Source organism: Streptomyces sp. NPDC048424 (genome assembly GCF_040651555.1).
Taxonomy (GTDB): Bacteria; Actinomycetota; Actinomycetes; order Streptomycetales; family Streptomycetaceae; genus Streptomyces.
In genome coordinates this window covers 1-113,796 of the sequence record NZ_JBEZKE010000003.1, presented here as the reverse complement: position 1 = coordinate 113,796, position 113,796 = coordinate 1, and the positions used below count along the sequence as shown (strand labels likewise).

At 69.9% G+C, this 113,796-nt stretch carries 99 protein-coding genes and 5 pseudogenes (1 of these 104 only partly in view); 49 read left to right on the top strand and 55 right to left on the bottom strand.

The window, feature by feature from the left end:
* The 6 genes from AB0D29_RS05350 to AB0D29_RS05325 form a co-directional block, all read right to left on the bottom strand.
* On the bottom strand, positions 1 to 1,006 hold the 5' portion of the coding sequence (locus AB0D29_RS05350; protein ID WP_362852248.1) for a cytochrome P450. It extends 254 nt beyond the left edge of the window; the window shows 1,006 of its 1,260 coding nt (coding positions 1–1,006); it begins with the start codon at positions 1,004 to 1,006; its stop codon lies off the left edge, out of view.
* Positions 1,007 to 1,077: 71 nt separating this feature from the next.
* Positions 1,078 to 1,623 carry a hypothetical protein gene (locus AB0D29_RS05345; protein ID WP_362852247.1) on the bottom strand — a complete coding sequence of 182 codons (546 nt, stop codon included), beginning with the start codon at positions 1,621 to 1,623 and terminating at the stop codon, positions 1,078 to 1,080.
* The gene (locus tag AB0D29_RS05340) at positions 1,620 to 3,065 is read right to left on the bottom strand and encodes an ATP-binding protein (RefSeq protein WP_362852246.1); all 1,446 of its coding nucleotides are present in this window, start codon (positions 3,063 to 3,065) and stop codon (positions 1,620 to 1,622) included. Before AB0D29_RS05340 ends, AB0D29_RS05345 begins: the two co-directional genes overlap by 4 nt.
* A gap of 6 nt (positions 3,066 to 3,071) precedes the next feature.
* A complete protein-coding gene (locus tag AB0D29_RS05335) occupies positions 3,072 to 3,755 on the bottom strand; it encodes a response regulator transcription factor (protein ID WP_362852245.1) in 684 nt (227 codons plus the stop codon).
* A 40-nt stretch (positions 3,756 to 3,795) separates the two neighbouring features.
* Positions 3,796 to 5,535 carry a murein biosynthesis integral membrane protein MurJ gene (gene murJ / locus AB0D29_RS05330; protein ID WP_362852244.1) on the bottom strand — a complete coding sequence of 580 codons (1,740 nt, stop codon included), beginning with the start codon at positions 5,533 to 5,535 and terminating at the stop codon, positions 3,796 to 3,798.
* Positions 5,460 to 6,629: a peptidoglycan bridge formation glycyltransferase FemA/FemB family protein gene (locus AB0D29_RS05325; protein ID WP_362852243.1), complete on the bottom strand. Its 1,170-nt coding sequence runs from the start codon at positions 6,627 to 6,629 to the stop codon at positions 5,460 to 5,462. Before AB0D29_RS05325 ends, murJ begins: the two co-directional genes overlap by 76 nt.
* Before the next feature lie 253 nt (positions 6,630 to 6,882).
* Here AB0D29_RS05325 and AB0D29_RS05320 point away from each other — a divergent pair, with 253 nt between their 5' ends.
* Both AB0D29_RS05320 and AB0D29_RS05315 read left to right on the top strand, forming a co-directional pair.
* The gene (locus AB0D29_RS05320) at positions 6,883 to 8,052 is read left to right on the top strand and encodes an Ig-like domain-containing protein (protein WP_362852510.1); all 1,170 of its coding nucleotides are present in this window, start codon (positions 6,883 to 6,885) and stop codon (positions 8,050 to 8,052) included.
* 133 nt (positions 8,053 to 8,185) lie between these two features.
* Positions 8,186 to 9,781 carry a CocE/NonD family hydrolase gene (locus AB0D29_RS05315; protein WP_362852242.1) on the top strand — a complete coding sequence of 532 codons (1,596 nt, stop codon included), beginning with the start codon at positions 8,186 to 8,188 and terminating at the stop codon, positions 9,779 to 9,781.
* A gap of 21 nt (positions 9,782 to 9,802) precedes the next feature.
* Here AB0D29_RS05315 and AB0D29_RS05310 read toward each other — a convergent pair whose 3' ends face one another.
* The 9 genes from AB0D29_RS05310 to AB0D29_RS05270 all read right to left on the bottom strand — a co-directional run bounded on the left by AB0D29_RS05310 (position 9,803) and on the right by AB0D29_RS05270 (position 17,313).
* Complete coding sequence (locus tag AB0D29_RS05310; RefSeq protein WP_362852241.1) at positions 9,803 to 10,546, bottom strand: amino acid ABC transporter ATP-binding protein; 744 nt, start codon at positions 10,544 to 10,546, stop codon at positions 9,803 to 9,805.
* 121 nt (positions 10,547 to 10,667) lie between these two features.
* Positions 10,668 to 11,108, bottom strand: a complete 441-nt coding sequence (locus AB0D29_RS05305; protein WP_362852240.1) for a DUF6278 family protein — start codon at positions 11,106 to 11,108, stop codon at positions 10,668 to 10,670.
* Positions 11,109 to 11,203: 95 nt separating this feature from the next.
* Complete coding sequence (locus AB0D29_RS05300; protein ID WP_362852239.1) at positions 11,204 to 11,989, bottom strand: exodeoxyribonuclease III; 786 nt, start codon at positions 11,987 to 11,989, stop codon at positions 11,204 to 11,206.
* Between the two features lie 30 nt (positions 11,990 to 12,019).
* Complete coding sequence (locus tag AB0D29_RS05295; RefSeq protein ID WP_362852238.1) at positions 12,020 to 12,652, bottom strand: MBL fold metallo-hydrolase; 633 nt, start codon at positions 12,650 to 12,652, stop codon at positions 12,020 to 12,022.
* A gap of 30 nt (positions 12,653 to 12,682) precedes the next feature.
* The gene (locus AB0D29_RS05290) at positions 12,683 to 13,276 is read right to left on the bottom strand and encodes a hypothetical protein (protein WP_362852237.1); all 594 of its coding nucleotides are present in this window, start codon (positions 13,274 to 13,276) and stop codon (positions 12,683 to 12,685) included.
* Positions 13,273 to 14,445 (bottom strand): ROK family glucokinase, encoded by a 1,173-nt coding sequence (locus tag AB0D29_RS05285; protein WP_362805453.1) that lies wholly within the window; start codon positions 14,443 to 14,445, stop codon positions 13,273 to 13,275. The genes AB0D29_RS05290 and AB0D29_RS05285 overlap by 4 nt, the downstream gene beginning before the upstream one ends.
* Positions 14,442 to 15,305, bottom strand: coding sequence for an ATP-binding cassette domain-containing protein (locus AB0D29_RS05280; protein WP_362852236.1), 864 nt, complete (start codon positions 15,303 to 15,305; stop codon positions 14,442 to 14,444). Before AB0D29_RS05280 ends, AB0D29_RS05285 begins: the two co-directional genes overlap by 4 nt.
* The gene (locus AB0D29_RS05275) at positions 15,302 to 16,336 is read right to left on the bottom strand and encodes an ABC transporter permease (protein WP_351592151.1); all 1,035 of its coding nucleotides are present in this window, start codon (positions 16,334 to 16,336) and stop codon (positions 15,302 to 15,304) included. Before AB0D29_RS05275 ends, AB0D29_RS05280 begins: the two co-directional genes overlap by 4 nt.
* A complete protein-coding gene (locus AB0D29_RS05270) occupies positions 16,333 to 17,313 on the bottom strand; it encodes a substrate-binding domain-containing protein (RefSeq protein ID WP_362805447.1) in 981 nt (326 codons plus the stop codon). Before AB0D29_RS05270 ends, AB0D29_RS05275 begins: the two co-directional genes overlap by 4 nt.
* Positions 17,314 to 17,538: 225 nt before the next feature.
* On the opposite strand from AB0D29_RS05270, the gene AB0D29_RS05265 reads away from it, so the two are divergent.
* Entirely contained in the window at positions 17,539 to 18,552 is a 1,014-nt protein-coding gene (locus AB0D29_RS05265) for a Gfo/Idh/MocA family oxidoreductase (RefSeq protein ID WP_362852235.1), read from the top strand.
* Between the two features lie 63 nt (positions 18,553 to 18,615).
* Here AB0D29_RS05265 and AB0D29_RS05260 read toward each other — a convergent pair whose 3' ends face one another.
* Positions 18,616 to 19,533, bottom strand: a complete 918-nt coding sequence (locus tag AB0D29_RS05260; protein ID WP_362852234.1) for a DMT family transporter — start codon at positions 19,531 to 19,533, stop codon at positions 18,616 to 18,618.
* 133 nt (positions 19,534 to 19,666) lie between these two features.
* On the opposite strand from AB0D29_RS05260, the gene AB0D29_RS05255 reads away from it, so the two are divergent.
* Positions 19,667 to 20,038, top strand: a complete 372-nt coding sequence (locus AB0D29_RS05255; protein WP_362852233.1) for a hypothetical protein — start codon at positions 19,667 to 19,669, stop codon at positions 20,036 to 20,038.
* Between the two features lie 23 nt (positions 20,039 to 20,061).
* Here the strand turns inward: AB0D29_RS05255 and AB0D29_RS05250 are convergent, their stop codons facing one another.
* A complete protein-coding gene (locus AB0D29_RS05250; protein ID WP_362852232.1) occupies positions 20,062 to 20,676 on the bottom strand; it encodes a dihydrofolate reductase family protein in 615 nt (204 codons plus the stop codon).
* Positions 20,677 to 20,870: 194 nt separating this feature from the next.
* On the opposite strand from AB0D29_RS05250, the gene AB0D29_RS05245 reads away from it, so the two are divergent.
* On the top strand, positions 20,871 to 21,602 hold the full coding sequence (locus tag AB0D29_RS05245; protein WP_362852231.1) for an SDR family oxidoreductase: 732 nt from the start codon (positions 20,871 to 20,873) through the stop codon (positions 21,600 to 21,602).
* Between the two features lie 592 nt (positions 21,603 to 22,194).
* Here AB0D29_RS05245 and alc read toward each other — a convergent pair.
* Both alc and allB read right to left on the bottom strand, forming a co-directional pair.
* Positions 22,195 to 23,307, bottom strand: coding sequence for an allantoicase (gene alc, locus AB0D29_RS05240; RefSeq protein WP_362852230.1), 1,113 nt, complete (start codon positions 23,305 to 23,307; stop codon positions 22,195 to 22,197).
* A gap of 2 nt (positions 23,308 to 23,309) precedes the next feature.
* Positions 23,310 to 24,653, bottom strand: a complete 1,344-nt coding sequence (allB, locus tag AB0D29_RS05235) for an allantoinase AllB (protein ID WP_362852229.1) — start codon at positions 24,651 to 24,653, stop codon at positions 23,310 to 23,312.
* 327 nt (positions 24,654 to 24,980) lie between these two features.
* Between allB and AB0D29_RS05230 the strand changes: the two genes are divergently transcribed.
* Positions 24,981 to 25,784: an IclR family transcriptional regulator gene (locus AB0D29_RS05230; RefSeq protein WP_362852228.1), complete on the top strand. Its 804-nt coding sequence runs from the start codon at positions 24,981 to 24,983 to the stop codon at positions 25,782 to 25,784.
* Between the two features lie 149 nt (positions 25,785 to 25,933).
* Here AB0D29_RS05230 and AB0D29_RS05225 read toward each other — a convergent pair whose 3' ends face one another.
* Entirely contained in the window at positions 25,934 to 26,653 is a 720-nt protein-coding gene (locus AB0D29_RS05225) for an ABC transporter ATP-binding protein (RefSeq protein ID WP_362852227.1), read from the bottom strand.
* A complete protein-coding gene (locus AB0D29_RS05220; protein ID WP_362852226.1) occupies positions 26,650 to 27,735 on the bottom strand; it encodes an ABC transporter permease in 1,086 nt (361 codons plus the stop codon). Before AB0D29_RS05220 ends, AB0D29_RS05225 begins: the two co-directional genes overlap by 4 nt.
* A 134-nt stretch (positions 27,736 to 27,869) precedes the next feature.
* On the opposite strand from AB0D29_RS05220, the gene AB0D29_RS05215 reads away from it, so the two are divergent.
* Both AB0D29_RS05215 and AB0D29_RS05210 read left to right on the top strand, forming a co-directional pair.
* Positions 27,870 to 29,105 (top strand): sensor histidine kinase, encoded by a 1,236-nt coding sequence (locus tag AB0D29_RS05215; RefSeq protein ID WP_362852225.1) that lies wholly within the window; start codon positions 27,870 to 27,872, stop codon positions 29,103 to 29,105.
* Between the two features lie 2 nt (positions 29,106 to 29,107).
* On the top strand, positions 29,108 to 29,743 hold the full coding sequence (locus tag AB0D29_RS05210; protein WP_030715232.1) for a response regulator transcription factor: 636 nt from the start codon (positions 29,108 to 29,110) through the stop codon (positions 29,741 to 29,743).
* A 44-nt stretch (positions 29,744 to 29,787) separates the two neighbouring features.
* Here the strand turns inward: AB0D29_RS05210 and AB0D29_RS05205 are convergent, their stop codons facing one another.
* A complete protein-coding gene (locus AB0D29_RS05205) occupies positions 29,788 to 31,275 on the bottom strand; it encodes a PLP-dependent aminotransferase family protein (RefSeq protein WP_362852224.1) in 1,488 nt (495 codons plus the stop codon).
* Between the two features lie 237 nt (positions 31,276 to 31,512).
* Between AB0D29_RS05205 and AB0D29_RS05200 the strand changes: the two genes are divergently transcribed.
* The 3 genes from AB0D29_RS05200 (at position 31,513) to AB0D29_RS05190 (ending at position 35,485) form a co-directional block, all read left to right on the top strand.
* Positions 31,513 to 32,142 carry a nucleotidyltransferase family protein gene (locus AB0D29_RS05200; protein ID WP_362852223.1) on the top strand — a complete coding sequence of 210 codons (630 nt, stop codon included), beginning with the start codon at positions 31,513 to 31,515 and terminating at the stop codon, positions 32,140 to 32,142.
* A 252-nt stretch (positions 32,143 to 32,394) separates the two neighbouring features.
* Positions 32,395 to 34,014: a malate synthase A gene (gene aceB / locus AB0D29_RS05195; RefSeq protein WP_362852222.1), complete on the top strand. Its 1,620-nt coding sequence runs from the start codon at positions 32,395 to 32,397 to the stop codon at positions 34,012 to 34,014.
* 280 nt (positions 34,015 to 34,294) lie between these two features.
* Positions 34,295 to 35,485 (top strand): GDSL-type esterase/lipase family protein, encoded by a 1,191-nt coding sequence (locus tag AB0D29_RS05190; protein WP_362852221.1) that lies wholly within the window; start codon positions 34,295 to 34,297, stop codon positions 35,483 to 35,485.
* 43 nt (positions 35,486 to 35,528) lie between these two features.
* Here the strand turns inward: AB0D29_RS05190 and AB0D29_RS05185 are convergent, their stop codons facing one another.
* Positions 35,529 to 35,915, bottom strand: a complete 387-nt coding sequence (locus AB0D29_RS05185) for a VOC family protein (RefSeq protein WP_362852220.1) — start codon at positions 35,913 to 35,915, stop codon at positions 35,529 to 35,531.
* A gap of 177 nt (positions 35,916 to 36,092) precedes the next feature.
* On the opposite strand from AB0D29_RS05185, the gene AB0D29_RS05180 reads away from it, so the two are divergent.
* On the top strand, positions 36,093 to 36,731 hold the full coding sequence (locus tag AB0D29_RS05180) for a 3'-5' exoribonuclease (RefSeq protein ID WP_362852219.1): 639 nt from the start codon (positions 36,093 to 36,095) through the stop codon (positions 36,729 to 36,731).
* A gap of 91 nt (positions 36,732 to 36,822) precedes the next feature.
* Here the strand turns inward: AB0D29_RS05180 and AB0D29_RS05175 are convergent, their stop codons facing one another.
* From AB0D29_RS05175 to AB0D29_RS05140, 8 genes are all read right to left on the bottom strand, one after another.
* Positions 36,823 to 37,050 (bottom strand): hypothetical protein, encoded by a 228-nt coding sequence (locus tag AB0D29_RS05175; RefSeq protein ID WP_362852218.1) that lies wholly within the window; start codon positions 37,048 to 37,050, stop codon positions 36,823 to 36,825.
* A 196-nt stretch (positions 37,051 to 37,246) separates the two neighbouring features.
* Complete coding sequence (locus AB0D29_RS05170; protein WP_362852217.1) at positions 37,247 to 38,638, bottom strand: nucleobase:cation symporter-2 family protein; 1,392 nt, start codon at positions 38,636 to 38,638, stop codon at positions 37,247 to 37,249.
* Between the two features lie 358 nt (positions 38,639 to 38,996).
* A complete protein-coding gene (locus tag AB0D29_RS05165) occupies positions 38,997 to 40,400 on the bottom strand; it encodes an 8-oxoguanine deaminase (protein ID WP_030715217.1) in 1,404 nt (467 codons plus the stop codon).
* Between the two features lie 190 nt (positions 40,401 to 40,590).
* Positions 40,591 to 41,514 (bottom strand): factor-independent urate hydroxylase, encoded by a 924-nt coding sequence (gene pucL / locus AB0D29_RS05160; protein ID WP_362852216.1) that lies wholly within the window; start codon positions 41,512 to 41,514, stop codon positions 40,591 to 40,593.
* A 1-nt stretch (position 41,515) separates the two neighbouring features.
* On the bottom strand, positions 41,516 to 41,905 hold the full coding sequence (gene uraH, locus AB0D29_RS05155) for a hydroxyisourate hydrolase (RefSeq protein ID WP_030715205.1): 390 nt from the start codon (positions 41,903 to 41,905) through the stop codon (positions 41,516 to 41,518).
* Positions 41,906 to 41,913: 8 nt separating this feature from the next.
* Positions 41,914 to 42,429, bottom strand: coding sequence for a 2-oxo-4-hydroxy-4-carboxy-5-ureidoimidazoline decarboxylase (gene uraD, locus AB0D29_RS05150; protein ID WP_362852215.1), 516 nt, complete (start codon positions 42,427 to 42,429; stop codon positions 41,914 to 41,916).
* A gap of 154 nt (positions 42,430 to 42,583) precedes the next feature.
* Positions 42,584 to 42,979, bottom strand: a complete 396-nt coding sequence (locus tag AB0D29_RS05145; protein ID WP_030715200.1) for a helix-turn-helix domain-containing protein — start codon at positions 42,977 to 42,979, stop codon at positions 42,584 to 42,586.
* Positions 42,976 to 43,227: a thiamine-binding protein gene (locus AB0D29_RS05140; RefSeq protein WP_326587156.1), complete on the bottom strand. Its 252-nt coding sequence runs from the start codon at positions 43,225 to 43,227 to the stop codon at positions 42,976 to 42,978. Before AB0D29_RS05140 ends, AB0D29_RS05145 begins: the two co-directional genes overlap by 4 nt.
* Positions 43,228 to 43,352: 125 nt before the next feature.
* Between AB0D29_RS05140 and AB0D29_RS05135 the strand changes: the two genes are divergently transcribed.
* The 3 genes from AB0D29_RS05135 (at position 43,353) to AB0D29_RS05125 (ending at position 46,829) form a co-directional block, all read left to right on the top strand.
* Positions 43,353 to 44,186, top strand: a complete 834-nt coding sequence (locus AB0D29_RS05135) for a TIM barrel protein (RefSeq protein WP_351287118.1) — start codon at positions 43,353 to 43,355, stop codon at positions 44,184 to 44,186.
* A 75-nt stretch (positions 44,187 to 44,261) separates the two neighbouring features.
* Positions 44,262 to 45,161 (top strand): 2-hydroxy-3-oxopropionate reductase, encoded by a 900-nt coding sequence (locus AB0D29_RS05130; RefSeq protein WP_362852214.1) that lies wholly within the window; start codon positions 44,262 to 44,264, stop codon positions 45,159 to 45,161.
* Positions 45,162 to 45,371: 210 nt separating this feature from the next.
* Positions 45,372 to 46,829 (top strand): catalase, encoded by a 1,458-nt coding sequence (locus tag AB0D29_RS05125; RefSeq protein WP_362813334.1) that lies wholly within the window; start codon positions 45,372 to 45,374, stop codon positions 46,827 to 46,829.
* A 467-nt stretch (positions 46,830 to 47,296) separates the two neighbouring features.
* Here AB0D29_RS05125 and AB0D29_RS05120 read toward each other — a convergent pair whose 3' ends face one another.
* Both AB0D29_RS05120 and AB0D29_RS05115 read right to left on the bottom strand, forming a co-directional pair.
* Positions 47,297 to 48,241 (bottom strand): nitrilase-related carbon-nitrogen hydrolase, encoded by a 945-nt coding sequence (locus AB0D29_RS05120; protein WP_362852213.1) that lies wholly within the window; start codon positions 48,239 to 48,241, stop codon positions 47,297 to 47,299.
* Positions 48,238 to 49,293, bottom strand: coding sequence for an agmatine deiminase family protein (locus AB0D29_RS05115; protein ID WP_362852212.1), 1,056 nt, complete (start codon positions 49,291 to 49,293; stop codon positions 48,238 to 48,240). Before AB0D29_RS05115 ends, AB0D29_RS05120 begins: the two co-directional genes overlap by 4 nt.
* A 180-nt stretch (positions 49,294 to 49,473) precedes the next feature.
* On the opposite strand from AB0D29_RS05115, the gene AB0D29_RS05110 reads away from it, so the two are divergent.
* On the top strand, positions 49,474 to 50,055 hold the full coding sequence (locus AB0D29_RS05110; protein ID WP_362852211.1) for a TetR/AcrR family transcriptional regulator: 582 nt from the start codon (positions 49,474 to 49,476) through the stop codon (positions 50,053 to 50,055).
* Between the two features lie 149 nt (positions 50,056 to 50,204).
* Here AB0D29_RS05110 and gcl read toward each other — a convergent pair whose 3' ends face one another.
* A complete protein-coding gene (gcl, locus tag AB0D29_RS05105) occupies positions 50,205 to 51,992 on the bottom strand; it encodes a glyoxylate carboligase (protein ID WP_362852210.1) in 1,788 nt (595 codons plus the stop codon).
* Positions 51,993 to 52,258: 266 nt separating this feature from the next.
* On the opposite strand from gcl, the gene AB0D29_RS05100 reads away from it, so the two are divergent.
* Both AB0D29_RS05100 and AB0D29_RS05095 read left to right on the top strand, forming a co-directional pair.
* On the top strand, positions 52,259 to 53,176 hold the full coding sequence (locus AB0D29_RS05100) for a hypothetical protein (RefSeq protein WP_362852209.1): 918 nt from the start codon (positions 52,259 to 52,261) through the stop codon (positions 53,174 to 53,176).
* 84 nt (positions 53,177 to 53,260) lie between these two features.
* The gene (locus AB0D29_RS05095) at positions 53,261 to 53,749 is read left to right on the top strand and encodes a glutathione peroxidase (RefSeq protein ID WP_362852208.1); all 489 of its coding nucleotides are present in this window, start codon (positions 53,261 to 53,263) and stop codon (positions 53,747 to 53,749) included.
* 113 nt (positions 53,750 to 53,862) lie between these two features.
* Here AB0D29_RS05095 and AB0D29_RS05090 read toward each other — a convergent pair whose 3' ends face one another.
* A complete protein-coding gene (locus AB0D29_RS05090) occupies positions 53,863 to 55,554 on the bottom strand; it encodes an AMP-binding protein (RefSeq protein ID WP_362852207.1) in 1,692 nt (563 codons plus the stop codon).
* A gap of 145 nt (positions 55,555 to 55,699) precedes the next feature.
* Complete coding sequence (locus tag AB0D29_RS05085; protein ID WP_362852206.1) at positions 55,700 to 56,833, bottom strand: winged helix DNA-binding domain-containing protein; 1,134 nt, start codon at positions 56,831 to 56,833, stop codon at positions 55,700 to 55,702.
* A gap of 141 nt (positions 56,834 to 56,974) precedes the next feature.
* On the opposite strand from AB0D29_RS05085, the gene AB0D29_RS05080 reads away from it, so the two are divergent.
* The 3 genes from AB0D29_RS05080 to AB0D29_RS05070 all read left to right on the top strand — a co-directional run bounded on the left by AB0D29_RS05080 (position 56,975) and on the right by AB0D29_RS05070 (position 59,668).
* A complete protein-coding gene (locus tag AB0D29_RS05080; RefSeq protein ID WP_362852205.1) occupies positions 56,975 to 58,144 on the top strand; it encodes a magnesium and cobalt transport protein CorA in 1,170 nt (389 codons plus the stop codon).
* A gap of 375 nt (positions 58,145 to 58,519) precedes the next feature.
* A complete protein-coding gene (locus AB0D29_RS05075) occupies positions 58,520 to 59,002 on the top strand; it encodes an SMI1/KNR4 family protein (protein WP_362852509.1) in 483 nt (160 codons plus the stop codon).
* An 81-nt stretch (positions 59,003 to 59,083) separates the two neighbouring features.
* A complete protein-coding gene (locus AB0D29_RS05070) occupies positions 59,084 to 59,668 on the top strand; it encodes a hypothetical protein (RefSeq protein WP_362852204.1) in 585 nt (194 codons plus the stop codon).
* Here the strand turns inward: AB0D29_RS05070 and AB0D29_RS05065 are convergent.
* From AB0D29_RS05065 to AB0D29_RS05055, 3 genes are all read right to left on the bottom strand, one after another.
* A complete protein-coding gene (locus AB0D29_RS05065) occupies positions 59,653 to 60,912 on the bottom strand; it encodes a site-specific integrase (protein ID WP_362852203.1) in 1,260 nt (419 codons plus the stop codon). The two genes, AB0D29_RS05070 and AB0D29_RS05065, sit on opposite strands and share 16 nt — an antisense overlap.
* Before the next feature lie 58 nt (positions 60,913 to 60,970).
* A complete protein-coding gene (locus AB0D29_RS05060; protein ID WP_362852202.1) occupies positions 60,971 to 61,342 on the bottom strand; it encodes a helix-turn-helix domain-containing protein in 372 nt (123 codons plus the stop codon).
* A 139-nt stretch (positions 61,343 to 61,481) separates the two neighbouring features.
* The gene (locus AB0D29_RS05055) at positions 61,482 to 61,733 is read right to left on the bottom strand and encodes a helix-turn-helix transcriptional regulator (RefSeq protein WP_362852201.1); all 252 of its coding nucleotides are present in this window, start codon (positions 61,731 to 61,733) and stop codon (positions 61,482 to 61,484) included.
* A gap of 569 nt (positions 61,734 to 62,302) precedes the next feature.
* On the opposite strand from AB0D29_RS05055, the gene AB0D29_RS05050 reads away from it, so the two are divergent.
* The 5 genes from AB0D29_RS05050 to AB0D29_RS05030 all read left to right on the top strand — a co-directional run bounded on the left by AB0D29_RS05050 (position 62,303) and on the right by AB0D29_RS05030 (position 67,383).
* A complete protein-coding gene (locus tag AB0D29_RS05050) occupies positions 62,303 to 63,223 on the top strand; it encodes a hypothetical protein (RefSeq protein WP_362852200.1) in 921 nt (306 codons plus the stop codon).
* Positions 63,220 to 63,918: an ATP-binding protein gene (locus AB0D29_RS05045; protein ID WP_362852199.1), complete on the top strand. Its 699-nt coding sequence runs from the start codon at positions 63,220 to 63,222 to the stop codon at positions 63,916 to 63,918. Before AB0D29_RS05050 ends, AB0D29_RS05045 begins: the two co-directional genes overlap by 4 nt.
* 875 nt (positions 63,919 to 64,793) lie before the next feature.
* Positions 64,794 to 65,189: a plasmid mobilization relaxosome protein MobC gene (locus AB0D29_RS05040; protein ID WP_362852198.1), complete on the top strand. Its 396-nt coding sequence runs from the start codon at positions 64,794 to 64,796 to the stop codon at positions 65,187 to 65,189.
* Entirely contained in the window at positions 65,186 to 66,886 is a 1,701-nt protein-coding gene (locus AB0D29_RS05035) for a relaxase/mobilization nuclease domain-containing protein (protein ID WP_362852197.1), read from the top strand. Before AB0D29_RS05040 ends, AB0D29_RS05035 begins: the two co-directional genes overlap by 4 nt.
* Positions 66,887 to 66,999: 113 nt before the next feature.
* Positions 67,000 to 67,383 carry a hypothetical protein gene (locus AB0D29_RS05030; RefSeq protein ID WP_362852196.1) on the top strand — a complete coding sequence of 128 codons (384 nt, stop codon included), beginning with the start codon at positions 67,000 to 67,002 and terminating at the stop codon, positions 67,381 to 67,383.
* A gap of 110 nt (positions 67,384 to 67,493) precedes the next feature.
* On the opposite strand, the gene AB0D29_RS05025 is transcribed toward AB0D29_RS05030, so the two are convergent.
* Entirely contained in the window at positions 67,494 to 68,048 is a 555-nt protein-coding gene (locus AB0D29_RS05025) for a flavoprotein (RefSeq protein ID WP_362852195.1), read from the bottom strand.
* A complete protein-coding gene (locus tag AB0D29_RS05020; RefSeq protein WP_362852194.1) occupies positions 68,045 to 69,322 on the bottom strand; it encodes a helix-turn-helix transcriptional regulator in 1,278 nt (425 codons plus the stop codon). Before AB0D29_RS05020 ends, AB0D29_RS05025 begins: the two co-directional genes overlap by 4 nt.
* Positions 69,323 to 69,498: 176 nt before the next feature.
* Here AB0D29_RS05020 and AB0D29_RS05015 point away from each other — a divergent pair, with 176 nt between their 5' ends.
* The 7 genes from AB0D29_RS05015 to AB0D29_RS04985 all read left to right on the top strand — a co-directional run bounded on the left by AB0D29_RS05015 (position 69,499) and on the right by AB0D29_RS04985 (position 75,774).
* The gene (locus AB0D29_RS05015) at positions 69,499 to 69,939 is read left to right on the top strand and encodes an ATP-binding protein (RefSeq protein ID WP_362852193.1); all 441 of its coding nucleotides are present in this window, start codon (positions 69,499 to 69,501) and stop codon (positions 69,937 to 69,939) included.
* Positions 69,940 to 69,943: 4 nt separating this feature from the next.
* Positions 69,944 to 71,263, top strand: coding sequence for a UDP-N-acetylglucosamine 1-carboxyvinyltransferase (locus AB0D29_RS05010; protein WP_362852192.1), 1,320 nt, complete (start codon positions 69,944 to 69,946; stop codon positions 71,261 to 71,263).
* Complete coding sequence (locus AB0D29_RS05005) at positions 71,260 to 72,480, top strand: metallophosphoesterase (RefSeq protein WP_362852191.1); 1,221 nt, start codon at positions 71,260 to 71,262, stop codon at positions 72,478 to 72,480. The genes AB0D29_RS05010 and AB0D29_RS05005 overlap by 4 nt, the downstream gene beginning before the upstream one ends.
* On the top strand, positions 72,477 to 73,013 hold the full coding sequence (gene dcd / locus AB0D29_RS05000; RefSeq protein WP_362852190.1) for a dCTP deaminase: 537 nt from the start codon (positions 72,477 to 72,479) through the stop codon (positions 73,011 to 73,013). The genes AB0D29_RS05005 and dcd overlap by 4 nt, the downstream gene beginning before the upstream one ends.
* Complete coding sequence (locus tag AB0D29_RS04995) at positions 73,010 to 73,546, top strand: deoxycytidine triphosphate deaminase (protein WP_362852189.1); 537 nt, start codon at positions 73,010 to 73,012, stop codon at positions 73,544 to 73,546. The genes dcd and AB0D29_RS04995 overlap by 4 nt, the downstream gene beginning before the upstream one ends.
* The gene (locus AB0D29_RS04990; protein WP_362852188.1) at positions 73,543 to 74,640 is read left to right on the top strand and encodes a glycosyltransferase family 4 protein; all 1,098 of its coding nucleotides are present in this window, start codon (positions 73,543 to 73,545) and stop codon (positions 74,638 to 74,640) included. Before AB0D29_RS04995 ends, AB0D29_RS04990 begins: the two co-directional genes overlap by 4 nt.
* Positions 74,641 to 74,727: 87 nt before the next feature.
* The gene (locus tag AB0D29_RS04985; RefSeq protein ID WP_362852187.1) at positions 74,728 to 75,774 is read left to right on the top strand and encodes a serine hydrolase domain-containing protein; all 1,047 of its coding nucleotides are present in this window, start codon (positions 74,728 to 74,730) and stop codon (positions 75,772 to 75,774) included.
* An 81-nt stretch (positions 75,775 to 75,855) separates the two neighbouring features.
* Here the strand turns inward: AB0D29_RS04985 and AB0D29_RS04980 are convergent, their stop codons facing one another.
* The 4 genes from AB0D29_RS04980 to AB0D29_RS04965 form a co-directional block, all read right to left on the bottom strand.
* Positions 75,856 to 76,566: a hypothetical protein gene (locus tag AB0D29_RS04980; RefSeq protein ID WP_362852186.1), complete on the bottom strand. Its 711-nt coding sequence runs from the start codon at positions 76,564 to 76,566 to the stop codon at positions 75,856 to 75,858.
* Positions 76,538 to 82,819 carry a hypothetical protein gene (locus AB0D29_RS04975; RefSeq protein WP_362852185.1) on the bottom strand — a complete coding sequence of 2,094 codons (6,282 nt, stop codon included), beginning with the start codon at positions 82,817 to 82,819 and terminating at the stop codon, positions 76,538 to 76,540. The genes AB0D29_RS04980 and AB0D29_RS04975 overlap by 29 nt, the downstream gene beginning before the upstream one ends.
* Before the next feature lie 308 nt (positions 82,820 to 83,127).
* The gene (locus AB0D29_RS04970) at positions 83,128 to 83,607 is read right to left on the bottom strand and encodes an ASCH domain-containing protein (RefSeq protein WP_266969242.1); all 480 of its coding nucleotides are present in this window, start codon (positions 83,605 to 83,607) and stop codon (positions 83,128 to 83,130) included.
* Entirely contained in the window at positions 83,604 to 85,655 is a 2,052-nt protein-coding gene (locus tag AB0D29_RS04965) for a GNAT family N-acetyltransferase (protein ID WP_362852184.1), read from the bottom strand. The genes AB0D29_RS04970 and AB0D29_RS04965 overlap by 4 nt, the downstream gene beginning before the upstream one ends.
* Before the next feature lie 123 nt (positions 85,656 to 85,778).
* Between AB0D29_RS04965 and AB0D29_RS04960 the strand changes: the two genes are divergently transcribed.
* Complete coding sequence (locus AB0D29_RS04960) at positions 85,779 to 86,366, top strand: very short patch repair endonuclease (RefSeq protein WP_362852183.1); 588 nt, start codon at positions 85,779 to 85,781, stop codon at positions 86,364 to 86,366.
* A gap of 84 nt (positions 86,367 to 86,450) precedes the next feature.
* On the opposite strand, the gene AB0D29_RS04955 is transcribed toward AB0D29_RS04960, so the two are convergent.
* A complete protein-coding gene (locus AB0D29_RS04955) occupies positions 86,451 to 87,587 on the bottom strand; it encodes a hypothetical protein (protein ID WP_362852182.1) in 1,137 nt (378 codons plus the stop codon).
* 337 nt (positions 87,588 to 87,924) lie between these two features.
* On the opposite strand from AB0D29_RS04955, the pseudogene AB0D29_RS04950 reads away from it, so the two are divergent.
* A pseudogene (locus AB0D29_RS04950) lies at positions 87,925 to 88,116 on the top strand (CorA family divalent cation transporter); the annotation flags it as partial.
* Between the two features lie 1,009 nt (positions 88,117 to 89,125).
* Here the strand turns inward: AB0D29_RS04950 and AB0D29_RS04945 are convergent.
* From AB0D29_RS04945 to AB0D29_RS04920, 6 genes are all read right to left on the bottom strand, one after another.
* Positions 89,126 to 89,563, bottom strand: coding sequence for a Tn3 family transposase (locus AB0D29_RS04945; RefSeq protein WP_362852181.1), 438 nt, complete (start codon positions 89,561 to 89,563; stop codon positions 89,126 to 89,128).
* A 145-nt stretch (positions 89,564 to 89,708) separates the two neighbouring features.
* Positions 89,709 to 90,572: an urease accessory protein UreD gene (locus AB0D29_RS04940; protein WP_362852180.1), complete on the bottom strand. Its 864-nt coding sequence runs from the start codon at positions 90,570 to 90,572 to the stop codon at positions 89,709 to 89,711.
* Positions 90,573 to 90,631: 59 nt separating this feature from the next.
* Entirely contained in the window at positions 90,632 to 91,327 is a 696-nt protein-coding gene (gene ureG, locus AB0D29_RS04935) for an urease accessory protein UreG (RefSeq protein ID WP_362852179.1), read from the bottom strand.
* A gap of 25 nt (positions 91,328 to 91,352) precedes the next feature.
* On the bottom strand, positions 91,353 to 92,027 hold the full coding sequence (locus AB0D29_RS04930; protein ID WP_362852178.1) for an urease accessory UreF family protein: 675 nt from the start codon (positions 92,025 to 92,027) through the stop codon (positions 91,353 to 91,355).
* 109 nt (positions 92,028 to 92,136) lie between these two features.
* The gene (gene ureC / locus AB0D29_RS04925) at positions 92,137 to 94,218 is read right to left on the bottom strand and encodes an urease subunit alpha (RefSeq protein WP_362852177.1); all 2,082 of its coding nucleotides are present in this window, start codon (positions 94,216 to 94,218) and stop codon (positions 92,137 to 92,139) included.
* Complete coding sequence (locus AB0D29_RS04920; protein WP_362852176.1) at positions 94,215 to 95,018, bottom strand: urease subunit gamma; 804 nt, start codon at positions 95,016 to 95,018, stop codon at positions 94,215 to 94,217. Before AB0D29_RS04920 ends, ureC begins: the two co-directional genes overlap by 4 nt.
* 952 nt (positions 95,019 to 95,970) lie before the next feature.
* Between AB0D29_RS04920 and AB0D29_RS04915 the strand changes: the two genes are divergently transcribed.
* Positions 95,971 to 96,123 (top strand): hypothetical protein, encoded by a 153-nt coding sequence (locus AB0D29_RS04915; RefSeq protein ID WP_362852523.1) that lies wholly within the window; start codon positions 95,971 to 95,973, stop codon positions 96,121 to 96,123.
* Here AB0D29_RS04915 and AB0D29_RS04910 read toward each other — a convergent pair.
* Positions 96,096 to 96,490: pseudogene (locus AB0D29_RS04910) on the bottom strand (FAD-dependent oxidoreductase); the annotation flags it as partial. The gene AB0D29_RS04915 and the pseudogene AB0D29_RS04910 sit on opposite strands and share 28 nt — an antisense overlap.
* Before the next feature lie 17 nt (positions 96,491 to 96,507).
* Between AB0D29_RS04910 and AB0D29_RS04905 the strand changes: the two are divergent.
* The 4 genes and pseudogenes from AB0D29_RS04905 to AB0D29_RS04890 all read left to right on the top strand — a co-directional run.
* Positions 96,508 to 97,068 (top strand): annotated as a pseudogene (locus AB0D29_RS04905) (FAD-dependent oxidoreductase); the annotation flags it as partial.
* A gap of 32 nt (positions 97,069 to 97,100) precedes the next feature.
* Positions 97,101 to 97,426 (top strand): annotated as a pseudogene (gene trxA / locus AB0D29_RS04900) (thioredoxin).
* A gap of 259 nt (positions 97,427 to 97,685) precedes the next feature.
* Positions 97,686 to 98,798 carry an ImmA/IrrE family metallo-endopeptidase gene (locus tag AB0D29_RS04895; protein ID WP_362852175.1) on the top strand — a complete coding sequence of 371 codons (1,113 nt, stop codon included), beginning with the start codon at positions 97,686 to 97,688 and terminating at the stop codon, positions 98,796 to 98,798.
* Positions 98,799 to 98,801: 3 nt separating this feature from the next.
* The gene (locus AB0D29_RS04890; protein WP_362852174.1) at positions 98,802 to 99,962 is read left to right on the top strand and encodes a hypothetical protein; all 1,161 of its coding nucleotides are present in this window, start codon (positions 98,802 to 98,804) and stop codon (positions 99,960 to 99,962) included.
* Between the two features lie 17 nt (positions 99,963 to 99,979).
* On the opposite strand, the gene AB0D29_RS04885 is transcribed toward AB0D29_RS04890, so the two are convergent.
* Positions 99,980 to 100,657 carry a hypothetical protein gene (locus AB0D29_RS04885; protein WP_362852173.1) on the bottom strand — a complete coding sequence of 226 codons (678 nt, stop codon included), beginning with the start codon at positions 100,655 to 100,657 and terminating at the stop codon, positions 99,980 to 99,982.
* 645 nt (positions 100,658 to 101,302) lie between these two features.
* Here AB0D29_RS04885 and AB0D29_RS04880 point away from each other — a divergent pair.
* The 8 genes and pseudogenes from AB0D29_RS04880 to AB0D29_RS04845 all read left to right on the top strand — a co-directional run.
* Positions 101,303 to 101,500: pseudogene (locus AB0D29_RS04880) on the top strand (CorA family divalent cation transporter); the annotation flags it as partial.
* A 530-nt stretch (positions 101,501 to 102,030) separates the two neighbouring features.
* Complete coding sequence (locus AB0D29_RS04875; protein WP_362852172.1) at positions 102,031 to 103,245, top strand: ATP-binding protein; 1,215 nt, start codon at positions 102,031 to 102,033, stop codon at positions 103,243 to 103,245.
* Positions 103,242 to 104,084, top strand: a complete 843-nt coding sequence (locus AB0D29_RS04870; protein ID WP_362852171.1) for a roadblock/LC7 domain-containing protein — start codon at positions 103,242 to 103,244, stop codon at positions 104,082 to 104,084. The genes AB0D29_RS04875 and AB0D29_RS04870 overlap by 4 nt, the downstream gene beginning before the upstream one ends.
* Positions 104,077 to 104,469 carry a DUF742 domain-containing protein gene (locus tag AB0D29_RS04865; protein ID WP_362852170.1) on the top strand — a complete coding sequence of 131 codons (393 nt, stop codon included), beginning with the start codon at positions 104,077 to 104,079 and terminating at the stop codon, positions 104,467 to 104,469. Before AB0D29_RS04870 ends, AB0D29_RS04865 begins: the two co-directional genes overlap by 8 nt.
* Before the next feature lie 3 nt (positions 104,470 to 104,472).
* Positions 104,473 to 105,033, top strand: coding sequence for an ATP/GTP-binding protein (locus AB0D29_RS04860; protein ID WP_362852169.1), 561 nt, complete (start codon positions 104,473 to 104,475; stop codon positions 105,031 to 105,033).
* Positions 105,034 to 105,043: 10 nt separating this feature from the next.
* On the top strand, positions 105,044 to 106,432 hold the full coding sequence (locus tag AB0D29_RS04855; RefSeq protein ID WP_362852168.1) for a cytochrome P450: 1,389 nt from the start codon (positions 105,044 to 105,046) through the stop codon (positions 106,430 to 106,432).
* A gap of 104 nt (positions 106,433 to 106,536) precedes the next feature.
* Positions 106,537 to 107,784, top strand: a complete 1,248-nt coding sequence (locus tag AB0D29_RS04850) for a cytochrome P450 (protein WP_362852167.1) — start codon at positions 106,537 to 106,539, stop codon at positions 107,782 to 107,784.
* Positions 107,781 to 108,590 carry an enoyl-CoA hydratase/isomerase family protein gene (locus AB0D29_RS04845; protein WP_362852166.1) on the top strand — a complete coding sequence of 270 codons (810 nt, stop codon included), beginning with the start codon at positions 107,781 to 107,783 and terminating at the stop codon, positions 108,588 to 108,590. The genes AB0D29_RS04850 and AB0D29_RS04845 overlap by 4 nt, the downstream gene beginning before the upstream one ends.
* Before the next feature lie 38 nt (positions 108,591 to 108,628).
* Here the strand turns inward: AB0D29_RS04845 and AB0D29_RS04840 are convergent, their stop codons facing one another.
* Positions 108,629 to 113,314 (bottom strand): HEAT repeat domain-containing protein, encoded by a 4,686-nt coding sequence (locus AB0D29_RS04840; protein ID WP_362852165.1) that lies wholly within the window; start codon positions 113,312 to 113,314, stop codon positions 108,629 to 108,631.
* Positions 113,315 to 113,533: 219 nt separating this feature from the next.
* On the opposite strand from AB0D29_RS04840, the gene AB0D29_RS04835 reads away from it, so the two are divergent.
* Positions 113,534 to 113,796, top strand: a 263-nt coding sequence (locus AB0D29_RS04835; RefSeq protein ID WP_362852508.1) for a flavodoxin-dependent (E)-4-hydroxy-3-methylbut-2-enyl-diphosphate synthase, incomplete at its 3' end; no start/stop codon positions are given.

Below are 113,796 nucleotides of genomic sequence, written 5' to 3'. Positions count from 1 at the left end.
GGTTGGCGGAGGCGTGGAAGACCACCACCTTGTCCCCGGCCCGGACCGGCCGGCCGCCCAGTTCGGTGTCGACGGCGGCGGTGCGGCGGAAGCTGAGCACCGGCGGGTGGACGCGCAGGAGTTCGTCGACGGCCCGGTCCATGGGGACCCGTCCGCCGGCGAGCCGCCGGTAGGCGTCCGGGGCGAGGGCGAGGGCGAGCAGGCCGCCGGGGGCGGCGCTGCGCACGGTGTCGTTGCCGGCGACGGTCAGCAGGAAGAAGAACATCTCCAGTTCGGCCGGGTCGAGTCCGGCCTCGGCCAGGGCGGTCATCACGTCGTCGCCGGGGTGCGCGCGCTTGTGGGCGGCCAGTTCGCGGGCGTACGCGAACATCTCGCCGAGCAGCGCCGGGGAGCGCGGGTTGAGGGGTTTGCCGTCCGGGCCGGACACGGGCCGCGGGGCGTCCTCGGGGTCCTGGTAGCCGATGATCCGTACGGTCCACTCCAACAGCAGGGCGCGGTCGGCGGCCGGGACGCCCAGCAGGTCGGTGAGGTTCAGCAGCGCGTATTCGTCGGTGACGGTGCGCACGAGGTCGGCGGCGCCGTCCTCGGCGCCCTCCCGCGCGGCGGCCAGCAGGGCGCGGGCGCGTTCGCGTACCCGGGCGGCGAAGGCGTCGACGCGGGCCGGGGTGAAGGCGCGGGAGACGAGCCGGCGCAGTCCGCCGTGCTCCGGCGGGTCCTGGTTGAGCATGGTGCGCCGCAGGAACGGCAGGTCGGCCGGGTCGGGGTCGCGGATCTGGGTGGCGCCGATCCGGGAGGAGTACGTCCGGTGGTCGCGCAGGACGCGGACGACGTCGGCGTGCCGGGTGACGGCCCAGAACCCGGGGCCCGCCGGCCAGCCCTGGATCTCCGGCTCCGGCTGCCAGGCCACCGGATGGTGCTCGCGCAGAAGCCGGTAGCCGGCGTGCGGGATGCCCTCGGCGTAGATGCGGGGGTCGAAGACGTCAGGGACGTCCGCGGCGTGATCCATGGGGCCACCGTGACGGGTGCACGGCCCTGCCCGCAAGGGGTGCGGCCGGCCGACGCGGCCGGCCGCACACCTCACTGTGGCGTGCAGTCGGCGGCCGGGAGGGTGGTGTCGGTGCCGTGCAGGACGACCTGGGCGACGACGTCCCGCACGGCGGAGGTGCCGACGGTGCACACCAGCTGGTTGCGGGCCAGGTCCGACAGGCTGCCCACGGCGAACGGCACGTGGACCGTCAGCCCCTTCTCCGGCGTGTACGCGCTCACGGTCACCGCCTCCTCCTGCCCGTCGGGCACCTGGGGCAGCGCCGTGGTGAGGCCGGCCTCCCGGGCCGGCGGGGTGGGGCCGTGCAGCAGCAGCCGCACGAGCGGCACGGGCGCGAGGGTGTACTCGGGGTTGATCGCGAACGGGACCGGGACGAGCCGGTCGCCCTCTTTGGAGATGAAGTAGAGGACGGCGGCGTTGGTGCCGTTGGGGACCTTGACGGTGGCGGCGTGGCCGCTCTCGATCACCCCGGTGCGTTTGATCCCGCACCCGGTGAGCAACAGGGCGCAGCCCGTCAGCGCGGCCGTGGCCGCCGTCGCCCGGGCTCTCGTCTTGCGGCCTCTCGTGCGCGGGCTCATCCGCGGGCCTCCAGCGGCATGTCGAGGGTGAAGAGCGCTCCCCCGGTGGGTCCGTTGCCCGCCCGGAGGGTGCCGCCGTGCAGGCGGACGTTCTCCAGGGTGATGGCGAGTCCGAGGCCGCTGCCCGCGGAACGGGTCCGGGCCGCGTCGGCCTTGAAGAAGCGGTCGAAGATGTGCGGCAGCACCTCGGGGGCGATGCCGGGACCGCTGTCGGCGACGTCGATGAGCAGCCGTTCGCCGTCCGCGCCCGGTGCGGTCCGTACGGTGATGCGTACGGGGGCTTCGCCGTGCCGCAGGGCGTTGCCCACGAGGTTGGCGAGGACCACGTCGAAGCGGCGGGGGTCGAGCCGGGCGCGCACCCGGTCCGGCAGCCGGGTGACGACGCGCTCGTCGTCCCAGTGGCGTCGTTCGAGGGTCTTGCGCACGGCTTCGGCGATGTCGACGTCGTCGAGGTTGAGCTCGGCGGCGCGGGCGTCGAAGCGGGAGATCTCCATCAGGTCCTCGACGAGGACGGCGAGTTTGCCGGTCTCGGCGCTGACCAGGCGCAGGGCCTTGGCGGTGTCGGGGTCGAGGCGCGAGGCGTCCTCGTCGAGGACCTCGGTCACGGCGAGCATTCCGGCGAGCGGGGTGCGCAGTTCGTGGGAGACGTCGGAGGCGAAGCGGCGGGCGCGGGTCTCCGCGTCCTGCAGTTCGCGCACCGACTGCTCCAGGGCGCGGGCGGTCTCGTTGAAGGTGCGGGCGAGTCCGGCGAGTTCGTCGGCGCCCCGGACCTCGATGCGGGTGTCGAGGCGGCCGCGGCCGAGGTGCTGGGCGGCCCGGCGCATGTCGCGGACCGGCCGCAGCACGCTGCGGGCGGCCAGGAGTGCGGGGACGATGGCGATGGCGAGCCCCGGGACGGCGCCCTGCTGGGCGGCCTCGACCATGGCTTCGACGGTCTGCTTCTCGGTGGAGAGCGGGACGCTGGCGTAGAAGACGGCCCCGGTGGATTCGGTGTAGCCGTTGTGCTCGAAGAGGGCGGGGACGCCGATGGTGAGCCACGGGTTGCCGCGCTGGTCCTCGGCGCGCTGGAAGGCGGCGTACCGGTTGTTGCGGACCTTCTCGCGCAGGCTGTCGGTGATGACGGTGGAGGTGGGCGTGCCCGGGTTGGTGGAGACGCGCAGCCCGCCGTATTCGCCGAAGATGATCCACGGGTGGGGTTTGCCGCGTTTGCCGAGCTCGGTGACGATGCGCTGGAGCTCCGGCTGGGTCAGGGGGAGGCGGATCTCCTGCTGCTCGACCTGGTCCCGCAGGGTGTTGACCGCGGTGTCCTGGGTCTGCTTGAGGATGGCGTTGCGCGCCTGCTGGTAGGTCAGGGCGGCGGTGGTCACCGCGCTGATCGCGGCGACCAGCAGGAAGGCCGCTATCAGCCGGGTGCGCAGCCCGAGCGGTGCTATGCGTCGCACCGCGGCCTACAGGGGACCGAAGCGGTAGCCGAAGCCGCGCACGGTCTGTATGTAGCGGGGGCTCCCGGCGGGGTCCTCGATCTTGTGGCGCAGGCGGCGGACGCAGGCGTCCACGAGCCGGGAGTCGGCGTGGTAGCTGTGGTCCCAGACGTACTCGAGGAGCTGCTGGCGGGAGAAGACCTGCTCGGGCGAGGCCGACAGGTGCAGCAGGAGCTTGATCTCGCTGGGGGCGAGGGCGACGCGCTCGCCGTTCTTGGCGACGGTCAGCCCGGCGCGGTCGATGGCGAGTTCGCCGTGGACCGCGATCTCGTTGCGGGTTCCCACGGGGTCGCTGAGCCGGCGCAGTACCGCCTTGATGCGGGCTTCGATGACCTCGGTGCGGGCGGGTTTCACGATGTAGTCGTCGGCGCCGGCCTCCAGGCCGATGACCACGTCGAAGTCGTCGCCGCGCGCGGTGAGCATGATGATCGGCACCTCGCTGTTCTCGCGAATGCGGTGGCAGACCTGCACCCCGTTCATGCCGGGCAGCATCAGGTCGAGGAGGACGAGTTCCGGGCGGAAGCCCGCCATCAGGGCGAGCCCCTCCTCGCCGGTCTCGGCGGAGCTCACTTCGTGGCCGCGGCGGCGCAGGCCGAGGCCCACCCCCTCCCGGATGGACGGGTCGTCCTCGATCAGCAGTACACGTGGCATCCGGTCAGTATGCCAAGTCGTTGTGTTGCGCTTCCTCCCGCTATCGGCCGACCTTCCGCCGCAGGGAGTCCAGCAGGTCGGTGATCTCCGTCAGGCGCAACGGCCGGGCGAGGACGACGACGACGAGAGCGAGGGCCGCGGTTCCCGCACCGACCGCCGCGAAATCGCCGAGGCCTTCGGCGGCCCGGGCGGCGGCGTACGCGGCGGCGGCCGCCGGGACGCAGGCGGCCAGCATCCGCAGGTGGGTCCGTACTGCCGTGGCGCGCCGCTCGGTACGGGTGCCCGCGCGCGGGCCGAGCCGCCGGGAGAGGGTGTACGCGGTGACGGCGGCGCCCGCGAGGAAGGCGAGGGAGGAGGCCGCGGCCATGCCGGTGACCGCCCAGCGCGGGGACAGCAGGAAGTACGCGGCGGCGGACAGCCCGGCGTTCAGCGAGGCGATGACCAGGTTCAGGAAGAAGGGGGTGCGGGTGTCGGAGAGGGCGTAGAAGCCGCGCGAGAGCACGTACTGCGCGGAGAAGGCGACCAGGCCGGGGGCGAAGGCCGTGAGCATGCCCGCCATGACCTCGATGCCGGCGGCGTCGGTGCGGCCGTACTCGAAGACGCTGCCCATCACCCAGGGGGCGAGGGCGGCGAAGAGCGCGGCGGCGGGGACGACGAGGGCGGCGCTGGAGCGCAGCGCGTAGGAGATGTCCGCGCGCAGGGTGGCGAGTTCACCGTTGGAGGCGGCCGAGCTCATCCGGGGCATCAGGGCGGTCACGAGGGAGACGGTGATGATGCCCTGCGGGACGATCCACAGCTGGTAGGCGTTGCTGTAGGCGGCGTACCCGGCGCCCGGGAGGCCGGCCAGGTCGGCCTCGACGCCGGCGGTGGTGGAGAGCCGGGTGACGACCCAGTAGGCGATCTGGTTGGTGAGGACGAGCATGACCAGCCAGCCCGCGTTGCGCAGGGGGCGGCCGAGGCCGCTGCCGCGCCAGTCGAAGCGGGGGCGCCAGCGGAAGCGGGCGGCGCGCAGCGAGGGGACCAGGGCGAGGGCCTGGACGACGATGCCCGCGGTGGTGCCGAGGCCCAGCAGGCGGGTCTCGCCGGCGGTCAGGCCGTCCGCGGCGTCGTGGGAGACGTACAGGAACAGCCCGAAGACGGCGATGATCACGAAGTTGTTGAGGACCGGGGTCCACATCATCGCGCCGAACCGGCCGCGGGCGTTCAGCACCTGGCCGAGCAGGGTGAAGAGCCCGTAGAAGAGGATTTGCGGCAGGCAGTAGCGGGCGAGCGCGACGGTGGTGCTCTCCTGGGCCCCGCTGTAGTCGGTGTACGTCGAGATGATCAGCGGGGCGGCGAGGACGGCCACGGCGGTGAGCGCGACGAGCGCCGCCGTGCACGCGGTCAGCAGGCGGTCGGTGTAGGCGGCGCCGCCGTCGGCGTGCTCCTTGGCGGCCCGGACCAGCTCGGGCACGAACACCGCGTTGAGCGCGCCGCCGACGAGCAGCATGTAGATGATGTTCGGGACCGTGTTGGCCACCGCGTAGCCGTCGCCGAGCAGTCCGGTACCCAGCGCCGCGACGACGACGGCGGAGCGGACGAAGCCGGTGGCGCGGGAGACGACCGAACCGGCCGCCATGAGCGCGCCGCTGCGCAGCACCGAGGTCTTGCCCGCGGCCGGGCCGCCGTCGGTCGCGGCGGCGGTATGCCGGGCGTCGGTCGCCGTCACCGGCGGGCCAGGTAGGCCTGGAACGCCTTGTAGAGCGCCGCGTTGGCCACTCCGTCCATCGGGGTCTCCCATTCGCCGAGCGTTTCGACGACCTGCCCGCCGGTGCCGAGCTTCCAGCGCAGCAGCCCGAAAGAACGTTCGTCGGGGTCAAGAGTGGAGGGTACCCCGCGCATGTCGTACTCCTCCGCGCCGAGGGCGTGGGCGTCGCACATCATGCGCCACTGCAGGGCGTTGCTGGGACGCACCTCACGCCGGTGGTCGGCGGAGGCGCCGGTCTGGTACCAGACCCGCTTCCCGGCGACGATCATCGTGTGGGCGGCGAGGATCTCGCCCCGGTGGATGCCCAGGTAGAGGCGCATGCGGCCGGGCTGCTCCGCGTTCAGGACCTGGTACTGCTGCTCGTAGTACGCGAGGGAGCGGCCGAGCCGGAAGCCGTCGCGCTCCTCGGTGATGCGCAACAGCCGGTAGAACTCGGGCAGGTCGGCGGAGGTGCCGAGGACGGTCTCCACGCCGGCCTTCCCGGCCTTGCGCACGTTGCGGCGCCACTCCTGGTTCAGGCCCGACCACAGGTCGTCCAGGGAGCGGCCGGCCAGCGGCACGCGGAAGACGTGGCGGGGCTGGGCGTCGCCGTCGTCCTCACCGCCGCAGCGCTTCCAGCCGCGGGTGCGCAGCCGGTCGGCGAGGGCGGCGCCCACCGGGTCGACCTCGGTGGCGAGCACGTCGGATATCTGCCGGCCGGTCCCGGTCCCGGACTTGGCGGTGGCCGCGTCCCAGCGGCGGTAGGCGGGGGTGGGGCCGATGCGGACGGCGAAGGCGCCGGCGGAACGCATGTGGCGCATGAGGGGCTTCAGCCAGCGGTCGATGCGCGGGTCGGACCAGTCCGCGACGGGGCCCTCGGGAAGGTAGGCGAAGTATTTCCGGGTGCCGGGGAATTGGCGGTAGAGAACGAGTCCGGCGCCTTCTATTTCGCCGCCGGGGTAGTGCCATCCGACCTTTTCCGACCGCCAAAGGTCCTTTACCGCGGCCCAGGACGGGTACTGGAGGAAGCTGGCCCGTCCGTGCCGGGAAAGGAACGCCTGGTATTCGAGGTCGGACAGGGTGCGCACCGTCAGCTCCCGGTCCTGGTCGTGATGCTGCTGGGCGGGGGTCACGAGCAGTGCACACATGGCTGTTCGGCCTTCCTGTACGTCCGCGGCGGGCGGCGGGGATCGGGATGCACAGGACTCTCACAGCCGGCCATGACCGGACGGCGCGGCGATTGTGACCGGACGGTGACCGTTTTGCTGCGGTCCATGTCACAAGCGGTGGGACGACATTTTCCGCGGATTGCGCAACCTAGAGTCGCCTTGTTCGCATCTAGGTTTGCGAACGGTTAATTCTTGGGAGGGGTTTACGTTGAGCCGCACACGCCGCACCGCCATGGCGGGTACCGCACTTCTGGCCGCCGCACTGACCGCCTGCTCGGGCGGGAGCGACAGCGGGAGCGGTGCGACGGGCAAGGCCGAGATGAAGCCGAAGGCCGACATGGCGGTCTCGGTGAACCTCACGGGCGATCAGGTCAAGGCGGGTCAGCCCGTCACGGTGACCGTCGCCGAAGGCAAGCTGGCCCAGGTGAAGGTGACCGACGCGAAGGGCGCGGAACTGCCGGGGAAGATAGCCGACGACGGAAAGACCTGGACCTCGGAGCGCAACGCCCCGCCGGCCGCGGAGTACAAGGTCGAGGCGCAGAACACCGAGAGCCAGAGCGCCACCACGCAGTTCAAGACCAGCGCCGCCGACAAGGTGAACAAGGTCTCGATCAACATACCCAAGGGCAGCACGGTGGGCGTGGCGATGCCGGTGTCGATCGTCTTCGACAACCCGGTGACGAACAAGGCCGAGGTGGAGAAGCAGCTCAAGGTCACCACCTCGAACAACACCGAGGGTTCCTGGGGCTGGATCAAGGACTACTCCGGCAACGACCGCGTCGACTGGCGGCCCAAGGAGTACTGGAAGTCCGGCACGGACGTGAAGGTCGAGATGAACCTGAACGGCGTGGACTCCGGCAAGGGCGGCGGCCTCTTCGCCAAGGACTACAACACCGAGTTCAAGATCGGCAAGGACCGCCGGATCGAGGTCAGCCTCGACAGCAAGAAGATGTCGGTGACCGAGGACGGCCAGACGCAGAAGACGATCCCGATCTCGGCCGGCACTCCCGGCGGCAAGAAGGCGTCCTGGTCCGGGAAGATGGTGATCATGACCAAGGAGGGCACCATCCGGATGGACTCCCAGACGGTGGGCCTGGACGACGCCTACGACAAGATGGTCGACTACTCGATGCGGCTCACCTGGTCCGGCATGTACGCGCACGCCGCACCGTGGAACTCCGCCAACTTCGGTCGCGCCAACAGCAGTTCCGGCTGCGTGGGAATGAGCGACGCCGACGCCAAGGGCTTCTTCGCGCAGTCCCAGATCGGCGACCCCTTCGAGGTCGTGGGCTCGGGCTCCAAGGGCAACGCCGACATCGGCAACGGCTACGGCGAGTGGAACCTGACCTGGGACGCCTGGAAGGCCAAGAGCGCCGCGAACGGGACCCCGCAGAACGGCTGAGCGCCAACCGCCCGCGCACTGACTGTCGTTCAATTGTTACCACCACGTAACTTACCGGCGGGTTACCTTCGGTAAGTCGCTCCCGTTACCGTCGGGTCACTTTGACAACCCCGGCGTACGCGAGGAGCGATTGATGGAACGCGCCACCACCGCCGCAGCCGTGGCAGCCCTGCTGGCGGCAGCCGCCCTGGGCCTGGCCCCCCACCAGGCCCAGGCGGCTCCCGCCCCCGCCGCGGCAGTCGCCGCCGACGCCCCGGCGGCCTCGCCGGAACTGCGTTTCCACGACATCCCCGGCTCCGGCGGCATCACCCTCAAGGGCAACGTCTTCACCCCGGCCGGCGCGGCGAGCGGCCGGAAGTACCCGCTGATCGTGCTGCCCACCAGCTGGGGCATGCCCCAGATCGAATACATCGCCCAGGCCAGGAAACTCGCCGACTCCGGCTACGTCGTGGTCAGTTACACCTCCCGCGGCTTCTGGCTCTCCGGCGGGCAGATCGAGGTGGCCGGCCCGCCGGACATCGCCGACGTCAGCGCCGTCATCGACTGGGCCCTGGTCAACTCCCCCGCCGACGCGGACCACATCGGCCTCGGCGGCGTCTCGTACGGCGCCGGCATCAGCCTGCTGGCCTCCGCGCACGACCCGCGCATCAAGGCCGTGGTCGCGATGAGCGGCTGGGCCGACCTCATCGAGTCCATCTACTCCGGCCGCACCCAGCACCTCCAGGCCGCCGGGATGCTCGGCGCCGCCGGCTACCTGACCGGCCGCCCCGGACCCGAACTCCAGTCGATCCTGGGCGACTTCATCGGCTCCCGGCTGGACCGGGAGCAGCAGATGATCGAGTGGGGCAGGAAGCGTTCGGCCGCCGAACAGGTGGACCGGATCAACGCCAACGGCGCCGCGGTCATGCTCGGCAACGCCTGGGGCGACACCATCTTCCCGCCCAACCAGTACGCGAAGTTCTACGAGCGGCTGACCGGCCCCAAGCGCCTGGAGTTCCGGCCCGGGGACCACGCCACCGCCGAGGGAACCGGCCTGCTCGGCCTGCCCAACGACACCTGGACCAACGCCCACCGCTGGTTCGACCGCTACCTCAAGGGCGAGCGCAACGGCGTCGACACCGAGGCCCCGGTGCAGATCAAGTCCCGCAGCGACGAGGGCTACGAGGGCTACGCCGACTGGAAGTCGGTCGGCGCGGGCGGCACTGAGAGACTCGCGCTCTCCGACAGCGAGCACCTCTTCGCCAATGTCGACTCGGGCGCCAACGGCGGCATCATCTTCCTCTCCAGCATCCTCGACCAGTTCGTCAAGGCGCCCCCGACGGCCTCGATACCGCTGCTCCCCCGCGCCTTCGCCGCCGTCTGGCAGTCGGAGCGCCACGACGCGCCGCGCCGGGTCCGCGGCACCGTCAAGCTCCACTCCACCGTCACCCCCACCAAGGCCGACGGCACCTTCGTCGCGTACCTCTACGACGTCGGCCCGCTCGGCATCGGCAAGCTCGTCAGCAACGCCCCGTACACCTTCCACGACCGGACGCCGGGCCGGGCGTTCGGTGTGGACCTGGAGCTCTTCTCCACCGCCTACGACGTGCCCGCGGGCCACCGGCTCGCCCTCGTCATCGACACCGTCGACCCGCTGTACATCGAGCACAACCCCACCGGGGCGCAGCTGACCTTCTCCTCGCCGCGCTCCGATCCGTCCTACGTCTCGGTACCGCTGCGCGAGCAGTGATCCGCGGCTGCGGCCGGCTCCTCAGTGCTTGAGGATCTTGGAGAGGAAGTCCTTGGCCCGGTCGCTCTCCGGGGCGGTGAAGAACTGCTCCGGAGTGCGGTCCTCGATGATCCGCCCGTCGGCCATGAAGACCACCCGGTTCGCGGCGGAGCGGGCGAAGCCCATCTCGTGGGTGACGACGACCATGGTCATGCCCTCGCGCGCGAGCTGCTGCATGACCTCCAGCACCTCGTTGATCATCTCCGGGTCGAGCGCCGAGGTGGGCTCGTCGAAGAGCAGGGCCTTGGGGTCCATGGCGAGGGCCCGGGCGATGGCCACCCGCTGCTGCTGGCCGCCGGAGAGCTGGGCGGGGAACTTCTGCGCCTGGTCGGCGAGGCCGACGCGGTCCAGGAGCTCCCGGGAGCGCCGGTCCGCCTCGCTCCTCCCGCGCCCGCGGACCTTGACCTGCGCGAGCGAGACGTTGGCGAGGACGGTCTTGTGCGCGAAGAGGTTGAAGGACTGGAAGACCATCCCGACCTCGGCGCGCAGCCGGGCCAGCTCCTTGCCCTCGGCGGGCAGCGGCTCCCCGTCCAGCAGGATCGTGCCCGACTCGACGGGCTCCAGCCGGTTGATCGCCCGGCACAGGGTGGATTTCCCGGAACCGGAGGGGCCGATGACCACCACCACCTCCCCGCGGCCGACGGTGAGGTTGATGTCCCGCAGGACGTGCAGCTGCCCGAAGTGCTTGTTGACGTCCCGCAGCTCGATCAACGGATCGACGGTCATGCGCTGCCCTGCCCCCTGGATGTCGGTGTGTCTGTGTGTCTGTGTGTCGAGGTCAGCGCAAACTATCCAGCCGCGGAAGGGCACTTCGCCGCGACACGCCGGGGCACCGGGCGCCGGGGCGTCAGCCCTCGGAGGCCTCGGCGTACGCCTGGCTGAGTTCGGGGGATCCGGTCATCGCCCAGGACACCCCCGACTCGATCACGTTCAGCTCGCGGCCCGAGGCCAGCAGGATCACCGGCTGGCCGTTGGGCCACACCCGCCAGCCTGCCCCCGGGATGGTCCGCACGATCACGGTCCCCAGGTAGAAGCCCGCGTCGTTGCCGAGCCAGGGCACCACCTCGGGGTCCCGACGCCAGCGGGGCATCAGCTGGTCCAGCGCCTCCAAGGAGCCCTGGCTCTCGTCGAGTTCGAGGCCCGCCGCCCGCGCGTGGACGCGCAGCATCTCGCACTCCGAGAACAGCTCGGCGACGCCCTCGGGATCGTCCGCGAGGGCGGCGGCGAGTCCCGCACCCTGTTCCGTTTCACGCCGGTTCAGCCAGTTGTCCAGGAAAGGGATGTTCATACCGCCCAGCGTCGCACCAGGATCCGCCGCTGGCCACAGGGCGCGCCTGGATCGGCCGGCCCGGATGACCGCCGGGGAGGGCGGTCCGCCGTGGCCTACCGGTCGAGGTCGAGGTCCACCACGACCGGGGCGTGGTCGGAGGCGCCCTTGCCCTTGCGCTCCTCGCGGTCGACGTAGGCGTCGGTGACGGCCTTGGTGAAGGGCTCGTTCCCGTACACCAGGTCGATGCGCATGCCCCGGTTCTTGGGGAAGGCGAGCTGGCGGTAGTCCCAGTACGTGTACGGACGGTCGTACTTGAGGGGGCGCGGCAGCACGTCGGAGAGCCCGGCGGCCCGCAGTGCCTCCAGGGCGGCCCGCTCGGCGGGGGTGACGTGGGTGAGGCCGGCGAAGACGGCCGGGTCGTAGACGTCCTCGTCGGTCGGGGCCACGTTGAAGTCGCCGAGCACCGCGAAGGGGCGCGGGCCGGCCGCGTCCTCGGCGACGGCCGTGGTCAGGGAGCGGAACCAGTCCAGCTTGTAGCCGTAGTGGTCGTGCTCGACCTCGCGGCCGTTGGGCACGTACACCGACCAGACCCGGACCCCGCCGCAGGTCGCGGAGATCGCGCGGGGCTCCTGGACCCCTTCGTAGTCGGGCCCGCCGGGCAGCCCGAGGACCACGTCGTCCAGGCCGACCTTGGAGAGCAGGGCCACGCCGTTCCACCGGCCGGTGGCGTTGACGGCCGATTCGTAGCCCAGCTCGCGCAGCTCGGCGTGCGGGAACTGCTCCGCCGAGCACTTGGTCTCCTGGATGCACAGGACATCGGTGCCGGAGCTCTCCAGCCAGGCCAGCAGACGCGGCAGCCGGGCGGTGACGGAGTTGACGTTGAAGGTGGCGATACGCATGCGTTCCAACCTACCTCCAGGCACCGACACTCACAGGTCCGTGCTGTCCCCCGCGGTGAGTCGGCCGTGGTCGGTGCCGCCCAGGGCGTCCAGGGCGAAGTCGTAGATCGGCCGGGCGATGTCGGAGAGGTAGGCGTCGTGGATGTCGAGGGCCCGGCGCGGCTTGACCTCGCGGAGGTAGTCGATCACCTCGGAGACCTTGTTCCAGGGGGCGTGCACCGGGAGCATCAGGGTCTCCACCGGGACCCCGGGCACGGTCAGGGCGTCCCCCGGGTGGAAGAGGGAACCCTCCACGAGGTAGCCGACGTTCGTGACCCGCGGAATGTCCGGGTGGATCACCGCGTGCAGCTCCCCGTGCACCTGGACCTCGAACCCGGCGGCGGTGAAGGTGTCGCCGTGGCCGACGGTGTGCACCCGGCCCGGATAGGCGGGGGCGAGCCGGTCGGCGACGCTGCGCAGCGTCCACAGCCCGGCCGCCGGGTTCGCGTCGAGGGCGGCCCGCAGCCGGCCCTCCTCGAAGTGGTCGGGGTGTTCGTGCGTGACCAGCAGGGCGTCCGCCCCCAGGCCCGCGTCCGGTTCGCTGAAGGCGCCCGGGTCGATGACGAGCGTGCGCCCGTCCTTCTCCAACTGGACGCAGGAGTGCAGCCGCTTGGTGAGCTTCATGATCCCAGGCTAGCGGTGGACCGGCCCAGGTCAGGGAGTGGTCGTGGAGACCACGTACACCCTGGGCTTCTCGGGGTCGGTGAGGTCCACCGTGATGTCCCGGCTGGGGCGCGGGTCCGGCTGCTCCACGGTGGTCCCGTACCAGGTGGCCTGCGGGCTCCAGCTCCAGCCGGCGACCTCGGAGTCGTGCGCGGAGATCGAGACCTCGCCCTCCTTCAGCCCGGCCCGGCTGGTGCCGACGGCGGCGAGGAAGGCGTCCAGGTCCTCGGGGGTCACCGCGAACGCGGTGAACAGCCGGCTGGTGCGCCAGTTGTTCGTCTCCAGGAACCCGACCCGCCAGGCCTTCGGCGGGATCGGCACCTCGTAGATGCTGCGCTGCACCTTGGAGGGCCAGCCGGGGCGCACCTCGGACGCGCCGACCTTGGCGGCCTTGTCGCGGCCGCTCTCGCGGCTCTGCTGGGTGGAGATCGCGAGGTAGCCCGCGGGTACGCCGATCAGCAGCAGGATGATGATCGCGGTGATCCAGCGGCGCTTGACCACGTGCCTGCGGTCCTCGGCGGTGGGCGGCGGCGTGGCGTCCGCGTCGGGTGCGGGGGCCTGGTGGGGCAGGGAGGGCGGCGTCACTGTTTTTCCTGGTCCTCGGAGCCGGCGGGGTCGCGCCGGCCCAGCTGCTGCGCGTAGCGCTCGTACCGTTCGTAGCGCTCGACCCGCCGGCGGGTGGCGCGCCGGAAGCGCCGGGCGACGAGCCGGGCGAGGTCGGCGGCGCCGACCATACCGGCCTCGGGGCCGAGCTGGGCCTTGGCGATCCGGGCCTCCGGCCGGTAGCCGCGGCCGGTGAGGTGGCGGCGGAAGGCCTCCCGCGCGGGGCCGATCAGCAGGTCGTCCGCGGCGCTGACGCCGCCGCCGATGACGAAGCAGGAGGGGTCGAGGGCGGCGGCGAGGTTGGCGATGCCGACGCCGAGCCACTGGCCGATGTCCTGGAGCAGCTCGACGCACATGGCGTCGCCCTCGCGGGCCAGCTCGGTGATGAGCGGCCCGGTGATCTCGTGGACGTTGCCGCCGACCCTGGCGATGATGTTGTACGCGACCGGGGAGTCGGCGGCGGCCAGCTCGCGGGCCTCGCGGACCAGGGCGTTGCCGGAGCTGTACTGCTCCCAGCAGCCGCGGTTGCCGCAGGGGCAGCGGTGGCCGCCGGGAACGACCTGCATGTGGCCGAACTCGCCGGCGACCCCGAAGCGGCCGCGCTTGACCTGGCCGCCCTCCAGGATGGCCCCGCCGATGCCGGTGCCGAGCGTGATCATGACGAGGTGGTCCTCGCCGCGCCCGGCGCCGAAGCGCCACTCGGCCCAGGCGGCGGTGTTGGCGTCGTTGTCGACCATGACCGGGACCGCGAGCCGGGACTGGAGCGCGTCGCGCAGCGGCTCGTCGCGCCAGGCCAGGTGGGGTGCGAACAGGACCCGGGAGCGGTCGGCGTCCACCCAGCCGGCGGCCCCGATGCCGACCGCGTGCACGTCGTGCCGGTCGGAGAGGTCCAGGACCAGCTCGACGATGGTGTCCTCGACGACCTTGGGGCTCTTGGACTTGTCCGGGGTCTCGGTGCGGATCTTCTCCAGGATGATGCCGTCGGCGTCGACGACGCCGGCCATCACCTTGGTGCCGCCGATGTCGATGCCGACGGTCGGCACGCGCGGGGCGGTCAGGTGCGACCGGCGCTCACGGGTTCCGATGGTCCGCAGGACGGTGCCTCGCGCCGACCCCCGGTGGGTGAGCGTGAAGTCCCGGTACGTGCTCATCGAGTCGTGTCGTCCCTCTTGGATGGGGTGGTACGGGAAGCCGGGTCGGCTGCGCCGGGTGGGGCGTCTGCCCCCGATTCTGCCACTCGCTCCAGTTCGTGGCTCAGTTCGTCGAGCTCGGAGCCGCCCGCCATCTGCCGGGTGAGCTCGTCGAGCGTGATCGAGTCGCGGGTGTGGCTGCCCGCCATGGTGCCCCGCTTGAGGAGGACGAAACGGTCCCCCACCAGGTACGCGTGGTGCGGGTTGTGGGTGATCAGTACCACGCCGAGGCCCGCGTCGCGGGCCGCGGCGACGTACTTGAGGACCACTCCGGACTGCTTCACGCCGAGGGCCGCGGTGGGCTCGTCGAGTACGAGGACCTTGGCGCCGAAGTACACGGCGCGGGCGATGGCCACGCACTGGCGTTCACCGCCGGACAGGGTGCCGATGGGCTGGTCCACGTCGCGCAGGTCGATGCCCATGCGCAGCAGCTCGGCGCGGGTGGTCTCGCGCATGAGGGGCACGTCGAGGCGGCGGAGGGGGCCGCGGCCCCTGGTGGGCTCGGAGCCGAGGAAGAAGTTGCGCCAGACCGGCATCAGGGGGACGACGGCGAGGTCCTGGTAGACGGTGGCGATGCCGCGGTCCAGGGCCGCGCGCGGGTTGGCGAGCACGGTCTCCTCGCCCTCGATCTCGAAGGTGCCCGCGTCGTGCCGGTGCAGGCCCGCGATGATCTTGATGAGGGTGGACTTGCCGGCGCCGTTGTCACCGAGGACACAGGTGATCTCGCCCGCCGAGACCTCCAGGGAGACCCCCTGGAGGGCGCGGATGTTGCCGTAGTACTTGCTGACGTCGGTCAGCTTCACGAGTGCGTCGCCGGTCATGCCCGTGCCTCCGCCCGCTTGCGGACCCATGCGTTGAGCAGCGTGGCCAGCAGGAGCATCGCGCCGAGGAAGAACTTGAACCAGTCCGGGTTCCACTGCGCGTACACGATGCCGTTGCTGGTCATGCCGAAGATGAAGGCGCCGACCGCCGAGCCGATGGCGGAGCCGTAGCCGCCGGTCATCAGGCAGCCGCCGATGACGGCCGCGATGATGTAGAGGAACTCGTTGCCGACGCCCTCGCCCGACTGGACCACGTCGAACGAGAAGAGGATGTGCTGCCCGGAGATCCAGGCGCACAGGGCGACGCCCATGTAGAGGCCGATACGGGTCTTCACGACGGGCACGCCGGTCGCGCGGGCCGCGTCGGCCCCGCCGCCCACGGCGAAGATCCAGTTCCCGGCGCGGGTGCGCAGCAGGATCCAGGTGGCCACGGCGACGATGGCCAGCCACCACAGGATGGTGACCTTGAGGGTGACCGAGCCGACGTTCCACTGCGAGGCGAAGAGGGCCCGCGCGGAGGAGAAGCCCTCCATGTCGGCGATGGTCTTGGTGGAGACCGAACCGCTGATGAGCTTGGTGAAGCCGAGGTTCAGGCCGGTCAGCATCAGGAAGGTGCCGAGCGTGATGATGAAGCTGGGCAGCTTGGTGCGGGTCAGCATGAAGCCGTTGAAGAAGCCGATGGCCAGTGTGACCAGCAGGGACACCGCGACGCCGACCCAGACGTTGGCCGTCATCTGGTAGCTGAACATCGAGCTCACCAGCGCGGAGGTCGTGACCATGACACCGGCGGAGAGGTCGAACTCGCCGCCGATCATCAGCAGGGCCACCGGAGCGGCCATGATCCCGATGGTGGAGGCCGAGTACAGGATCGTGCTCAGGCTGGAGGCCTGCAGGAAGCTGGGGGCGGCGAAGGAGAAGAAGACGAAGACGGCGGCGGCGCCGACCACGGAGCCCAGCTCCGGGCGGGCGAGCAGCTTGCGCACGACGGAGGTGGGCGCGAGCCGTTCGTCGACGGCGGCGGGCGTGCTCATCGGCTGCCCCGCTTGATGAACTCCTCCAGCTTGGACGCCTCGGCGGCGGTGACGATCTGCGGGCCGGTGAGCACCGGGCGGCCGCCGCCGAGCACGTTCGCGTTGTAGCGGTACAGCCAGAGCAGGTCGATGGCCTCGTAGCCCTGGAGGTAGGGCTGCTGGTCGACGGCGAAGCCGAGGGCCCCGGACTTGAGGTCGCGGGCCACGGAGGCGTTGAGGTCGAAGGTGTCGACCTCGGCCTTGCTGGCCGCCGCGTCCTTCGCCTTGATCGCGGTCGGGGCGAAGGGGGCGCCGAGGGTGACGATCGCGTCGACGGACGGGTCGGCCTGGAGCTTCGCCTGGATGGACGCCTGGACGGAGGGCATGTTGGTGCCCTCGACGTACAGGTTCTCCATCGTGCCGGAGAAGGTCTTCTTCGCCCCGGCGCAGCGCTGCTCGTGGCCCACGTTGCCCTGCTCGTGCAGGACGCAGACGGCCTTCTTGCGGCCCCGCTCGTTCAGCTCGGTGCCGACCGCCTCGCCGGCGATCTCCTCGTCCTGGCCGATGTGGGTCAGCGCGCCGTACTCGGCGGACTGGGCGGAGCCGGAATTGACCGTGATCACCGGGATGCCGGCCTTCACGGCCTTGGCGATGACGTCCTTGAGGGCCTCCGGCTTGGCGAGGCTGACGACGATCCCGTCGACCTTCTGGTCGATGGCGTTCTGCACGAACTGCGCCTGCTGCTGGGCCTGGTCGTCGTGGGCGTAGACGAAGTTGATGTTGTCCTTGGCCGCGGCCTCCTTGGCGCCCTTCTGGACGATGTCCCAGAAGGTGTCGCCGTCGCCCGCGTGCGTGACCATCGCGAAGGTCCAGCGCGGGGTGGAGACGGCGGGCCGGCCCGCCTCGGCGGCCTTCGCCCGCTCCTCGGCGCGCTTGCCCCCCGTACTGCTGCAGCCCGCGAGCGAGGCCCCCAGTACCGCCGCGAGCACGGCGCCCACGACGCGTACCCCTGTCCGAACCCTAGCCACGTCGCCGTGCCTTTCCCTCGTCACCAATTCGGTCCGCCGTCGAGCCGGTCACCAATCCGGTCATTCCGGCTCCATTCCGGTCCAGCCGCTCAGTATCCGCCACAGTCGACCATGAAGGGTCATCGGGGCACTCAGGGTCAGGTTGACATGCGCGGGCGGATTGACAGGTTCCGCCGACAGGGTCAGGTTGAGTGCATGCGCATCGGGCTCATCGGAACGGGCCGGATCGGGTCCTTCCACGCGGCGGCGCTCGCCCGCCACCGGGATGCGGGCTCGCTCCTGCTGGCGGACGCCGATCCCGCGCGGGCGGCGCGCCTCGCCGACCGGCTCGGGGTCACGGCCGCGCCCAGCGTCGAGCAGGTCTTCACCTGGGGCGTGGACGCCGTGGTGGTCGCGTCGGCGACCGAGGCGCACGCGGACCTCGTCGTACGGGCGGTGCGCGGCGGGCTGCCGGTGTTCTGCGAGAAACCGCTGGCCCCGGACCTGAACCGGACCCTGGCGGCGCTGCGGGAGGTGGCGGCCGGGGGCGGGCTGCTCCAGGTGGGCTTCATGCGCCGCTTCGACGCGGGCTACGGCACGGCCCGCGAGCTGGTCCGTTCGGGCTCCCTCGGGCGGCTGCACACCGTACGGACGATGACGGCCGATCCTGCGCCGCCGACGGCCGCGTACCTGACCACCTCCGGCGGGCTCTACCGGGACTGCCTCGTGCACGACTTCGACATGGTCCGCTGGGTGACCGGGCGCGAGGTGGTCGAGGTGTACGCGGCCGGGTCGGACGCGGGACCCGCCCTGTTCCGGGAGGCGGGCGACATCGACACGGCGGCGGCCGTCCTGACCCTGGACGACGGAACCCTGGTCACGGCCACCGGCACGCGGTGCAACGGCGCCGGGTACGACGTACGGATGGAGCTGGCCGGGGAGCTGGACCAGGTCTCGGTGGGGCTGGACGACCGGACGCCGATCGCCTCCACCGAACCGCACGGGCCGCCGCCGGCGACCAAGCCGTGGACGGGCTTCCTGGAACGTTTCGCCCCGGCGTACGAGGCCGAGCTGGCGGCCTTCGTCCGGCTGGTACGGGGCGAGGGGCCCAACCCGTGCGACGGCCGGGAGGCGCTCGCGGCGTTCCGGATCGCGGAGGCCTGCGAGCTCTCGCGCAGGGAGCGGCGCCGGGTGCGGCTGGAGGAGCTCCCGGACCTGCCGGCTCTGTAAGGGGGGCACGGGGCCACAGTACGGCCGGTGATCACCTGTGACTGCGGCGCTTTCCGGCCACGCTCAGACGGTGGTGACGGCGCGCCGGCCCCAGGCGGTGCCGACCAGGACCAGGAGGGCGCCCGCGTAACCGAGGAGCCCCGGCTCCTCCCCTCCGATGGCGATGCCGGCGACGGCCGCCCACAGCGGCTCGGTGCCGAGCAGCAGGCTGACCCGGGAGGGCGAGCTGCGGCGTACGGCCCACATCTGCACGAAGAAGGCGAAGAGGGTGCAGAAGACGGAAAGGAAGGCGAGCCCGGCCCACTGCGCGGCCCCGAAACCGGCCGCGGCGGCCCACGGGCTCGCCCCGGCCCCGGGCACGGCGGCCAGCAGCGCGAAGACCAGTACGGCGCCGCCGAGCTGCACGGTGGTCAGCGACAGCGAGTCGGCGTCCTGGACGGCCTCGGTCCGGGCCATGAGCAGGACGTGCAGGGTCCGGGCGAGGGCGGCGCCGAGGATCAGCAGGTCACCGAGGCCGGGCGCGGTGAATCCGGCGCCCTGGGTGAGGAGTACGACACCGGCCACGGAGACGGCCGCGGCCCCGAGGAATCCTGTGGAGGGCGCCTGCCGCCGCAGCGCGGCCTCGGCCAGCGGGGTGAAGATCATGGTCAGGCTGATGATCAGCCCGGCGTTGGTGGCGGAGGTGTGGACGACCCCGTAGGTCTCCAGGAGGAAGATCCCGCCGAGTACGAGTCCCAGCAGGCCGGCGGCGCGCCACTGTGCCGGGGTCAGGGCCCGCAACCGCGACCAGCCGGCGACGACGAGGACGGGCAGGACCAGGGCGAACCGCAGCACGAGCACGGCGATGACGGTGTGCGCGGTGGTGATGCCCTTGGCGGCGAGGTAGCTGCCGCCCCATACGACGGCGACGGCCAGGACCGGGAGGTCGGCGAGCCAGGCCCGGCGGGGGGCGGCTTCGAGGGCCGGCGAGATCACGGTCATCGGAGGTCTCCAACGTCACGGAAGAGGTGGAGACTTCGGCGGCTCGCACGGGTGCAGGGGCACGCTACCGGAGCCGATCATGCCGGGCGACCCCTTTCCGGGACGCCCGCACCGGACCCGTAGCATCGGGCCCATGGCTGATCTCTACGCCCTGGACCTGGCGTTCGACCTGCTCGACACCACGCCGGAAGCCGTGCTCGCGGAGGTCCGGCGCCAGCTGGCGCCGGACACCGGGCTGCTCTGCGCCCGCGGCCCGGCCTGGCGCGTGGGCGGCATGCTCGTCGGTGAATTCGGCCCGGCCGGACACGACGGCTGGGCGCTGACGGCCCGCCAGGAGATCCACGAGGAACAGCTCCCGGACGTGGAGGACTTCCTGCTGCTCGTGGCCCCCCACATCAGCCCGCCGGGCCCCGTCGGCCGCATCCGCCACTACGAGCACGAGGCCCCCGACCTGCTGGTCCTGCGCGAGGGGCGCGTGGTCCAGCTCGCCCTGGACCCGCGCTAGGCCGTCCCTTTCGGCCGCCTGGCTCAGGTGAACGTGCCGAAGGCGGCCCGTCCCTTGGGCCGGTAGGTGTGGATGGCGGTTCCGACCGAGGTCGTACGGGAGTCCGTCACCTCGAAGGCGGTCGGCAGCCCGCCGGTCGAGAACAGCTTCCGCCCCGCGCCCAGGAACACCGGGAAGACCAGCAGGTTCAGCTCGTCCACGAGGTCCCGGGCCAGCAGCCACTGCGCGAGCTGCCCGCTGCCGTGCACCTGGAGCTCCCCCTCCAGCGCGTCCTTGACCCGGACGATCTCGCTCTGCAGGTGCTCCCCGTCGAGCACGGTGACCGGGCCCCAGGCCGGCTCCTCGAGCGTGGTGGAGGCCACGTACTTCGGCAGCCGGTTCAGGTTGCGCGCGATGGGGTCCGCCGGATCGTCGTGGTGCGGCCAGTACCCGGCGAAGATCTCGTACGTCCGCCGCCCGAGCAGGAACGCCTCGGTCCGCCCGTAGACGTCCTTGACGAACTCCAGCATGCCCTCGTCGGCGAACGGCACCAGCCACCCGCCGTACTCGAACCCGCCGCTGCGGTCCTCCTCCGTCCCCCCGGGCGCCTGCATCACGCCATCGAGGGTCACGAAGGTGGTCAGGGTCAGCTTGCCCATGGCTCTGTGCTCCTAGCTCGGTCGTCCCTACACGAATGCAGACTCCCGGACCCCCGAAACCTCATCGCGACGCCACGCACACCCCCGCGCGGGAACCCGGGAAACGCGAGGTCGGATTCCTGCCAGCGGGGTCGGCCCTCCCGAGATTTGATTGAACTCGCAACCAAATGGTGGGCAATCGAAGGAGGAACGTCATGGACGGCAAAGTGGCACTGGTGACGGGTGGCAGCAGGGGGATCGGGGCGGCGACCGTCTTGCGGCTGGCCGAGGAGGGCGCGGACGTCGCCTTCACCTACGTCAGCGGCGAGGCGGCCGCGGCCGAGGTGGCCGGCAAGGTCGAGGCCCTCGGGCGGCGGGTGCTCGCGGTGCGGGCCGACGCCGGGGATCCGGGGGCCGGCGCCGATGTGGTGGGGCGGGTCGTGCGGGAGTTCGGGCGGCTCGACGTGCTGGTCAACAACGCTGGCGCGGGCGTGCTCGGGCCGCTGGAAGCGCTGACCGCGGCCGACGTGGACCGGGTGCTCGCGGTCAACGTGCGCGGGGTGTACACCACCACGCAGGCCGCGGCCGCCGAACTGGGGCCGGGCGGGCGGATCATCACCATCGGCACCTGCATGACCAAGCGGGTGCCGGGGCCCGGCGGCACGCTCTACGCGATGAGCAAGTCGGCGCTGATCGGGCTGACGAAGGCGCTCGCCCGGGAGCTGGGCGGGCGCGGAATCACCGCGAACATCGTCCACCCGGGGCCCGTGGACACCGACATGAACCCGGCGGACGGACCGTACGCGGAGCCGCAGGCGGCGATGACCGCCCTGGGGCGCTTCGGGACGGCGGGCGAGGTGGCCGACATGGTGACCTTCCTGGCCGGGCCCGGGGCGGCGTACGTCACGGGGTCGGAGTTCGCGGTCGACGGCGGCCACGCCGCCTAGCTCCCGCCTGGGGATGCCGCCGTCTCCCGGTGCCGCGCCGCCGCCGGGGCTCCGCCCCGCACCCCGCTCCTCAAACGCCGGAGGGGCTGGAGTAGTGCGGCGAGGCCGGAGTGGTGCGGCGTAGCCGCATGGCAGGGGCTGGGATCGGACCGGGCCGGTTGGGGCGGGGTCGGGTGTGTGTCGGGGTGATCCCCGCAGGGCGCCGAACGCCTCGGGGCCGAGCTCTCCGACCCCCCGCCACGTTCGGCGTCCGAGGAGACACCCCGGCGCGCGCCCGACCCCGGCACAACCGGCCCCCACCACACCCCGCACGCGCGGCGCAGCCAACCCGCGCCCGACCCCGGCACAACCGGCCCCCGCAGCATCCCGCCCGAGCGGCGCAGCCAACCGGCGCCCGGCCCCGGCACAACCGGCCCCCACTCCTGCCGACCCGCCGGAGGCAACCGGCGGGGCCGCCGCGCTCCACTGTGCCCCACCCGTACGGGAGTTCGCAGGGGGAATGCCGAGGGGGCGCGCCGCGTCGCGGTGCGCCCCCTCGGGCCGGGCGTGACCCCGGGAGTGTCGGCTCCCGGGGCGGTCGAACGGGGTGGCGTCAGCCGCCCAGCTCCTGGTGACGGGCGGTCAGCGCGGCCTCGCCGGTCTCCGTCAGGGAGCCGTACAGGCGCAGGCGGGAGAAACCGCCGTCCGGGAAGATGTCGATCCGTACGTGCGTGCCGACCGCCGGGGCGTCCAGGACGAACCGGTGGTTGGTGTCGGGCTGCAGGCGGGTGCGCGGCAGGAACTCCGTCCACTCGCCCTCCTCGCCCGTCTTGATGGAGAGCGAGGCCCAGCCGGCCGAGTTGCCCTTGAGGTACGCGGTGTCGATCTCGACGGCGCGGATCTCGGACTCGGTGACGAGCTGGTAGCGGATCCAGTCGTTGCCGTTGTCGCGGCGGCGGGCGGTCTCCCAGCCGTCGTCCATCTTGCGGGAGCGGCCCGGGTTGATGGTGTTGGTCGGCGGGGAGTAGAAGCGGTTGGAGGCGTCCTGGACGGAGCCGCCGTTCTCCAGGGCCACCACGTCGAACGAGCCGAGCGCGGCGAGCCACTTCGGGTCGGGCAGGACCTCGCCGTAGACGCGCAGGCGGGCGATGCCGCCGTCCGGGTGCTGGTTGACGCGCAGGTGCGTGAAGCGCTGCTCGGTGCTCACCTCGAAGCCGTTGGCCGCGTGGCCGCCGACCGCGGTGCGCGGGACCAGGGTGGTCCACTTCACGTCGTCGCCGAGGAGCTCCTCGGGGGTCGGCGCGCCGTCGACCGAGGCGCCCTCGATGGAGACGGCCTGCGGCATGTTGCCGCGGAAGTGGGCGGTGTCGACGACGATGCCGCGGATGACGCCGGGGGCGCCCAGGCGCACCAGCGCCCAGTCGTGGTCCTCGGCGGTCGGCCAGGGCTGGGTGGCGGAGACGCCGCGGCGGCGGCGGGTCTCCCAGCCGTCCATGATCTTGCCCTTGTGGCCGAAGTGCTCGGGGTCGAAGTGCGCGGCCTCGGCGATGAGGAGGTTCTCGCGCTGGGCGAAGAACTCGTCGTTGGCAGCGATGACGCCGGCGCCCAGCTCACGGGCGGCGAGGTTCGCGTACTGGGTGAACGGGAAGTCCGCGGTGCGGTAGTCCGCGTACGGGTCGCCGCCTCCGTACGGGTTCGCGTTGCCGGTGAAGGAGGGAATCGCCACTGTCAGTTCTGCCTTTCGAGGAGGAGGCCCGTGGGCTCGGTCGGGGTGCCGTGGTCGGCGATCTGCGTACCGCGCAGCCAGGTGGACTTCACGACGCCGTGCAGGGTCTTGCCCGCGTACGCCGTGACCTGGTTGCGGTGGTGGAGTTCGGCCGGGTCCACAGTGAACGTTTCTTCGGGGGCGAGCACGGCGAAGTCGGCGTCTCTGCCGACCTCGATCGCGCCCTTCTGCGCCAGGCCGGCCAGCGCGGCCGGGGCCGCGGACATCCAGCGCACGACGTCCTCCAGGGTCCGGCCGCGGCGGCGCGCCTCGGTCCAGATGGCGGGCAGGCCCAGCTGGAGGGAGGAGATGCCGCCCCACGCGGTGGAGAAGTCGCTGGTCTTCAGGTCCGCGGTGGAGGGCGAGTGGTCGGAGACGATGCAGTCGATGGTGCCGTCCGCGAGCGCGTCCCACAGGAGGTCCTGGTTGGCGGCCTCGCGGATGGGCGGGCAGCACTTGAACTCGCTGGCGCCGTCCGGTACTTCCTCGGCCGTGAGGGTGAGGTAGTGCGGGCAGGACTCGACGGTGATCTTGACGCCTTCGGCCTTGGCGGCGGCGATCAGCGGCAGCGCGTCGGAGGACGACAGGTGCAGTACGTGGACGCGCGCGTTCAGCCGCTTGGCCTGGGCGATCAGGTTGCCGATCGCGGTGTTCTCGGCGTCGCGCGGACGGGACGCGAGGAAGTCGGCGTACTTGGGGCCGGGGACGACCGGGGCGGCGTCGAGGTGGTGCGGGTCCTCGGCGTGCACGATCAGCAGGCCGCCGAAGCCGGTGATCTCGGCGAGGGAGGTGGCCAGCTGCTCCTGGTCGAGCTCGGGGAACTCGTCCACGCCCGAGGGCGACAGGAAGCACTTGAAGCCGTAGACGCCGGCGTCGTGCAGCGGCGCCAAGTCCTTGACGTTGTCGGGCAGGGCGCCGCCCCAGAAGCCGACGTCCACGTGCGCCTTGGCGCGGGCGACCTCCTGCTTGACGCGCAGGTTGTCGGTCGTGGTGGTCGGCGGCAGGGAGTTCAGCGGCATGTCGAGGATCGTGGTGATGCCTCCGGCCGCCGCGGCGCGGGTGGCCGTCCAGAAGCCCTCCCACTCGGTGCGGCCCGGGTCGTTCACGTGGACGTGGGTGTCGACCAGGCCGGGGAGCAGGACGTCGTCGCCGAAGTCCTCCAGCCGGGCTCCGGCCGGTACCTCGGCCTCGTACGCCAGCACGGCCGTGATCTTCCCGCCGGCGACGGCCACCGAGGCGGCGCGCGTCCCCTCGGGGGTGATGACGCGCGTCGAGCGCAGTACCAGTTCCACAGCCACGTCGGCCACCGGAACCTCCCCATCTACTTCCACAGAGCGAAATTCAACGTTCTGTTGACGGAGTCTTCCCGGCGATCCGTAGCCAGTCAAGAGTGCCCGGACGGACCACTGACACACCGGGGCCGCAATTGGATGTTTCCACAGGATGGAATTAAGATTTCACTATCCAGAATGTAGCTACCACCACCGGGAACCGGGCAGGTAACTTCCCGAGGACGTCCGCCACCGGACAAACCGCCTCTGACCGGCGGCGACGGTCTTGACCCCAACACTGGGACCGACGCCGACCGCCGGGTAGGCTGCTCCCTTGCCTGCCAGCACCGAAAGGACCGCGCCGTGCCGACGTCCAGCGCCAGCACCACCGACGCTTCCTCAAAGACCCCTGCCGCCAGCGGTGGCGTCCAGTCCCTTGAGCGCGCCTTCGATCTGCTCGAACGCATGGCCGATGCCGGGGGCGAGGTCGGCCTCAGCGAACTCTCCGCCGCCAGTGGCCTGCCCCTGCCCACGATCCACCGCCTGATGCGCACGCTGGTGGCGTGCGGTTACGTCCGCCAGCAGCCCAACCGACGGTACTCCCTCGGCCCGCGTCTGATCCGCCTCGGCGAGTCCGCGTCGCGGCTGCTGGGCACCTGGGCCCGCCCCTACCTCGCCCGCCTGGTCGAGGAGACCGGCGAGACGGCGAACATGGCCCTGCTCGACGGGGACGAGATCGTCTACGTCGCCCAGGTGCCCTCCAAGCACTCCATGCGCATGTTCACCGAGGTCGGCCGCCGCGTGCTGCCGCACTCCACCGGCGTGGGCAAGGCGCTCCTGGCCCACACGCCCGCCGACGAGGTACGCGCCCTCCTCGCGCGCACCGGCATGCCGGCGGCGACCGAGAAGACCATCACCACGCCCGAGGGCTTCCTCGACGCGCTGGAGCAGGTCCGCAAGGTGGGCTACGCGGTCGACGACAACGAGCAGGAGATAGGAGTCCGCTGCCTCGCCGTCTCGGTGCCGAACTCGCCGACCGCCGCCGCGATCTCCATCTCCGGCCCGGCGGGCCGGGTCACCGAGGCCGTGGCCGAGTCCTTCGTGCCGATCCTGCAGGGCGTCGCCGCCGAGCTGTCGGTGGCCCTGTCGAACCAGACCCCGGCCTAGGCGGCACCCGCCCGCACGGCACGCGAAGGCCCCGGTCGTCCCTCGGAGCGAGGAACGGCCGGGGCCTTCGCGTGCGGGCGGGTGCGTGGCGGCGTGCGTGCCGGGCGCGTGCGTGCCCTCGTACGCCGCCCAGGACGGCCGTACGCCGCTCAGGAGGCCCGTACGCCGCTCAGGGCGCCGGGTTCGGCGCCGGGCTCCGGGAGCGGCGTCAGGCGGCCGTCGGCCATCGTCGCCGTACGGTCCATCCGCTCCAGGTGCGCGTGGTCGTGGGTGACCACCACCGTGGCGGTGGAGCGCTCGCGGGTCAGCGTGACCAGGAGGTCCAGCACGGCCGCACCGCGCTCGTGGTCCAGGGCGCTGGTCGGCTCGTCGACCAGCAGCACGGCGGGCTCGTTCATCAGGGCGCGGGCGATGTTGATCCGCTGGCGCTGGCCCCCGGAGAGCTGGTGCGGCCGCTTGTCGGCCTTGTCCGCCAGCCCCACCGCGTCCAGCAGCTCCAGTGCGCGGCGGCGCAGGGCCTTGGAGGGCCGCCCGGACAGGTGCGCCATGACCTGGAGCTGTTCGGCGGCGGTCAGCGAGGCCAGCAGGTTCGGCTGCTGGAAGACGATGCCGATCTGCTCCCGGCGCAGGGCCGACTTCTCGGCGGCGCTGAGACCCGCCGTGTCCCGGCCGGCGACGACGACCCGGCCGGAGTCCGGCGTGACCAGGGTGGCGGCGACCGCGAGCAGGCTGGACTTGCCGGAGCCGGAGGGTCCGATCACCGCCGTCAGCGTGCCCGCGGGCACCTCCAGGCGGACCGCGTCCAGGGCGGTGAGCCGGCTCTCGCCGTCGGGGTAGGTGAGCGTGACGTCGTGGACGAGCAGGGTCATCGGGCGCTCCCGAGGGCGGTCAGCGGGTCGACGGCGGTGATCCGCCGGATGGACAGGGCCGCGCCCAGCGCGCCGAGCACGATCATGATCGCGGCGGGGACGAGGACCGTGGCGGCGTCGAGCACGAACGGCACGTTCCCGCCGCTGATCAGCGCGCCGAAGCCGACGGCCAGCCCGGTGCCCAGCCCGGTGCCGATGGCGAGCATCACCACGGCCTGGCCGAGGGCGTCCTTCAGCAGGTACGGGGTGGAGGCACCCAGCGCCTTCAGAACGGCGATGTCGCCGCTGCGCTGGATGGTCCACACCGTGAAGAAGGCCCCTATCACCAGGGCGGAGATGACGAAGAGGAAGCCGCGCATCAACTGGAGGGAGCCGTTCTCGGCCTGGTACGAGCCTATGGCGCCCAGGGCCTCGTCGACGGTCTGGGCCTTGGTTCCGGCGGCCCCGTCGGCGGCCGCGAGGTCCAGGCCGCCGCCGGAGACGGCGACGACGGTGGCGAGGGTGTCGATGGAGGTGCCGGGGTTGCCGATGCGCTGCCAGTCGTTGAGGTCCATCCAGACCACCGGGGTGTGGCTGTAGGCGGCGGTCCCGGAGACGGCGGCCACGGTCAGCTCCAGCGGGCCGATCTTGAGCTTGGCGCCCGCGGTGAGGCCGCCGAGCTCCTTCGCGGCCTTCTCGGCGAGGACCACCTGGCCCTGGGTGAGGCCCGCCTTCCGCGGCCCGAGCCGGCCGGCCGGGTCCACGCCGAAGACCGAGACGGCGGCGGTGCGCTCACCCGAGACGGCGTTGGTGGTGCGGATGCCGAGCGGCTCGGCCGAGGTCACCCCGGGCTGCTTGCGCCAGGCCAGCCAGGCGGACTCGGGGACCTGGGAGTTGGTGAAGGACACCTTCTGGTCCCCGGCGGGCGCGGCGAAGGCCAGGTGCGAGGCGGGCAGGCCGGTGATGGCCGAGATGTTCTCCCGGGCCAGGCCGGAGGTGAGCCCGGACAGCAGGCCGACCAGCAGCGTGATCAGCAGGACGACCGAACCCATCAGGGCGAAGCGTCCCTTGGCGAACCGTAGATCTCTCCATGCGACGAACATGTTCCCCACCTTGGTGTTCCGCGTGGGCACAAGGCATCGCGCCACAGTAGAGATCCTCGTATCGAAGGGCGCACCGGTACATCAAACTTTCGGTTGACCGGGGCCGGCCGGGCCCGACTTACGCTGGTCCGGTCATGACTGCTCCCGCCGCGCCCGCCGCTCCCGCCGCCCCCCTCCTTCCCGTTTCCGGTCTTCCCGTTTCCCGCGCCCTCCCCCCGGTGTCGAGAGTGCTGCGGCTGTGCCTGCACGCGCTGCTCTTCGGGCTGCTCGCGCTCGCCGCCGGGCGGGCCGTGACCGACTCCGCTCCCCGGGCCGGCTGGGTGATCGCCGCCTGCGCGGTCCTGGCCGCCGTCTACGCGGGCGGCGTACGGGCCCCCGCCGTGCACAGCTCGCCGCGCGCCGGGGCGGTGTGGCTGACCGGGCTCGGCGCGGCCTGGGCGGCGCTGTTGGTGGTCTCCCCCGACGGGCTGTGGATCGCCTTCCCCTTGTACTTCCTGGAACTGCACCTGCTGCGGCTGCGCTGGGGCGTCGCGGCCGTCGCGCTGACCGCCTGTGCGGCCATCGGCGGGTTCCTCGCGCACAGCAGCGCGGCGACCCCCGGGGCCTTCCTGGGGCCGCTGCTGGGCGGGGCCGTGGCGGTGGCGACCGTACTGGGCTACCAGGCGCTGTACCGCGAGAGCGAGCGCCGCCGCGAACTGATCGAGGAGCTCATCACCACCCGGGCCGAGCTGGCCGCGGCCGAGCGGGGCGCCGGGATCCTGGCCGAGCGGGAGCGGCTCGCCCGGGAGATCCACGACACCCTCGCCCAGGGGCTGTCCTCGATCCAACTGCTGCTGCGGGCCGCCGAGCGGGCGCTGCCCGAGGAGGCTCCGGCGCTGGAACACATCGCCCGGGCCCGGGAGGCCGCCCAGGAGAACCTCGCCGAGGCGCGCCGCTTCGTACGGGCCCTGACCCCGCCGGACCTGGAGCACGGGTCGCTCGCCGCCGCGCTGGAGCGGCTGTGCGCGGGGGTGCCGGGGCCGCGGGTGCGGTTCTCGCTGAGCGGCAGCCCGCGGGTGCTGCCCACCCCGTACGAGGTGGCGTTGCTGCGGATCGCGCAGTCCGCGCTGGCCAATGTGGTGCGGCACGCGCGGGCCGGGCGCGCCGAGATCACGCTGACCTTCATGGACGCCTCGGTCACGCTGGACATCGTGGACGACGGGCACGGCTTCGACCCCTCCTCGGCCGCGTCGGCCTCCGGTGACGGCGGCTTCGGGCTGCCCGCGATGCGCTCGCGCGCCGAGACGCTGGGCGGGCTGTTCACCGTGGAGTCCGCCCCGGGCCAGGGCACCGCCGTGGCCGTCACCCTGCCGCTGCCCCTGGAGGTCTGACGATGACGATCCGGCTGCTGCTCGCCGACGACCATCCGGTGGTCCGGGCGGGACTGCGCGCGGTCCTGGACACGGAGGCGGACTTCGCGGTGGTGGCCGAGGCGGCGACCGCCGAGCGGGCGGTGGAGCTGGCGGGCTCCGAGCCGGTGGACGTGGTCCTGATGGACCTCCAGTTCGGGCCGGGCCCCGGCATGCACGGTTCCGAGGCGACGGCCCTGATCACCGCCCGCCCGGGCTCCCCCCGGGTGCTGGTGCTGACCACGTACGACACGGACGCGGACATCCTGGCGGCGGTGGAGGCGGGCGCCTCGGGCTACCTGCTCAAGGACGCCCCGCCGGAGGAACTGGCGGCGGCGGTAAGGACGGCCGCCGCGGGCCAGTCGGCGCTGGCCCCGGCGGTGGCGCTGCGGCTGATGGACCGGATGCGGACCCCGGCGGAGGCGCTGACGAAGCGGGAGCTGGAGGTGCTGCAGCTGGTCGCGGACGGCCTGTCGAACCAGCAGATCTCCAAGAAGCTCTTCCTCAGCCAGGCCACGGTCAAGTCCCACCTGGTGCACATCTACGCCAAGCTCGGCGTCGACTCCCGCACCTCGGCGGTCGCGGCCGCCGCCACCCGCCGGCTGATCCGCACACCGTAGGGACTGCCGCCCCGTACCGGGCACGGACCGCCGGGCCGCGCGGCTCAGGCCACCCAGTGCGGGCGGTCGACCGCCGAGGGGAGCGGGATGCCGTCGTGGAAGGCGCCGGCGAGGCGGCGCACGCCCTCGTCCAGGCGGTCAGCGGAGAGCGTGTAGGGGATCCGGAGCCGGTGTTCGAAGGTGCCCGGGTCCACCCCGAAGCGGGCGCCGCGGCCGATGTGCACGCCGGCGGCCGCGGCGCGCTCGGCCAGGGCGGAGCTGACCGCCTCGCCCAGGTCGACCCAGAGCGAGAGCCCGCCCGGGGGGACCTGCCAGGACCATTCGGGCGTGTACCGCTGGAGGGCCTGCACCAGGGCCTCGCGCTGGATCCGCAGCTGGGCGAGGCGGGCGGGCAGGGCCCGGTCCATGTCGTCCATCAGCGGGAGCGCGACCAGCTGGTCGAGGACCGAGCCGGTCATGTCGGCGGAGACCCGTACCGCGGTCAGCTCGGCGATCATCTTCGCGGTGGCCCGGACCCAGCCCACGCGCAGGCCGCCCCAGTGCGTCTTGCTGAGCGAGCCGATGGTGATCACGTGGTCCGCGCCGCCGCGCGGCGCGAGGGAGGCCAGCGGCGGGGGCGCGGGCACGTCCAGCGCGATGTCGGCGATGGTCTCGTCGACCACCAGCCAGGTCCCGGTGGCACGGGTCGCCGCGAGCAGCCGCAGCCGCTGCTCCGGCGGCATCAGCGCGCCCGTCGGGTTGTGGAAGTCGGGGATCACGTACGCCATCCTCGGCACGGTCTGGCGCAGGGTGGACTCGGCGATCTCCATGTCCCAGCCGGCGTCGGAGACGGCGATGGAACCGGTGCGCAGCCGCGCGTGGCGCAGGGCGTCGAGGGCGTTGGCGTAGGTGGGGTTCTCCGTGACGACCCGGTCCCCGGCGCGGCAGAGCAGGCTGACGACCAGGCTGAAGGCCTGCTGGGCGCCGGAGGTGAGCAGGATCTGCTCGGGGCGCGTGGGCAGTCCGCGCCGGCTGAACCGCTCGGCGACGGCGGTCCGCAGGTCGGGCAGGCCGAACGGGTGGTAGCCGGGGCTGCGGGCGAGCTGGGGCAGGCGCGGCGCCGCCCAGGCGAAGGCCTCGGCGAGGCTGCCCTCCGGGGCGCCCATGGCGGCGATGGCGAGGTCGATGCCCGGTTCGCCGTCCGCGCGGCCGCCGATCCCCCCGACGATGGCGTGCGCACCGACCGGGCGGTGGCCGTCGGGGAGTTCGGTCCAGGTGCCGGAGCCGCGCCGGCTGCGGACGTAGCCGCTCTCGCGCAGCAGGTCGTAGGCGCCGGTGACGGTGGCCCGGCTGGCGCCGACGGCCTCGGCGAGTTCGCGTTCGGCGGGCAGCCTGACGTGCAGGGCGATCCGGCCGTCGAGGATCAGCGTGCGGACGGCGTCGGCGAGCGCCCGGTAGCCGGGGCGGGCCAGGACCTCGGCGGGCAGGAGGGCGGCGAGCTGCCGACTGCCGATGGTTCTGTCCGCTGTCTGGACCACTCGCCCGTTTGCCATGCCAACCTCCCCTGATTGGCTCTGACGGCCAGGCCAATCGAGGACCAGACTCGCCGTATTGGCCCCCGATTGGCAAGGAGACGGCGAAATGCTGACCGACCGTGACGAACGTGCCCTGCTGGCCGCCGCCGAGAACCGGGTCTCCCGGCCGCTGCGCATCGGGGCCGCGCTGGACTCCGTACGCCGCACTCTGGCGCGGCGCTCACGGGATTCCGTACAGGAGCGAGAATCGGTGGCATGTCAGCCAACTCCCCCTCCGATTCCGACGCCCCCTCCGCTTCACCCGTGATCGCGGGCCTGCTCCTGGCGGCCGGCGGCGGCCGCCGGCTCGGCGGGCGCCCCAAGGCCCTGCTCCCCTACCGCGGCCGCCCGCTCGTCGAGAACGCCGTACGGGTCCTGCGCGAGGCGGGCTGCGGCCCGGTGCACGTGGTGCTCGGCGCCTCGGCCCCCGAGGTCCGCGAGCGCGCCGACCTGACCGGCTGCGTGGTCGTGGACAACCCGGACTGGGCGGAGGGGATGGGCTCCTCCCTGCGGGTCGGACTCACCTCACTGGCCGGTACGGGCGCCCGCGCGGCCCTGGTCTCGCTCGTGGACCAGCCGGGCATCGGCCCGGCGGCCGTGGCCCGGGTCCGGGAGGCCTACCGCTCCCCCGCGAGCCTGGTGGCGGCGGCCTACGACGGGGAGCGCGGCCACCCGGTGCTGTTCGGCGCGGACCGCTGGGCGGACATCGCGGCGACGGCGACGGGCGACAAGGGCGCACGGGTGCACCTCGCACGACACGCCGAAGAGCTCATGCTGGTGGAGTGCTCGGACATCGCGGAGGCCTTCGACATCGACACACCGCCCGACCTGGTGCGTCTCCTCTGAGCACGGCGTGACGGCGATGGCACTGAGGGCCACCGGGAAGTGGAATCTGTCGACTCAGAGAATCTCGATATCAACAAACCATTGAACTTCCACCATGAGGAAATTACTATCCACTGGTCAGAAGCGCCCTGAACCCCCAGACGGCGCCCGCGACCGTATTCCGGAACTCTCCACACCCGACGGCACCGCGTGCCGTCTCGCGCGAGCATTCCCCCGCGGCCGCCAGGCACCGCCGCTGAAGGAGTGACAGATATGTCCGCACCAGCGCCGTCCCCGCTGGCCATCGTCGACGCCGAGCCCCTGCCCCGGCAGGACGAAGTCCTCACCGAAGCGGCTCTCGCCTTCGTGGCCGAGCTCCACCGGCGGTTCGCCCCCCGCCGCGCCGAGCTCCTCGCCCGCCGCGCCGAGCGCCGTGCCGAGATCGCCCGGACCTCCACCCTCGACTTCCTCCCGGACACCGCACAGGTCCGCGAGGGCGACTGGAAGGTGGCGCCGGCCCCGGCCGCGCTGAACGACCGCCGCGTGGAGATCACCGGTCCGACGGACCGCAAGATGACCATCAACGCCCTGAACTCGGGCGCCAGGGTCTGGCTCGCCGACTTCGAGGACGCCTCCGCTCCCACCTGGGAGAACGTCGTCCTCGGCCAGCTCAACCTCATCGACGCCTACGAGCGCCGCATCGACTTCACCGACCCGCGCACGGGCAAGGCGTACGCCCTGAAGCCCGCCGACCAGCTCGCCACCGTCGTGATGCGGCCGCGCGGCTGGCACCTGGAGGAGCGCCACCTGCGGTTCGAGGGCGGCCCGGCCTCCGGTTCGCTCGTGGACTTCGGCCTGTACTTCTTCCACAACGCGAAGCGCCTGATCGACCTCGGCAAGGGCCCGTACTTCTACCTGCCGAAGACGGAGTCGCACCTGGAGGCGCGCCTCTGGAACGAGATCTTCGTCTTCGCCCAGGACTACGTCGGCATCCCGCAGGGCACGGTCCGCGCCACCGTCCTCATCGAGACGATCACCGCCGCGTACGAGATGGAGGAGATCCTCTACGAGCTGCGCGACCACGCGGCGGGCCTGAACGCGGGCCGCTGGGACTACCTCTTCTCCATCGTGAAGAACTTCCGCGACGGCGGCGAGAAGTTCGTCCTGCCGGACCGCAACGCGGTGACGATGACCGCCCCGTTCATGCGGGCGTACACCGAACTGCTGGTCCGCACCTGCCACAAGCGCGGCGCGCACGCCATCGGCGGCATGGCGGCCTTCATCCCGTCCCGCAAGGACGCCGAGGTCAACAAGGTCGCCTTCGAGAAGGTCAAGGCCGACAAGGACCGCGAGGCCGGCGACGGCTTCGACGGCTCCTGGGTCGCCCACCCCGACCTGGTCCCGATCGCGATGGCCTCCTTCGACGCGGTCCTCGGCGAGAAGCCGAACCAGAAGGACCGGCTGCGCGAGGACGTCTCGGTGGCCCCGGGCGAGCTCATCGCGATCGACTCCCTGGACGCGAAGCCGACGTACGAGGGCCTGCGCAACGCGGTCCAGGTCGGCATCCGCTACATCGAGGCGTGGCTGCGCGGCCTGGGCGCCGTCGGCATCTTCGGCCTGATGGAGGACGCGGCCACCGCCGAGATCTCCCGCTCCCAGATCTGGCAGTGGATCAACGCCGGCGTGGTGTTCGAGAACGGCGAGACCGCCACCGCCGAGCTGACCCGCAAGATCGCGGCCGAGGAACTGGCCGCCATCCGCGCCGAGGTCGGCGAGGAGGCCTTCGCGGCCGGCAAGTGGCAGCAGGCCCACGACCTACTGCTCCAGGTCTCCCTGGACGCGGACTACGCGGACTTCCTGACGCTCCCCGCGTACGACCAGCTGGTCGGCTGATCCCCGGATTCGGCTGACACGCACAGCGGCCGAATCCGCCGGCTCCGCCCCCGTCGCCTTCACGGCACGGGGGCGGAGCCGTTTGCGTTCCACAACAGGAAGATCAGGCTCCCGAACGACCGATCGGTCGTTACTCGTTCGTAACTTGCCTGTACCTAGCGGTAACAAGTGGGCCCGTGTCACCTTTCCGATGCCACCGGCCGGCGGTACCCCCACTTTCCCAGCCACGCGACGGAGTCGTTGCCGACTTCGGCATGGCCGAAAACGCAGGAGTTCCGCAGTGATCGGATTCCGCAACGTCAGCAAGGACCGGTACCGCAGTCGGGTGCGACGACTGGCCGGGGCCGGATTGGTCCTGCCGCTCGCCGTCGGCGCGCTGGTGGCCGGCGGCGCCGGGACCTCCGTGGCCAGCCCCGGGACCGGACCCACCGCCGTGGTGTCCATGGGCGACAGCTACATCTCCGGCGAGGCCGGACGCTGGAAGGGCAACACGCTCACCAACTCCGGGAGCAGGAACGGGACCGACCGGGGCTGGGTCAGCGGCAGCACCTACGATCCCGGCAAGGTGTACGGGACCACGGCCGGCGGGTGTCACCGCTCGGACTCCGCCGAGGTGCGCAGCGCCGGGGCGATCGCCGACGTCGCCGTGAACCTGGCCTGTTCGGGGGCCGTTTCCGACAACGTGTTCCGCGCCTCCAACGGCGGCGTCGCCTTCAAGGGCGAGGCGCCGCAGGCGGACCAGCTCGCCGCGGTGGCCGCGAGCCACAACGTCAAGGTCATCGCGCTGTCCATCGGCGGCAACGACCTGGGCTTCGCCGACATCATCAAGGACTGCGCGCTCGACTTCGTCATCTGGAACTCGTACTGCTACGACGACCAGCAGTACGGGGTCGACCAGAAGATCGACGCGGTCATGGGCAAGGTCGGCAAGTCCGTGGACGAGGTCCGGGCCGTGATGCGCGCGGCCGGGTACGCCGACTCCTCGTACCGGATCGTGCTGCAGTCCTACCCGTCGCCGATCCCGCGGGGCGCCGAGAACCGGTACACGCAGAGCGACTGGAGCCGGCTCAACACGGGCGGCTGTCCCTTCTGGAACCGGGACTCGGACTGGGCGCGGGACTCGCTCGTGCCGCAGATAGCCAACCGGATCAAGGGGGTCGCCGCGGCCAAGGGGGTGCAGTTCCTGGACCTGCGGGACATGATGCAGGGCCGTGAGGTGTGCGCCAAGGCGAGCAAGCAGGTCAGCTCCACGGTGCCGGCCTCGGCGAAGACGAGCGAGTGGGCGCGCTGGATCGACAACAACGAGTCGCAGGGCCTGATCCAGGAGTCCATGCACCCGAACTACTTCGGCCAACTGGCGGCCGGCCGCTGCCTCGCGCTGGTCGTCGCCCAGCCCGCGAGCTCCGGCTTCAGCTGCAAGAACACCGCGGGCGGGGACCAGACCGGGATGTTCCTGACCCCGGCCCCCTGAGGCCTGCGGGGGGCGGCAGGGCCTGGAAGGGGGCTGGAAAGGGCTAGAAGGAGCCGTCCAGCACGGAGAGGACGTTGCCCGCCGGGTCCTTGAACCAGGCGATGGTGGGCCCGCCTTCCGCCTCCCGGACGATGCCCTTGGCGTCCGTGTCGAAGCCCTCGTAGCGCTCGAACCGGACGCCTCGTCCCGTGAGTTCGTCGACGGCCCGATCGACGTCGTCGACGGGGAAGTTGAGGATCGTGAAGCTCGCGGGCTCGTGGTTGTCCTTCTGGTAGACCATGACCGTGTTGTCGCCCGCCAGGTGCAGCGACAGCAGGCCCATGTCCTTGTTCTCCGAGACGCGCAGGCCGAGGGTGCCTTCGTAGAACTCCTTGGCCCTGCCGATGTCGTCGACGGAGAATCCGCTGAATGCCTTGGTGTCTGCGAACATGACCGTTCCTTCGCTCCGACGCTCCCCGCTCTCCATCCTCCCCCCGACGGCGGCGGCCGTCGACCGACGGGAGGCGCACGGCCCGCCCGCGGCCGGTCACCGTACGTGGGCGGGCGCGGCGCCCGGCGGTCGTAAATCCGGGTGAACGGCGCGGCGCGGGCTGGCATGCTCTCGCGCATGGCAGCCCGCACCGCACGTCCCAGCCTCTACATCTCCGTCGACGTCGAGGCCGACGGACCCATCCCCGGCCCCTACTCGATGATCAGTTTCGGGGCCGCGGTCGCCGGCCGGCAGGACGGCGCGTCGTATACGGCCGCCGATCCGCAGGAGCGGACCTTCTACCGCGAGCTGCGGCCGATCAGCGACGCGTACGTGCCCGAGGCGCTCGCCGTCAGCGGGCTGGACCGCGACCGGCTGGTCCGGGAGGGCGCCGACCCGGCGGCGGCCATGGAGGAGTTCCGCACCTGGGTGCGGGAGGTGTCGGCCGAAGCCGGTGCGCAGCCGGTGATGTGCGGCTACCCGGCCCCCTTCGACTGGACCTTCCTGTACTGGTACCTGATGCGGTTCGGCGGTGACAGCCCCTTCGGCCACTCCGGCTGCCTGGACATGAAGACCCTCTACGCGACGAAGGCGCGCGTGCCGCTGCGCGCGGCGGTCAAGGGCCGGATGCCCCGCGAACTGCTGTCGCGGCGCCGCCACACGCACCACGCCCTGGACGACGCGATCGAACAGGCCGAGCTGATGAGCAACCTGATGCTGTGGCAGCCCTCGCCGGCCGTGCCCGCGGCGCAGACTCCCGGCGGCGCCCACGCGTGAACGGGACGGACGATCCGTACCGGCGCGACCGCCTCCGGCTGCTGGTGCCCGTCGCCGACCTCCGCATCGCCGCTCCAGCCGGCATGCCTCGTCATTCGGGAAAAGTGAAGCCCAGTTCGCGCAGGCGGGGCAGGCAGGCTTCGAGGCACTGCTCCACGGACGCAGCATCGGTACGCACGAGGACGTCGTCACGCAACGGGGCGCCACTGGCCACGAACGTCCAGGGCCTCCGCCTCTCCGCCATCCGCTCGGCATCGGCCTTGAACAGCACGGTTATGCCCTGTTCGGCCAGCGCCTCCATGATCGCGACAATGTCCACCGGTGACCCCTCCAGAAGTGGCTCGAACACACCACGGTGAACCTATCCGTCCGAGGACGGACCACGAACACTGGCCCCGCCACCCAGAGTGACCGGCGGAGCCGTCCAAGCTGGAGCACACGCACGCGTACGGCGGTGCGCACGTCACGCCCGCAGTGGGTGACGTGCGCACCGCCGTACGGTCCGGCGGTGTCGGTCAGTGCACCGGCACCGGTTCGGGGGACGCCCCGGAGGCCGCGCCCCTCTTGGCGCCGAGGTGGTTGAAGGCCAGGTTCAGCAGGATGGCCACCACGCAGCCGGTGCTGATGCCGGAGTCGAGGACGACCAGCAGGTCCTTCGGGAAGGCGTGGTAGAAGTCGGGCGCTGCGATCGGGATCAGGCCGATGCCCACGGAGGCGGCGACGATCAGGGCGTTCTCGCCCTTCTCCATGGCCGCGCCGGCCAGGGTCTGGATGCCGCTGGCGGCGACCGACCCGAAGAGGACGATCCCGGCGCCGCCGAGGACCGGCAGCGGGACCACGCCGATGACGGAGGCGGCCATCGGGCACAGGCCCAGCAGGATCAGGATGCCGCCGCCCGCGGCGACCACGAACCGGCTGCGCACCTTGGTCATGGCGACCAGCCCGATGTTCTGGGCGAAGGCGCTGCACATGAAACCGTTGAACAGCGGGCTGAGCGCGCTGCCGAGGGTGTCTGCGCGCAGGCCCCCCTCGATGGTCTTCGCGTCCGCGGGACGTCCGACGATCTTGCCCAGCGCCAGGATGTCGGCGGTGGACTCGGTCATGCAGACGAGCATGACGATGCACATCGAGATGATCGCGGCGACCTGGAACTGCGGGGCGCCGAAGTGGAACGGGGTCGGGAAGCCCACCACGGAGGCGTTCTTGACGGCGTCGAAGCTGGTCATGCCGAGCGGCAGGGCGATGAGCGTGCCCGCGACCAGGCCGAGCAGGATGGAGATCTGCTGGAGGAAGCCGCGCAGGAACTTGCGCATCAGCAGGACGATCACGAGGGTGACGGCGGCCATGCCGATGTTCTTCATCGAGCCGTAGTCGGCGGCGGTGCTGTTCCCGCCCTGCGACCAGTTGAAGGCCACGGGCAGGAGCGAGACGCCGATGAGGGTGATGACCGTACCCGTCACGACCGGTGGGAAGAAGCGGACGAGTTTGCCGAAGTAGGGGGCGGCGAAGAAGCCGAGGATTCCGGCGACGATGATCGCGCCGAAGATGACGGGGATGGCGTTGTCCCCCTCCCCCTTGCCGATGGCGATCATCGGGGTCACACCGGCGAAGGAGACGCCGTTGACGAAGGGGAGTTTGGCGCCGATCTTCCAGAACCCGAGGGTCTGGAGGAGGGTGGCGAGGCCGGCGGTGAAGAGCGAGGCGCCCATCAGGAAGGCGGTCTCGGTGGCGGACAGCCCCACGGCAGGGCCGACGATCATGGGCGGGGCGACGACACCCGCGTACATCGCGGCCACGTGCTGGAGACCGCTCGTGAACATTTTCAGCGGAGGCAGGGTCTCGTCGACCGGGTGTTTCTCCCCGGAGACCTGCGGTACGGCGACTGCGTCTTTGCGAAACCTGGGCATTGCGGCCACGGCTTCCTCCGGTCGGGTAACACGTCGGCAGGGACGTGGGTGTCATGGAGGTGGTGCGAAAGGAGTGCGAGTCGAGCCTGTATGGAGTTGTGGGTGGTGCGACTACGTGTCCCAAGGGGTGCAGAATCGATTCGCCCAAAACCGGTTCCGCGCTGTGGTTCCAGCCGCGGGGGCTGGAGGTGCCGTGGCCATGGCGCGAAGCGCGCGCGGCAGCGCAAGTGGCACGAGTCACCGCCCCCGGGGCGCCCTCGGATTTCCTCAGGCGCTACCCGGGAACGGCTGCCGCGGACCCCGCTCGGGTCCGCGGCGGCCGGCCGGGGGCCGTCCCCCCCGGCCGGACTCCGGGGGATCAGGCCTGCGCGGAGATCCGCGCGAGGCGCTGGGCCTCTTCCCGGGTGGACACCGCGATGGCGTCCTCGTCGGCGAAGAGGAGGCGGTTGTTCTCGACGATCTGCTTGCCGTTGACGAACGACGCGGTCACCGGGGCGGCCGCACCGAAGACCAGCGCGGTGACCGGGTCGGCGATCGAGGAGTGCAGGAAGGTGCTCAGGTTCCACAGCACCAGGTCGGCGCACTTGCCGACCTCCAGCGAACCGATGTTGTCGGCGCGGCCGAGTACCTGGGCGCCACCGTACGTACCGAGGCGCAGGGCCTGGCGCGCGTTCAGGGCGCGCTCGCGGTGGACCGGGTTCAGGCGGTTGATCAGCAGCGCGTTGCGCAGCTCGGTGTGCAGCTCGCCGGACTCGTTGGAGGCGGTGCCGTCCACGCCGAGGCCGACCGGGACACCGGCGGCGAGCATGTCCGGGACGCGGGCGATGCCGGCGGCCAGACGGGCGTTGGAGGACGGGCAGTGCGCGACACCGGTCTTGGTACGGGCGAACGCGGCGATGTCGGAGTCGTTCATGTGGACGCTGTGCGCCATCCACACGTCCTCGCCGAGCCAGCCGGTCGACTCGAAGTAGTCGGTCGGGCCCATGCCGAACAGCTCCTTGCAGAACTGCTCTTCCTCGACGGTCTCGGAGCCGTGCGTGTGCATGCGCACGCCCAGGCGGCGGGCCAGCTCGGCGCCCTGCTTCAGCAGCTCGGTGGAGACCGAGAAGGGGGAGCACGGGGCCACGGCGACCTGGGTCATCGAGTCGAACGAGGCGTCGTGGAACTTCTTCACGGTCGCCTCGGTGTCGGCGAGCGCACCCTCGAGGGTCTCGACGGCGTGGTCCGGCGGCAGGCCGCCGTCCTTCTCGCTGCGGTCCATGGAGCCGCGGGCGAGGGTGAAGCGGACGCCCATCTCGGAGGCGGCGCGGATGATCGAGCCGGAGAGGTCGCCGGAGCCCTTGGGGAAGACGTAGTGGTGGTCCATCGCGGTGGTGACGCCACCCTTGGCCATCGCGGCGAGGGAGCCCTGCGCGGCCGTGTACGTCATCTGCTCGTCGATGCGCGCCCACGTCGGGTACAGCGCGACCAGCCAGTTGAAGAGGTTGTGGTCGGTGGCCAGACCACGCGTGATCCACTGGTAGAAGTGGTGGTGCGTGTTGACCAGACCGGGGGTCACGAGGTGCCCGGTGCCGTCGATGCGACGTACGACGTTCTCGAGGTTCTCGGGGGCCTTGCCCGCACCGATCGACTCGATCTTGTTGCCGGCGACGACGATGTGACCCGAGGCGTACTCGGTGTCGTTGGCGTCGACGGTCGCAATCGCACAGTTCTCGATGACGATGCGCTCGACCGCGCTGTCAGGGGCTGCCGATGCTGCCATGGGACTTCCTCGTGCTTTCAGTGGCGGTATGGGCACGGCAAGGCCCAGGAGATTTGAGTGCCGGAGCCGGGGGCCTTGACAGCTGACAGTACTGCCGCCCCGAGTGATGCGTCCGGGTGCCGATTCAGGAAGCTGAAGAGTGTCGCGCGGTCCCGGGGCCACTGCGGAGCCCCGGGACGCGCGTGCCGCATCAGAGGTTGGTCATGTCCACGGGGATACGGGCGTCAACGCCGTCCCGGAGAACAGTGGCCTCGATCAGACCGTACGGGCGGTCCGCGGCGAAGTAGACCTCGTTGTCGTTCTTGAGGCCGAAGGGCTCAAGGTCCACGAGGAAGTGGTGCTTGTTCGGGAGCGAGAAGCGGACCTCGTCGATCTCCGAACGGTGGTTGATGATGCGCGAACCCATCTGGTACAGGGTCTGCTGCAGCGAGAGGGAGTAGGTCTCCGCGAAGGCCTGGAGCATGTGCTTGCGGGTCTCGGCGTAGGACTTCTCCCAGTTGGGCATCCGCTGGTCGTCGTCCGACCAGCTGAAGCGCCAGCGGGCCGACACCTGGGTGGCGAGGATGCGGTCGTACGCTTCCTTCAGGGTCGTGTACTTGTCCTTCACGTAACCCCAGAACTCGGAGTTCGTGGAGTTCATGACGACGAGGTCCTTGAGGCCGGAGATGACCTCCCAGTTCTTGCCGTCGTACGTGATCTGGGTGACCCGGGTCTCGCCGCCGTCGCGGACGAACGAGTGGTTCACCTCGTCGGAGCCGATGAACTTGGAGTTGGCGTCCGAGGTGGCGATCCGGGACCAGGAGTACTCCTCGATCCGGATGCGCGCCTTCTGGATCGGCTCCTGGCTGTTGACGAACCAGCGCGCCAGGTGGATGCCGAACTGCTCGGCGGACTCGATGCCGTATTCCTTGGCGAACGCGTACACCGTGTTCTTGGTGGTGTCCGTCGGCAGGACGTTGGCGTTCGAGCCGGAGTAGTGGACGTCGTCCATGTCGCCGGAGAGGGCGACCGAGACGTTCAGGTCCTTGATGTGGTGCGTGTCGCCGTCCCGCGTGATCTTGACGACGCGGTTCTCTGCTTTGCCGTACTGGTTCTGGCCCAGAATCGTGGCCATGCTAGCTCCCTCGGTAAACGGAGTAGCCGAACGGGTTGAGCAGCAGCGGTACGTGGTAATGCTCGCCCGGGTTCACCGCGAAGGTGATGGTGACCTCGGGGAAGAACGCACCGCTGTCCCTTACGCGGGGGGCGTCCTGCTGCGCCTCGGCTTGCTTCTTCGAAAAGTACGTCTCGGTCTCGAAGTCGAGACGCACGTGGGTGGTGCCCTCCGGCAGCGCCGGCAGGTCCTTGCAGCGCCCGTCCGCATCGGTGGCGGAGCCGCCCAGGGCCGCCCACTCGCCGTCCAGACCCGTACGGGCCGACAGGGAGATGGCGACGCCCTCGGCGGGCTTGCCGATGCTGGTGTCCAGGATGTGCGTGGACACCGACGCGGTGGTCTCGGTGCTCATGATCGGTCTCACTCTCCTTCAACGAGTTCGACGAGGCGGGTCAGGCGGATCTTGTTGATCTTGACGAGCTCGCCGCGGGCGATTTCCCGCTCCCGCTCCGGCGAGTTGTCGATCCGGACCTTGACCGCGTCCCGCATGAACTCACCGGTCGCACCGGTGGCGCAGATGAGGAAGACGTGGCCGAACTTCTCCTGGTACGCCAGGTTCAGTTCGAGGAGCTCGTTCTTGAGCTCCTCCGAGGCGCCGGCCATGCCACGCTGCTCGCGGGCGGAGGTCGGGTCTCCCGGCTTCGGCCGGCCGATCGGCGCGTGGCCTCCCATCGCTTCGCCCAGGTCGTCCGCGGTGAGCTCCGCCATGGCGGCTTCGTTCGCGGCGAACAGGGACTCTGCGGTGGCGAAGGGGCGCTGGGCGAGCATCTTGCTCCCCCACGCCGAACTGGCGCACACCTCGTGCAGCTCGGCCGTGGCCGCGCTGTCGTCCAAGGTGTTGAACCGGGTGAGACCCGGGGTCGGACTCGAAGTCACGGTAGGCCTCCGTGGCCTGTTGTTGCTTTGACGGGCTGCGCATAGCTAACGCCCTCGACAACACGGCGTCAACACTTTGTTGAAACTTCCCGTACACAAAAGCCGCCGCCCGGGTGAATTGGGCGGCGGCTCGTCACTGCGGGTCAGCAGTCTTTCACTCTTGGCTGCTCTTGGCGCTGCCTTTGGGGCCGGAATCCCGGTTCAAGTAGTTGTAGACCGTGAAGCGGCTTACACCCAGGGCGCCCGCGACCGTTTCCACACCGTGCCGCACGGAGAAGGCGCCCCGCGCCTCCAGTATCCGCACCACGTCCTGCTTGGACTTCCGGTCGAGCTGCGACAACGGTACGCCGTGCCGGCGCTCCAGGGCCGCCAGGATGTGGTCCAGCGAATCCGAGAGCTGCGGCAGGCGCACGGCCAGCAGGTCCTGGCCCTCCCAGCTGAGCACGACGTCGTCGGGCTGCGCCAGGGCCGGATCCATCAGCTCGCCGCCCATGGCGTCCACCAGCGGCTTGACCGCGGTGACGAAGGGGTGGTCGCGGGGCTCCGTCATGGGGTGTCCTCCCCGATCACGTTGACCTGGAGCGAGACGCGCGTGGCCCCGGCCTCCAGTGAATCGCGCAGCAGCGCGCCCACCGCGGCCAGCACCCGGTCGGCCTCACCCTCGGCGGTGTTGCCGAACGGGCCGACGTCCACCGCGTCCAGCTGGGCCTTCTGAATGACCTCGCGCGCGGCCACGGCATGGGCAGGAGCCTCTTCGAGGTCGAAGGGCTCGGTCGTGAACTCCACTCTCAATCGCACGCGGTCAAGCTACCCCGCGGTCTCGATTTTCCGGCAGTCCGTACTTGACATCCGGGACAAGCCCGATGCAGTCTTCCATCAAGCAGAAACTAACTTCCGCAATACGGAAGGAGCGCACACCCCTCATGGGATACACGGACCAGCGCTTCGATGTAAACCTTTCGATCCTCTTCACGGAACTCCCGCTCCTGGAGCGTCCCGCGGCTGCCGCCGCGGCGGGCTTCACGGCGGTCGAGCTGTGGTGGCCCTGGATCGAGACCCCCACCCCCGCACAGGAGGAGCTCGACGCCCTCAAGAAGGCTCTTGAGGACGCCGGCACCCAGCTGGTGGGCCTGAACTTCTACGCCGGCCAGCTGCCGGGGCCGGACCGCGGTGCGGTCTCGGTTCCCGGTGCGGAGTCGGAGCGCTTCAACGCCAACATCAACGTGGCCGCGGACTTCGCGGCCTCGGTCGGCTGCAAGGCGCTGAACGCCCTGTACGGCAACCGCGTCGAAGGCGTGGACCCGGCCGTACAGGACGAGCTCGCGCTGAAGAACCTGGTCGTGGCGGCCCGGGCCGCGGACCGCGTCGGCGCGATCCTCCTGATCGAGACCCTCAACAAGCCCGAGTCGCCGCTCTACCCGCTGGTGAGCGCCCCGGCCGGCATCGAGGTAGTGGACAAGGTGAACGAGGCCACCGGCCTCGGCAACGCCAAGTTCCTGCTCGACCTGTACCACCTGGCGATGAACGATGAGGACCTCTCCGAGGTCATCGAAAAGTACGCCGCCAAGACCGGGCACGTCCAGATCGCGGACAAGCCCGGACGCGGTGCCCCCGGCACCGGCGAGCTGCCCCTCGAGGAGCTGCTCGACCAGCTGAAGAAGGCCGGATACGAGGGCTACGTAGGCCTGGAGTACAAGGCCGCCGACGCTGCCGCGTCCTTCGCATGGCTGCCGGCCGAGGCCCGCGCCGCGAAGTAGGCGGACAAAGTCCAGGCGATCAGCCAGGCACGTCACGAACTTTTCGTACAAAGCATTAAGAGAAGGACCCTCATCATGAGCAACCCCACTGCGCTCCCGTCGATCGCCTGGATCGGTCTCGGCATCATGGGCTCCCCCATGGCCGAGAACCTCCTGAAGGCCGGCTACTCGGTCACCGGTTTCACCCTGGAGCAGGACAAGCTGGACCGCCTGGCCGCCGCCGGCGGCTCCGTGGCCGGCTCGATCGCCGAGGCCGTCAAGGACGCCGACGTCATCATCACGATGGTGCCCGCCTCCCCGCAGGTCGAGGCCATCTCCTACGGTGAGAACGGCATCCTCGAGAACGCGAAGTCCGGCGCGCTGATCATCGACATGTCGTCGATCACCCCGCAGACCTCGGTCGACCTCGCGAAGAACGCCGCCGAGAAGGGCATCCGCGTCCTCGACGCCCCGGTGTCCGGCGGCGAGGCCGGCGCCATCGAGGCCGTCCTGTCGATCATGGTGGGTGGCGAGCAGGCCGACTTCGACGCCGCCCTGCCGATCCTCGAGGCGCTCGGCAAGGTCATCGTCCTGTGCGGCCCGCACGGCTCCGGCCAGACGGTGAAGGCCGCCAACCAGCTCATCGTCGCGGTGAACATCCAGGCGTGCGCCGAGGCCGTCGTCTTCCTCGAGAAGTCCGGCGTGAACCTCCAGGCCGCCCTGGACGTCCTCAACGGCGGTCTGGCCGGCTCCACGGTCCTGACCCGCAAGAAGGACAACTTCCTGAACCGCGACTTCAAGCCCGGCTTCCGGATCGACCTGCACCACAAGGACATGGGCATCGTCACCGACGCCGCCCGCAACGTCGGTGCGGCCCTCCCGGTCGGCGCGGTCGTCGCCCAGCTGGTCGCCTCGCTGCGCGCCCAGGGTGACGGCGGCCTGGACCACTCCGCCCTGCTCCGTGCGGTCGAGCGCCTCTCCGGCGCTCAGATCTGAGCACTTCCCCTCTTACAGGGGATCCGAGTCTCCGGATGGCGCCGGTGCTGACACCTGTCCTGTCGCGCCCAAGTGCCGGCGCCGTCCGGATCACCACTCGCCTTTCAACTTCGTTCAACAAACTGTTGACGTTTAGTTGCCGCCGAAATTAGGCTGTTCCGCATGACGGAAGACGCTTTCCGTCAGCAGTTACCCGTACGGAAGGTCACCATGTCGAAGCGCACGCTGACGACCGAGTCCGGCGCCCCGGTCGCCGACAATCAGAACTCCGCCACCGCCGGCGTCGGTGGCCCGCTCCTGGTCCAGGACCAGCAGCTCCTCGAGAAGCTTGCCCGCTTCAACCGCGAGCGCATCCCGGAGCGCGTGGTGCACGCCCGCGGCTCCGCCGCGTACGGCTACTTCGAGGTGACGGACGACGTCACCGCGTACACCAGCGCCGCGTTCCTGAACACGGTCGGCAAGAAGACCGAGACCTTCCTGCGGTTCTCCACCGTCGCCGACTCGCTCGGCGGCGCGGACGCGGTCCGCGACCCGCGCGGCTTCGCGCTCAAGTTCTACACCGAAGAGGGCAACTACGACCTCGTCGGCAACAACACCCCGGTGTTCTTCATCAAGGACCCGATCAAGTTCCCCGACTTCATCCACTCCCAGAAGCGCGACCCCTTCACGGGCAAGCAGGAGCCGGACAACGTCTGGGACTTCTGGGCGCACGCCCCCGAGGCGACGCACCAGATCACCTGGCTGATGGGTGACCGCGGCATCCCGGCGTCGTACCGCCACATGAACGGCTACGGCTCCCACACGTACCAGTGGACGAACGAGCAGGGCGAGGCCTTCTTCGTCAAGTACCACTTCAAGACCAACCAGGGCATCCGGTCCCTGTCGGGCGAGCAGGCCGCCGAGCTCGTCGGCAAGGACGCGAACTCGCACCAGACCGACCTGCTCCAGGCGATCGAGCGCGGTGTGAACCCGAGCTGGACCCTCTACGTCCAGATCATGCCCGCCGCCGAGGCCGCGGACTACCGCTTCAACCCGTTCGACCTCACCAAGGTGTGGCCGCACAGCGACTACCCGCTGCAGCGCGTGGGCCGCCTGGTCCTCGACCGCAACCCGGACAACGTCTTCGCCGAGGTCGAGCAGTCCGCCTTCTCCCCGAACAACTTCGTCCCGGGCATCACCGCCTCGCCGGACAAGATGCTCCAGGGCCGTCTCTTCGCGTACGCCGACGCCCAGCGCTACCGCCTCGGTGTGAACCACACCCTGCTGCCGGTCAACGCCCCGAAGGCGACGAAGGCCGACAACTACGGCCGCGACGGCGTCATGGCGCTGCGCAACGGCTCGCGCCACGACAAGAACTACGAGCCCAACTCGTACCAGGGCCCCGCCGAGACCGGTCTCGCGCTCGGCGCCCCGAAGGCCGTCTCCGGCTACACGGGCACCCACGAGGCCCCGGCCCACACCAAGGACGACGACTTCTTCCAGGCCGGTGAGCTCTACCGCCTGATGTCGGAGGCCGAGAAGCAGCGTCTGGTGGCGAACATCGCCGGCGGCCTGTCTCAGGTCACCCTCGAGGACGTCATCGAGAAGAACCTGGCTCACTTCCACGCCGCGGACGCCGACTACGGCCGTCGCGTCGAGGAGGCCGTGCGCGCCCTGCGCGACGCCTGAGCCGCACAGCTGTACCGGGGGCCTGACGGGAGGTCAGGCCCCGGGTGCTGAGCCCGACCCGTGGACCCGGATGAGGGGTGGTACGCGGCGAGGGCAGGACGAGGACCGTGGCGGGCGTGCGAGCCAGTGCGGTGGTAATGGGTTCCGAGGCCCGTCTCTTGACCTGAGGGAGACGAAGCCGGAGTTCTCGTCGCCGACCGCCACGGTCCCAGCCAATCCTCCGCGTACAGGGGCTACGCACAGAGCCCCCTGCACGCGGAGGAACACACCTCCCCAACCGACTCCGCCCGGCGGTGCGAACGTCCTGTCGCGCCAGCCTCGCACCGTCGGGCGGTAACAACCAGAGCGCCGAGTCACGGACGGTCCCGTGACTCGGCGCTTTGTCGTTCCCCCGATCCGGCCGTCCCCCCGATCCGGCCGTCCCCCGGTTCCCCCCGTTCCGGCCGCCCCCGCCCCCGTTCCGGCCGTTACCCGAGTCGCGGACCGAGGGGCTCGGTGAGCCGGCCGTACAGCTCGGGGCGACGGGTCTGCAGCAGGCCGAACTCCAGCCAGTCGCGGCGCTGGTCGAGGTCGAGGTCGGCGACGAGGACGGCGGGCCGGTCGCGGGGTGCGCGCAGCATGACCCGGCCGTAGGGGTCGGAGATGAACGAGGAGCCGTAGAAGGTGGAGCGGCCCTCGGTGCCGGTGCGGTTGGGCACGATCATGAAGAGGGCGTTGGCGAGGCCGTTGGCGCTGATGGCGTGTTCCCACATGGGCCGGGTGTCGAAGTCCGGCAGGCCCACCTCGGAGCCGATGGCGGTGGGGTGGACGAGGATCTCGGCGCCGTTCAGGGCGTAGGCGCGGGCGAGTTCGGGGAACCACTCGTCCCAGCAGGTGGGGAAGCCGAAGCGGGCGCCCTGGTGGGGGACGACCGGGAAGCCGCTGTCGCCGGGGCGGAAGCAGAGGTCCTCGCGGTAGCCGGGGAAGGCGGGGATGTGGTTCTTGCGGGTCCGGGCGATCAGCTTGCCGTCCGCGGCCACGCAGACGGCGGTGTTGTATCCGAGGCCGCCGTCCTGCGCGCGTTCGTAGAGCGAGGCGTGCACGGTGATGCCGAGTTCCGTGGCGAGCTCGGCGGCCAGCCGGACCGTCGGGCCGTCCTCGACGTCTTCGAGGTGACGCGCCGCGCCCTGCGCCATCGGGTCGTCGGTGGTGCAGAAGTACGGGCTGCGGGTGAGCTCGGGCAGGCAGACCACGGTGGCCCCCTCGGCGGCGGCCAGGGCCACGCCCTCCCGGAGCCGGCCGTCGTGCTCGCGCTCGTCGGCGTACCAGCGCATCTGGACGAGGCCGACGCGCAGGGGGAGGCGCTCGGCGGGCTCGGTGCGGGCCGGGGAGCCGAGCGGGGAACCGTAGGAGGTGAGGAGTGCGTAGCTCATGCCGTCAGGTCCTCGCGCCGCGTGGGGAGTTGCTGGGTGATGCAGTGGACACCGCCGCCGCCGTACGCGAGGACCGGGGTCGGTACGCCGACCACCTTGCGGTCGGGGAGTGCGGAGGCCAGGACGGCGAGGGCGGCCTCGTCCTCCGGGCCCCCGCTCACGGGGACCACGCAACCGCCGTTGGCGAGGTAGAAGTTGAGGTAGCCCACCTCTACGGGGGTGCCCGCGACCTCCCCGTAGGTGGTCTGCGGGAGGACGACGATCTCCAGCGAGCGGCCGCGGGCGTCGGTGGAGGCCTCCAGGACGGCGAGGTTGGCGCGCATCCGGGCGTAGTCGGGGTGGGCCGGATCCTCGGGGAGGGAGACGACCACCTTGGCGGGGGCCACGTAGGCGGCGACCCCGTCCACGTGACCGTCGGTCTCCGTGTCCTCCAGACCTCCGTAGGGCAGCCAGATGACCTTCTCGACGCCGAGGCGGCGCTTCAGCTCGTCCTCTATGTCCGTGCGGCTCATGCGGGGGTTGCGGTTGGGGTGCAGCAGGCACTGCTCGGTGGTGATGAGGGTGCCTTCGCCGTCGACGGTGACGGCACCGCCTTCGAGGATCATGGAGGAGTGGACGCGCGGGGTGCCGAGCCGGTCCAGGAGGAGCGAGGCGAGCTTGTCGTCGGCGGTCCAGGGGTAGTGCTTCTCTCCCCAGGCGTTGAAGCGGAAGTCGACGCCGACCCGGTCTCCGTGCTCGTCGTAGGCGAAGATCGGACCGGAGTCGCGCAGCCAGGAGTCGTCGGCCGGCAGCTCTACGACCTCGATGCCGTGGCCGCCGGCGGTGTCGGCCGCTGTGGCTGCGGTGGCCGCGCCGCAGACGGTGCGGGCCTCGTCGGCGAGTCCGGGCGCGGCGATCATGATGACGGGCTCGAATGCGGCGATGGCGCGGGCCACGGCGGCGTACTGCTGCTTGGCCGCCTCGAAGGCCGGCCCCCACAGGGAGGCGCGGGTCGGCCAGACCATCAGGCAGGCCTCGTGCGCGGCCCATTCGGCGGGCATGCGCTGGTTCATGCGGGTGCTCCCTCGGTGCGATGAGGACGATCGGACGACCACGAGCAATCTGACTGAAATTTCAGTCAGTATCGAAGAGACTGAAAAGCGCATCAGGGTGTCGGGTTGGAGCTATGGTGAGTCCTGACTGAAAGGTCAGTCAAGGGGTATCCGGCATCCAACCGAAAGGTGCGGGCAAGAGTGGCCGATCGCCAGGCGTTGATCTTGGAAGCAGCGGTGCGCGTCATCGCGCGCAACGGCGTCAGAGGGCTGCGCGTAGAGGAACTGGCGGCCGAGGCGGGGGTCTCCACCGCGCTGATCTACTACCACTTCAAGGACCGCGCCGGTCTGGTCCAGCGCACCCTCGCCTTCATCAGCGACCGCGCCACCGGCTACACCGACGAGGCCCTCAAGGACACCGAGGACGCCCGCGAGGTGCTCCTGCAGCTGCTGCTGAGCGAGCTCCAGGACATCCCCCGGGTCCGCGAGAACAGCACCGCCTGGGGCGAGCTGCGGGCCAGCGCCATCTTCGACACCGACCTGCGCGCGCCCCTGGCCGAGTCCACCCGCTCCTGGTCCCACGACACGGCGGAGGCCATCTCGGACGCCCAGGCGGCCGGCCTCGCCGATCTGCACGTCACGCCGCTGGACGCCGCCGAGCGGCTGACCGCCCTGGTGGAGGGCCTCAGCGAGCGCTGGCTGAGCGGCTCCCTGTCCCTGGAGCGGGCCCGCGCGCTGCTGACCGGCGCGGTGGACGCGGAGCTCGGCCCCCTCCCCGCATAGGCCCCGTGCAGGGGCAGGTCCCCGACCCCGCCCCTGAACGGCCTCCGGACGCGGAACGACCCCCGCGCCTCCTGACGGAGGGGCGGGGGTCGCCGTGTACTGCGTGGCGTGCCTGGCGTGCCTGGTGCGTGGCGTGCCTGGCGTGCCGATCAGACCTTGAGGGTCTTGATCGCGGTCGGGGCGTGGCCCGGCTCGGTCGCGAGCTCCTCGAACTCGGTGACGTCGCTCATGTCGACCGTCTTGCTCATCGCGATGTTGGTGATGCGCTCCAGGATCGCCTCGACGACGACCGGGACCTGGAACTCCTGGGCCAGCTTCTTGGCCTCCTCGAAGGCCTCGCCCAGCTTGTCCGGGTCGGTGACGCGGATGGCCTTGACGCCCAGGCCCTCGGCGACCTTGACGTGGTCGACACCGTAGACACCCAGCTCGGGGGTGTTGATGTTCTCGAACTCGAGGTTGACCTCGAAGTTGATGCCGAGGCCGCCCTGCGCCTGACGGATCAGACCCAGGTAGGCGTTGTTCACGAGGACGTGGACGTAGGGGACCTTGTGCTGCGCGGCGACCGCGAGCTCCTCGATCATGAACTGGAAGTCGTAGTCGCCGGAGAGCGCGACGATCGGGGTCTGCGGGTCCGCGGTGGCGGCGCCGATGGCGGCCGGGATGGTCCAGCCGAGCGGGCCGGCCTGGCCGCAGTTGATCCAGTGGCGCGGGCGGTAGACGTGCAGGAACTGCGCGGCCGCGATCTGGGAGAGACCGATGGTGGTGACGTAGCGGGTCTCCGGGCCGAAGGCCTTGTTCATCTCCTCGTAGACGCGCTGCGGCTTCAGGGGGATGTTGTCGAAGTGCGTACGGCGCTGCAGGGTGGCCTTGCGCTCCTGCGCCGAGGCGGCCCAGGCGGAGAAGTCCGGCAGCTTGCCCTCGGCCTTGAGCTCCTTGGCGATCTCGATGAAGAGCTCCAGCGCGACCTTGGCGTCGGAGGCGATGCCGAAGTCCGGGGCGAAGATCTTGCCGAGCTGGGTGGGCTCGATGTCGACGTGGACGAACTTGCGGCCCTTGGTGTACGCGTCGAGGTTGTAACCGGTGTGACGGTTGGCCCAGCGGTTGCCGATGCCGAAGACGAAGTCCGACTCCAGGAACGTGGCGTTGCCGTAGCGGTGGGCGGTCTGCACACCGACCATGCCGGCGGCCAGCTCGTGGTCGTCCGGGATGGTGCCCCAGCCCATCAGGGTGGAGATGACGGGGACGTTCACCAGCTCCGCGAACTCGACCAGCAGGTCGGAGGCGTCGGCGTTGATGATGCCGCCACCGGCGACGATCAGCGGGCGCTCCGACTCCAGCAGGAACTGCAGGGCCTTGGCGGCCTGGGCGCGGCTGGCCTGCGGCTTGTAGACCGGCAGCGGCGTGTAGGTCTCGGGGTCGAACTCGATCTCGGTCAGCTGGACGTCGATCGGCAGGTCGATCAGGACCGGGCCGGGGCGGCCGGAGCGCATCAGGTGGAAGGCCTCCTGGAACACGCCGGGAACCTGCGCGGCCTCCAGGACGGTCGTGGCCTTCTTGGTGACGGGCTTGGCGATCGAGGCGATGTCGACGGCCTGGAAGTCCTCCTTGTGGAGCTTCGAGACCGGAGCCTGACCGGTGATGCACAGGATCGGGATCGAGTCCGCGATCGCGGAGTACAGGCCGGTGATCATGTCGGTGCCGGCCGGGCCCGAGGTACCGATGCAGACACCGATGTTGCCCGCCTTGGCCCGCGTGTAGCCCTCGGCCATGTGCGAGGCGCCCTCGACGTGGCGGGCCAGCGTGTGCGCGATCCCGCCCACGTTCTTGAGCTCGCGGTAGAACGGGTTGATCGCAGCACCGGGCACGCCGAACGCTTGTTCGACACCCTCGAGCTTGAGGATCTCAACTGCAGCGGCGGCGGCTGTCATACGAGGCATCAGGTTCTCCTGCGGGTCTGGCGGTCAGGCTTTTCCGTAATCCGGAAGTTTTGTTCTGCTATACGGAACAAGCTAAGCGGCGGCTCCGTCGGCGTCAAGGCGGTGGGGGACCCCGGAACCCACCAAAAGCCGCGTCTCGCTCGGTGAGTTGTACAAATGACCGATCCGGCGACCCGAATCCCCCGGAAATGGCGTGCGCCCTCGCCCCCGCGGTCGCCGGTGGTGGAGCATGGACGTACGCACAGCGACGAGGGGGTCCAGGTCTCATGGCGGAAGCGGTACCGGTGCGCTGCCCGGCGTGCCTGCGCGACAACGGCTACACCGCACCGGTCTTCCCCTGTGCCTGCGGAAGCCCGGTCCATCCCCCGCTGGACCTGGCGGCGCCGCCGGTGCCGCTGACGCACCGCACCTGGTCGGACAGCTGGGTGGCGGTGCGGTGCACGGCCTGCGGGCGGGAGAGCGAGTGGCCGCAGCCCGAGCTGGGCTGCGGATCGTGCGGGACGGTGGTGCGGATCCCGGTCCACCCGCTGGAGGGCGTGGACTCCGGGGACGGGGCCGGCGTGGTTGACGAGCCCGGGCCGGGGCAGGCTGGCGGCGGGGTACGGAGGGACGGCGCGGGTACGGGGCCGGGCTCGGTCACGGCCCCGGGCGGCCCGGACCGCCACCGGTCCGGGCGCCGGCCGGATCCGCACGACGCGGGCCCCGATCCGCGCGGCGCTGATGCGGCGGGCCGCCCCGCTGGCGGGCGGCCGGCGCACGTACCACCGTCGCCGATGCCGCCGACCGCTCCGCTGCCGCGGCCCGCCTTCCGGCCGGTGACCATCCGTACGGCCCGCGACGCCGTGGCCACGGCCGCGCTGTACCTGCGCTGGCTCGGTTTCCAGGACGTACGGCAGCCCGACGCGCGCCCGATCCCCTCGGCGGCCGTGGACCTGCGGGCTCCGGGACTGGTCGCCCAGGTGGACCCGACCACCGCGCCGGCCGGGCTGCGGGCGGTGGAGTGCGTCTGGCTGAACGGACTCACCGCTTCGGCGACCAGCGTCTACTTCGCCCTCGCCGGGTACACGGAGGACGCCCGCACCCGTGCGGACGATCTCGGGATACCGCTGTTCGTGATGGACCTCACCGGGATGCCGCAGCCGGTCAACGACCCGGCGGACGCGCTGGTCGGATCGGGGGCCTAGGTTCGTCGGCAAGATCCGCAGGAGGGGCGCTTAAGCTCGTAGGCGTTGCCTGCTTACTTCCTTACGCCTGCCGAGGAGAGCCCGATGAGCCTGTACGACATCCCGCTGACCACCCTGTCCGACGAGCCCACGAGCCTCGCGGCGTACAAGGGCAAGGCGATCCTCCTGGTGAACACCGCCTCGCAGTGCGGGCTCACCCCGCAGTACTCGGGACTGGCCCGGCTGCAGTTCAAGTACGAGGAGAAGGGCTTCACGGTCATCGGCGTGCCCTGCAACCAGTTCGGCGAGCAGGAGCCCGGCAACGCCGAGGACATCCAGACCTTCTGCGCGGCCGGCTTCGGCGTCACCTTCCCGATCCTGGAGAAGTCCGAGGTCAACGGCGAGAACCGGCACCCGCTGTACCAGGAGCTCGTGAAGACCCCGGACGCGGAGGGCAAGGCGGGGGACATCCAGTGGAACTTCGAGAAGTTCCTGATCTCCCCCGCCGGTGAGGTCGTGGCGCGCTTCCGTCCGCGTACCGAGCCCGAGGCCCCCGAGGTCATCTCCGCGATCGAGGCGCACCTCCCGGCGTAAGGGCTCGGCCGCGGTCCCGTACGGACGCGGTCCCGTACGGACGAGGATTCCCGTACGGACGCAGATTCCCGTACGGACGAGGATTCCCGTACGGGAGGCCGTACGGGCTCGGCTCAGCCCAGGTCGGCCTCGTCGTACTCCCCCGTCGAGCCGGCCGCGGTCAGCTCCCGCAGCTCCACCCGGCGGATCTTGCCGGACACGGTCTTCGGGAGCTCGCCGAACTCGATGCGGCGGATCCTCTTGTACGGGGACAGCACCGCGCGGGAGTGCGCGAACAGCACCCGGGCCGTCTCCGGCCCGGGCTCCCAGCCGCCCGCGAGGGTGACGTACGCCTTCGGGACCGCCAGCCGCAGCTCGTCGGGGGCCGGGACGACGGCGGCCTCGGCGACCGCCTCGTGCTCCAGCAGGGCGCTCTCCAGCTCGAACGGGCTGATCTTGTAATCGGAGGCCTTGAAGACGTCGTCGGAGCGCCCGATGTAGGTGAGGTACCCGTCGGCGTCACGCGCGGCGATGTCGCCGGTGCGGTAGAGCCCGTCCGCCATGGCCTCGGCGGTGCGCTCCGGGTCGTCGCGGTAGCCGGTGGTCACCCCGGCGGGCCGGGCGCCCAGGTTCACGCAGAGCTCGCCCTCGTCCGGGGACTCCTTGCCGGTGACGGGGTCCAGCAGCACGATCTCGTAGCCGGGCGCCGGGCGGCCCATGGAGCCGGGCTTGACCGGCACCCCGGGGAAGTTGCCGACCTGGAGGGTGGTCTCGGTCTGGCCGAAACCGTCGCGGATGGTGATGCCCCAGGCCTCGCGGACCTTGTCGATGACCTCCGGGTTGAGCGGCTCACCGGCGGCGACGGCCTCGCGCGGGGGCCTGGCCAGCCGGGTGAGGTCGGACTGGATCAGCATCCGCCACACGGTGGGCGGGGCGCAGAAGGTGGTCACGCCGTGCCGGTCCATCTCGGCCATCAGCCGCTCGGGGTCGAAGCGGGTGTAGTTGTGGACGAAGACGGTGGCGCCGGCGTTCCACGGGGCGAAGAGGTTGGACCAGGCGTGCTTGGCCCAGCCGGGCGAGGCGATGTTGAGGTGCACGTCGCCGGGGCGCAGCCCGAGCCAGTACATGGTGGAGAGGTGCCCGATGGGGTACGAGGCGTGCGTGTGCTCGACGAGCTTGGGGCGGTCGGTGGTGCCGGAGGTGAAGTACAGCATCAGCGGGTCGGTGGCGAGGGTCTCCCCTTCGGGGGTGAAGGCGGTGTCCGCGCCCTGCATGTCCGCGAGCCGCCGCCAGCCGGCCGGGATCTGCCGCCCGGCGGCGATCCGGGTGTAGCCGCCCGGCACCTCGTCGAACTTGGCCGTGTCCTCGGCGCGCGCGATGACGTGGCGTACCTGGCCGCGCTCGACGCGGTCGCGCAGGTCGGCCGGGCCGAGCAGGGGGGTGGCGGGGATGACGACGGCGCGCAGCTTCATCGCGCCGAGCATCACCTCCCACAGCTCGCGCTGGTTGCCGAGCATGACGAGGATCCGGTCGCCGGGCGCGATGCCCTGCTCGCGCAGCCAGTTGGCGGCCGCGCCGGAGCGTGCGGCCAGCTCGGCGAAGGTGAGCGCCTCGCTGGTGCCGTCCTCCTCGACGATGCGCAGGGCGTCGGCTCCGTTCCCGGCGGCGATGTGGTCGAACCAGTCCAGCGCCCAGTTGAAGCGGTGGGGGCGGGGCCAGGTGAACCCGCTGTGGGCGGCCTCGTAGTCGCCGCGGCGCTCCAGCAGGAAGTCCCGCGCGGCGAGGAACTGGGCGGTGGCGCTGTTCTGCGTACTTTCGGTCGTCATGGCAGGTATCGTGCCGCGTCCGCCGTACGGACCACCAGTGCGACGCCGGGCGCGAGTTGACCGTGGGCGGGGTTCCGGCCAGTCCCAGCCGGAACCAGCCGGGACACTCCCGTCCGCCGCCTGGGGCCATCCGCGGCCACGAAGGTCAGCGGCGGGACGCCGTCCCGAAGCGTACGGACGCCACGGGGGCGGACCGGGCCTCGTCCCCGTCCCCATCCCCATCCGCCATGTCGGCGATCACCCGCTCCCCCTCGGCGGCGATCTCCTCCTTCTGCGCCTTCGAGGCCCGGTCGAAGAGCTCCACGGTGAGCACCGCCCCCTCCAGCTTCCACAGCCCGGCGACGAACCCGTCGACGAGCAGCGTGCGGTGGGCCTGGTTCCCGCTCCAGGTACGGCCCTTGATCTCGGGCGCGACCACGCGGGTGCGGTCGGCGTGCGAGAGGAGCAGGTTGTCGAACTCCGGGAGGAAGCGGGGCGGCGCCGGGGTGTCCGGATCGGGGCGGGGCGCGTCGGGGAGGTCGAAGAGCTCGACGCCGTTCTCGTCCCGGAAGACCGCCAGGCCCGGCCGCAGCCGCTCGAAGGCCTCGCGCAGCCGGGTGAGGCCGGCCCAGATCTGCATGTCCTTGACGGAGGCGGGCCCGAAGGCGGCGAGGTAGCGCAGTACCACGTCGTCCACGGGCTGCGCCGCCCCGGCGGGCCGGCCGAGCCAGTTCTCGACGGTGGTGAGCCGGACCTGCCCGCTGCTCCCCCACACCCCGCGCGGGGTGACCTGGACCAGTGGCAGCCGGCAGCGCGCGGCGACGGACAGCGACTGCGGGTCCGCCTCGGGCCACTCGCGCAGCAGCTCCTCGCGGATCTCGGCCATGGTGCGCGGCTCGCTCTCGACGAAGGCGCGGGCCCGTTCGGCGAGGCGGTCCAGGTCCACCCCCACGAGCCCCTTCCGGAAGTAGGTGACCTCGCGGTCCCGGGCGGGCTGGACGAGGGGGCGCAGGGTCAGGGCGTCGTGCGCGGTGTGGGTGTGGATGGTGGAGCGCATGGTGACCATGCGGACGACCTCGCGGGACTCCATGAGCCCGGCCAGCTCGGCGGGCCGGAAGCCGGCGAGCCGGGCGTGCAGCTGGAAGTAGGGCGGCTTGACGTTCTGCGCCTGCAGTCCGAGCAGGTGGGTGACGGCGCCCTCCGCGGACATCTCGGCGCGGCCGAGCAGCAGCTGGCGGGCGAGCGTGGCACGGTTCAGAGCGCGGGTGCCGAGTACGGGATGCGTCGTCGTGGAGGCCATGACGACAAGCTAGCCCCCCTTGCGGACAGCTTCCGTCCGCAACTCCACTCCTTGCGCACGTGACGCCCGCTCCCCCCGATAGCCTGCCCTTGCCGGAACGAAACCCGCAATGTACGCACCTCGACCGGGAGCTGACCTGCGATGTCGGAGCGCCCAGACCGCCGCACCCCGCCGCCGCACGCCGCGAAGCGCCCGCCCTGGCGGCGCGGGCCCGCCCCGGCCGCCGCACCCCCGGCGGGGCCACCGGCGGCCCCGCAGCCCGCGCCGGAGGCCGCCACTCCCCCGAACCACCTCAGCGTGATCGACTCGGCCGTCTACCGCGACGGCCGCCGGGTCGCCTCCCCCACCACCCTGGCCGACACCTTCCGGCAGCTGCACGAGCAGCCCGACGGGATGGCCTGGATCGGCCTCCACCGGCCCACCCAGCCCGAACTCCACTCCCTTGCCGCGGAGTTCAACCTCCACGAACTCGCCGTCGAGGACGCTCTGGAGGCCCACCAGCGCCCCAAGCTGGAGCGCTACGGCGACACCCTCTTCGTCGTCCTGCGCGCCGCCCGCTACCTCGACGTCCAGGAGGAGGTCGACTTCAGCGAGCTCCACATCTTCGTCGGCCCGGACTTCCTGATCACGGTCCGCCACGGCGGCGCCCCGGACCTCTCCTCCGTCCGCCACCGCATGGAGGAGAACCCGGACCTCCTCTCCCTCGGCCCGGAGGCCGCCCTGTACGCCATCCTCGACGCGGTGGTCGACGGCTACGCCCCGGTCGTCGAGGGCGTCCAGACCGACATCGACGAGATCGAGACGGAGGTCTTCCGCGGCGACCCGGCGGTCTCCCGCCGCATCTACGAACTCTCGCGCGAAATGGTCGAGTTCCAGCGCGCCACCCGCCCCCTGGTCGGCATGCTCCACGCCCTGATGGCCGGCTTCGCGAAGTACGGCACGGACGAGGAGCTCCAGCGCTACCTCCGCGACGTCGCCGACCACGTCACGCACACCAGCGAACGCGTCGACGGCTTCCGCCAGGCCCTCACCGAAATCCTGACGGTCAACGCCACCCTGGTCTCCCAACAACAGAACGCCGAAATGCGCGCCCTGGCCGAAGCCGGCTTCGAACAGAACGAGGAGATCAAGAAGATCTCGTCGTGGGCGGCCATCCTCTTTGCACCCACACTCGTGGGAACCATCTACGGCATGAACTTCGAGGACATGCCGGAGCTGAAGTGGGCGGGCGGCTACCCCTTCGCGATCCTGCTGATGGCAGTGGTCTGCGTCAGCCTGTACGTCATCTTCAAGAAGCGCGACTGGCTGTAGACCACACAGCAGCACCATTGATCAACTTAGCTCCTGCGAACGCCGAGAAGTGGCCCGCACGACCCCCTGGGGAGAATCTGGGGAGAATCCGCGGCCCGCCGATGCCGGGCGCTCCTCCGCACCTTGGGCCAGCCCTCCCGCACCGCCGACCACCTTCGACGGCACGCGATTGCGGAGGGTAACGACAACGGGTGGCACAGCAGATGCTGTGCCACCCGTTGTCGCGACCAGGCCTGTCCTGTCTCCCCCGACGACTGCAAGCCGGCAGTCCTCCAACGACCCTGCCCGTGGGGCGTCGATGTCCGACGCCCTGTCTAGCCTGTCTCCGTGAAGCCCACTAATGACCGCCAGTTCCCCGCCGCGCTCGCCACCGCGATGGCCATTCGATTCGACTACGCCGACGGGAAGACCGGGGTCGACTTCGAACCCTTCCCGGCCTTCCTGTCCGCTGCCGAGACCACCGACTGGTTCCAGGCGTGGACCGGGAACAGCGAACTGGACGGCAACGACTTCCGCGTCTTCGGACAGGACGGCACCGGCGGGTACGCGGCGATCTGGCTCGTCCGTCCCGGCCGGCCGCTGGCCGAGCAGCCCGTGGTCTTCCTCGGCTCGGAGGGAGAGACCGGCGTCGTCGCCCGCGACCTGGGCGACTTCCTGTGGCTCCTGGCCGACGGCTTCGGCCCCTGGGAAGCCGCCACCTCCTACGAGCCCGACTGGAAGGCGCAGCCGAATCCGGAGCTGGCGGCCATCGCCGAAAGCTTCGCACCGCACCAGCGCCTGTCGGCGGCAACCGTGATCGAGTTGGCGGCCCAGGAGTTCCCCGACTTCGACGACACCATCATGGAACTCTGCCGCTGAACCCGGCGCGGTCGTTTGCGGATATTCGTCCGCGCCCCGGGCCGCGCCCGCCGCATTCGAACAGCTCTGTAGCCTCTGGCCATGAGTCATGAGGAAGACGAGGACGAACTGGTCCTGGAGGCCCGCGCGATGCTGGCCGTCGGACGGAACGCCGAAGAGGTCTTCGTCGCACTGGCCGCGCGCAACAGCGACTGGGAGGCCTCCGCCTTGGTCGTGTGTCTGGCCCTTGGAGTCCCCCGGACTGACGCCGAAACCCGAATCCGCGAGGCTCGCCCCCTCTTCGAGGAGTTCGCGGTGGGCGAGGACGACCTCGTCGCCTCGGTTCTGGCCTTCGTGGACGTGTTCGTCGTGGACCGGGTGCTGGACGCTCACCAGGAGCGGATCCGCGACCTTTTGGGGACTGCGGCCGGCGCCCGCGGCGGCTTCCCCGGCAGCCTTCTCGCGTGGTTCCGTAGCGGGGAACTCACGAACGTCTTCGTGTACTTCGCGAGAACGCGGTTCCGGGACGGGCGGGGCTCGCCCCCCGGTTTCTGGGCGGCCATGGTGGCGGCCGGGGAACTCCTGGTGGCCGAGGACGGCCCCGGCCGGGCTGAGGTGACAGCGGGGCTGGAGCACTGCCGGGCACAGGCAAGCTCCGTAGGTGCGGGACGTCAGGCGCGGCCCTGAGAAGGGACGAGGCCCTCGGGTACGTACTCGGGCACCGTGCCGAGCAGTGCGTCGATGGCCGCGCGCCCCTTGCCGCCGGCCTCCGGCATGAAGTGGGCGTAGTGGTCGAGGGTGATGGTCGGACTTGAGTGACCGAGCCACCGGGCGAGCGTGACGATGGACTCGCCCGCTTCGAGGAGGACCGAGGCGTAAGTGTGCCGGAGCACGTGGAAGCCGTCCTTGCGGGAAGCCTTCCACCGCGCACCCTTCTCCCGTACGGGAATGACTCCGGCCGCAGCGAGGGCCGGCTTCCAGACCTCGTCGTTGAAGATGTTGGCGCGGATGGCGTTGCCGTACGTCGTCGTGAGGACGAGCGGGAAGCTCTGCTTCTCCCTGTCGGGCTCCGGTCCGCCCCAGGGAAGCTCGACGTCGACCGCCGGGTGGTCGAGGAAGTACGCGGCCAGTTCCGTGGCCACCGACCGGGGCATGTCGACGATGCGCGTCTTGCCACCCTTGGGCAGGGCGAAGTAGAGCCGCCCGGAGAGAAGTTGCACCTGCCTACGCACCCGGATGACACCGCGCTCGAAGTCGATGTCCCTCGGCGACAGCCCGAACACCTCTCCCTGGCGCAGCCCACACCCCAGCGCGACGACGACCGCTATCCGGTAGCGAGGATTGATCACGTCCCGCACCCTCTGCGCCGTTGCCAGCGGCCACGCGTCACGATCTTCGTCGGGGGCCTTCGGCCACCGCACCGTCTTGGCCCGCATCGGGTTGCGGACGAGGCGCTTGTCGTCGATCGCGGTTTCGAAGATGTTCGACAGCGAGGTGAGGATCTGCCGTGCGTACCGCGGAGAGCACTCGCCTTCGAGCGTGGCTATGTAGCCGCGTAGGACGGTTGCCGACACGTCGCGCAGCGCCACCGCACCGAGGTGCGGAAGGATGTGGAGTCGTACGCGCTCGTCAACTCGCTTGACCGTGCCGGGCGCACCGCGAACGCCGGCACGCCAGTGGCGCGTGACGAAGTCCGTCAAGGTGATGGAGCCGTCGCGCGGGTCGACGAACTCGCCCCGTTCGCTGTCGGTGCCGGACCGCCGGAGCCACCCCTTGGCATCCTCCAGCACGTCGAACGACATGTCCCGGACGCCCGGGATTCCGGCGACACGATATCGAGACCCCTTGCCGTAACGGGTCGTACGCTCGCGCTTCCCCGTGACGGGGTTCTTCTTCTTTTTGATCCAGCGGTCTTCGATATAGCCAGCCAAAGAATTCCTCGGTGTAGGGGGTTGGACGTGGGGCGGGCCGCAAGGCCGGTTAGACCGGTCAGGCTGCGGTCGGATACCCGGTGCGACGCTGCGGGACGGCATTTACCGGACTTAGGGAGGTATTGCTACGAGAGTCCAGCTGCTCCTGTTCCCGGATCCACTCGTCAAGCATTTCGATCCGGTACATCACGCGTCCGTTCCGCCCCATCCGAAAACTCGGCGGGCCTTGGCGACGGTGCCGCCACACGTAAAGGGTGCAGGGCGACAGTCCCAGGTGTTCGGCAGCTTCACGTACGTTCAGAAAACCCCTCCCCAGCGGCGGCACACGGGGAGGCGTAGGGGCATTCGCCAGCAATTCACTGTCACGAGCAACACTTCGCACGTATCGAACCTTCGGGGTCTTCCGTCGACAACCTGCGGCGACGGGCATCGGGCATGACGAGCCCGCCCCGCTTGCCGTCGGGCAGGTAGAGCGGACTACTTCAATGGTCTGGAGAATCCCCGGTTTGGCTGACCGGGGATCGTCGGGTATAAGCCGGGACGGCGTCACCGCGCACCCGCCCTGGCCCCTACTCCACAGGCTGGAGCAAGGCGAGCGGGGAGACACCGAGGGCGGCCGCGATGGCGACGAGGTCATCCACGTCGCAACGCCGGCGGGTGCGTTCGATGCGGGACAGCATGGTGTTGGTCATGGGGTGGCCGAGCTCGGTGACACGGGCGGCGAGCTCGCGCTGGACGAACCCGCGCGAGGTGCGCAGGCGCTCGATGGCACGGGCGGTCCGTTCTCCGGCGGGACCGATTTCCGTAGCTCTTCGGGGCATGCGTCTGTTGTAGCTCGGGTTCCCGGGTTCACGTAATCACGGAAGCCAGACATTGGGACTTTGGGGCCCGGTTCGCGGAGAACGAACTGTCGATTCCCGCATAGGCGGCCATTGCGGAACTAAGACCCATCTCGGACCACAGGGATGGGAACGGCATCAGCGGCTCCCGGCGGCGGAAACATAGATCGCCCCTCCTGCCCCGGTCAATGTATTTCGGGGTGCGATCTTCGTCGCTCTTTCCACGCCGTCAACTTTTTGGTCAACCGGGGATTCGCCCTTACTGTGAAGACGTTCGCGATCAGCGATGCGCTCTGAGGCTTTCCCAATGCTGATTCGCTGGACTTGTGCGGGCTGGGTGTGGCTGTCTTGGACAAGCAACCCCTGACAAAAGAATCGGCTCCCGGCGTTGCAGCGCCGAGAGCCGATGGGAGCCCCTGTCTAAAACCGCCCACTCCTGAACGGATCTGAGGAACGTCTATGCCCAACAGTACGGCCGAAGCAGCCGTCCGCACATCCCCGACAACCCCGATGTCGCCGTCCAAGCAGCAGGCGAAGGCGGGGCGATAGGCATGGCACGCATCCGCACCATCAAGCCGGAAGCCTTCAGCTCCGAATCGCTGGCCGCAGTCAGCATCACCGCGGAGCGGACGTTCTTCGGCCTGCTCACCCAGGCAGACGACCACGGCCGGTTCCGTGACCAGTCCGCCGTCATCGCAGGCCTGTTGTGGTCCCTGCGCCCCGAACACGGCCCGATCGAGGTCGAGGACGACCTCACCCAGCTCGCCGGCAATGAGCTCATCTGCCGGTACGAAGGCGAAGACGGCAAGCGGTACCTGCACATCGTGACCTTCTCCAAGCACCAGAAGGTCAACCGCCCCAGCGGTGTCAGGCACCCGAACTGCCCCTACCACGACGGCGGCCGGGTACCCCTAGCCTCGCCGCTGGCGCGGGGAGGGCTCCGTGAGGCATCCGTGCACCATCAGGGACCCTCCCCGGAGCTCGCACCCACAGCTCCTCCCACCTCACTGATACCCGTATCCGCAGGTCAGGGCAGCTTCAATGAGCCCTCCGGGAAGCAACATGGGGAGATGCGGGAGCCTGCGCCGAGCCCTCACGGTCCGGATCTAGGACCTAGGATCATGGATCTAGGATCTCCGTTGGGAGGCGCGAGCGCCCCCGCCCCACCCCCGACCGTCACGACCCAGCATCTGGTCGGCGAGTACGCCGCCGCGTGCGGGAAGCGTCCTCCCGAGAGCGTTCTGGGCCACGTCGGCCGGGAGATCAGCAAGCTGCTGCGCGAAGGCATCGACCCGGAGCACGTCCGGGCCGGGGTCGAGCGCATGCGCGCCAAGAGCCTCCACCCGAGCGTGCTGCCCAGCCTGGTCAACGAGGCCATGAACCCGCCCCAGGCCACTGGGGGCGCACGTAGGGCCCCTCAGCCGTACACCAACCCCGTTGACGCCGAAGCCGCTTACGGAGGCCAGCTGTGACCACCTCGACCCGCGAACCCCAGCGTGCCGGCGCCCTGGCAGCCCGCCTCCAGGCCATCCTCGCCGCCAAGGGCATCGACCCCGACACCGCACCCGCCGGGCCCACGGCGGAGCCGGTGACCGCCCTGGAACTCGCCGACCGACGCATCCCGCCCCGCTACCGCGAGGCACTCGCCACCCAACCCGCAGTCCTGGGCTGGGTAGAGGCGGTCACGGGCGCCGGGCGGAACGGGCCGGCCGGTACCCGCGGCATCGCCTACGGCCCCTCGCTGCTGATCGCCGGGCCCACCGGCATCGGCAAGACCCACCAGGCGTACGGCGCCGTCCGCTCACTGCTGGCCGCCGGAGTCCGCCTGCGCTGGCAGGCGGTCACCTCCGCCGACCTCTACGCCCAACTCCGGCCCCGGCCCCACCACGACCCCGAGCGGGAGATCCAGGAGCTCGGCCGGTGCCCGCTGCTGATCCTGGACGACCTCGGCGCGGCCAAGCAGTCCGAGTGGACCGAGGAGCTGACGTACCGGCTGATCAACCGCCGCTACACCGAGATGCTCCCGACCTTGATCACCACCAACCTGCCGATCGCGGAACTCCGCGACGCGGTCGGGGACCGCGTCGCCTCCCGCCTGGCGGAGATGACCACCCGCGTCATCCTTACCGGCCCGGACCGCCGACGCGCCCAGCCCTCGGGCTCCTGACCACGACGGTCCCCACCCAGGTCGGTCCCCACCCAGGTCGGTCCCCGTCATCGTGGGGCCCCGAACCCCTGACCCGAGCAGTTTCGGGGACCGTCCCCAACCCGGTTCCGGTCCCCACTCGGTCCCCACTCGGTCCCCGTCCCGGTCCCCACTCGGTCCCCGTCGCGGTCACCGCCTGATAGCGGCCCCCCAGGAGGGGACCGCAGGCGTCGATCGGGGACCGTCCCCTAGCTGCGCTACGCGCACCGGGCACCACGGGGACCGGTCCCCAACTCTGTTTACGCAGGTCACCCCCCTGACATCCCCCGACTCAGTGGGGACCGTCCCCACGGTCCCCACCATCCGGGACCGCCCTGCAACGGTTCGGGTGCCGTCAGGTCCACGTCGGGGACCGTCCCCACCCACGACTACGGGGACCGAGACGGGACCGGTCCCCACGCCCATTCCGCTGGGGACCGAGCGCCTCCCGAATCGGGGACCGTCCCCGTCCGCTCCGGTCCCCGCACAGCCCCGGCATCGTCGCGCGTCATCAGCGAGTGGTCCCCTCGCGGTCGACCCCGCCCAACTGCCCCTTCACATGACCAGCCGCTACCTCTTCAAGGACACGCATGCACAACCCACAGCACGACCGTCCCAGCCACGACGAGCACATGACCTCGCTCCCCACCTCAGGAGGAGCAAGTTGTACCCAGAGCATTGCTCCCGTCGGGAGCAATGCTCTGGGCTCCCCCGCCCCAGGGGTGGCGGGAGCGGACCGGCACCGGGGGGCGCCGGTCCTTCGGGATGCCGCCGAAGCCGGACCGCACCACGAAACGGCGGGACAGCACACCTGCCACACCCCCCGCTGCACGCACACCGCCCCAACGACATCGCACGTGCGCCAGCGTGAGCGCCTGCCCGCCGAGAAGAAGCGCATGCACCAGCCCAGCTGCCGCATGAACGACGACGAATTCACGCTCCTCACCCACGCCGCGTCCGCCTGCCACATGAGCATCGCCGGCTTCCTCGCCCACTCCGCCCTGAAGGCCGCACGCGACCTCGAACACACCGAAGCCGAGATCGCCACCCACCGGGAGATGGTCAGAGAGCTGTTCGCGCTGCGCCGGGCACTCGGCAAGATCGGCCACAACCTCAACCAGGTCACCACCGTCCTGAACTCCGGCGCCGACGCCCCGCACGCCAAAGCGGTCCTCGACGCCGTCCAGCGGACCGCCGAGCGAGTGGACGACTTCACCCAGCGCTACGTCGAGACGGAGACCCCCGCCGGATGATCCCCCGCCTCCACAAGATGGGCACCCGCACCATCGGCCTGATCCGCTACCTCTACGGCCCCGGCACCCACGAGGAACACACCGACCCGCACCTCGTGGCGGCCTGGGACAGCCTCGTTCCCGACCCCGGACGCAACCCGAGAGCCACCTACACGGACCTGCAAAGGCTCCTTGACCAGCCCGTCGAAGCGCTGCCCAAGTCACGACGCCCCACCGAGCACGTGTGGCACCTGTCCGTACGCGCCGCGCCCGAGGACCCGATCCTCACCGACGAGCAGTGGGGCGACATCGCCCGCCGCATGGTTGCCGCCACCGGCATCGCCCCCGAGGGCGACACCGCCGCCTGCCGCTGGGCAGCCGTCCGCCACGCCGACGACCACATCCACATCATCGCCACCACCGTCCGCGAGGACGGCCGCCGGCCCCGCCGCCACAACGAAGCCAAGCGCTCCCAGGCCGAAGCCCGTCTCATAGAGGCCGACTACGGCCTGCGCCGCCTCTCTACCGGTGACGGAACCGCAGCCCAGCGCCCCACCAGCGCCGAACGCCACAAAGCCGACCGCCACCAGCGGGAACGCACTCCGAGGGAGGAACTGCGCGAGAGCGTCCGGCACGCGGCGTCCGGCGCCCGGAGCGAGGAGGAGTTCTTCGGCCGGCTCACCCGTGCCGGTCTCCTCGTAAACCGACGCGTGGCACCGTCCGGGGACCTCCTCGGCTACACCGTGGCCCTGCACGACGACCGCAACAAGAACGGCGAACCCGTCTTCTACTCGGGATCCAAACTCGCCCCCGACCTCTCCCTGCCCCGCATCCGCGAACGCTGGACCCAACCGGCGGAGCCCTCCTCGGACGAGGGCGAATCACCAGATCAGCCCGCCCTCCCGCCGGTGACCGGCCCGGCGTACGCCCGCCGCCGCGCCACTACGGCGACCTGGCAGGCACTGCTGCTCATCGATCACGGCGACGACGGCACGGCAGCAGCCCAGATCGCCGCTGCCGGCGAGGTCCTCGATGCGCTCGCCGAGACCTCCGCCGCCCACACCCGACGAGAACTCCGCGATGCAGCCTTCACGTTCGAGCGGGCCACGCGCTCCCACGTCCGCGCCGTACGCGGGCTCGACCATGCCCTACGCCAGGCCGCGTACGACCTCGTCCACAGCGGACCGGCCGTCGGCCGCGGAGAGGACGGCGCCACCACCGCCATGCTCATCGACACCGCGTTCTTCCTCGTCACCGCGGCGGCGAACTGGCACGCCAGGAGGAACCACGCCCAGCAGGCCGAAGCCGCCCGCCTGGCCGCCGAACACCTCCGTGCCGCCTACGAGATCGCGGCCGCCCAGCCGATGTCCGTGCTCCACCAGCGAGGCCGCGCTCTGCCACTGCAGCGACGGCAGGCAGCCGTCCTACGCCAGACGCTGCCCGAGATTGCCGAACAAGTCCTGACCGAGCCGGGCTGGCCCGCCCTGGCGGCCACGCTCGCCGACGCCCAGGCCGCAGGCCACGACCCGACCGCCCTCCTCACCGAAGCCACACGGCACCGGGAGCTGGACAGCGCCACGTCCGTCAGCGACGTCCTCGTCTGGCGGCTCCGCCGTCTCGCGCACCTGCCTGCCGACCCTGCGGCATCGATCCCTCGGCACGCGCCGACCACACAACCGGCTCTGAAGGCCGCGAACAGCGCATCCCGCCGGCGCTGACGGCAGAACGCGTCCGTCCCTACATAGCCGACGATCCCCGGTCAGCCAAACCGGGGATTTTCCGGAGCATTGAAAACATCACCACCAACCCCCGTCCCGTAAGGAACCCTCACATGCCCGAAACCGAACTGCGCATCGAAATCATCGCCCTGCTGATGGACTCGGACTTCAAGCTCCGGCCCGACACCAACACCTGGTCCCACAGTGACGGGCGCCCCTTCACCCGGGCCGAACAGGCGACCGCCTTCCAGGCCACGCGCTCCGAAGTCGAAGCCATGGCCGCACTGAGTGCCCGCAACGCCGCGGCCGTCCGCGAACAGGACAATGCTGTGGCGGCCCTCACCGAGCTCCTTCTCTCGTACTTCGCCCGGCACCCCGAAGCCCGCATGGTCATGGACGTACTCCCGCACATGGCCGAGGAAGACCGCGCCGAGTACGAGCGCCTGTGCGCCATAGCCGCTCCGGACGGCGTCGTCTACCTCCCCTACGAGGACTGACGGGCCCGGAACAGCAGCCTGCGACCGGCGACTGGGTACCTCCCGCTCACCGGTCGCAAGCATTCGCGATGTGCAAGGCCGGCAGGCCTTACCCACTGGCAGTCGCGGGATCAGTGGTGGGCGGCCCCTGCCGCCAGCAGCGGAGCCAGGAGCTCCACGGCTTCCTCCCAGCGGAAGCGGTCGGCACCGCCGCCGGACTTCGGACGGTGCGGCTCGTAGCTACCGACCAGGACGCCCATCTCGCGCAGCTCGGCGAGGCTGCGCTGGTACGCGCGGTGGGCCGCCAGGGCGGTGTTCACGTAGGGCAGGACTGCGGTGGGGATGCCCATGCCCGGGGCCTCGCAGAGGATGCCGAGGGCGAGGTTGTCCGCGAAGCCGGCCGCCCACTTGTTGACCGTGTTGAAGGTGGCCGGGGCCACGGCGATCGCATCGGCGGGCGGGAAGGACCGTGCGTCCCCGGGCCCGCGCCAGGTGGAGCGGACGGGGTAACCGGTCCGGTCCTCGATCTCGGAAACATCGAGGAAGGAAAGCCCCTGCGGGGTGGCGACGACGCCGACGTCCCAGCCCCGCCCGTGCGCGGCGTCGATCAGCTTCCCGACGTCGCCCGCGATCCCGGCCGCGCAGGCGACGACGTACAGGAAGGGCTTGCGCTGCGGCTCGGTCACGCGGGTACTCCCAGTCGGCGGCTCAAGTGGTGGAGCTCTGGCAGCGTACGCCGACGGTCGCGGGCCGCCATGTCGGCGACCAGGTCCCGGACGGCCGGCCGCCGTACGTCCTGGGCCGCGCAGGTCTCCGCGATCCGCAGGGCCTGGAGGCCGTCAGCGAGACGGCCCTGCTGCGCGTAGGCACGGGCGGCTTCCACCCACAGGGCGGCACGGCGCTCGGGAACCGGGATGTGGCGGCGCATGAGCGGACGGGCGATGTCGATGGCGACGCCCGCGTCGCCGAAGGACACGGCCGCGCTGACCTCGTGGAGGGCCACGTTGGTGGGGCTGAAGTCGGCCCAGGCGTCGGGGTGGTCCAGGGCGACGTACTTCGCCACCTCCTTGGCCTCGGCCAGGAACTCTGCGGTGGCGACGCGGTCCCCGGCCCTGCTGGCAGCCGTGACTCCGCGCAGTAGCAGCAACCCGAGCACGGAGAGGTGGTGGCGGGGCTGCCGGTCGTACGCACCCGCGAGCTGGGAGGCCGTGTGCTTGATCAGCGCGACGGCCTGGCCGGCGTGCCGTTCGCGGACCAGGACGTGCGCGTGGAGGCGGACGCTGGCGGCGAGGACGAGCGGATCACCCGAGCGTTCGGCCTCGGCCATCGCCCGCCCGACGGCGAGCCACGCCGTGCCGGGGTCTCCCTGCTTCAGCAGGAGGCTGGCCGAGGTCTGGTAGGCCGTGGCCAGGAAGCGGGGAAGCTCCTCGGCCTGCGGGGAATCGGCGATGCAGTGGCGGAGGTCGGTGATCAGGCCGGGAAGGGTCCGCTCCAGCTCCGCGTAGTCGCACGTGCTCCAGAGGCGCCGGATGGCCGTTGCCCGGTTCCGTAGTTCCCCGGACTCCGGCGCTTCCGCCGTCGGAGCCGCCGGCATCCCGGGCATGAGTGCCTGGACGAGCGCGGGGTGCGCAGCCGTCGGCGCGACCGAGGCGGTGAGCGCGGTGACGCTGGCAGCAAGGAAGGTACGACGGCGCAGCATTTCCTCTGTCTCCGGATCGTGGGGATCGGCTTCCGGGGCGCCCTCCGCCAGACCGAGTCGGGCCGGGGGAATGCGCAGGACTCGGCCGACTTCGCGCAGAACCCGGATGTCGTCCGTCCCGCGTCCGCCCTCCAGCCGGCTGATCTTCGACTGGTGGTATCCCAGCTCACCGGCCACGTCCGCCTGTGAGCGGCCCTGTAAGACCCGAGCCCGGCGGATCAGTTCACCGATCCGGTGAGCCTCGCCCTGTGTGTCGACCATCTCCGCCACGGCCCCTTCTGCCGAGACCGATCCTGCCTGTTCAACCGAGCCTAGCTCCAACGAACTTGCCCGCCATGCACAACGTGCATGAACGATGCAGGGGCTGCCCGACACATCGCGCAGCCGTCTCCTGACCCGCTTGCCTGGTGGAACCGCACCCATCCAGGAGGCTGCTCATGGAAGTGCACGAGATCACGCTGACCGTCACGAGTACGCCCGAGGGCGCCGCTCGTGCCCGGCACCAGGTGATGAACGAGATCAGCGGCTGGCGCCCGGCCATCGGCACCGACGGCATGTGCACGGCAGAGGTCGTGTTCGGCGAATTGCTGTCGAACGCCGTTCAGCACACGGGAAGCGAAGCTGCTTCCGTAACCGCTCGCCTGCGCGGGAGCCGACTGCGCTTCGAGGTCCGCGACCGGAGTTCCGTCCTTCCCCACGCACGCCCACCTCGTACGGACGCCGAGAACGGCCGCGGCCTGCTGATCATCGACGCCCTCGCCGACCGGCACGGCGTCGACCACAGCTCCGACGGCAAGTCCTGCTGGGCCGAGCTCGATCTGTCCGCAACCACCTCGGTCACGTCGTCCATCACGCAACCTCCCCTGCAAAGGAGTTGAACGCATGGCACCCCATCGAGCTCTTGCGACGACCGCGGAGGTCATCGCCGTACGTCCCGGGAGTCCCCTCTCCGGTTCGGTCGCCGTCGACGGCTCCAAGAACGCCGCCCTGCCGCTGCTGGCCGCCGCGGCAGCCGTGCGCCGGACCGTCCAGCTGGAGAACGTCCCCGCCAGCGCCGACGTCCACTGGATGCTCACGTTGATCGAAGGGGCGGGCTGGCACGTCGCCCGGGTCGTGGGACGGCCCGACAGCGTGGTGATCATGCCCCCTGACGCCGTACCCACGGAACTCGACCTGGCCCCGGCCGCACGGATCCGCGCGTCGTACTACCTGGTGCCCGCCCTCCTCGCCCTACAGGCGAACGCCCGGCTGCCCTGGCCCGGAGGATGCCGGATCGGGGAGCGCGGCATGGACCTTCACTTCAAGGTGTACGAGGCGTTCGGCGACCGCGCAACCGTTCATGACGAGGGCTATGACGTCGAGGCCGGTCGACCCACCACCGACACGGTCTCCCACACGTTGCCTTACCGGTCGCGCGGTGCGACGGTCGTCGCCGTCCTGCGTGCGGTCGTCGCAGGCCGTGCGCTGCGCCTCGCTCGGCCGAACCTGTCGCCGGAGGTCCTCACCGTGTTGGACGCCCTGCGCTCGGCGGGATGGGAGGCCCGAGCCGGCGAACAGGTCCTGGACCTGAGCCCGGCACCGGCATCACCGGCCGAGATGCCTGCTTGGCGCGTTCCGGGCGACAAGATCGAGGCAGGCACCCTGGCCTGCGCCGTCGCCGCCACCGGTGGGAACGCGCGCATCGAGGGCGTCCAAGGTCGGGATGTGGTGCCGTTGCAGGCAGCCCTGCAACGGCTGGGCATCCCCACCTCGGTACGGGAGGACGTCCTCCTGGTCGACGGGAGCACCGCCCGACCGACCGGCCTTCCCCTTCGCGCCATCGCCACGCTCGCCACCGGCGGTCTGGACGCCGACTTCGAGCCTCCCCTGATGGCGCTGGCCCTCGGCCAGCCCGGCACGCACCTGTTCGCGGACTCCATCAACCCCGGCCGCCACGGGAACCTGCTGCCCCAGCTGGCCCGGCTCGGCGCGAAGATCGAGGAGATCTCCCCCACCGAATGCCGGCTGACCGGCCCGCAGCGCCTCACCGGAGCCGGGGTGGAGGCCACCGACATCCGCACCGGCTCCGCCCTCATGGTCGCCGCGCTGACCGCCCGCGGCATCACCACCCTCGGCGGAGTCGACCAGCTCCGCCGCGGCCACGCCGACCTGCCCGGCAAGCTCCTCCACCTCGGCGCCGACATCTGCGAGGTCTCGCCATGACGACGGCCCGTTCTCTCCGACAGATCATGGCCACCACCGACGTCCACTCCGCCCTCGGCGCCGGCGACCCGCTGCTCGCGCACCTCCACCAGGCACGCACGGATAGCCTGCTGGTGGACTGCGGCGACTTCTTCGAGGGCACCGGGTACTACCGCCTCGGCCGGGGCGCGCCCGAACGGGACATCCTGCTCGCCCTGTACGACGTCGTCGCTCCCGGCAACCACGGCTGGCCGCACTACTTCGAGCCGAGCCTCCACGCGCGGACCGTATGCGCCAATGTCGTCGAGGACTCCACCGGCAACGCGCTCTTCCGTCGTCTGCGCATCGTGGACATCGCGGGCCGGCGGACGGCCGTCACGGCAGTGATCGGCCTGCAGGCGTTCAACTCGATCCCGGCCAGGCAGCGGTCCGCCCACCGCGTCACCGACCCGGTCCAGGCTCTGCGCGAGCTGATGCTCGCGCACCACCACGAGGTCGACTCCTGGGTCCTCCTCAGCCACTCCGGCTTCGAGCAGGACCTCCGGCTCGCCGAGGCGTGCCCCTTCCTCGACGTGGTCTTCGCAGGCCACTGCCACAGCGAACACACCGGACCCGAACGGGTCGGCAGCACCCTCGTGCTCAAGGGCCAGGAACTCGCCGTCGGCTACGCAGTCGCCGAGCGCTCCCCCGAAGGCTGGGTCGGACGGACCGCCCGCTTCCCTGACACCAGAGAGTCCGTCCTGCCGCCCGGGCTCGAATCCGTCCGTGAACAGATCGCTTCCGTCCACGCGCAGCTGGCCGAGCCGCTGGGTCGTCTCGTCGCGGCCTATCGGAGCAGGCCGCTCGACCGTCGCGCCTTGCTCCGCGAGCTGGCCGACCGGTCGTGCAGCAGGCTGGGCAGCGAGGCGGTCGTCCTCAACGAGACCGCCGTGCGCACGACGCTGCTCGGCGAAGTCCTCACCACCGGGGATCTGCTCACCATCGAGCCGTTCGACAACGAGCTGGTCGAGGCCCAGGTCGCGCCGGCCTTCCGGAAGGACCCCGCCGCCCTGCTCACTCACCTCACCGAGCGGGCAGGCCCCCTGATCACCTCCCCCGATCCGCTCCCCGCCGGGCTGACGAGCCTGCTGACCACCGACTACCTCGCCGACACCTGTCTCGGCAGCCGAGCCCACCCCGCCGGCCTCAGCCTCGGCTCGGCGATCAGGAGCATCCTGACCAACGGAGACGACCAGTGATCCTCACCGGACCCGAGATCACCTCCGCCTCGAAGGACGGACGGCTGCGCATCTCCCCCTTCACGGCGACCCAGATCAACCCGAACAGCTACAACGTCCGCCTGGGCGGAACCCTGCTCACCTACACCGACCAGGTACTCGACACCCACCGCCCGAACCCCACCCGCCGCACGGAGATCGGCGACGACGGCCACGTCCTGCAGCCCGGCGAGCTGTACCTCGGCCACACCTTGGAGGAGGTGGGATCCGACCTCTTCGTCCCCCTGCTCTTCGGCCGCTCATCCGTCGGCCGACTGGGACTCTTCGTCGAGATCACCGCACCCATCGGTGACATCGGCTTCCACGGCCAGTGGACACTGATGCTCACCCCGACCCGCCCCGTGCGCGTCTACGCCGGGATGAAGATCGGGCAGATCATGTTCTTCGTCTCCGAGGGCGCCATCGACCTGTACGAGGGCAAGTACCAGGCGGCCTCCGGGCCCCAGCCCTCCTCGTACTGGCGCGACCTCGACGCCACGGCGCTGACCTCGTGATCCTCACCGGACCAGCCATCGCCGCCGCCCGCGAGGCGGGCCGCATCACCATCGACCCGTATGACCCAGACCGCGTATCCCCCAACGCGTACGACTGGCGCCTGGGCAGCACGCTCCGCGTCTGCGAGGGCGACCTCGACGCCGCCAGTTCCACCGCCTTCTCCGAACTCACCCTCCCCGACGACGGGTACGTCCTGGAGCCCGGGAACCTCTACCTCGGCCACACCCTGGAGCGCACGGGCTCCGAGGCCTACGCCCAGCTCCTCAACGGCGACCGGACCACCGGCTCCCTCGGCATCTGGGTCCACGTCTCCGCCCCGCTCGGACACCAGGGCCACGCGATCCGCTGGACCCTGGAGATCCGAGCCACCCGCCCCGTGCGCGTCCGGCCCGGCATGACCTTCGGCAAGCTCGTCTTCCTCCGCACCCACGGCTCCCCGGCCAGCTACCAGCAGCACGGCCTCAAGTACCGCACCAGCGAAGGCATCGAGACGTCCCGCCTCTACGAGGAGAACCCCGGAGGCCGCCGGTGAACCGCGTCGTCGCCACCGCCCTCGACCTGCCGTTCCCTAGCCCCGGCGGAAGCGTCGAACTCTTCCTCGACCTCTACGCCGGCACCCAACCCGCGATCCCCGCCCGCGCCTTCATGCTCGCCCCCAACGGCGCCCGGCCCCACCCCCCAGCCGGCATCGACCTACTGCACGCATCCGGCAAGTGCCTCGACGGCCACGCCTTCAGCCGGTACGTCACCAACCTGCGCCACGCCATGACGGCCGCCATCGACCCGCACCAGATCAGCGTGCTGCACCTGCACCACCTGGCCTTCGGCGCCACTCCCGCCCTCCTGCGGGCCCTACCCGCCCACCCCCGGATCGCTTTCGTCCACGGCACCGACCTCCTGCACGCCGAGAACCACACCACGCAGCTGCGCGTTCTCCGCGAGACAGCCTCCGCTGCCGACGCGATCGTCGTCCCCACCGGCGCCATGGCCGACCGCCTGCTCAAACTCGCCCCCAAGACCGACAGGCACAAGATCGAGAAGATCCCCTGGGGCATCCCCGACCGCCTCCTCACCGGCCCACCGCCCCGGCCCGCCCGACGTCCCACCAGCCACCTGCGGATCCTCTTCGCAGGCCGCCTCAGCTCCGAGAAGGGCCTCGAACCCCTCCTCCAAGCCGTCGCGGCCACCCGCTCGGTCGAGCTGAGCATCGCCGCCCCGCGCGCCCAGTTCCTCGACCTCGCCCCGGTCATCCGCCAGCTCGGCGTCCACGTCCGCTACCTCGGCTGGTTCCGCCGCGCCCAACTGTGGAAGGCCTTCGCCGACCACGACGTACTCGCCGTGCCCTCCACGACCCTGGAGGCCATGGGCCTCGTCGCCCTCGAAGCCCAGGCCTGCGGGCTCCCCGTCCTCTACCAACCCGTCCCCGGACTCAGCGAAGCCCTATCCGGCACCGGTCTGGCCACCGACTTCACCAACCCCGCCACCGCCGCCCACGACCTCCACCGCCTGCGCACCACCCCCGGCCTCCTGGAGATGCTCCGGGCATCCGGCCGCACCAACACCGCCCGTTTCCCCCTCAGCACCACCGCCACGGCCATCGCCGACCTCGGCCGGCGGCTCGCCTGACACCACCCGTGGCGCAGTCGGCACCGCCCGGGCCGCGTCACTAACCTGGCCAGTGGACCACCCGCGGCCCACGACGATCGGGAGACCATGACCCACATCACCGACCGGATCGAAGACCTCCTCCAGACCGGCGTACGCGACGAGGTCTACCCCGGTGCGGTGTGGGCGGTCGGGAACGCCGACGGCATCCAGGCCAGCGGAGCCGTCGGCCTCCTAGACCCCGACCACCCGGACGAGCCGATGCGGCTGGACACCGTCTTCGACGTGGCCAGCCTCACCAAGATCCTCGCCGTCTGGTCCACGATCGGCACCCTGGTCGAAGAGGGCAAGCTCCAGCTCCACACCCCGCTGGGCGCCTTCTGGGACGAAGTAGCAGGCCACCCCCTCGCCCAGACCACGGCCCACCACCTCCTCACCCACACCGCCGGCCTGCCGCTGCGCGCCAACCTGAAGAACCTCTACGGCACCGACCCCCAGGACATCCGCGACGGCGTCCTCCACGAGGCCCTCCACCGTCCGCCGGGCGAAGCCGTCGAGTACACCGACCGAGCCGCCCTCGTCCTCGGCTACCTCGCCGAGCACCTCTCGGGCCAGCCCCTGGACCAGCTCGCCACCGACCGCGTCTGGCACCCCCTAGGCATGACGCAGACCCGCTTCGGCCCCCTCCCCGATGCCGAGGCGGCCCGCTGCGCCCCCACCGAGTACGACGAGACCACCGACACCCACCTCAAGGGCACCGCCCACGACTTCTCCGCCCGCCTCCTCGAGGGCGTCTGCGGCATCGCCGGCACCTTCTCGGTCCTCGACGACCTCACCCGCTTCCTTCGCCACATGCTCGTCCCTACCCAAGCAGCCTTCGGCCCAGCCTGGATCAAGGGATCCCTCCGCATCGAGACTGGCGACCTAACCCCCACCCGCGGCCTCTTCTGGCACCCTGCCCCCGGCACCACCGCGGCCGAAGACCTCTGGGTCCACTACGGCTTCACCGGCACGGGTATGTGGATCAGCCCAGCCCAGGACCGCTGGGCCGTCCTCCTCACCAACAAGCTCCGCTTCAACCGCGATCGGGAACCCCTGACAGCGATTCGGAACGGCTTTCGTAGCACCGCGCTTACTTACCCAGCGCAGTCTTGATCGCCACCGCTTGCGCCCACCGTCGCCCTTCATGTGTGCAAGACGCCCCGCCGTGCGAGCGACAGCGGCTGTCTTCCTCCCTCACGCCGGCCCGTCGGATTCACTTTCCAACGGCATCGCGGGCAAACCGTTTTCGAGAGCCCGCCGAGCGTCTGCGAGCTGTGACTCGGCACGTAGCAGAGCAGCGATCAGCCTCGGAAGCCCTACGCCTGCAGTCGGATCGCCATCATCACCATCGGTGTACGTCGAGAGGGTGCGTGCCAGCTGAACGAGGGCGTCCCGCGCCGCTCGTTCCTCGTCCGCTTCGAGATGCTCCGAGAGCTTCAGCCACTTGGCCTCCTTGTCGGCAGCCTCCTGGGCAGCAAGCGCGACAATCTCACCCGCTACGCCGCGGACGGTCTCCTCGAGGCTCAGCGCGACCCGAAGCAGTGGTGCTCCTACCATGTCGCTCTCTCTGGGTTCATACCCAGGCGGGAACATCCGGTAGAAGCTCCAGGGATCTTGGGGCTCGCTCAGTCGCTCCAATGCTCTGAACACGGGCTCGAACGCGCCCAGCGGTTGAGCCGAGGACGACAATGCCGTCCTATGGTTCCAAAGCGCGAGGATGGCGGTCGCAGTTTCGCGACGTACGCCGTCCGCTTCTGCCCCCACGGCGTTCTCCGCCTGGATGATCAAGTCACCGATGTGATGGGCCATCCAGCGGCCCAGGACATCCCCCTGGGAGAGATTGTCGGCGATTTCCTTGCCAAGTTCGAGGGTCCGCTCAAAGCTCCTCGCATCCTCCGGAGTCATCGAAGAGGTAAATCTTGTAGGACCATTCGCGCGGGGGGAGGGATTCGTCATCATCTTGGTGGGGCCTCATCGTGTAGCTCTGCTCATGCTCTTTGTGAGTGCGGTCGATCATCACTTCGACGATCAGGCTACGACCGGCCAGACCCAGCAGTCCCTGAAGGACGTCACGTCGAATTTCCAGCCGCTGCCCCTGAGTTCCAGTCGAGCGGTCAGAACTGGTCGCCGACATATCGTCCCAGCAAGTACTGCGAAGAGCGATGCCACCAGCCCGATTCCATTCGCGCATATCTGCGTCCGGTTCCAGTCCGAGCAGATCGACTACTTCTTCAGAGGGCATATAGGGCGGGTACTTGATTCCTGCGGCCAGCGGATCTTTACGGTCTAGCCCCTCATGTCCGTCAGGATCAAGGACCCAACCGGCCAGCTGAAATCCCTGGACATCGAGCTGGTAGTCGCTGTCAGTGGCGTCGGGAAGGCGGTAGCCCATGTACGAAGGGGCCGTCTGCAGGGCGAGTACCAGCGCCCTAGCCTTCGCGGGAGTGACAAGGGCACTACGGATCAGGACCCTCTGCGCAGCCTCATGGCCTGACTCATCGGAGCTTTCCCAGGCCCTGACCCACCCGTCATCCGAAAGGAGACGCTCACTGAAGTGCCCGCTGTTCAACCGCCAAACCCAGCCGACGTCCAGACGGTCCCCTCCTATCAAGTCGCTCTGCGGTGAGGGGTCCCGTCGGTCGGCAAGCCATCTGCCGTCGTCCCGGGTGACACGAAAATCCCGAAGCCAATCGGTGAACTCGTCCAGGTCCGCATCGCTGTCCCGGTACACGGGACGAACCTTGAGCAACTCCCCAGCCACAGTCCACAAGGCATGAGTCGATAGATAGAAGTCCAGGTCGTCGGCATCCGGCCGAGTCGTACGGTAAGCGAAGGTGCTCCCTTCTCGATACAACCTGAGGGCGTGGCGCGGGTCGTCCTCGCGGGTGCCGCGGTAGGGAAGCCGCCAGGTGTCCGTGATCGTGTGACCGGCGAGACGTAGGACGGCCTCCTCGGAAATACCAAAGGCTCCACCGAGGGGCTTGCACCAGTCGTCCTTGAAGTCCCAGAAAAAATGGAAGCCGCTTGGTTCGCATTCACGGACCTCCTCCTCCGCACCGTTTCGCCTTCTCGTGCCGCGTTCCTCCCACGACTCAGTTAGGATTTCTGTCGGGACGTTGATCCCTCGCGCGATAGCGAGTTCCTTCGCGCTCAGGATCCCCCGGCCAGACAAGGCGAGGGCCAGACAGATCGTTTTCGCGCTCTCCTGCATCACTACATGCGGTCCGTCATCGAAAATCACTTTCCGCAGCAAGGGCTCGAACTCTGCGACTGTCCGATGCGTGGTGGGGTCCTGAGCGGCTCGTGCGAGAGCGAGGAGCAGCCACTGGCGAGCGTGCCGATCGTAGAAGGGCAGACGGGCATCGTGAAACGGGGTCACATCGAGCGCACCTAGCGCGAAGCTTAGGAGGGCGTCCAGTTCTTCTTGGCAGTCGAGTTCGACGAGGAGCCGGACGCAGTGTGCGGCTCGCCACCTGGTGTCGCGCTCAGGGTCGCCGAGAACGCCCCACAGATAGCCTGCGAGGCACTCCGCAGTGCTGGTCGGTCCAGCGGGAAGGTCGGCGAAGCCACCGTCGCCCGAGTCCTCGGGTGAGAGGTCAGCCAGCATGATGCCGAAGTCGTCGAGGACGATCTGCGCCTGCTCGCCAGTAAGCCGCGGGGCGATTCGGGCTGCCAGGTGATAGCAGTCCTCGGGGGGAAGCACGGCGGACTGTGAACCGAGTTCTCGAAGGGCCGTCGCGAGCAGATCCGCATCAGGTTCGCCGGCCAACCTGGCGAGTCCTGACAGGTCGATGGGGTCGTAGACCTTGGTGGTCAGCTCCCGGCTGAACCGCGCCGCAGCCGTGTCCGCGAGATGCCTCAGTTGCCGGCGTGCCGCCCGTGGCAGCAGCGACAGCTCGGCGAGTCTCTGAACCATTCGGGCGTAGTCGAATGTGTTGAGGTTGAGGTTGGCTTGGAACGCGGCGAGCATGTCGTCGAGTTCACGCAGTGGCGCCGCAACCGCTTGGTCTATGACCTGGTCCATTTGCAGCAGATGGCCTGATGCGCGCACCAGTTGGCGGGCCTGCTCCCAGCCTTCGGCGGTGGAGAGGTCACACGCCGCGAGGGCGTCCTTGACCTGCCGTGCACGTGCGAACCGCACATCGTCCTGATCTTCATTCGGGGTCCACCGTCCCGAGTCGCGCTCGCGCGATGTCGGGAAAACAATGTGACGTGCGCCAGGGGCCAGCGGCGTTCCTGAGAGGTCGATGTCCAGTTCGCCGGCGGTCTGGTCGAGACGTTCGAAGGAGGCACGGCTGAAGCGTCGTGCCCGCAGGAACTGCCCCAACGTCTTTGCGATGTGCACGCCATCGCCGGGAATCTGACGCAGCGCTCGCTCAACGAGGCCAAGGTAATCGACGCGGTGCTCGCCGAAGGGCACCAACGCCAAAGCGGTGACGGCGGACGGAGCGAGGGAGCGGACCTCCTCTTCGAGCAGCGCCTGGATGAACGCGCCCTCGGAGCAGAAGCGGCGGTCACGCCAGCGGGAAGCGACGGTCATCGCAGTCGTGGCGCTCAAGCCGCCCATGGCGGCCAGCACCACGGAGTGGTCCATCGCGTCCCCGAGGTAGGGTTCCAGGCTTTCGGCGAGTTGTGCGACGCGATACGCCCGGCGGTCATCACCATGGTTGCCGTCGGATGCTCGACGGGCGACAGCAAGGAAGGCTCGCCACAACGCGTGTACATCGTCACCCACACGGTCGGTCAGGTCGATTGCCTGGGTGAAGTAGGCGTGAGCTTCGCTTCTGTCGAATCGCTGGACGGCTCGAGCGAGTTTCACCATCTGCTCCGCCTTGTACTCAGCACTCTCCTGAACCACGTCGAGCGACGCGGCCACGGATTCGGCGAGTTCGACGGCGACATGCTGCAGCTCGTCGACAGGAGCAGCTGCTCGGATTACGTCGATGAGGACATCGTCCGGAAGGTGCCGCTGCGCACCCCGGTACCAGTCGAGCAGGTTCTGGCGCGACGCCGCGGAGGAGCCGAAGGCGAGAATCCGGACACCGAGCCGGGCAATGCCCCTGTGCAAGAAGTGAGGTAGCTCCTCATGGCCCCGGTGGGACGGGGTGGGAGGCACGAGTTCCCGGAAGGGACTGTCCGTGCCGCTGGCGGTCCCGACAAGACAGTCGATCCACAGGCTCGCCCAGACACCGAGGGGCACGACGCTCTGTTCGTGATCCTTCACGGTACTTGAGTACGTGTGAGGCTTCTTTCGCGCTTCTCGGACGTCTTCGCCGACAAACTCGTCCACGTCGAAGGACTGTCTCCGGATCTTCGACAGCAACGCGAAGCCGCACAGCAGCGCGATCGTGTCGGTGCCCCGGCCCCAGCGGCTTCCGGCACCCCTGCCCAAGTCGCCGGGGAGGTTCAGGCACAGGATCCGTTCGGCTTCACTGTTCGGGAGCAGTCCGTGGCGCAGGCCCATCGCGATGATCCAACCGACCGCCGGAAGCTCCTTGTTCTCTTCCGAGAATCCCGAATTCTGGCGAACAGAGATCGGTCTACGCTGGCGCTTCAGCATTCTCACCAAGCGCCGCGCAAGGGGTTCCTGGCAGACGAAGTTGGCCTGCCAGGCGGCATAGGCTACCGCGAGTTGGAGGTACTTCAAGGACACCGCCGCGTGGCCGAGACCCTCAAGTTCTTCGGTACGGCCCGAGTCGGCAAGCCGGGTGGCAATGATCACGCCGGCCTCGAAGCCCACCCACTTAGGGCGCCACCGAGCAAGGTGGCTGACGCATGCCTCCACGCCGTCGGTGTTGAGGAATCCGAAAGCGACTTCGGCGATATCCGTGGCGGTGACGCTGTGCCGGTTCGGGTTCTCGTCAGGCTGCTGAACCCACGCCCTGAGCCACTCCGACGCACTGCGCAGCCGACTGCGGGCGAAGTCGGTCTGGCCTGCAGCAAAGGAGAGAAGAGCACCCTCGCAGTGAAGATTGGAGCCAGGCCAGCCACCCGCAAGACTGCGGTTCGCGACAACGTCCTCGATTGTGATGGCGTCCAGGAACTGGCCCGCCAGATCGGTGTTGGACCGCAGCAGGTGAAGTCGGCGAGAGTGACCGGCGGCCAAACTGCCGGCCTTGACGGCCAGCCGGGTGGCTTCCCATTCCTTTCCCACGCGCAGCGTGGCTTTGAGAGCGAACTGGGCCCGCTGCTGGGCGATCTCCCGTTGCTCCAGGTCGTTGCCCTCGGGGAGGGCACCGTCGGTCATTGCCAGTTCAACAAGGGTGTCGACCTGACCAGCCTCCCAAAGCAGTTGGGGCAAGCTGGCAGCCACGTACGGTTCGGCGGCGGCGAGCGGGGTCAGTCGGTTGATGAAGTTGATCAGAGACTCGCCGGTTGGACGGTACTTCGTCCGGAACCAGGTCTCGGTCGGTTCGTCACGGAATTGCAGGGTGTCACCATCGACGAGCAGCGGGTGTCCGAGGTCGGCCGCAAAGCTGTGCACGAGGGCGGCCGACACTCCGCACAGTTCGGTCAGGACTTTGATGGGCATCCTGGGTCTGAGTGCGGCCAGGGCCTCGCACAGACGGTCGATCTCCGCACCGAGGTGGTTGGCGTCCTTGCACTGGTCCACCAGGCCCTGGAGGAGTTCGTCGAACAGGGAGCCTTCGGGATGCCTCGCCTCACCGAGAGAGACCAGACAGGATTCAAGGTCCGAGGCCGCGCCCAGAACGAGGGCCTGAATCCGGGGGTTGCCGCCGGTGCGCCGATGGAATTCGGCCGCCTGCGCCTCCGTGACCGAACCGAACACCGACTCTAGGTGCTGCCTGGACTCGGCGACGCTGAACCCTTCAAGCTCGATTCTGTGGACGTTGGGCGGCGGTTCCAGCAGATGGATGCGTTCGGTGCGGCACAGCATCACGAGCCGCACATTTCCCGGCAGGTCCTCCCGCAGCACACCCGTGACGAAGGTCCGCTCCCCGCCGTCGTTCGCGATGAGCGCCGCATTGTCGGCCGCGTCCACGACAAGAACCAGGAGCGCCCCTGGAGCGGAGGCTGTGACAGCCGCCGCAGCGCCCCGGACCCTGGCCATGAACGCCTTCGCATAGTCGGTCGGCTGAGCTGTGCCGATCGGGATCAGTGGGTCGCAAAGGGCATGTGCAGCAAGTTCGTTCGCCAGCTGCACCAGGCCTTGACGATGTTGATGGCGCGGGGAACTGGAACGCCGGTAGCCACCGTTTCCAAAGCAGTCGTAGACGAGAGCGACAGAGCCGGAAGGCAGATTCCGTTCGATCTGTGTCGTGAGCACCGATTTGCCTACACCACCCGCCGCGTGAACAACGACGGGCCGCCCAGCAAGTCCCACGATTTCGCCGGCGATCGCGCGCATCTGCTCAGTTACGATGACGTGCCCAGGCTCGTCGATGAGGTTGGGAGCAGGCAGCACGTGCTCCGGTGGGACTCCGAGAGCGGCAAGCACGGTGGAGCGTTCGACGACGTGGTTCGCTTCAAGCGAGGTCGCCCTTCTGGTGATCATCTCTTTCAGCAGAAGGGGTTGCACATCGGGAGCACCCGGAAGCAGCCCAGTCAAGTCCAGCCGGAAGAGCCCTTCAAGCCGCAACAGGCCCGGAGCCGTGGCGTCTACCTCCAGGCAGCTGAAGAACGCGGCCTCACCGGCTGCGTCACCAGGAAAGTTCGCGTACTGCCTCAGGTACCTGACATCGTGCGCGTAATCGCCGGCCTCTCCACCGACTGCCAAGATGTCTATCGCTCGAAGCACCGACTCACGGACCGGCCGATTGGAAAGGAACTCGAAGGTCACCTTCTCTTCAAGCCCCGGCGACTCCTGGCGGATTTGCCTGAACTTCTCCGCGAACCCCTTGACCGTCTTCGAGAGGCCCGAGACAGACCATTCCTCCGTGGCCCGGACAGTCGAGTGCTTCAACTGCCGGTACACCACCCGCTTGGCCTCGTGAAGGCCGGTCGCACCGTAGTACTCGGCGATGTCGATTACGTCCTCGCCGGCCTCGCCGCGTGTGTCGTCAGGCGACACACCTTCGACAGCGATCGCGGTCAGATCGGCGTCGGGATGCAGCAGTTTCAGCGCCTGACGAGCAGCCCAGTGGTAGTGGAACTGATCACCGTCCCGGCTGGCACGCAGAAGATCGGTGTCAGGCATGCCCGCTCCCGGCATCCCTCACAACGACGGAACGGGGCAAGGGTTTCCTCGCATCACGGCAGACCAAGACGGTTAATCGCACACCCTACCCACCCCTCCCAGAGTCGGGCAACGCGTCCATCAACGTCGCCTGCCTTCGGCTCCGGCAGGCGATACAGGCCTGGGCGGATACTCCGGACCCCATCCCGCCAGACCGTGCCGTTCGGCCTCGGCACGGGCGACGCCAGCAGACCCAAGAACACAGTGACAGGCTCCTGCCATTCCAGCGGCAGCCACCCAGTGCAGTGACGTCGCCGCTGCACAGCGACCTACGCAGGCACCAGCTCGCCAAGGGCCTCTTGTAGGGCTTCACTCCTGGAAGGGGTCGCCGCAGCCAGCTTCTGTAGGTCCTCGCCTGTCAAGTATCTGTAGCTCTGCGGTGGGTGGAACGATCCGGAGGCCCTGAGAGCCGCCAGAGGAACCGGCACCTCGAAGGCAACCGGCTCCTCCAGCGAGAGGCCACTGGCCCGGGTCGCACCGCTCATGTAGTCGTCGTACTCTCGACGGCTGATGCCAGCGCTCGTACGGCTGGCGATCCAGACCTCACGCGGGCTGGCCACCTGCACCGAGACGATCCTCGCCATGCCGACGATGGCCATGGTCGGCGCGGTCGCGTACAGGAGTACGGGCGTGCCTGGAGGAGCCGCGACGCGCTGACGGCGCACTTCCACCGTCTTGGTTCCGGCCAGGATCGCCGTCGCGAACCGCGGGTGGACGGACAGCAGCATCGCGCGCTCCGGATCGCTCACGTCTTTCGGTGCCCCTCTTCGTAGACGGCCTGGAACAGCGCGTCGCTGATCCTCGACAGCGACATCAGCGACAACCGTAGCCCCAGCCCTTTCGCCAGCGCGGCCAATCGCGAATGCGTCACCTGTACGGGAAACAGCTCCGTGTCCGAGAACCGGAGCGCCATGACCCTGCCCGAATCACCGGCCGTCCCACGCACTTCGGCACGACCATATACGCCCAGGTGTTCGAATTGCGAGAAGAGGATGTCCGGATCGCCGACGACCACCTCGTCGAGCCGCGAGCAACCGATCACCATCTTGCCCTGTTGCCCGGCGATCCCCTCGCTGACGTACCAGAGGATCCGGGCGGGAACGCTCTCTCCGCGATGACCCGGGGACCTGTAGTAGACGTGCTCACGGCTGATGCCGAGCACGTCGTCGCGCGGCACGAGCATCGCCGGGACGTTGAAGAGCTCCGTCGACCAGCGCGGCCTGACGGGAGCGATGAAGGACGGCAGGGCAGTATCGACGAGCTTCGCCGGCCACCAGACCCTCTCGGCGACGCTCGCGATCTCCGGTGACACGTGGGCGTCCAGACGAGGCGTCGCGCTACCGAGTCGAGCAGCGATCTGCCCCGCAGCCGTTGAGACTTCCTCCGCCGGCCCGCACACATCGACGAGGAGCGCGGTGAAGCCGTTCTCGTCCTCGACGAAGCCGTCGCCTCCCGCCGCAGCCATGGCCGCGCGGGAGAGGGACGGATCGGTGATCCGTACTACTTGGGCCTCCCTCTCCCGGCCGATCCTCTTCAACATGAAGAGCAACTGTCGGGCGATGGTCTCCTCAAGCGAGTGCGACGCGGTCCGAAGGATCGGAACGGTCAGGGTAGGGCCGTCCAACGCCCAGACGTATAGGGCTACAGGGTGTCCTTCGCCGTCCCGGAGCAGTTCCCTGCGCCACAGCACCCCACCTTGGGAAAGACCCTTCAAGCGCTCCGCGAACGCTACCCCTCCGTCGCCATCCCGCTCGAAGAAGGCGACGAGCCCGTCTTCAGTACCGTGCTCGACTTCCGCAGCGGAGAAGGCCGTGCCCATGAGATCGGCCGGTCGGTACACCTGGGCTTGGCGGAGTTCGTCCACCTGAACCGTCACCGCTGCCGGAGAGACCACCTTGACGCGCGCGACGGCCCAGGCGATGTCGGCCAGTCGCACAAACTCGGGCTCTCGGGTCACCAGCACCTGCAGGCCGGAACAGGAGGTCTCGGCCACGTACCGGAGGCGAGCGCGCAGGTCGCCATCGAGCGCGACACCGGGCAGCTCCTTGCCCACGGCCATGATCAGCTCCTGCTGGCGGGCGACCACTGCGGCGGCGTCGGGCGTCAGGACACGAAGCCTAGACAGGCCGGCGCGCTGATGGTTCCGCTGCTCCCGATCCTCGACCGCCTGCACGTGGAGGAGGAGCTGTGGCGTGTAGGCGAGTTCGACCAGGTCTGCGAGCCACCCGGCCTCAAGAGCCCGCGACTCCTCGACCGCGTTCTCAGCGCCCGCGCCTCGAAGTCCGGAGAAGACGGTGTGGTCGACGGTCACGACCAGCAGGGCGTCGCTCTGCGCTTCGGCGAACAGATCCTCGTGGCCGTGGTCCAACCACCAGGTATCGAGGGTCTCCTTGTCACCCCCTCGTCCCAGGCCCTCACCCTTCGGAACGAAGCCGAGACCGCTCCACGTGGCACTGAGCCCATAGTCCCGCCGACACCTGGCCCGAATGCCGAGCCGATGTCCTTGGCGACGGCGGAGCTCTGCGATCAAGCGGCTCGCGACCCCCTTGCCCCGACTCTCCTCCGCCACGCACAGGTGCACGAGACGAACGTGCTGGCTGCGCTTGGGCAGCCCGAAGAGCGCGTAGCCGACGAGCTCGCCACCTTCTAACGCGACCAGCAACCCACCATCGTCGGCGTACTTCCGGTACGCGGGCGGCGTGAGCAGCCCCAGCCTCTTGGTGTACCTGTTGCCCAGGGCGATGGCCGCGCCGAGCATGTCCGGCTGTTCTCCAGTCACCGGCAGAACTTCGATCATCGTGTTCCCCCTCAGCTTCCCTGCGTGTCCAGCCGATCACGCCCCCACCGCATAGTGTCGAACGACGAGGACACCAGGCCACCGTTTGGTCAGATCCGGCTAGATCGGCGCGAATTACTCCTCATGGGCACGTCACTGACTGCTGTGTCGACGGTCGAACAGATCCAGCCCTGGCAGACCGCGCCGTACCGCGAGGCGGTTACCGAATCGGCAGCCACTAGTTGTCCGGGAGTGGAGACCAAAGACAGCCGCAGAGGCGTACCGAGTCCGCGGGACGCGAATGTCAGGAGGGTGATGGTGGCCCAACGCAGCCGAGACACTGCTCCAGAACTCGCCTTGCGACGTGCTCTTCATTCCTTGGGCTTCCGCTACCGCGTGAACATGCCCATCCCCGGGATGCCGCGCCGCCGCGCTGACGTCACCTTCACGAGATGGCGAACCGCGGTCTTCGTCCAAGGATGCTTCTGGCACGCGTGCCAGAAGCATCTGCACGCGCCGAAGCACAACTCCGAATGGTGGCGCCGAAAACTCGAAGGCAACGTCCGCCGCGACGAGGAGACCGACGCCCACCTCGTACATCTGGGCTGGCTGCCGCTGCGCATCTGGGAGCACGAAGGCGTGGACGACGCCGTTGGCAGGGTGACTGCGGCACTGGCGACCCGGGACCATCCCCGAGCCCTACGTCTGGGGGACCAGGGCATGGCGAAGTGACGTGACCTGGTGGGGCCGCTTCGATCGGCCCGAACAGCACCTCCGCGTCCGCCGTGCTTCTGCCGCATCAGGGAACGGTGCGGATCACGCTGCGGCCGTGTCCGGTTCGTCTGCGGCCGATGGGTGCACGTGCCTACCGGGGTTGAACGGCGTGAACCAAGCACCGAACTCCATGGGTGCGATGCCGAGGGCCGATCCCACTGCGCTCTCGTCGATCCCGTCCATCGAACCGTCGTACAGCCACTCGTGGTCCATGTCCTCGTAGACGTTGTCGGCGAAGACTTCTAGGGCATTCGCGACGCCGTCGTCGAGCAACCCGAACAACTCCAGGGTGACGGTCGTCTGGCTCAAGAGAAGCCTCAGGGCAAGTTCCTCTGCGATGCAACTCAGCTGGTCGAAACTGCCGTTGGTGAAGCGCGTGGTCATGGCGATCACGGTCACCAGGAAGCGGCGGGCGAATCGGGTGTCGTACTGGAGGACGTACCTCTCCGGCAGGTCCTCCAGGTGCCACAGCGGACCGTCGCACTCGCCGACGTTGGTGCCCTCCTGTTCCAGGGTGTGCACGTCCTCGAACAGCTCGTCGATCAAGACATCGGTGGCGTAGATCAGTGCGCCGGCGGCCAGCACGGCATCCTGGGGCGCGACTGCGAACCCGTAGTCGTCGCCGTCCTCCTCCCCGAGGTCGTCCTGCACACCGAACATCACGGGTGGAAAGGAACGCAGCTCGTCCGCCAGCACGAGCATCCGGGAGCGCACTTCCTCGGCCTTAGCTTGTGCGTCGTACTCGCCTCCTTCGGCGGCTACGGGCGGCTCGGCATGACGGGCTTTGCGGGCCGCGGGGTCGTCCGGCGGGCCGTCCGGGCCGTCGGCGGCGGCAAGGCTCTCCTGGGTGAGCTCCGGGTGCAGTTCGACTTCGCACCGCTCGACCTTCCAATCGGCGAGCAGCTCGGAGCGTCGAAGCACCTCGCTCACGACGTCCCGGACGGCGTCCTCCGCGAATTCGAGCGCCTCGGCGTCGACGAACACCTTGAGCAGTGCCCCGCCGGGATACACGCCCACGATCGTGTCGAGGAGGTCGACCTCCATGCCGTCCGGCCCGTCGATGCCGTCGACCGAGGCGAAGCCGCTCTCGATCAGCGCGACGGCCCCGGCACGCTGCAGCGGGTCCATCTCCGGAGTTCCCACCGAGATGCAGATGTCTACGGTCACTACGTACGTCACGTGTCCGAGCCTGGCAGACGGATCGAAGCCGAGGGGGAGATTCGAATCGGTTCGTCAAGCCGTCGCCCCACGAAGGCGACTGCCGCCCTCGCTCCGACCACCTTGCGCTACGTTGCGTAGCTCTGCACGACGCTTGAATCAGGCTCTGGCCAGCGGCACCCCGTCCTCCCGGGCCGCAGCGGCTGGGGAGAATCTGGGGAGAACGAGGGCCTGCTGGGGGGCGGCTGGGGAGAATCGGCCGTACAAACGGGCAGCACGTTGAAAGGTTCGGAAAGGCCGATCATCGCAGGTCGGACCACTCGTTGAGGCTATTTCCGCAGGTCAGCGACCTGATGGCGAGGACTTCAAGAAGGTTTCCTCATGGGCTGCCATTTTGTTTGCTCCCACGCTCGTCGGAACTATCTATGGCATGAACTTTGAGTCCATGCCTGAGTTGGGTTGGAGATTCGGATACCCTCTCGCGATCGGCCTCATGGGGATGGTTTGCGTCAGTTTGTACGTGATTTTCAAGCGGCGCGACTGGCTCTAAGCCCCTCGCATCACGCTCAGTCATCCTTCGCACTTCGCATTCGCATCACTCAAAAATCGACCCAGAAGCGGCCCTGGGGAGTCCCTGGGGGGAATAGATGCGAGTGATCTCCTCACCTTCCCTCCAGAGGGCCCCTGACCTGGCCTTTTTGGGGTTCCATACAGGCTGGGGAGAATCTGGGGAGAAGGCGGGCCGCCACAGCACGTCGCGCTACCCCATCAAGGCCATCCGCCGTCCGGTTCGGCGCCCTCTCCACCGCGCACCGATGGTCGCGGCAAATCACAGGGAGTGACGCCGGACAGTTCCTGGCGCTGCCGCCACGGAGCTGCGGGAGTGAGGCGCACGTCCGGAATCGGTAGCGGAAGGCTCCGGACGAGAGGGAGGGGGCTCGCGGGGCTGACACCGCAGCTGCAAGTGTTGATCTTCCTCACCCGGGCCCTCTCATGCCCGGGCAGGAAGTCAAGCCAGTACGACGCCTCGGCGAACGAGGCGGATCCGGGAGATGGCGGAGTAGCCCATCAACCACGGAGGCCCGGATTCTTCCTGTCCGACCCTGTTGTGCACAGTGGACGTCACCCCGGCGCCGATAGTTGGGCGCACCAGGCGTCTTGAGTGGTCGACGAAACCGAACCCGACGCATGAACCGTCCAGAACCTGGCAGGGGCCCTACTCGCCGGAGGGTCGACGACGCTAAGCCTATGGCTAGCTCTGCAGCACTTCGCGACTGCCGCAAGGAGTGCAACACGCTGGACGTGATGGGTCGTCAGAAACAGGTCCAACGAAAATAGGTGGAAGACAACCGCAGGTCAGAGCCTTGCAGGCCAGACTTTACGACGTAGGTGCTGTGCGTGACGGGCGGGCGCTGCGTGCACAAACGTGACGCTGATCTGCTGCCCGGGACCGGCCGGGTACGGCTCCTTCTCTCGACGCCAGCAGACTTAGACCGACCGGCCGTCGACAGGGCGACAAGACCGGCGCAGATAGAGGCTGTTCCACAGGACCACGGCGTTCAGAAGGCGAGTTCGAGGGCGCCGAGCTGATCTTCCATTCCTCCGCGGTAGTGCTGGCGCAGTTCGCCGCGCTGCCCGAAGAAGATCTTCCGGGCGAGGGGGTGGCGGGCCTCGGTGATGTTGAGATGCTTGCCGATCATGCGGCGGTACCCGGTGTCGGAGACGAACTGGAGCAGATCCAGGGTCTTGAAGATCCGCCCGTAGTGCGCGAACGCGTCCCCCAGCCGGTCGGCCGCCCGTCCCGCGACAGCATGCGGATGAGGTCGTAGCCGCGGACCTCGCCGGCGGTCAGGGAGCCGGGCACCCTCGAGGTCGCGCCGTCCTCGCTGCCCGCAGGACGAGGCCGGAGCCGTCGTCGCCCGAGACGAACACCGCGGGGTCAGTGAGGGCGCACTGGCCTGAGCCGATGCACACCCCGAATCGTGGCTGACGCGCATGGTCGTAAGCCGTTCCGCGGACCGTTGCCGCCCGCGACGATCAGCCCGCAGCCAGTGTCCGGTTCCCAGCGGATCCTTCTACGGCCGCTCCTGCCCGTCCGTCACGCCCTCCACGAGGGCGTGACGGACGGGCAGGACCTGTTGTTCAGGTCGATCTCGGCTCCATGCCCTTGATGTGTTCGAGGGCAGTGTCCAGGAGTTTGCCCACGTCGTGGAGGCTACGGGCGGTGGCGGTTACCAGGTAAGCGGGGTGCTGGGCGAGCGGGGTGAGAACGGCGTGGCCTGCCTCGGGATCGTCGCCGATGAGGATCGGTGGGTGATCACAGGGCAGGTAGGGGTCCACGACCAGGAGTTGACCAGTAGCGCGGTATCCGCCCAGCACGGCGGGGCCGTCCCAGGCCGGCGCCGTCCCGCCGTAGGCGGTGTGCTGGTCGAGGACGGGACGGCCGCCTCGATGCACGGTCAGGCGCATGGTGAGGTGGCCGGGGGGCTCGGGGGTGCGGCCGAGGAGTTGCTCTTCGCGCAGGATGACGGCGGCGGTCGGTGCGAGGTGGACGGTGCAGGTCTGGTGGAGGGTGCTGTTCTGGACGCTGATCAAGGGTTTGGGCAGCCAGGTCAGGATGGCGTGGTCGGCGACGGTGAGGCGGACGTCATAAGTGGCGGGGGCGGTGGTGGCGCCGGGCAGCGCGATGGTGGCGGCCGCCGTGGACACCTCCAGCTTGGCGTGTTCTTCGGCGGTGATGTCGAGGGCGAGTCGGTCTCCGCCGAGCGGTGCGCACATGGCACTGATGACGCTGACTCGGGCCCACCCGTTGCGGGGTTGCGTCCGGTGCAGGTGGAAGGGGCCACTGCTGCGCAGGCGCGGGACGGTGGTGGTGGAGCCGTTGTGCGCGGCCCTGATGATGGCGGTGGCCTGGACTCCCGAGAGCTCGGGGTCCGTTGCGGGCCTGCGCACGACGGCGGGTGCCTCGTTCGCCCGCCCGCTGTCCGTCTCCCTTCCTTCGGCCACCGGCGTCGGCGTGGGATGTTCCGCCGTGGGCGCCGGACGCGCATGTGGTGTGGTGGCTGTCATACGGCGGCCTGGGCACGCCAAGCGGACAGGCAGCCGTTGACCCACTCGGCGACCGGCTGGATGCCGTCGTCCGAGGCCAGGCTGGTGAAGACGACGGGGAGGGATCCGCGCTGCTTGCTCGCGTCGGCGGCCATGGTGCCCAGGTCCGCGCCGACGTAGGGGGCGAGGTCGGTCTTGTTGACGACGAGGAGGTCGGCGGTGGTGATGCCGGGGCCGCCCTTGCGGGGGATATCGTCACCGCTGGAGACGTCGATGACGAACACCTGGTGGTCGACAAGGCCCTTGGAGAAGGTGGCGGTGAGGTTGTCGCCGCCGGACTCGATGAGGATCAGATCCAGAGGGAGCAGCGCCTCCTCCAGCTGTTCGACGGCTTCGAGGTTGGCGGAGATGTCGTCGCGGATCGCGGTGTGCGGGCAGGCGCCGGTCTCGACGGCGCTGATGCGCTCCGGCGGCAGTACGGCTTCGCGGAGCAGGAACTCGGCGTCCTCGCGGGTGTAGATGTCGTTGGTGACGACGGCGATGGACAGCCGGTCGCGCAGGGCGCGGCACAGTGCGGCGACGGTGGCGGTCTTGCCGGATCCGACGGGTCCGCCGAGGCCGATGCGCAGGGCGCGGCGGCTGCCGTTGGGGCGCAGTGCGTCGGCGCTGGGGGTGTGGTGGTGCGGCAGCATCGTGTCGTGGTCGAGGTGCATCGGGTTCTCCGAACGGTGTGGGGGGTCAGGAGGCGAAGAGGCGCATGGGCCAGGCGGCGTGCTGTTCGCCGGTGATGTCAAGGAGCGGCGAGGATGCGGCGGGCAGGACTGCGACACCGTCGGTGGCGAGCCGTGCTGCCGCTTCGGCGGCGGTGTGGGCGACGTCGTCGAGTTCGCCGGCGAGCCGGGCGAGCAGGGCGGTGGCGTCGAACGGGTTGAGGCTCAACAGCCGTACCGCGGCCGTCGCAGGGCCGCTGATGCTCTCGTAGGCGGCGCACTGGGCGGCGTCCAACGGGGTCAGGCCGGCGGCGCGGGCTGCGACGCCGAGGACCACGGGCTGGTGTGCGCCCTGCGGCAGGCTGTGGGCGATCTGGTCGAGCTCGGGGCAGGGCCAGGCGGCCCGGGCCGCGCGCAGCATCTGCCGGCCGAGCTTGCGTGCGACGTGGCGCAGCGCGGGTACGGGGGTGCGGGCGTCGGCGGCCTCGTCCAACGCCATCGCGTCGTATCCGGTGGCGGCCGCGGCGGCGAGGCCGGCCGCGGTCAGCCCGGCGGTGTGCAGGCGGCCCCGGCAGAACGCCTCCAGGCTTGTGGCGTCGTGGACCCCGTGCGAGGCGACCGCGGCCTCCACGCCGCCGGAGTGGGCGTGCCCACCGGCAGGGAAACGGCCGTCGGCCAGAACGAGCAGGGCGGCATGGCTCATGGGAGCGGTGGCCTGCCTTTCACAGGTACGGGGTGAAGAGGAGGGCAAGGGGAGAACCTTCCCCCGGGAGAGCGGGCCCGGCGGCCAACCGCCGGGCCCGCTGCCGTGCTCAGAAGAGGAAGTACAGCTGCGTCATGGGCAGTGTGGTCTCGTAGAGGCCCTTACCGGCCGGGTTCGGGTCCGGGGGCGGGCTCGGAGTTCGGGGCTGGCCGGAGAACATCGTTTGGTTCTCCACCGTGGTCTTGGCATCCGTGGTCGTGCCCCTGTACGCACCCGGTTCCTCGGACCCGCTTCTGGCCGGGCTCGGCGGCGGAGTCTTCTTGGGGAAGCGTGGGGCCGGGCGCGTGCCCGTGTTCTCGCCGCCGCCCTCGCCGATGGTGATGTCGAAGTAGTCGGGGCCGATCTCGATGTCCGGCTGTTCCGTGTTGAGCTTCATGTCCGCTTTGGTCTTGCCGCGGGGGGAGGTGATCTCCAGCAGCCCCTTGGTCAGGCCGTACGTGGTTGGCTTCTGACCTGGGGCCGAGGCACCCTCCACTACGAAGTTGAAGGAGTTGCCCCCCGGTGCCGTGCCGCATGCTCCCCACACCGGACGGGGGAGGTAGGGCTGCGGTGTCGGGATCGCCGCGTTGGCGTCACCGATCTGCGCGTAGGCGATCTGCCCGCCCTTGATGATCATGTGGGGCTTGACGCCGAAGAACTTCGGCTCCCAGAGCACCAGATCCGCGATCTTGTCGGGGCCGGCCTCGACGGAGCCGACGTACTTGTCGATGCCGTGCGCGATGGCCGGGTTGATCGTGTACTTGGCGATGTAGCGCCTGACGCGGAAGTTGTCGTGTCCCGGGGAGCCGGTCGTTCCCGGGTTGCTGGGGTCCGGCAGGTGACCGCGACGGCCCTTGTTGACGTGCGCCGTCTGCCAGGTCCGCATGATCATCTCGCCGATACGCCCCATGGCCCCCGAGTCGGAGGACATCATCGAGATGGCACCGGTGTCGTGCAGCAGGTCCTCAGCGGCCATCGTGGAGGGCCGGATACGCGAGTCGGCATACGACGCGTCAGCGGGGACGTCGAGGTTGAGGTGATGGCAGATGACCATCATGTACATGTGCTCAGCAACGGTGTTCTTCGTCAGGGGCCGGGTGGGGTTGGTCGACGCGGGCAGCACGCTCTTCTTGCCCACCAGCTTCATGATGTCCGGTGCGTGGCCGCCGCCGGCGCCTTCGACATGGAAGACGTGAATGCCCCGGTACGTGCTGGTGGTGCGATCCTTGGTCGCCTCGAACGTGTCCTCGACGAACCCGGACTCGTTCATCGAGTCCGCATGCAGGGCGACTTGGGCCTTCTTGGCCTCACAGACCTCCAGCGCCACGTCGATGGCCGCGGGGGTGGCCCCCCAGTCCTCGTGGATCTTGAGGCCGATGGCCCCGGCGTCGATCTGGGCTTCCAGCGCCTTCTTGTTGACCGTGCCGCCCTTGCCGAACAGGCCGATGTTGACCGGATAGGCGTCCAGCGCCCTGAACGTCTGCTTCATGTGCCACTCGCCGGGCGTCATGGTGGTGGCCCTGCTGCCGTCCGCGGGGCCGGTACCACCGCCGATGAGCGTGGTCACGCCCGACGCGAGTGCCTCGTGGATCTGCCCGGGGCCCAGGAAGTGCACGTGGGTGTCGATGCCACCCGCGGTCAGGATTTTCCCATTTCCGGAGATCACCTCGGTTTCCGGCCCCACCACAAAGTTCGAGGCGCCTTTGGACTGGTCCGCGGGCTTGGGTGTCATCGTCTCCGGGTTGTAGGCCTGGCCGATCGCGTAGATCTTCCCGTCCCGCAGGCCGACGTCGGCCTTCACCACGCCCCAGTGGTCAATGATCAACGCACCGGTGATCACCGTGTCCACCGGCAGGAGGGGGCTGGTGGCGCCCGGCGGAAGTGTGGAGCCGTCCCGGGCAATGTGTGACATGCCCATCGACTCGCGCATGACCTTGCCGCCGCCGAAAAGCATCTCATCGCCGCTGCGCTCCGGCCCGCCGCACCAGTCCCCCTCGATCTCGACGACGAGGTTGGTGTCGGCGAGCCTGACCCAGTCGCCCTTCGTCGGGCCATACAGCGTGGCATAGTCCTCCCGCGTCAGCTCTACCGGAGGGCGCACGGTGAAGCTGGGGCGGTTCTGTGAAGCCGCCTGGGCAGCACGCTTCGTCATCGCTGGGTCACCTTCGCGTCCGCTGTGGTCGTCCTTGCCTCATGAAGGCCCCATACCTCCAGAGCTCCCCGGACGGGCACCACCCACACCCTGCGCGCGCAGTTGTCGCCGGGCTCGAAACGCTCCGACGTACCGGCCGCGATGTGCAGCCGGTAACCGTTCACGTCGGCCGGCCTGGAGGACATCTGGTCATTGCCATCGTCCTCGTAGAAGTCGAGCCCCTTGCCGCCTACGTTCCCGCCGTGCCTGTTGACGTCGTCCAAGTGATAGTGCGAGCCGACCTGGATCGGACGGTCCGCGGTGTTCTTCACCCACAGCTTCTTCCCGGTCGGGAACGTGCTGCCCCCGGCCAGGTTGTACGGCACAGGAGTCTGATCCGGGTGCTCCCACTTACCCGGGTGGACCGTCGTCGAGGGCTGCACGTCGCAGAGCGGATCCGCGATGACCACCAGCTTGGTGCCGTCCTTGAACGTCGCCTCCACCTGCACGTTGGCGATCATCTCCCGGACCCCCGGCAGCACGTTGATGGTCGGATCGTTGTTCGCCGAGGTCGGCAAGGTAGTGCCGAACTTGGTGAGGCGGACCTGGAGCTGCGCCGCCACATCGCCCAGATTGGTGTCCATGAGCTCGGCGACCGTCTTCGTGTCGTGACGGGCCTCCTCCAGCACATAGGCCGCAAACAGCGCCATGACTTCCGGATAGTTCAGCTCAAGAGTGGGCTCGCGCATGAGGCGTCGCTCGACCAGATCCGCCGCGGCACGGATCATGAGCCGCTCCTGCTCATGTGGCGTCAGATGCATCCAGTTCCCCTTCCTGCTCCTCGTTTGGCACCTGCGGCGAGCACCACCAGGGGCGGCGTGAACTGTGCTGATGCGCAGGACGCCGCAGGTTGGTCAAAAAGCACGTATCCAGCAAGAAAGGAAAGAACCCTCATAAGTCACAATCGAGTGAAACAGAAGCCATATGGGCGAACAGGACGCACACGTCGCACGGCCCGTGATTCCAGGCCGCCCCGGGCGATCCCTGAAGCTCCTCGGAGACGTGCGGCCTCTCCTGATCCAGCGAGGGGCCACCCAATGACGCCCTGCGGCGCATCAGGACGGGAATCGGCGTCTCGTACACGCACGGGGGAGGCGCTTCAGAGAGGTTTCCCGCATGGACCTCACACCCGATCAGGCAGCAATCGCGGTAGAACGTCACGACTGCCCGAACTCTGACTTCCCCGTCGGCAGCGCCTGCCGCACCCGCGGCGGGAAGACCGCCGCGAAGTACCACACCCCGTGCTTCGCCCTCGTCCCCGCGCTCCGCGAGGAACTGGAGATCCCCGTCCCCGCCGACCGGCACCCCGGCCGCGCGTGGAAGCAGGGCCCCGCGCTCGCGATCGTGCGCCGTCGCACTCAAGGACAAGGGCGTCCCCGTCCCCGACATCGCCAAGAAGCTCGCCATCAAGGTCGGGAAGAACGCGGGCAAGTCCCCCTCGGTCGCCTCGCTGTACCGGGCGCTCGCAGAAGCCGAAGCCGCCACGGTCGACGACGACCCGCCGCTGCGCCCCAAGCCCGTACGCATCCGCCGGCCCGAGGACCCGCTCGCCCCTGAGGAGATCGACCTCCGCGAACGCCTCCAGGCGGCCCAGACCCACCCGAACGCCGAGATCCGCAGCTAGACCCCGTGATCGTTCTCAGCGCCAACGGCTGTAACGATAACCCCGAGGCCGGAGATGCCCGTGGGTCCAAGGAAACTGAAGGGTCTCCAGTGGGAACCCGGGGGTGGCAGCTCGAGGACCCGGCCGGACAGGGCGTCGAGGCCGTCCGCCCCATCCGCGACGAGATCAAGGGCCTCATCGAGGGCCTGATAGCCGAGATCGACGCGAAGAAGCAGTCCTTGGGCAGGCCGAGCTTGCGGTAGCCGGAGCCGGTGGCGACGATAACCGTCTTCGCGCGGTGGACGGTGCCCTCGGAGTCGGTGACTTTCTTGATCGCGCCGGTCAGGTCGACGGAGACGATGTCGTCGTCGATCATTTCGGCGCCGAACTTCTCGGCCTGGGCCCGCATGTTCGCCATGAGGTCCGGGCCGTCGACCCCTCGGGGAAGCCGGGGAAGTTCTCGACCTCGGTCGTGGTGGTCAGCGACCCGCCGACGAAGATGGAGCTGCCGAACAGCAGAGGCTTCAGCTGCGCGCGGGCGGTGTAGAGGGCTGCGGTGTAGCCGGCGGGGCCGGAGCCGATGATGACGACGTTGCGTATGTCGTCGTCGGTAGTGGTCGCGTCGGTCACGGGATCAGCCCAGGAACTCAGGCCGTGGCGTGTCCTGGTGCGCCACCTGCGACGGGTTCTTCTTCCGCGACCGCGACATCGTCGTGGTCGGCGGCGGCGACACCGCCATGGAGGAGGCCACCTTCCTCACGCGCTTCGCCCGCTCGGTCACCGTCGTCCACCGACGCTCCACCCTGCGCGCCTCCCAGGTCATGCAGAACCGCGCCTTCTCGGACGACAAGATCTCCTTCCTCTTCGACAGCGAGATCACCGAGCTGGAAGACAAGGACGGCATGCTCTCCGGTCTCACGGTCCGCAACGTGATCACCGAGGAGACACAACACCTCGACGTGACCGGCCTCTTCATCGCCATCGGCCACGATCCGCGCACCGAGCTGTTCACCGGACAGCTCGACCTGGACGCCGAGGGCTACCTCAAGGTCCACTCCCCGAACACGCGCACCAGCCTCCCTGGCGTCTTCGCCGCGGGCGACGTCGTCGACCACACCTACCGCAAGGCCATCACGGCCGCCGGCACCGGCTGCGCCGCCGCCCTCGACGCAGAGCAGTACCTCGCCGCCCTCGCCGACGCGCGCTAACCATCGCCCCACACACGAGAGGAGGCCGCACCGTGGCCCTCAAGAGCGTTACCGACGCATCCTTCATCGAGGACGTCCTCCCGAGCGACAAGCCAGTACTCGTCGACTTCTGGGCGGCCTGGTGCGGCCCCTGCCGCCAGCTGGCCCCCTCGCTGGAAGCCATCGCCGCCGAGCACGGCAACCGGATCAAGATCGTCAAGCTGAACATCGACGAGAACCCGCAGACGGCCGCCGCGTACGGCGTCATGTCCATCCCGACGATGAACGTCTTCGTCGGCGGCCGAGTTCCAAGACCATCGTCGGTGCCAAGCCCAAGGCAGCCCTCCAGCGCGAACTGCGCGACTTCATCTCCCGCTGAACGCACCCCGCGCCGACGCTCTCAGCGGCAGCTTTACCCAACCCCGGCCTCGCCAAGCCCTATGGCGGGCCCGGGGCTTTCTACTTTCCGACCTCTGCTGTCCGGCGACATGCGCGACCACCTCGGGTCAGAGCTGGACTGTCAGTGGGCCCTGGTATATCTGGAACCGCGACAACCCGCGGATCATATGCGGAATAATTTTTGACATAAAACCGTGTACTCTCTGGTGAGTTGACATCGCCAGGGCTGGAGGTGGACCGTGCGCGACCGGAGCAGTTTGGTGGCGGACCCCACCATGCTCACGCTGGCCCGCGACTCGCGCGGCTGGACACAGTCCGACCTCGCTGGCGAGTTGTCACGACTTGAAGGCACCCGTATCACCCAGGGGTACGTGAGCCGAGCTGAAGCCGGCCGCATCCCCGTCAGGGATGAGCGCGTGCAACTGTTCGCCGACGCACTCCACTACACCGCCGACCTACTGTGCCGCACTTCCGATACTGCCGGGGCAGGCGTAGGGCTGATCCATCACCGTAAGCACGCCTCCATGGGGGCACCTGCCCTGCGTCGGATCCATGCGACATTGGCGCTTACCCGCATCCAGGTGGAATCCCTGACCCAGGCAGCAGACTTCGACCGCCCTATCCAGTTCCGGCGTATCGAGGTCAACGACTTCGACACCCCGGCCGACGCGGCAGAGACGGTACGCGAGGAATGGAGTGTCCCCGCAGGCCCCGTCGATGACATGGTCGCCCTGCTTGAGGGCGCCGGCGCACTGGTCGTGGTGCGCGACCTCTGCGCTACCGCGCTCGACGCAGTGAGCCAGTGGCCTGCGGACAAGGCACCGCTGGTGCTCCTCAACTCCACGGCTCCCGCTGACCGTTCCCGCTTCAGTCTCGCGCACGAGCTGGGTCACCTGGTGATGCACGGTGAGCCCGGCGAGGGCCGCGTGCAGGAAGATCAGGCCAATCGGTTCGCCGCCGAATTTCTCATGCCCCACGATGCCGTCCTGCCCGAGTTGAAGCCAGGCATCGACGTATCCCGTCTGCTGGACCTCAAGGCGCGGTGGGGAGTATCGATGGCAGCTCTCATCAGACGAGCCATGGACCTGGGCGTTGTCAGCGAATGGCAGTACCGCACGCTCATGGTCGAGTTGTCCGCACTGGGCTATCGCACCAACGAACCCACCACGATCCGGCGCGAAGCCCCGCGCTATCTCGCTCAAGCCGTCACCCGGCTTGAGGAGCAGCTCCACCTCAGTCCGACCGAGACCGCCCACCTGGCGGGCCTGGGTCGGGAGGAGTTCCACGAGATCTACTTGTGCGCTTCCTCTCCGTCCGGACACAAGGACGTGCCGGACTCTTCTGCGAGGTGATTCATGAGCAACACCCCCTCCCCGAGGCGGCGTCCGCCCGCCTTGAAGACACTGGACCACACCGTTGCCGCCGTGCCTCTTCTGCAGGGGCGGGTACTCCTCCATGAAAGCGCCATCAACCTTCCGCGGCCGCGCCCCGCGCTGGACGACGATTTCAGTGGCGTGGTGATGACCGGCGCCAAAGCTGACGAGCGGGCCTTCCACCTACGCAGCACCGCGGGTTACGAGGGCCCTCTCCTGATCGACAGTGCCCCCTACACAAGCTATGTCGCGACCACGGACGAGCCGTTCATGGTGCCCAGCGACGAGCTGTTCGCCTCCGTGGACACCTCACTCGCCTTCCAGAAGGTGCGGGGCGCGAGCGCGGCACTGACTCCGACCGGCTACATTCCGCAGGCGGACTCCAAGACGCTCAAGGCAGTGATGCGCGAGGCCAACAAGATCGAACGCGCCGACACCATCGTGGCGCTCCCCATCGACGTCACGTGGCTGAACCGCGAGAACATCGGTCAGCTCATAGCGGTCTGTACGAAGATCCGGCACCCGAAGGCCCTCATTCTCTTCCGCCAGTTCGACCCGCTGGAGCAGACCAAGGACATCCCGGCCAATCTGCGCAGCCTGTTGGCCAGCGTCGAGCACACGGCGCTCCTACGCACGGATCTCGCAGCGCTCGACGCCATGGCACACGGCGCGTTCTGCGCGGGCATCGGCGTGCAGATTTCACTCCGTCACGCGATCCCACCCGGCGAGAAGGCGCAAGTCGGCAAGCCTGCGGGCCCCATATACCCGAACGTGCTGATGCCGGAGCTCATGTGCTTCAAGGGGGCCGCGTCCCTCGCCACGCTGTACAGCAACGCCGATCCCGCGACCTGCGCCTGCGAGGAGTGCGACGGGCGGGGGCTCGATCGCTTCTGCCTGTCCGATGGCGAGACCAAGCGCGAGGCCGACAATCACACTGTGCTCACGTGGAGCGACTGGGTCACCGAGATGGCCGGCTACCGGCCAGGCGCTCCGCGCAAGTCATGGTGGCGCGACAAGTGTGCGGCAGCGGTCGATCGCTACGCGTTGGAGAACCAGCGCATCGGACTGGGCGCCAGCCCCAGGTCCGGTTTCCAAGCGCCCTCGCCGCTCAAGGCATGGGCAACGCTCCCCGTCGCCCCGTAGCGAGCCGCCGCGGGCGCTCAGGGAAGCTGGCGGTGAACGTCTTCCAGGAACTTCCAGCCGGAGACGGTATGACGTCTGCGCACGAAGGGGCGCGGTGGCACCACCACTTCCACCGTCTCCCCCTGAACCGTGAGCAGTCCGATGCCGTAGAAGTCCGCGCGCATCACTGCGTCGTCCTTGCGCCGCAGCACCCCGTCCACCACCACCGTGCGGGAGCAGAAGGGAGTGAATCGCTCGGCCTTCTCCATGGCCGACTCCCAGCTACGCCCGGGTACGAAAGCCATGTCGATGTGGACAGGCTGCACCGCTCGGCGGGTAACCACCCCGTTGCCTCGGACCGCTGCCCCTTTCGGCAGGGCCCTCAGGACTCGCCGCTCCCTCTCGCTCAAGGAGCTGGCAGGAACCGGCTCGTCGAGGGGAAGCGCCATAAGGAGATTCAGCACATCAGGTCGCGTCAGCGGCGGCGTCCCATCAACTGCTCGTCGCTCACGCTCTCGCACGTCATACCGGTAGGCCACAACGGCTTCCGCACCGAAGGCTTCGATGAGCGCGAGCTTCGCCTCGCGTGGCACGAGGTCGCAGGGAGCCACCGCACCCGCGACGACATCCATCGGCTCTCGTGCCACGACCGCCATGGACCAACCCGCTCTCGATTCGAACTGACGCTCCCGCTGGCGGTGCGCCTGCACACCCATGCTTACCTTCAGGCACCCGCCACCGGAAGCACGAACGACTCACATTTACACGATCCACTCGCCAGCGCCTCTAGGCCGCCCGCCCCGAGGGGGTCGTTGGGTCTAACCGGGCTTCCCATGCCTGGACACGGGAATACCTTCGCTCGGACACCCAGGCTAGTACGGACGCTCGTACGCCTGTAGGCCACCTCCTCGGATGATCGCAAAACGGTCGGCACCCGTCTCACACCGACCGACAAGCATCCACAAGCACCACCATTGGACGCCTGCGTGCGCGGTCACCCCGAGCGGCCATGCCCACAGCTATCCGAATCGGCCTCCCAACTCCTTCAAGCCAGTGGGCGAGAGACCCGAGAAATGGCAGCAGCCTCGCCGAGCTCCTCCAGCCCCCCGCGCCACCTGCTCCCGTCCCGCTGCCACTCCCCTGCGTAACCTGTCCTGAGCGACGAAAGACGGCCCCCGACCTGCGGCGCCCCTCTCGGCGAGACAGTCTCCGCTGGGGGGAATCTGGGGGGAATGAGGCCTCGTTGGGGGGCGGCTGGGGGGAATCGGCTGCATATACGGGGAGCAGGGTGAAAGACTCGGAAAGGTCGATCGCTGCAGGTCAGACCGCCTGAGTAGGCAATTTCCGCAGGTCAGCGGCCTGAGGATGACGACTTCAAGAAGATCTCCTCCTGGGCCGCCATCCTCTTCGCACCCACACTGGTCGGCACCATCTACGGCATGAACTTCGAAACCATGCCGGAACTCCACTGGGCAGCGGGCTACCCCTTCGCAATCCTGCTGATGGCGGTGGTCTGCGTGAGCCTGTACGTCATCTTCAAGAAGCGCGACTGGCTGTAGGCAGCGCATCGGGCAGTTGATCAACTTCGCCCTTGCGAACGTCGTGACGCGCTCGGACTCCCTTGCCGAGAGGAGGCAACGATGCGTCAAGATCTGCTCGCCTGTGGCCGAGTACCGCCTCCCGCATCAACTGGGCGCCGCCGCCTGCCGATGAGGGCCGCCCGGGGGGCGGTTGACGGCGTTCCGGATCGATGTGAGAGATTGCCAGTCCTTTCGTGAAGAACTGTTTGACGAATCGTTAGCGAGAAGGGTGGCCGGTGGCGGATGCGGGGCTGAAAGGCCATGTCAACCCGCTGCTGTGACAGCCGGGTTGGCCGGATGTGACGCCATAGCGGGCGTCCGGGGACGCAAAGATCCGGTGATAGCATCCCGACATCTGTGATCTTGATCCAATTTGACGCAGATGCTGATGTGTGATCGGCGCATGCTCTCCGCGTAACAGCAGGTGGGCCGCGCCGATCAGCTGTGTTGCGGGGCCTCGCGAGGTGTATCTGCAGCCGTCCGCATGCCATGCGCCGGGAAAGGTTTCCATGAATCGAGACGCACTTGTGTGGTGCTTGGTTGCGGTGGCGGCGATAGCCGTTGTCGCGGTCGTGGCACTCGTCGCCCGCAACAGAGCGCTGGAGGCGAAGAAGAAGCACACCGAGGCCGAACTGAGGCACCAGCTCGTCACGGCAGACGGCCACCTGCGCGCGTCGCACGCCGAGCTGCAGAGGATCCGGTACGAGCAGGACGCCACGCTCCGCGAGGCCAAGGAAGCGGCGGAGGAGAACACCAAGGCCGTCCTCAAGGGTGCCGCCAGCCTCCTGCAGAGCCTCGCGGCCGAGCAGACGACGCTTCTGGACGCCATCCAGCGCAAGTACGGTGGACACGGCGTCCTCAGCGACCTGCTGGACGTCAACCACGCCAACGCCCAGATGGCGCGCAAGGCCCAGGGCATCGCCGTGATGTGCGGTGCGCCGCTCGGCCGTCGCAACAGGCCCGCCAGCGTCTACGACGTGGTGCGCAACGCCCAGGGCCAGATCCGCAACTTCCACCGGGTCGCCGTCATGCAGCAGACCAGTCTCGCCCTGAAGGCGTCCGCGGTCGCGCCCGTCGCCCTCGCCGTGGCCGAGCTGCTCGACAACGCTGCCAGCTTCTCGCAGCACGACGCGCCGATCGAGGTGACGTTCCAGCGCGTCCAGAACAACCTGTGCATCGTCATCGACGACGCCGGTGTCAGCATGAACGACGAAGAGCGGCAGCGGGCGACCGCGCTGCTCTCGGGAGAAGTCGCCCCCCGTCTGTCGCAGCTCGGCACCCAGCCGAAGTTCGGCTTCCCGGTCATCGGCCTGATCGCACGTCAGCACGGCTTCAAGGTCGACGTCACCGGGGTCTCCCGATACGGCGGCGTCAGGGCCGTCGTCCTCTTGCCCGAGGAGCTGTGGACCATGGAGGAGATACCGCCCGCCCCGTCCGCCCCGCCTGCCCCGCCCTCCCAGGAGGCTCCGGTCAGCGACATCCGGCGCGCCACCGAGAGCCGGCCCCAGAGTGCGACGTCGCGCACGATGCACGGTCTGCCCAAGCGCGGCGCACGCCAGGCGCCCATCGCGAGCGTCCCCGATCCCGACGCCACCTCGCCGGCGCCACGGGTCCCGGGGGAGACGGGCCGCGCTTCCGGGCGCAGTCTTGGGGCCTTCCAGCGCGGCACGCTCTCCGGCCGCAATCTTGACGCCACCTCGTCCGAAGGGCCCGAAGAGGCATGACCGCAGACCTGTCGTGGATGCTCGAGGACATCGTGCACAACGTGCCCCACGCACGGCACGCCGTCCTGCTGTCCGCGGACGGCCTTCCTCGCGGCGCGACGGAAGGCCTGGCCGAGAAGGACGTACGCACCATCTCCGCGGCCATGGCCGGGATGCAGTCGCTCAGCCGGGCGACGGCCCATTTCGCCGGACCTGAGGAGGACCGGCAGTGGAACCAGACCGTCATCGAGTTCTCTCATGGCTGGATCTTCCTGATCGGGGCGGGGCAGGGCTCCTACCTCGCCGCCGCGGCCGCGCCCGACGTGGACATGCAGCAGATCTCCTTCCGCATGCACCGCCTCGTCGCGCGACTGGGCAACAACCTCACCTCGCCGCCGCGGGTGAGCGCCGAGGACGCCGGAGGTCCGCGCGGAAGCTCCCCCCGCCAGCAGGGCTCCGGTGACGCGGGATTCGCCCTCGGCGAGCTCGACCAGGTGATGTCCGAGGTCAAGGGCGCCCGCCACGCCGTACTCCTGGGATCGGACGGCCTTCCCCGCGGGGCGACCAAGGGAATGGGCCGCGACCTCGCGGACACGGTCTCCGCGGCCATGACGGGCATCCACGCCTACAGTCGGGTCACGTCCCAGTTCGCGGGGGTCATCGAGGACGCGGAATGGCGTCAGACGGTCATCGAGTTCCAGCACGGCTGGATCTTCCTGATGGCGGCCGGTCCCGATGCCTTCCTGGCCGCTGCCGCCGAACACGACTGCGACATAGAACAGTTCACCACGCGTCTGCACGAGGTGGTTCCCGGACTGACCTCGGCGGCAACACCGGGGAAGGCGACTGACCATGCGTGATGGGTTCGGACAGGATGACGAGCTGGAACTGACGTCCCCCTTAGTCCCCCTCTTCGTGATCACGAACGGACGAGCGCTGCCCCCGGACCACGAGTACGAGCACACGACGCTCGTGACGATGGCGGCAGAGAACGCACAGGTCGCGGCGCGCACCCTGTCCCCGGAGGCGGGGCAGGTCATGGACCTGGTCGCGAACGGCTTCCTCTCCGTGGCCGAGGTGGCAGGACACACGCACCTTCCCTTGGGCATCGTCCGCATCCTGCTGGCGCAGCTGGAGGAGGACGGTCTCATCCTCGCGAGGACACCGATACCGCGCGCCGAACGTGTCGACAGAGAACTGGTCAGCGCCGTGCTCGAGGGCCTGAAGAATCGATTCGGAGCGTAACGCGTGTACCTGGATCCACACGTCTCCCACGCGGTGAAGATCCTCATAGTGGGGCACTTCGGGGTCGGCAAGACCACCTGCATCGGCAGTCTCTCCGAGATCGAGCCGCTGCGGACCGAGGAGGAGATCACCGAAGCCAGCGTCGGCTTCGATGACCTGTCGGGCACACCCGACAAGAAGACCACCACCGTCGCCATGGACTTCGGCCGGCTCACCCTGAGCGACACCCTGGTGCTCTACCTCTTCGGAACGCCCGGCCAGGAGCGCTTCAAGGAGATGTGGGAGGAGCTCTCCCGGGGCGCTCTGGGCGCGCTGGTCCTCGTCGACCCTGAGCGACTGCACGAGTCCTTCCCCGTCCTGGACCTCGTCGAGCGATTCGGCCTGACGTACGCCATCGCCGTGAACCACTTCGAGGGCACCACGCACTACCCGCTCGACGAGGTGCGCGAGGCCCTCAACCTCACCGCCGAGACCCCGGTCGTGGAGTGCGACGTACGCGACGAGACCTCCTCGGCGCAGGCACTCATCACCCTCGTGCAACACCTCATGTCCCAACTCGGCTAGGAGCGCAGGAATGCAACAGCCACGTGAACCGCAGGAGATACCCCCCGGCTGCCCCGCGCACGGGAACGTCCAGATGTACGGCCCCTCGTTCGGAGCCGATCCCGACAGCCACTACGCACAGCTGCGCCTCTTCGGTCACAGCGCGCCCGTGGACATCGCTCCCGACGTCCAGGTCGAGCTCGTCACGAGCTACGACGCAGCTCTGTACGTCCTGCAGAACCCCGCCTCCTTCGTGCGCGACTCGCGCCGCTGGAACGCCCTGGGCGAAGGGCGCGTCCCGGCCGACAGCCCGGCACTGCCCATGATGGGGTACCGCCCCAACGCGCTCTTCAGTGACGGTGCGGCGCATGCCCGACTGCGCCGCGCCGTCACCGACAGTCTCGCCACGGTCAACGAGCACCAGCTGATCAGGCAGACGCAGCAGTCCGCCAACTACCTGATCAGTCAGTTCAGCACCGACGTCCTCGGCCAGGCGGAGCTGATGGCCGAGTACGCCCAGCCGCTGCCGCTGCTGGTCTTCAGCGACCTGTTCGGCTGCCCGCCCGAGATCGGCGACCGCGTGATCGCCGGGATCAGTGGCATCTTCCAGGGGACGCCCGGGGCCGACGAGGTGCTCGGCGGGGCACTCACCGAGCTGATCGCCCTCAAGCGGCGGCGCCCGACGGACGACCTGACCACGCGCCTGATGGAGCACTCGGCCCAGCTGAGCGACGAGGAGGTGCTGCACCAGCTGGTCACGCTGCTCTCCGGTGGCACCGCGCCGCTCGCCGCGGCCATCGGCACCAGCAGCGCCCTGTACCTCGGAGAGGACTGGCAGGTCGGCCTCCCGGTCGAGGAGGCGATCTCCCAGACCCTCTGGAACTACGCGCCGATCGCCAACTACGCGGCTCACTACCCGACTCACGACGTCGAGCTCGGCGGGAGGGTGCTCCGGGCCAACGACCCGGTGCTCATCTCGTTCGCCGCGGCCAACACCGACCCGAAGCTGACCGAACACCGCGAACAGCTCAGCGCTAAGGCACACTTGGCGTTCGGAGCGGGCCCGCACGCCTGCCCCGCCAAGGACCCGGCCTTCATGATCGCCGTGACTGCCGTCGAGACGCTGCTCAACCAGCTGCCCGACGTCGAGCTGCGCGTCCCGTTCAAGGCGCTCACCTGGGCGCCGAGCCCGTGGAGCCGCTCGCTGGTCACCCTCCCGATCCGCTTCACCCCGAGGAACGTTCCCCAGGCGGCCGGGTCGGCCGGATCGGCCGGATCGAACGCGGACCGGATGCCGCAGCAGCAGGCAGCCGCCTCCTCGCCGGCCGGCGCGGGACCCTCACGTACGAACGCCGGGTTCGCGCCGCAGCCCAAGGGCGGCCTGTTCAGCCGCTTCCTGGCCTGGACCAGGGGCGAGTGAGGCGAGTGTGATTCTCATAACCTCCTGAGTACCCAGTGGTAGTGGATGCTCTAACGATCACGCGGGTATGCATGGCGGCTGATTCTCAGAAAGGAGCCGCCGTCATGGGGGTTGCCACCACTCCGTCGTATGACCGCCGGGCGTCCGCCTCCCTCTTCTCCCGTCTGCGGACGGCCAGGGGGCAGGCCGACCCCTTCCCGATCTACGCCGAACTCCTCGCGCGGGGCGAGGTCGTGCCCGCCCCCTGGGGCGGCTTCGCCGTGACCGGCTTCGCCGCCTGCGACCAGGTCCTGCGCAGCCGCCAATGGCTGGAGCCCGACCGGGAATGGCGGGAGCGCCAAGGGCCCGGGACGCGCTGGAACGCGCCCTCCTCGCGCGAGATGAGCAACACGCTCGCCGCGCTCAACTCCCCGGACCACACCAAGGTGAGACGGGCGGCGGGCACGTTCGACCGTGGCACGGTGGAGCGCATCGGCCGCAATGTGATCCGGTCCGCGGATCGGCTCCTCGACGCCTTCACGGAGCGAATACGCACCGGCGAGGCGGACTTCTCGGACCTTGTCTGCGAGGAGCTGCCGGTCGCCACCATAGGCGAATGGCTCGGGCTGCCGCAGGCCGATTGGTCCAGGCTCCGCCAGTTGACACACGATCAGGTATTCACCCAGGAGTTGCTGCCGTCGGCCAGCCAACTGGCCTTGTCCGACGCGGCCACGGCCGAACTCCACTCCTATTTCCTGGACTTGGTGCGCGACCGGCGCGCCCGCCCCGGCGATGACCCCATCACCCGGTGGATCCGGACGTGGGACGCGATCGAGCCGGACCGGGACAAGGCCGACGAGGCGGTCTACTTCCTCGTGTTGTTCGTCCTGCTGGCCGCCCTGGAAACCACCGCGACCCTCCTGTCGACGATGACGCTCCGGCTCGTCGAAAGCCCGGAACGCTGGGACATGGTCGCCGACGACCCGGGCCTCGTACCCGGGTTCGTGGAGGAGACCCTCCGCTTTGATCCGCCCACCCACGTGATCAGCAGGGTCGCCTCGCAGGACTCCGTGCTGGGAGGCATCGAGATCCGCCGCGACGAGATGGTCCACCTCATGATCGGAGCGGCGCACCGGGACCCGGCCCGACACGGCGACCCGGACCGGTTCGACCCCGAACGCACGGCCGTCCACCTCGCGTTCAGCGGCGGCATCCACTACTGCCTCGGCGCGCCGCTGGCCCGCCTCGAGGCCCAGACCCTGCTCCGCCAACTGATCCGGCGCCTCCCCCGCCTCACCCTCGTACGCCCCCCGTCGATGGCGCCCCGTGTGGCGTTCCGGCGCCTGCTGAATCTGGACGTAGCCCTCGCATGACCGAATCGACCCCCACCCCCACCCCCACCCCCACCCCCACCCCCGCACACGCCCGGACCGCGCCGAAGGCGATACGTACCGAGCAGGACGGCCCCGTGCTGCACGTCCGCCTCAACCCCTGGGGGCAGGAGGACACGTTGGACACAGCGGTCCTCGACGACCTCATCACCCTGCTCGACGACCTGCACGAGAGACCCGACGTCCGGATCCTGACGCTGTCGTCACTGGGTACGGACTTCTGCCTGGGGGCCGACCGCAACGAGTACCAGGAGGCCATGGCCGCCGATCCGTCCGGGGTGGGCCTGCGGCGCATCGCCGACAAGGCGCACCGCCTGTGCCAGGCCCTGGAGAACACCCACGCGGTCACCATCGCCCGGCTGCACGGGCGTGTCATCGGCGCGGGACTCGCCCTCGCCTCGTTCTGCGATCTGCGCGCCGGTGCCGACACCAGCCGCTTCCGCATGCCGGAGGTCGGCATAGGGCTACCGCCGGCGTGGGGCGGGGCGATGGGACGCCTGGTCTCCGAGGCCGGCGCCTCCAGGATCCGCGAGCTCATGCTCACCTGCGACGTCTTCGACGCCGACACGGCGCACCGCATCGGTCTGCTCCACCGGACCGCCCCGCTCGACCAGCTGGACAAGGTGATCGATTCCTGGACCAGGCCTCTCGTGCGACGCTCGCCCGAGGCACTCGTCCTGACCAAACGGATGCTGGCCGGTTACGCGCGGGCGGACCGGACGGCGGACGTCTCCCTGCTCGACTCCCATCTCCTGGCAGCCACGCTCCACCAGCACACAAGGGGCTGATCCCTCCCGGGCCGATGCGGGCGGCCGCGTCCGCGGGGCTATGCGGAACCGGCGGACGTGATGCGGTCGAGGAGCTCCGTGTAGAGGGGGCGTTTGTCGGGGCGGGTGTGGGTGGCGGCGTGTTTGAGGGCGGGGACGGCCGGTTCGCCCAGGGCTACGAGGGCTTCGGTCGCGGTGGTGCGGATGGTGGGGTGGGGGTGCTCCAGCAGGGCGGTGATCGCCGGGATGGCGGGTGGCCAGGTGGCGTGGCCGAGGGTGCGGATCGCCGTGCGGACGAGGTCCGGCTGGGGGTCGGCCAGGAGGAGCGACGTGTGGTGCAGGTAGGTCTGGCGGTCCAGCAGGGCGCGCGAGGTGCGGTGGGCGTGCAGGCGGATCCCGGGCTTGGGGTGGTGCAGCAACTCGTCGATCAGGTCCCGTAGATCGGGGTCCTGGTGTGGGGCCGGGCCCGTGTGTTTCCGGGTGTGTTCCTCGGTGAGCTGCTTGAACGCTTGGTGGATGTGCGCCGGATTGCCGGTGCGGGCCAGGGTCAACAGGTCTTCGCGGGACGGGGGTTGCGTGGACTCTGGTGGAGTGCGGTCGCGGAGGGCTGTGAGGGCGGCGGCGTCCTGCCGGGCGGAGTCGTCCGGGTGGCGCAGTGGACCGTCCACCAGGAGGAGGCGGTCCGCGAGGGCCTCGCGTCCTTCCGCGCGCAGGCGCCGGCAGGTCCGCGTGAGCGCGGGGGTGCGCAGCAGGGGCCGTCCGGAGAGCAGGTCGAGGAATCCCCAGGCGCCGGTGTCGAGGCGGTCGGCGAGGTGTTCCGCCAAGACGTCGGCGGGGACGCGGCGCAGCGCCTGCGCGGCCGCCGCACTGACGGACGGCGGGTCGTGCTCCCACCATTCCAGCAGGAGCGGGACCAGCGGTCGCAGGTCGCACGGGGCCAGCCGCTCCGCCGCGCGGGCCACCCTGTCGTGCAGGACGCCGTCCGCGCGGAGTTCCGTCTCGCCCATGGCACTGAGGGTGCGGGCCAGGTCGGCACTGAGGGGTACGTCGATGCGGCCGCGCAGAAACGCTCGGAGCACCAGCAGCCCCGCCTCGGGCTCGGGCCACTCCAGGAGCGCCAGGGCCGCGGCGCGCCGGCGGTCCGGCGCGGATGCCCGCAGCATGGCCAGCAGACGCTCCCGCAGGGCGGTCGAGCGGGGCTGGTCGAGGTCGTCCCCGTGCACGGTCCGCGGCCGGGTCGCCGGCGCGTGGGCGGTCTCGGTGATGGTCCAGGGTGGTGCGTCGAGGGGCTGGAGGTCCGTCATCCAGTCGATGAGGGCGGCGCGGACCTCGGGGCCGGCGGAGGCGTAGACGTCGATCAGTGCGGTCAGCTGGTCCCTGGAGCCGGGTGGGAGGGGGTGTTGGCGCAGTGCCCGGAGGGCGCTCGGTGTGCGGGCCGCGGCGTCCAGCGCCGTTCGCCACCTCGCGTCCGGATGCGTGGCCGCGTGGGACTGCGGGGCCGCGTGGGACTGCGGGGCTGCTGGGGACCGCGGGGCCGCGAACGCGTCCCGTAGCACGGCGGTTTCGGCCTGCCCGGGGTGGGCGTCCAGCCGGGCCGAGGCGAGGGCCTGGTCGAGGTCGGCGCGGACCAGCACCACGCCGAGGCTGCGCAGCAGTGGCAGGGTGGACCGGCCTCCCGCGGGTACGGGGCGCAGCGCGCGTACGGCGTCGACGGCGGTCGGCTTCTCCACCGCCGGCAGAATCGGCGCGACGGCTTCGAGTACGGCGATCAGTTCGGGGCGGTCTGCGGCCTCGGCCTCGGCCTCGGCGAGGGCGTCGAGGAGGACCGTGGTGGATCGGGCGAAGGCCGTCAGTTCCTCGGTCGTCCACGGGGCGGGGCAGAGCCGGAGCGTGAGGCGCAGTACGCGGCCCCGGGCGGCGGGTTCGGAGCCGGCGAGGCGGAGCCAGTCCGCCAGCATGGGCCGTAGCGCACGCAGCCGGCTGGGGTGCGGCAGCTCGTGCCGTCCGGCGATGCGGAGCGCGACCGACGGATTCCAGCTTCCGGACGTCAGCGAGCCCAGGTCGAGGTCCGCTGCGGCCCCGGTCGCCGGCCACGGCGCGGCGGGCGCGGTGATCCCGTACGTGGCCATGGCCGTCGACAGGTCCTCGATCGTGCCGGACGCGAGGCCGACCCGGCCGGCCGCCACCAGGGCGAGCAGGGTGGGTGCGACCCGTGGTGCCTGGTCGGCCAGCGCGAGCACCGAGCCCGCCGGCAGGCTGCGGTCGAGCCCTTCCAGGAGCAGTTCGCGGGCGCGGGCTTCCTCGCTGTGTTCGGCGGCGGCGAGGACGGTCGCCAGGTACGCGCCGCCGAGGATGGTGCGCAGTGCCTCGACGAGCCTGCTGCGCAGGCCCGGATTGTCGTGATGCCCGAGCCAGTGGAGCAGCACCGGTACGGCCGTGGGCGCGCCCGCGCGGCCCAGCACCTCGGCTGCGGTCTTCTTGATGTTCATGTTCGGATGGCCGAGGCACGCGGCGATCGCGGTGGAGGCCCAGCGGGCCCGCGCGTGACCGAGGGCGAGCAGGGCCTGCCGAACGGTCTGGACGTCCTGCGCGGCGGTCAGCGCGATCAGGGTCGCCGACAACGCCTGCGCGTCGTCCCCCGTGGCGTCGCGGGCGAGCAACGCGATCACGTGCTTGCGCACGTGCGGGTCTCGGTGCCGCAGCAGGCGGTGCGTCCGCGCACGGGTGCTCGGGGAAGGGGCGCGGAGCAGGAGTTCGAGCAGGATCGCCTGCTCGCCGCTCGACAGTCCGGGCCGGTCCAGCAGATCCAGCGCCAGGGACGCGACGAGTGCGTGCCCGGCGTCTCGCGCGGTCGCCGCGTCGAGGAGGCAGAGCGGCCTGATGCGGCCCCTCTCGTGGAGGCGACGGCCCAGAGCGTGTACGACGTCCAGGACCTCCTGGGGTACCACGGGCTCCCCGGCCGGCTGCCCGTTCCCGGGTTGCGCAGTGGCCGCGCCCGGCTCCCGGTAGGCCGCTTGCTCGGCCACGACGCGCAGGAGCAGGTCGGCGATGACCGGCAGCGTGGCGGCGCTGCCGTGGGCGGCCAGTCGGCACAGGGCCGCCACCGGCTGGTCCGGGTCGAGGTGGGAACGCAGGAGTGCCAGTTCGTGCTCGTCCGGGCCGCCGAGATCCGCCGCGATGCGGGCGGGCAGATCGGCGGGGTCGAGACGGACGAGGAGGGTTCGCCGCCGTGCCGGGTCGTGGGTCAGGTGCCACAACACCTCTAGGGCGGTGTTCCGTACGGCGCGGAGATGCGGGGCGATCAGGCCCGGGTCAGGGCCGACGACTGCGGCCGAGCCCTGCTCCGTTGCCAGCCCGAGCCCTTCCCTCAGCGCTTCCGCCGTCCGGTGCCCGCCGATGGCTTCCAGGGCGTCCAGGGCCGCGGCGGGCGCCGAGGGCAGGAGGGCGATCACCGCGTCTTCGGCATCGGCATGGCGCAGCGCGCGGATCGCGGCGAGGAACGGCCCCGGCACCGGAGCCGACGGAAGGATCCGTGTGATCGCGTCACCGATCGGGAGCTCCCCCGCCCCCTGTGCGGCCAGGGCCACCAGCAGGGTGAGCCGGCGCGGCCAGCTCGGATCGTCGGCGGCCGCGTCCACCAGTTCACGGAACATCACCTGCCGACAGGTGAACAGGATCGTCGCGACCTCGTGGGCAGCGATCGTGTGGTCGGCCAGCGCCAGGCCGATGACGGCCGGGACGTGCGCACTCTCCGGGAAGTGCCCGCGCCGGTGGAGCCCTCGCAGGCACGTCACCGCAGGTCCGCCGAACAGCAAGGGGTCCCGTGCGGCGATGGCCGTCAGCGCACCGATGTCGCCGCGGGCCGCCAGGTCGCCGAGCAGTTCCATTCCGCGCCGGCGAAGACCGGGCGGCAGGGACGGATCGGCGATGGCCTGCCGCAGCAGCCCGGCGTGCCCGTGATGTGCGGCAGCCGTGAGCGCGGCATCGGCCGCGTCGGGCCGTGCGCTCACCGACTCGGCGGTGAGGAAGGGAGACAGGAGTCCCGGCGGCAGGGAATCCAACGCCATCCACGGCTCGGCGAGTTCACCCAGCGCGGAGGTGACCACGTCCGCGCTGCCGGTGCCTTCGCCGGCGCCGAGCAGGCTCATCACGTGTCGGCGCACCAGTGCGGGGGCCAGCAGACCGGCGTGCAGCCCCTGCCGGGCCAGCCGCAGGGCCTCGGCCCGCAACACCGGATCGCCGCTGTCCACCAGCTCGTTGACGAGTTCCGCAGGCCGGTGCGCGCAGGTGACGGTCGTCTCCCGCACGGCCTGGTACAGCAGCTCGCCGCGCGGCTCCTCCCGGATCACCGTCGGGTCGTTCATCAGCTCGGCGCGCAGCCACGCGATCCGTACGCGTACCGGCAGTTCGGCCGTACGCCACGAACGCCGGCGGGAGCCGGGGACGTACGGCCCCAGTCGCTCGTGGAGCCGCGCCAGGACGAGCAGCGACTCCGGCGGCCCCTCCACCGACTCCGGCAGCAGTCCCGCGAGTTCGGCCGTCTCGCGCTCGTCGCCCGTCCGGCCCGAGGTGACGCGCTCGTCGAGCAGGACCAACCCCAGGTACCGCACGCGGGGATCCTCGTGCCGGATGAGCCGCCCGAAGACGGCCGGCGGGCAGAGCCGGGCGTCGAGATGGCCGGACAACCAGCCGACGTCGGCTCGGCGCACCGCATCGTCGAAGGGCTGGTCCGCGGGCATCGTCATCTTCGGATGCTAACCGGGACGTTGCCGGCCCCACCAACAGGATTCCGCCGGAGCGTCCGGCACCCCCGTCGATGCGGCGGCCCCATCGCGTTGACGGGTGGGCACATGCCCACTACGGTGGGCATGTGCCCACTCGGGGTCCTCGGGGTGGGCTTTGATCAGGTTGAGGACGGGGTTCACCGACTTCGTGCCGACCCGGAAGAGGTGGAAGAGGTTGCTGTGACTGCGATTGCGCTCGGAATGCCGGCCGTGCCGACGAAGCTTGCCGACCGCAGGGTCAGCCGCAAGATCCAGGTCGGCAAGGTCGCCGTCGGTGGCGACGCACAGATTTCCGTGCAGTCGATGACCACCACCAGGACCTCGGACATCGGGGCGACGCTCCAGCAGATCGCCGAGCTGACCGCTTCCGGCTGCGACATCGTCCGCGTGGCGTGCCCGACGCAGGACGACGCCGACGCGCTCGCGGTGATCGCGAAGAAGTC

Coding starts and splice junctions, on each gene's coding strand:
- AB0D29_RS05345 (WP_362852247.1), bottom strand. CDS start 1,623: ATGAGCCCGCGCACGAGAGGCCGCAAGACGAGAGCCCGGGCGACGGCG.
- AB0D29_RS05335 (WP_362852245.1), bottom strand. CDS start 3,755: ATGCCACGTGTACTGCTGATCGAGGACGACCCGTCCATCCGGGAGGGG.
- murJ (WP_362852244.1), bottom strand. CDS start 5,535: ATGGGAGACCCCGATGGACGGAGTGGCCAACGCGGCGCTCTACAAGGC.
- AB0D29_RS05325 (WP_362852243.1), bottom strand. CDS start 6,629: ATGTGTGCACTGCTCGTGACCCCCGCCCAGCAGCATCACGACCAGGAC.
- AB0D29_RS05320 (WP_362852510.1), top strand. CDS start 6,883: ATGGCGGGTACCGCACTTCTGGCCGCCGCACTGACCGCCTGCTCGGGC.
- AB0D29_RS05315 (WP_362852242.1), top strand. CDS start 8,186: ATGGAACGCGCCACCACCGCCGCAGCCGTGGCAGCCCTGCTGGCGGCA.
- AB0D29_RS05310 (WP_362852241.1), bottom strand. CDS start 10,546: ATGACCGTCGATCCGTTGATCGAGCTGCGGGACGTCAACAAGCACTTC.
- AB0D29_RS05305 (WP_362852240.1), bottom strand. CDS start 11,108: ATGAACATCCCTTTCCTGGACAACTGGCTGAACCGGCGTGAAACGGAA.
- AB0D29_RS05300 (WP_362852239.1), bottom strand. CDS start 11,989: ATGCGTATCGCCACCTTCAACGTCAACTCCGTCACCGCCCGGCTGCCG.
- AB0D29_RS05295 (WP_362852238.1), bottom strand. CDS start 12,652: ATGAAGCTCACCAAGCGGCTGCACTCCTGCGTCCAGTTGGAGAAGGAC.
- AB0D29_RS05285 (WP_362805453.1), bottom strand. CDS start 14,445: ATGAGCACGTACCGGGACTTCACGCTCACCCACCGGGGGTCGGCGCGA.
- AB0D29_RS05280 (WP_362852236.1), bottom strand. CDS start 15,305: ATGACCGGCGACGCACTCGTGAAGCTGACCGACGTCAGCAAGTACTAC.
- AB0D29_RS05275 (WP_351592151.1), bottom strand. CDS start 16,336: ATGAGCACGCCCGCCGCCGTCGACGAACGGCTCGCGCCCACCTCCGTC.
- AB0D29_RS05265 (WP_362852235.1), top strand. CDS start 17,539: ATGCGCATCGGGCTCATCGGAACGGGCCGGATCGGGTCCTTCCACGCG.
- AB0D29_RS05260 (WP_362852234.1), bottom strand. CDS start 19,533: ATGACCGTGATCTCGCCGGCCCTCGAAGCCGCCCCCCGCCGGGCCTGG.
- AB0D29_RS05255 (WP_362852233.1), top strand. CDS start 19,667: ATGGCTGATCTCTACGCCCTGGACCTGGCGTTCGACCTGCTCGACACC.
- AB0D29_RS05250 (WP_362852232.1), bottom strand. CDS start 20,676: ATGGGCAAGCTGACCCTGACCACCTTCGTGACCCTCGATGGCGTGATG.
- AB0D29_RS05245 (WP_362852231.1), top strand. CDS start 20,871: ATGGACGGCAAAGTGGCACTGGTGACGGGTGGCAGCAGGGGGATCGGG.
- AB0D29_RS05225 (WP_362852227.1), bottom strand. CDS start 26,653: ATGACCCTGCTCGTCCACGACGTCACGCTCACCTACCCCGACGGCGAG.
- AB0D29_RS05220 (WP_362852226.1), bottom strand. CDS start 27,735: ATGTTCGTCGCATGGAGAGATCTACGGTTCGCCAAGGGACGCTTCGCC.
- AB0D29_RS05215 (WP_362852225.1), top strand. CDS start 27,870: ATGACTGCTCCCGCCGCGCCCGCCGCTCCCGCCGCCCCCCTCCTTCCC.
- AB0D29_RS05210 (WP_030715232.1), top strand. CDS start 29,108: ATGACGATCCGGCTGCTGCTCGCCGACGACCATCCGGTGGTCCGGGCG.
- AB0D29_RS05205 (WP_362852224.1), bottom strand. CDS start 31,275: ATGGCAAACGGGCGAGTGGTCCAGACAGCGGACAGAACCATCGGCAGT.
- AB0D29_RS05200 (WP_362852223.1), top strand. CDS start 31,513: ATGTCAGCCAACTCCCCCTCCGATTCCGACGCCCCCTCCGCTTCACCC.
- aceB (WP_362852222.1), top strand. CDS start 32,395: ATGTCCGCACCAGCGCCGTCCCCGCTGGCCATCGTCGACGCCGAGCCC.
- AB0D29_RS05185 (WP_362852220.1), bottom strand. CDS start 35,915: ATGTTCGCAGACACCAAGGCATTCAGCGGATTCTCCGTCGACGACATC.
- AB0D29_RS05180 (WP_362852219.1), top strand. CDS start 36,093: ATGGCAGCCCGCACCGCACGTCCCAGCCTCTACATCTCCGTCGACGTC.
- AB0D29_RS05170 (WP_362852217.1), bottom strand. CDS start 38,638: ATGCCCAGGTTTCGCAAAGACGCAGTCGCCGTACCGCAGGTCTCCGGG.
- AB0D29_RS05165 (WP_030715217.1), bottom strand. CDS start 40,400: ATGGCAGCATCGGCAGCCCCTGACAGCGCGGTCGAGCGCATCGTCATC.
- pucL (WP_362852216.1), bottom strand. CDS start 41,514: ATGGCCACGATTCTGGGCCAGAACCAGTACGGCAAAGCAGAGAACCGC.
- uraH (WP_030715205.1), bottom strand. CDS start 41,905: ATGAGCACCGAGACCACCGCGTCGGTGTCCACGCACATCCTGGACACC.
- AB0D29_RS05145 (WP_030715200.1), bottom strand. CDS start 42,979: ATGACGGAGCCCCGCGACCACCCCTTCGTCACCGCGGTCAAGCCGCTG.
- AB0D29_RS05135 (WP_351287118.1), top strand. CDS start 43,353: ATGGGATACACGGACCAGCGCTTCGATGTAAACCTTTCGATCCTCTTC.
- AB0D29_RS05130 (WP_362852214.1), top strand. CDS start 44,262: ATGAGCAACCCCACTGCGCTCCCGTCGATCGCCTGGATCGGTCTCGGC.
- AB0D29_RS05125 (WP_362813334.1), top strand. CDS start 45,372: ATGTCGAAGCGCACGCTGACGACCGAGTCCGGCGCCCCGGTCGCCGAC.
- AB0D29_RS05120 (WP_362852213.1), bottom strand. CDS start 48,241: ATGAGCTACGCACTCCTCACCTCCTACGGTTCCCCGCTCGGCTCCCCG.
- AB0D29_RS05115 (WP_362852212.1), bottom strand. CDS start 49,293: ATGAACCAGCGCATGCCCGCCGAATGGGCCGCGCACGAGGCCTGCCTG.
- gcl (WP_362852210.1), bottom strand. CDS start 51,992: ATGCCTCGTATGACAGCCGCCGCCGCTGCAGTTGAGATCCTCAAGCTC.
- AB0D29_RS05100 (WP_362852209.1), top strand. CDS start 52,259: ATGGCGGAAGCGGTACCGGTGCGCTGCCCGGCGTGCCTGCGCGACAAC.
- AB0D29_RS05095 (WP_362852208.1), top strand. CDS start 53,261: ATGAGCCTGTACGACATCCCGCTGACCACCCTGTCCGACGAGCCCACG.
- AB0D29_RS05090 (WP_362852207.1), bottom strand. CDS start 55,554: ATGACGACCGAAAGTACGCAGAACAGCGCCACCGCCCAGTTCCTCGCC.
- AB0D29_RS05085 (WP_362852206.1), bottom strand. CDS start 56,833: ATGGCCTCCACGACGACGCATCCCGTACTCGGCACCCGCGCTCTGAAC.
- AB0D29_RS05080 (WP_362852205.1), top strand. CDS start 56,975: ATGTCGGAGCGCCCAGACCGCCGCACCCCGCCGCCGCACGCCGCGAAG.
- AB0D29_RS05075 (WP_362852509.1), top strand. CDS start 58,520: ATGGCCATTCGATTCGACTACGCCGACGGGAAGACCGGGGTCGACTTC.
- AB0D29_RS05070 (WP_362852204.1), top strand. CDS start 59,084: ATGAGTCATGAGGAAGACGAGGACGAACTGGTCCTGGAGGCCCGCGCG.
- AB0D29_RS05060 (WP_362852202.1), bottom strand. CDS start 61,342: ATGCCCGTCGCCGCAGGTTGTCGACGGAAGACCCCGAAGGTTCGATAC.
- AB0D29_RS05055 (WP_362852201.1), bottom strand. CDS start 61,733: ATGCCCCGAAGAGCTACGGAAATCGGTCCCGCCGGAGAACGGACCGCC.
- AB0D29_RS05050 (WP_362852200.1), top strand. CDS start 62,303: ATGGCACGCATCCGCACCATCAAGCCGGAAGCCTTCAGCTCCGAATCG.
- AB0D29_RS05035 (WP_362852197.1), top strand. CDS start 65,186: ATGATCCCCCGCCTCCACAAGATGGGCACCCGCACCATCGGCCTGATC.
- AB0D29_RS05030 (WP_362852196.1), top strand. CDS start 67,000: ATGCCCGAAACCGAACTGCGCATCGAAATCATCGCCCTGCTGATGGAC.
- AB0D29_RS05020 (WP_362852194.1), bottom strand. CDS start 69,322: ATGGTCGACACACAGGGCGAGGCTCACCGGATCGGTGAACTGATCCGC.
- AB0D29_RS05015 (WP_362852193.1), top strand. CDS start 69,499: ATGGAAGTGCACGAGATCACGCTGACCGTCACGAGTACGCCCGAGGGC.
- AB0D29_RS05010 (WP_362852192.1), top strand. CDS start 69,944: ATGGCACCCCATCGAGCTCTTGCGACGACCGCGGAGGTCATCGCCGTA.
- AB0D29_RS05005 (WP_362852191.1), top strand. CDS start 71,260: ATGACGACGGCCCGTTCTCTCCGACAGATCATGGCCACCACCGACGTC.
- AB0D29_RS04985 (WP_362852187.1), top strand. CDS start 74,728: ATGACCCACATCACCGACCGGATCGAAGACCTCCTCCAGACCGGCGTA.
- AB0D29_RS04980 (WP_362852186.1), bottom strand. CDS start 76,566: ATGACTCCGGAGGATGCGAGGAGCTTTGAGCGGACCCTCGAACTTGGC.
- AB0D29_RS04975 (WP_362852185.1), bottom strand. CDS start 82,819: ATGCCTGACACCGATCTTCTGCGTGCCAGCCGGGACGGTGATCAGTTC.
- AB0D29_RS04965 (WP_362852184.1), bottom strand. CDS start 85,655: ATGATCGAAGTTCTGCCGGTGACTGGAGAACAGCCGGACATGCTCGGC.
- AB0D29_RS04960 (WP_362852183.1), top strand. CDS start 85,779: ATGGGCACGTCACTGACTGCTGTGTCGACGGTCGAACAGATCCAGCCC.
- AB0D29_RS04945 (WP_362852181.1), bottom strand. CDS start 89,563: ATGCGCGTCAGCCACGATTCGGGGTGTGCATCGGCTCAGGCCAGTGCG.
- ureG (WP_362852179.1), bottom strand. CDS start 91,327: ATGCACCTCGACCACGACACGATGCTGCCGCACCACCACACCCCCAGC.
- AB0D29_RS04930 (WP_362852178.1), bottom strand. CDS start 92,027: ATGAGCCATGCCGCCCTGCTCGTTCTGGCCGACGGCCGTTTCCCTGCC.
- ureC (WP_362852177.1), bottom strand. CDS start 94,218: ATGACGAAGCGTGCTGCCCAGGCGGCTTCACAGAACCGCCCCAGCTTC.
- AB0D29_RS04920 (WP_362852176.1), bottom strand. CDS start 95,018: ATGCATCTGACGCCACATGAGCAGGAGCGGCTCATGATCCGTGCCGCG.
- AB0D29_RS04890 (WP_362852174.1), top strand. CDS start 98,802: ATGAGCAACACCCCCTCCCCGAGGCGGCGTCCGCCCGCCTTGAAGACA.
- AB0D29_RS04885 (WP_362852173.1), bottom strand. CDS start 100,657: ATGGGTGTGCAGGCGCACCGCCAGCGGGAGCGTCAGTTCGAATCGAGA.
- AB0D29_RS04875 (WP_362852172.1), top strand. CDS start 102,031: ATGAATCGAGACGCACTTGTGTGGTGCTTGGTTGCGGTGGCGGCGATA.
- AB0D29_RS04870 (WP_362852171.1), top strand. CDS start 103,242: ATGACCGCAGACCTGTCGTGGATGCTCGAGGACATCGTGCACAACGTG.
- AB0D29_RS04865 (WP_362852170.1), top strand. CDS start 104,077: ATGCGTGATGGGTTCGGACAGGATGACGAGCTGGAACTGACGTCCCCC.
- AB0D29_RS04855 (WP_362852168.1), top strand. CDS start 105,044: ATGCAACAGCCACGTGAACCGCAGGAGATACCCCCCGGCTGCCCCGCG.
- AB0D29_RS04850 (WP_362852167.1), top strand. CDS start 106,537: ATGGGGGTTGCCACCACTCCGTCGTATGACCGCCGGGCGTCCGCCTCC.
- AB0D29_RS04845 (WP_362852166.1), top strand. CDS start 107,781: ATGACCGAATCGACCCCCACCCCCACCCCCACCCCCACCCCCACCCCC.
- AB0D29_RS04840 (WP_362852165.1), bottom strand. CDS start 113,314: ATGACGATGCCCGCGGACCAGCCCTTCGACGATGCGGTGCGCCGAGCC.